The sequence below is a fragment of the Acetobacteraceae bacterium genome (assembly GCA_004843165.1).
In the GTDB taxonomy this organism is placed as follows: Bacteria; Pseudomonadota; Alphaproteobacteria; order Acetobacterales; family Acetobacteraceae.
This window is the reverse complement of sequence record CP039459.1, coordinates 1,277,501-1,392,843: the sequence shown is the minus strand read 5'-3', so window position 1 is coordinate 1,392,843 and position 115,343 is coordinate 1,277,501. Positions and strand designations below refer to the sequence as shown.

Below are 115,343 nucleotides of genomic sequence, written 5' to 3'. Positions count from 1 at the left end.
CTTGTCTATATTCAAATTTAGTATCGGCCTTGGTCGCCTAAATTTTTAGGCGCGTCCTCTAACCTTTTAAGAACAGGGTTATGAGGGAGCTGCAACCCACTCATTCCCTGAGAGGTCCCTGAGTGCGCAATAACGGCAATTTTTATTTTACATCCGAGTCCGTCTCCGAAGGTCATCCTGACAAAGTGGCGGATCGTATTTCTGATACAGTTTTAGATGCTTACCTAGCCCAAGATCCTGAAGCACGGGTCGCTTGTGAAACATTGGTAACAACCAACCGTGTTGTTTTAGCCGGTGAAATCAGAGGGCCGGAAGCAGTCGCAAAGGCATTACCAGATCTCATCCGTGAGGCCATTAAAGATATTGGCTATGACCAAGAAGGTTTTTCTTGGAAGAATGCTGAAATCACCTCCCACTTACATGCACAATCTGCCCATATCGCACAGGGTGTTGATGCCTCTGCTGAAAAAGAAGAGGGTGCCGGAGATCAAGGGATCATGTTTGGCTATGCCAGCAGTGAAACCCCATCCCTTATGCCTGCCCCGCTTTACTATGCCCATAACCTGCTCCATGAATTGCGTCGTTTACGTCGTGAAAACCCTTCGAGCATTCTTGAGCCGGATGCAAAAAGCCAAGTGACTTTGCGCTATGAGAATGGCAAGCCTGTCGACATAGATTCCATTGTTGTCTCCACCCAGCACGGGCAGAATGTCAAACAGGAAGATATTCGCAATCTTGTCTCTCAAACGATCACCAAAGTGTTACCCTCTGATTGGAAACTTCATGACGATAAACTTTTCGTCAATCCAACAGGGATTTTTGAAATCGGTGGCCCTGATGGCGATGCCGGGGTAACCGGGCGTAAAATTATCGTGGACACTTACGGCGGTGCGGCACCACACGGCGGTGGTGCCTTCTCAGGCAAAGACCCGACCAAGGTTGACCGTTCTGCTGCCTATGCGGCCCGTTACCTTGCCAAAAATGTTGTTGCGGCAGGTCTATCTGAACGTTGCACCATCCAGCTGAGCTATGCCATTGGCGTTGCTCGTCCTTTGTCCATTTATGTTGACATGGACGGCACAGGTAAAGATGTAGACGAGGATAAGCTTGCGCGCATTCTTAATCAGGTCATGGATCTCTCTCCAAGAGGTATTCGTGAGCATCTCCGCCTCAATCGTCCAATTTACGTTCCAACCTCTGCTTATGGGCATTTTGGACGTGAACCCGATGCGGCTTTAGACACTTTTACATGGGAACGTACAGATTTAGTGCCTGCGCTCAAGACAGCGCTTAACCGCTAATTCCGTTTAAGTCATTGCGTATTATGAACGATAAAGTTATTGATCTCTCCTCTGCGAAAAGCGGAGGAGAACTTTCAGAGCTAAAGGCACAGCCGACACGCCTTTATGGGCGACGCCTTGGGCATCCTTTACGCCAACGGCAAGAGGAGCTTCTCACGCAGGAGCTTCCCCGCTTCAGTCTCGAACATCCAGAAAATCCGCTGCGTGATTTCCCGGAAACAACGGCCTCTATGCCGCTATGGCTTGAAATCGGTTTTGGAAGTGGCGAACATATTTCCAAAGAAATGGAACGTGGCGAAAAACGCTATATCGCTTCCGAATTCTTTGAAAATGGCATCTGCTCTCTTCTCGGACGCCTTGTCGAAGAGGAAAAAGAAAAGGGGGAAATGGCACCTGTGCGCCTTTGGGCGAAAGATGCTCGTGTCCTTTTAGATGCCCTGCCAACAGCTTCTTTAGATGGGGCCTGCCTCTTTTTTCCAGATCCTTGGCCTAAAAAACGTCATGCCAAACGCCGTTTTGTGCATCCAGACAATCTCAAAAAGCTTGCACGTGTCATTAAACCCGGCGGGAAGTGGCGTGTTGCCACCGATCATCCTGTTTATCAAGAGTGGGTACGGGAAGTAATGGATCACCAAAATCTTTTTAAAGTTTTTGAACCGGCTACGACAAGACCAGCAGGTTGGTCTCCGACCCGCTATGAAGCGAAAGCTTTCCGTGAAGGAAGGGATTGTCTTTATTGGGAATTTGAAAATAAAGGTTTGCCAATCAAAGCGGAAGACTAGTCTTTGCAAAAGGTATAAAATGACAGAAACATTAGGAGAAAGCGTTATGTCAGAGCCTATCGAACGGGAAGAAATGGCCTTCGATGTCCTCATTGCTGGGGCAGGCCCTGCCGGTCTTTCCGCTGCAATTGCTTTAAAAAAGACTGATCCTTCCCTTTCTGTCTGCCTTATTGAAAAAAGTTCCGAAATTGGCGGGCATATCGTCTCCGGTGCTTTGATGGATCCTCGTGCCGTCAAAGAGCTTTTGCCTGACCATTCTTTAGAGGAATTAGGCCTTACAACCCCTGTGCGTACAGAAAAGCTCTTTTTCCTGACGCACAAAAAGAAATTTTCCATCCCTTTTGTTTCCCTTTTATTGCCAAGTAAAAATAATCATGGAAATTTCGCCCTCTCACTCTCTGAGTTTTGCAAAAAACTTGCAGCCATTGCCGAAGAGCTTGGCGTTGAGATCTATCCGGGCTTTGCAGGCTCAAAATTGGCGACCGAAGATAATAAAGTAATCGGCATTATTACAGGAGATATGGGACTAAACCGTGAGGGCGAGGAAAAAGCTGACTTTATGCCGGGAATGCTCCTTCGGGCGAGGCAAACAATTCTTGCAGAAGGGGTCCGTGGCTCCTTAACCCATCACGCAAGATGCCTTTTCAACCTCTCGGCTGAAAGTGATCCGCAAACCTATGGCCTTGGCATTAAAGAAGTCTGGGAAATCCCAGCAGAAAAACATCGTCCAGGCTTCATCCAGCATAGTTTCGGCTGGCCTTTAGATAACAAAACCTATGGCGGGGGTTTCCTCTACCATTATGGAAAAAATCTTGTTTCTTACGGTTTTGTTGTTGCGCTGGACTATGAAAATCCTTGGCTTTCTCCTTTTGAGGAAATGCAGCGCCTGAAAAAGCATCCTGCTTTTGCAAAACATTTCGAAGGCGGCAGACGCATTGGCTATGGGGCAAGAGCACTCTCTGAGGGCGGCTGGCAAGCCCTGCCAAAACTTTCTTTCCCCGGCGGTATTCTTATTGGCGATTCTGCTGGATTTTTGAATGTACCAAGACTTAAAGGCATTCATACAGCAATGAAATCAGGAATGCTTGGCGCTGAAGCCATTTTGGAAGCCTTCAAAAACAACGAAGCAGAAGCCAGCTCTTTTGAAAAGCGCTTTAAAGATTCATGGCTTGGCAAAGAACTCTATAAAGCACGAAATATTCGCCCTGCTTTTGCCCGTTTAGGCACCATTCTTGCCGCACCTTATGTTTTTTTAGATGAGACAATTTTTCGTGGAAAACTTCCTTGGACGCTAAGACATCACCGTTCGGACAGTCAATCCCTCCGCAATGCAGATGAAATGCCCGAAATTGACTATCCAAAACCGGATAATCAATTAACTTTTGACCGCCCCTCTTCCGTCTTTTTGGCCAATATCACCCATGATGATAACCAGCCCGATCATTTAAAAATCGGAACCACGGCTACTTGGGAAGAAATGAACTGGGATCGTTTCAAAGCACCTGAAACACGCTTTTGTCCTGCGGGTGTCTATGAAACAGAACCAAGCCCGACAAAGTTCGGACGCCATATTTTAAAGGTTTCGCCGCAAAATTGTCTCCACTGCAAAAGCTGCGTGATTAAAGATACACGCCAAGAATTGGAATGGGTGCCGCCGGAGGGCGGAAGCGGCCCGAATTACGGCCCCGGTATGTAAGAAATAATAAGGGGAAATTCTCTTTCCTCTTATTTTTCATCTTCGCAGCAACGACCCTACAAAATTTTTATCTAAAAGATTATATCTTAGGGCGTATTTTTCTTTTAATTTCCCATAAATGGATTGTGTTATGAAAATCCTTGTCCCGTTTAAACGGGTGGTTGATCCCAATATCAAACCTCTTATTGCCGCTGATAACAGCAAAATGGAAACGGATAATTTAAAACATTCCCCTAATCCTTTTGATGAGATCGCTCTCGAAGAAGCCTTGCGCCTCAAAGAAAAGCAACAAGCTTCTGAAATTATTATTATCTCCATTGGCTCCCAGAAAGCACAGGATGTTCTCCGGACAGGTCTTGCTATGGGGGCAGATCGGGCAATCCATTTCAAAACAGAAAATGACGGCCTTAAAAATCTAGAACCTTTAGCGATTGCAAAAATTCTGCACAAAATTGTGCAAAAAGAAGAGATTTCTCTGGTTCTTATGGGCAAGCAAGCCATTGATGATGATTTCAATGCAACAAGTCAGATTTTGGCCGCAAAACTCAACTGGCCACAAGCCTGCTTTGCCAGTGAAATAGAAATCAAAGGCGACAGGGCTGAGGTTTCGAAAGAAAGTGACAAAGGAATTGAGAAAATCTCTCTCACTCTTCCTGCGGTTATCACAGCTGACCTGCGTTTAAACGAGCCACGCTATGCCTCTCTGCCAAATATTATGAAGGCACGTAAAAAACCAATCACAGCGATAACCGCAGAGGAACTTGGTTTAAACGCAAATGATTTGACACCAAGACTTGAAATTCTTGAGATCAATGATCTTCCGAAACGTCCTGAAATGGTCAAGCTCCAGAGCGTAAAAGAATTGGCCGAAAAAATTCATGAAATGAAGCAGAAATTCCAATGAAATCTCTTGTTCTTATTCAAACTGAAAATCAAAAAATCCTCCCTGCCTCTTTGTCTGCTTTAACGGCGGCAAAAAAATTAGGCGGAGAGATCGATGCCGTTCTCCTCAGCGATATGCCGGAAGAAGCGGCTAAAAACCTTTTTGGCATTGGGAAAGTCTATCTTCTTCCTCAAGACATCTTAGAAGGCTCTTCAGCGGAAATTTTAAAAAAAATCTCCCAAGATTACACCCATATTCTTGCAGCAGGCACCTCAGAGGCAAAAAACATTCTACCTCGCCTTGCTGGTTTGTTAGATGTCCAGCCAATTACAGAAGTTACTGACATTCTCTCTGCCGATACATTTGTTCGCCCCGTCTATGCCGGGGCCGCACTTGCCAAAGTGCAGAGCAAAGACAAGACAAAAATTCTTCTTATTCGTGCCGCCTCTTTTGAACCGTCAGAACAAACAGGCACGCACGCCGAAATCATCACACTTTCAAACGAAAATATCACAGCCTATCCCGTTCAATTTCTCGGAAAAGAGACAGCAAGTAATGCAAAAAGAGATCTTGAAACCGCTAAAATTATTGTTTCCGGCGGAAAAGGCTTCAAAAGTGCTGCCGCCTTTAACGAGCTGCTAGATCCTTTAGCAGAAATTCTTAATGCAGGGATTGGTGCCTCTCGTGCCGCTGTCGATTCTGATTTTGCGCCAAACGAGTTACAAGTCGGACAAACAGGTAAAATTGTTGCCCCTAACCTTTATCTTGCCGTAGGCCTTTCCGGTGCTCCACAACATTTAGCAGGGATTAAAGACAGCAAAATTATCTTTGCGATCAATCTAGATCCCCAAGCTCCTATCTTTAGCTATGCGGACTATGGAATCGAAGGCGATCTTTTTGAAATTCTCCCCATTTTAACGGCAGAATTACAAAAACTTTCAAAATAATAAATAATACAGACTAAGTAATAAATGATTTTTTGCCTCTTTATATTTAATAAAGAGGCAATTTTTTTATCTCTATTTTCCATTAAAAATTCTTGTATTTCCGTTAAAGAATTCGATAGAGCAATTTATTTTTAATAAAAATTACTTGAAATCCTTTCCTTTTAACATTAAGCATGTACTCAATAAGGGATCTTTCCGACAACTAAATTACATACAATACGGTCTTAATTACACGCTTTTTTTGAGCTTTAGCTCAACAGCGGGACCTTAAATTATAAATTAAAAGGAGGTTTACGTTGTGCATGGCTCATTTCACTCATAAACAAAGTTGCAACTCAAATCTCCTCACTCAGAAAGAATCGCATTATAAACTTTTTTGGCAAAAACGTTTTATTTTATCAGCGCTCACTTTTTCAATCTTATCACTCACTGATAGTGTATGGGCTAAAGCACGCCCCATCCCCATCGCTGAAATGAAAGAAGCCGATACACGCACAATATCCCATATTGATGTTACCACTCAAGATCCACTCAATGTGGATGGTTCTTCCTTAACTGTTGGGGATGCTGGGAAACCCGCAGGGAACGGTAATGGTTACGTTAAAGTCGCCGCAGGTAGCAGCGCCGACATCTCTAATGGCGGAACTTTAACCATTCAAGCAAATCCTTCCATTGATTCAAACGGCCAGATTACCGGCTATCCAACCCTGCAAATTGGCACAACACAAGGCACCGGGACGGCAAGTGTTAATGTCAATCACGGCACAATCAATGTCGATAAGGGACAGATCCAAGTCGGCGACCTTGCCGGCGCAACAAATGACCCCAATGCAACAGGTGGCGGCCCCGCTACCCTTACAGCGACAGATTCAACCATTAACGGCGGCCTTACCATCGGTGAAGGCGGCAATTCCTCCGCAACCGCTACGCTGACAAATACAACTTATAATGATCAAGGCAATGGTGTCATCGTCGGTTATAGCGGGACACAGAACAGCCTCACCCAGAATGGCGGCACCTCCACAATCGCAGGTCGTGTCACTGTCGGGAATAATGCAGGCTCTGTCGGCAACCTAACTTTCGATCACGGGGCTCAAGCCACCATAGGCGACGGACTTATCGCAGGCTATGGCAAGGGATCTACAGGCAATGTCAAGATTGATAACGGCAGTAAAGTCGCTGCCGACAGCGTCTATCTGGGCGGCGGCGGTGGTACAGGCACACTCAATGTAGATGGTTCTTCCCTAACTGTTGGGGATGCTGGGAAACCCGCAGGGAACGGTAATGGTTACGTTAAAGTCGCCGCAGGTAGCAGCGCCGACATCTCTAATGGCGGAACTTTAACCATTCAAGCAAATCCTTCCATTGATTCAAACGGCCAGATTACCGGCTATCCAACCCTGCAAATTGGCACAACACAAGGCACCGGGACGGCAAGTGTTAATGTCAATCACGGCACAATCAATGTCGATAAGGGACAGATCCAAGTCGGCGACCTTGCCGGCGCAACAAATGACCCCAATGCAACAGGTGGCGGCCCCGCTACCCTTACAGCGACAGATTCAACCATTAACGGCGGCCTTACCATCGGTGAAGGCGGCAATTCCTCCGCAACCGCTACGCTGACAAATACAACTTATAATGATCAAGGCAATGGTGTCATCGTCGGTTATAGCGGGACACAGAACAGCCTCACCCAGAATGGCGGCACCTCCACAATCGCAGGTCGTGTCACTGTCGGGAATAATGCAGGCTCTGTCGGCAACCTAACTTTCGATCACGGGGCTCAAGCCACCATAGGCGACGGACTTATCGCAGGCTATGGCAAGGGATCTACAGGCAATGTCAAGATTGATAACGGCAGTAAAGTCGCTGCCGACAGCGTCTATCTGGGCGGCGGCGGTGGTACAGGCACACTCAATGTAGATGGTTCTTCCTTAACTGTTGGGGATGCTGGGAAACCCGCAGGGAACGGTAATGGTTACGTTAAAGTCGCCGCAGGTAGCAGCGCCGACATCTCTAATGGCGGAACTTTAACCATTCAAGCAAATCCTTCCATTGATTCAAACGGCCAGATTACCGGCTATCCAACCCTGCAAATTGGCACAACACAAGGCACCGGGACGGCAAGTGTTAATGTCAATCACGGCACAATCAATGTCGATAAGGGACAGATCCAAGTCGGCGACCTTGCCGGCGCAACAAATGACCCCAATGCAACAGGTGGCGGCCCCGCTACCCTTACAGCGACAGATTCAACCATTAACGGCGGCCTTACCATCGGTGAAGGCGGCAATTCCTCCGCAACCGCTACGCTGACAAATACAACTTATAATGATCAAGGCAATGGTGTCATCGTCGGTTATAGCGGGACACAGAACAGCCTCACCCAGAATGGCGGCACCTCCACAATCGCAGGTCGTGTCACTGTCGGGAATAATGCAGGCTCTGTCGGCAACCTAACTTTCGATCACGGGGCTCAAGCCACCATAGGCGACGGACTTATCGCAGGCTATGGCAAGGGATCTACAGGCAATGTCAAGATTGATAACGGCAGTAAAGTCGCTGCCGACAGCGTCTATCTGGGCGGCGGCGGTGGTACAGGCACACTCAATGTAGATGGTTCTTCCCTAACTGTTGGGGATGCTGGGAAACCCGCAGGGAACGGTAATGGTTACGTTAAAGTCGCCGCAGGTAGCAGCGCCGACATCTCTAATGGCGGAACTTTAACCATTCAAGCAAATCCTTCCATTGATTCAAACGGCCAGATTACCGGCTATCCAACCCTGCAAATTGGCACAACACAAGGCACCGGGACGGCAAGTGTTAATGTCAATCACGGCACAATCAATGTCGATAAGGGACAGATCCAAGTCGGCGACCTTGCCGGCGCAACAAATGACCCCAATGCAACAGGTGGCGGCCCCGCTACCCTTACAGCGACAGATTCAACCATTAACGGCGGCCTTACCATCGGTGAAGGCGGCAATTCCTCCGCAACCGCTACGCTGACAAATACAACTTATAATGATCAAGGCAATGGTGTCATCGTCGGTTATAGCGGGACACAGAACAGCCTCACCCAGAATGGCGGCACCTCCACAATCGCAGGTCGTGTCACTGTCGGGAATAATGCAGGCTCTGTCGGCAACCTAACTTTCGATCACGGGGCTCAAGCCACCATAGGCGACGGACTTATCGCAGGCTATGGCAAGGGATCTACAGGCAATGTCAAGATTGATAACGGCAGTAAAGTCGCTGCCGACAGCGTCTATCTGGGCGGCGGCGGTGGTACAGGCACACTCAATGTAGATGGTTCTTCCCTAACTGTTGGGGATGCTGGGAAACCCGCAGGGAACGGTAATGGTTACGTTAAAGTCGCCGCAGGTAGCAGCGCCGACATCTCTAATGGCGGAACTTTAACCATTCAAGCAAATCCTTCCATTGATTCAAACGGCCAGATTACCGGCTATCCAACCCTGCAAATTGGCACAACACAAGGCACCGGGACGGCAAGTGTTAATGTCAATCACGGCACAATCAATGTCGATAAGGGACAGATCCAAGTCGGCGACCTTGCCGGCGCAACAAATGACCCCAATGCAACAGGTGGCGGCCCCGCTACCCTTACAGCGACAGATTCAACCATTAACGGCGGCCTTACCATCGGTGAAGGCGGCAATTCCTCCGCAACCGCTACGCTGACAAATACAACTTATAATGATCAAGGCAATGGTGTCATCGTCGGTTATAGCGGGACACAGAACAGCCTCACCCAGAATGGCGGCACCTCCACAATCGCAGGTCGTGTCACTGTCGGGAATAATGCAGGCTCTGTCGGCAACCTAACTTTCGATCACGGGGCTCAAGCCACCATAGGCGACGGACTTATCGCAGGCTATGGCAAGGGATCTACAGGCAATGTCAAGATTGATAACGGCAGTAAAGTCGCTGCCGACAGCGTCTATCTGGGCGGCGGCGGTGGTACAGGCACACTCAATGTAGATGGTTCTTCCCTAACTGTTGGGGATGCTGGGAAACCCGCAGGGAACGGTAATGGTTACGTTAAAGTCGCCGCAGGTAGCAGCGCCGACATCTCTAATGGCGGAACTTTAACCATTCAAGCAAATCCTTCCATTGATTCAAACGGCCAGATTACCGGCTATCCAACCCTGCAAATTGGCACAACACAAGGCACCGGGACGGCAAGTGTTAATGTCAATCACGGCACAATCAATGTCGATAAGGGACAGATCCAAGTCGGCGACCTTGCCGGCGCAACAAATGACCCCAATGCAACAGGTGGCGGCCCCGCTACCCTTACAGCGACAGATTCAACCATTAACGGCGGCCTTACCATCGGTGAAGGCGGCAATTCCTCCGCAACCGCTACGCTGACAAATACAACTTATAATGATCAAGGCAATGGTGTCATCGTCGGTTATAGCGGGACACAGAACAGCCTCACCCAGAATGGCGGCACCTCCACAATCGCAGGTCGTGTCACTGTCGGGAATAATGCAGGCTCTGTCGGCAACCTAACTTTCGATCACGGGGCTCAAGCCACCATAGGCGACGGACTTATCGCAGGCTATGGCAAGGGATCTACAGGCAATGTCAAGATTGATAACGGCAGTAAAGTCGCTGCCGACAGCGTCTATCTGGGCGGCGGCGGTGGTACAGGCACACTCAATGTAGATGGTTCTTCCCTAACTGTTGGGGATGCTGGGAAACCCGCAGGGAACGGTAATGGTTACGTTAAAGTCGCCGCAGGTAGCAGCGCCGACATCTCTAATGGCGGAACTTTAACGCTCCTTTCTCAAAATGAATATCATCTGTCATCCTCAAACACTGCCTTACCTTCCAAGATGTCTGCTGCGCTCTCTCCTCCTTCCGGAACAATCAATGTTTCTGGCACGAGCAATGCCGAAAGTACTTTGGCAGGCATTGGGATTATTGACGGAAATGTAAATATTCGTGATCACGGTGCAATTAACGCTGGTTTTGGCACAGGTACCTTGACCGTCAATGGCAATACGACAATGACAAGTGACTCAAAACTGATTACGGATCTCGGATCTCGTCCGGAAGTCACCAACTTATATGATAGCGGCACTTTTACCTTTCAAAATGGAACATCACTGGTAGCAAATGTCGCTAAAGGTGCAGAGCTACAGGTGAATCAAGCCTACGACCTTATCCACGCAGATGGCGGCCTGGTAAGAGGCGATAACGGGAAGGCAAAATTTTCATATGATGAAAATGGTGTTATCGGTGCCAGTGGTGCAAACGGTTATGGTGTTCTAACAACGACAGGTCTCGAATATAGCAAAGATGATGTTAAAATCACGCTACAATTTGATGCTGCAAAAGGCCTAGGCTGGGGTGGTGACCGTAACCAGACAGGCACGGCTCAGAGACTTTCCCCTTCTGTTGATAATCCGAACAGTCCGCTTCATGGCATTGCCAGCATCCTCGCCGGCTCTGACAACGAACAGCGCCTTTATAATTTAACGCAGATGGATGGTGAAATCGCCTCCGATATGCGGACCGGCAATATCAATAACAATTTCTGGGTCAGAGATTCCGTTAATAACCGCCTCGACTGCCTCGAAGACACGTTCCGCCAGATCGGCGACGGCAAAGCCACAAATTCCAATGTCTGCGGCGTTACCGGTAAAAAGGTCAATGTCTGGGGCAATATGTATGGCGGACTTGGCGGACAAAACGGCCATTCCGGCTGGGATTACGCCGCAAAGACCAGAGATAACGAAGCCGGCTTCATCTGGGGTGTCGATGGCGAAATCGGATCTGAAGGCTATGCCGAGGATAGATGGCATGTCGGGATGATGATGGGCTATGGATCCGTCATGGAATCAGCCAGCGGCGTCTCCTCCTCCGGTGAAAGTAACAACGCCAATATCGGTATGTATTTCGGTAAGCAAGTTCGTTTTGATAACCAGAACTTCTTCACCTTCCACGGCCAGTTTGGCTATACATGGAATATTATGAGCTGGCACCGTTCTGTTGATCTCCAAGGAGCCGCCGCACAATATAATCAGAGCCTCCATGCCAATGAGCTTGGCGGTACAGCGCATATCAATGCCGAGATCGCTTATAAGCATGTCTTTAATCTCTGGGGCACTCCCCTTGAACTCGCGCCAACCGGCTCCATCACCTATTTGAACTATGAGCAGGGTTCCTACCATGAAACAGGCGGCAATCTCGCACTGCACGGCGCAGCCACCAATACCAATTTAGGCTATGGCTTTATGGGGGCAAAAATCGCAACCAACTTTAATATTGGTAATGTTGTCATTACACCGCATGGCAAATTCGGTTATCGCCGCTCCTTCGGGGCCAACCAATCTTATACCCATACAGGATTTGAAGCCCTCGGTGGCGGCACCGATGGACTCTCTATTGTTGGTGTACCGGTGGTACAGGATCAGGCGCTCACAGAATTGGGCTTTGATGTGCATCCAACCGAGTATCTTTCTTTTGGGGCAAATTATGTCGGGCTTTACGGCGGTCACTCCCAGACGATGTCGGGTGGGCAATTGTCAGCGAAAATCGCCTTCTAATTTTTTGGATTGTTAAACAGAGAAATCTGTCCTTTTCGATTATGAGGCTTAGCGCATGACCCTTTAAGGGGGAATGCCCTCACTTTGTGCATCGAATAAAAACAGATTTCTCATTTTTTCCAATTCTGCAAAAACAACATCTATTGAGGAGATGAAGAGAGAAAATGCGACATATGAAGAAATCTATGGCGGTAATGGGGCTCAGCGGCGTCGCACTGCTTGCCGCCTGTCAGATGCATCCTGTGAATACAAATGTTTGCGGCAATAGACCGACAGACGGGATTTGGCAAGAGAAGGTAAAGGCTGCGCTTTTAGAACAGCTTCCAATGCCCTATGGCGATAAGATGGAAGCGCCAAGCGGGAAAATCAAACCTTACCCGCAGGATGTCAGATATGATTTTGGCTCGCCGCATCGCTACATTATCAATTCAGACAGATTTTTCAGCCGCCCTGTCAAAGAGGCCGGCTATACAGTGTTTATCCGAATTGATGAAAAATTACCCGATAATAAATGGCAAGAGAATAGCCGTTATTATTGTTTCCTGCACAATGATCTTGTGACCGGCTGTGAGCGGGTTCATGCCGCAGAGCCGTGGAAACTTACCCATCTCGGTATCATCTTATCCGATGAATATCCAAGAAAGTAGAAGAAAGATAGAGGGCTATTCCTCTCCCTCTTCCCTCTTACGCCTTTTAGAAAGCATCCCTAAAGCGATTCACGGCAAAACGATTTGCTCTTAAAATTTTGCCGACTTCTTTTTCCGCCTGCTCAAGATCATCATTAACAACCAAATAATCAAATTCCGGCCAATGTGAAATTTCAGAAGCAGCTTTTTCCATTCTCGATTGAATAACCTCTTCTTTATCTGAAGAGCGGTTTCTTAAACGTGTTTCTAAGGCCTCTAAAGAGGGCGGTAAAAGAAAAAGCCCTACAACATCCTTTGGGAAGAGTGCCTTTAACTGACGAAATCCCTGCCAATCGAGATCAAGGAGAATGTCTTTTCCCTCTTTTAAAGATTTTTCCAAAGGCGCACGCGGTGTGCCGTAATAATTATCATAGACTTTTGCCCACTCAATGAAGCCGTCATTTTCAATGAGGCCTTCGAACTGTTCTTTTTCGTAAAAATGATAATCTCTGCCGTCAATTTCTCCTGGACGGGGCTGTCTTGTTGTTGCCGAAATTGAAAGTGTGATGTCAGTATTATTTGAAAGAAGTGATTTGCAAATGGTCGACTTTCCCGTGCCAGAAGGAGCCGCAACAACAAGGCATAGCCCCCTGCGTTTCATTTGTGTAAAATCTCTTTCTGCCATTTGCTTCCCTATGTTTATCTAAGTATTATCATCTTAAAATCGTTTTATTGTCTTTTATCTTTTAAAAGACAAAGGTCAATATCTCCTAAGCTGAAAAGGAACATCAACATGGCAATAAAATCTGTTCAGCACGAAAAAGAAAAAGCGGTAAACGTCAGAAAAGCAGAAAAAATTAAACGTAAAAAAATCAAGGCAGCCCGTGCCCAACAAAGGCGTACTTGCCGCAAACGCCGCCGTAAAGAAAAACAGGCAACCGTTGGCAAAATTAACTTCCGAGGCTAAGACCTCTTTTATGAGAAAGGTGGGGTATTCCCCACCTTCTTTCTATATGAATTATTTCAAAAATTTTTAGAAGATCCGCATTTATGAAAGTCCTCCCCTTTGCCATCCCTGGCCCTGCCCTCTTTGTCCCACGTATTTTCAAAGATCCCCGCGGTGCCTTTAGCGAAACCTACAACCAGACCGTCATGCAGAAGGCAGGGTTAAAAGTTGATTTCGTTCAAGATAATCAGAGCATCTCCCATCCCATTAACACAATCCGTGGCCTGCACTGCCAAAAGACACCTTTTGCGCAAGGTAAACTTGTCCGTTGCGGACAGGGTTCAATTTTAGATGTTGCGATTGATGCCAGAACGGGCTCTCCGCATTTTGGTAAATGGGTCAGCCATGTCCTTACGGCTGAAAAAGGCGAGCAACTTTGGGTACCACCCGGATTTTTGCATGGTTTTCAGACATTAGAAGAAAACTGCCTTGTGCTTTATAAATGCACGGCACCTTATCATCACGCCTCAGATGCTTCTGTTCTTTGGAATGATTCCGAAATTAGTATTGAATGGCATAAATTTTCCAACGAACCTGTTCTTTCTGAAAAAGATCAAAAAGCCGGTGCTTTTAACGAAATTAATAATTGGTTCCCTTATGCGAATTTTCCTGATCTTGAATTTCAGTTCACAACAGAGAAATAATCTCCCTTATGCCTAAAAATACCCCTATTCTTATTATTGGCCATGATGGGCAGGTTGCGACATCCCTACGCCATGAAGCAGAAAAAAACGCTCTAAACCTCGTAGCTATTGGACGCTCCTCCTTAAATTTAGCGACAGCAACACAAGAGGAGCTCTCTGCACTTTTTGAAAAAATTCAGCCTTGGGCCGTCATCAACGCAGCAGCCTTTACCCAAGTTGATCTTGCCGAAACACAACATGCCGAAGCACAAGCCATCAATCAAAAAGGCGTTGCCCTTTTAAGTCAGGAATGTGCCAAAAGAGACCTTCCTTTCCTTCATATTTCCACGGACTATGTTTTTGACGGCTCTAAAGGCTCTCCTTATTTTGAAACAGATCCCGTAGCACCGCTTGGTATTTACGGCAAAACAAAAGAGGCTGGCGAAAAAGAAGCCTTAAAATATAAAAAATCAATCATTTTAAGAACCTCTTGGGTATATTCCGCTTATGGAAAAAATTTTGTAAAAACCATTCTCCATGCGGCAAAAACACGTCCTGTTTTAAAAGTTGTCAATGACCAAAAAGGGAACCCAACCTCTGCACCGGCACTCGCAGAGATCCTTCTCGCCATCTTGAAAAACATTCAAGAAAATGGCTGGAAAGCACAATATCATGGCATTTTTCATGCGACTGGCTCGGGGGAAACAACATGGTACGGATTCACAGAATTCCTCCTCTCGGAACGGGAAAAACACGGGCTTTCCATTCCGGAACTCCTCCCCGTCTCAACAGCAGAATACCCAACGCCTGCAAAACGTCCTGCGGATTCCAGACTTAGCTGCCAAAAACTCAAAGAGGTTTTTGACCTTTCCCTGCCCTGCTGGAAAAAAAGTTGCGCTGAAATTGCACTTGAAATTCTACGTCCAGAATTAGAGATAAAAACCAGCTAAAAACAGGAGCTTTCTGCATGTTGAAATTTCTTTTTAAATATTTAGGATTTCTAAAATATTTTCGTCTTGGCTATTATGATCGCCCCGAAAATGTTCCTGTCGTCAGTGTTCGTGGCATGATTTATATGCAGATTGCTATTTTTCTTTATATTCTTTTTATTGCCCTTTGCTTAGGTAGGACAGATACACTCTAAAAAGCCTTTGGTCTCTCTTAACGGACAAGCCAAAGCGCTGCGGCAAAGATCATCATCCCAAAAATAAAAAAGCCGAGTGCAAGACCCACAGTAACAGCACGCCAAAAAGAAATCTGCTCAAGCTTATCATGAACGAAGAAGATTCCTGCTTTTGTCTTTTTATAAAACAACATGATTTTTTGCTTTATAAAAAGGCAAATTCTTTGCCAAAATTTTATTAAAAAATTCCTTTTTTCAAGAAAATCCTCAGAAGAGTCTGAATGCAGCGTATTTTCAAGATCTTCCATGACCTTCTCCCCGAAATAAAGGACTTTAAAAGAAAATTATCCTCACCAAAAAAGATATTTTCTGCTATTATCATTAGGTAAAACATCTCTGACGAAATCTGCAAGTGCTCTGATGAAAACAATAGCCAAATACTCCCGCTGGATATTATCCTTTTTCTGCCTTTTTTCCCTTGCGGCCTGCAACATCAAAGGCCCTTTTCATCACCCAAGCACCTCAACACAACTCCTCACGGCTGTGAACTTACCAACACCGCGCCTTGCTGTTCCCGTTCCTGTCACCATCAAAATCCCGAACCGTGAAACAGCTAATCGTTTTACCAGAGCTCTCACAAGTGCATTGGTGGCCCAAAATGTCCCTGCCGTAAGCCGTGCGCCAAGCCCAGGTGATTGGTGGATTGATCTAGAGGCACATCAACAAGGTGATTTCGTCATTGCCCATTACGCGATTATGGGAGCGAATAATATCATTCAATCCCAAGGGGATACTGATCCTGTCGAAAAATCTGCATGGGACAAAAGCGATCATGATGCGTTAAATACGGTCGCTCTTCAAATTGCGCCTGCCGTTGCCCATGCGCTCAGTGATATTCAGGCCGATCGCATGACGCATGATCCTATGAGCCTACAGAGCAGACCCTCCCGCCTCTACTTACAAAGCGTAAATGGTGCACCAGGAGACGGTAATCTCCTTCTATCAAGAGCCTTTTACAGTGCCTATCCCAAAGATGCTGGAACACTCCTCACCACAAACCAAGGCGCTGATTTTCTTATCAATACAGAAGTTAATCTCTCCAACGCACCGGCGGACGCTCAAGGAAACCCGCAACAGCAAATCGAACTCATTTGGCATGTCCAAGCAACAATGGACAAAAAAGAGGTCGGCGCTGCCACACAAATTCACGCCATCCCTGCCCATTCACTCGATGGGAATTGGGGAGATACGGCGGTTGCGGCAGCCAACGAAGCCGGCCCCGCGATTGCACAAATCATTGCCAATTATACCGGGAAAAACCGAAAATCCCTCCTTTCTCCTGAAAGTAAAATTTTAAGTGAACCGCTGAATAAACCTGACCCGATGAACACACCCGTAGAAAAAAATTATTAGTTAAACCTATTCGTTTGAGGAGAATATTTTATATTTTTCCCAGCTCTGCTAAATTACCCTTGTTAAATACCCCTTTAAAACGGAATGAGAATTTAGAATGAAAATTGTTGCCTGTAATAGCAATTTACCCTTAGCAGAAGCCATTTCTAAGGAAACGGGAATCCCTCTTTGCAAAAGTTCCATTCGCCGTTTTGCTGATGGGGAAATTTTTGCGGAACTCTTGGAAAATGTTCGTGGAGAGGATGTCTTTGTTATTCAAAGCACTTGCGCTCCAACCAACGATCATCTGATGGAGCTTTTAATTGTTCTTGATGCGCTGCGCCGAGGTTCCGCCAAACGTATCACTGCCGTTATTCCTTATTTCGGTTATGCAAGGCAGGAACGCAAATCAGGTCCCCGTACCCCTATCAGCGCTAAACTCGTTGCTAATCTTCTCACTGAATCTGGTGCTAACCGCGTTCTGACCTTGGATCTTCATGCCATGCAAATCCAAGGTTTTTTTGATATTCCAACCGATAATCTTTATGCCGCCCCCCTCTTTGTTCAAGATATTAAAGAGCGTTTGCCTAAAACCATGAAAGCCTATCCAGAAGGCACGGAAATGGTGATTGTTTCTCCTGATGTCGGTGGGGTTGTCCGTGCTCGCCAGCTTGCACGCCGTTTAAATGCCGATCTTGCTATCATTGATAAACGACGTGAACGTGCAGGCGTTTCCGAAGTGATGAATGTTATCGGAGACGTTAGAGGTAAATATTGTATTCTTGTCGATGATATTATTGATAGTGGCGGATCTCTTTGCAATGCAGCTACAGCGCTTATAAAATCCGGTGCGCTGGGTGTGGAGGCCTATATCACCCATGGTGTTCTCACAGGAGAGGCTGTAGAGCGTGTGTGTTCAAGTGATCTAAAAACCCTGACCTTGACCGACACTATTCCTGAAACCGAAGCCGCCGCTAAAGCTAAAAATATTCGCTATATCTCAACGGCAAAATTAATTAGCCGAGCCATAAAAGCCGTTTCTGAGGAAAGCTCAATCTCGATCCTATTTGAGTAAGAAATTCAAAAATTTCTAACGCTTTATCCTTCAAAGTTATTGTCGAAAGTTTACACCCCCCATGCCCTATAAAACCAAAAATAAAGCTTTCCTGCCGCACAAGCTTATGGAAAAAGATTTCTGGTTTTTAAGGCATGGGGAAACAGACTGGAATATTGTTCGCCGCTTTCAAGGGGTCAGCAATATTCCCTTAAATAATCACGGAAGAGCACAGGCGAAGGAAGCGGCACGACAATTAGCGCCTTTATTTGCGCAAGGTAAAAAACCTTTTGACCGCCTAATCTCTTCACCTCTCGATCGTGCAAAAGAAACAGCCGAAATCGTTCAAAAAATTCTGAAAGAAGAAGTTGCTATCCATCTTCCCCTGGAAATTGAAAATCTTCTTATTGAGGTAAATTTTGGTATCAAAGAAGGGACACTGCCGGATCCCGAAGACAACTGGTATGCTGAATGGATGCACGGCGCAGAACCCCCTGAAGGTGCAGAAAGCTTTCAAGCCTTGCAAGAACGTATTTTAAAAGGAATAAATAAGAATTTCCTTTCTTACGAAAATGAAAAAATTATGTTTGTCGCGCATGGGGCAGTTTTCCGTGCCGTTCGCAGTGCAATTAATCTGCCACCTCAATATTCCCTGCCCAACGCAACCCCGGTGGCGCTTATCCCCCCTGCTCCATCAGAAGAAAGCTGGGACTATCAGCTTCACCCCGTGAAAGTTGTAAACTAAGCTTTTGAAAAAATGCCTTCTTTCGCCAAGCCTAACAGGTCTAGCGCTGATTTTCAGCGCTATTCTAGGCATATTAACGGCCTCTTCTCCCTTTAAAGATATTTATGGCCTTCTTCTTGAAAGCATACCTTTTACATCTCTGCCGTTTTCAGGTTTAGATTGGGTTAATGAGGCACTCTTAGGCTTTTTCTTTGCTATTTTAGGGGTTGAACTTCGTCGTGATTGTGAAAGCGGCCCGCTCAGCAATCCAAAATCTGCCCTTTTTCCCTTGTTGGGTGCTTTAGGCGGCATGGCACTTCCGGCGCTCATTGCTTTCTTAGCCGCTCTTCTTTCCCCGAAAAGTGCAGGATTAAATGGCTGGGCGATTCCAACGGCAACGGATGCGGCCTTAACCGTGCCTTTATTGGCCATGGCAAAAACACTCCCGCAATCTATCCGTAGTTTTGTCAGCGCCTTAGCTATTTTTGATGATTTAGGGGCAATTCTTATTCTTGCCCTTTTCTATGGCCATACCCCTGATCTCTTTTGGCTAACGATCCTTCCGCTACCTCTCGCCTTGCTGATTTGGATTGGAAAATCCGGCCTTAAGCCACAATATCTCCTAACGCTCTCGATCGCTGTAACAGGTATCCTCTGGTATTTTCTCTGCCGTGCGGGTATTGCTCCTGAACTTGCAGGACTTGCCCTTGGGCTTACCTTGCCAAAAGAATCAGGCATGCGTCTTGCATCCTTTTTAAGCCTTCCTGTTGCTTGGATCATTTTGCCGCTATTTGCCTTTTGCAATACCGGAATTGACCTGACAAAATGCCATTTTGACTATTTTCAAAGTGGGGCCTTTCTTGGGCCAAGCTTAGGGCTTTTTCTCGGCAAACCGCTCGGCATTGCCCTGATTGTTCTCCTCTGTGAGAAAGCTGGCCTGCCTGCCCCTTGGAAAAAACATGAAAGACATTGGCTCTTGGGCGCTTTTATGAGCTGCGGTATTGGCTTTACCATTTCTCTGCTCCTTTCACGCCTTGCCTATCCCGCCATAGATTTCCAAATGCAGGCGGAAGCCGGCGTTGCGCTTGCCTCCACGCTATCGGCCCTTTGTGCCTATTTTCTTTTAAAAAGATCTTCTTATTTAAACAGATAAAAAAAGCCCCCCAAATTGGGAGGCTTTTTAAAAATTATTTCACAAAATTTAGAGCGAATAATACATCTCAAACTCTGCCGGATGTGGACTTTTTTCTAAACGCAGCACATCTCTCATTTTCAATTCAATATGTGCCTCAATTTGATCTTTGGTAAAGACGCCGCCTTCAAGTAAGAAATCATGATCTTTTTCCAAAGCCTGCAAAGCAGAGCGTAAAGAATGGCAAACTGTTGGAATTTTTTTCCGTTCCGCCTCTGGCAATTCATAAAGATTTCCAGACATAGCCTCACCCGGATGAATTTTTTTCTTAATCCCGTCCAGACCGGCCATCAACATAGCGGAAAAGGCAAGATAAGGGTTGGCTGTCGCATCTGGAAAACGCACCTCAACACGCTTACCTTTTGGATTATTCACCAAAGGAATACGACAGGAAGCTGAACGGTTAGCCGCAGAATAAGCCAAAAGAACCGGTGCCTCAAAACCCGGCAACAAACGTTTATAAGAGTTTGTGGATGGGTTGGTGAAAGCATTCAAGGCTTTAGCATGGTGGAGAATACCGCCGATATAATAAAGCGCCGTTTCAGAAAGGCCTGCATATTCCTTGCCTGCAAAAACAGGCTTGCCTTCTTTCCAAATAGACTGATGCACATGCATCCCAGAACCATTTTCGCCTAGAATTGGCTTTGGCATGAAGGTTGCCGTTTTACCGTAAGAAGCCGCCGCATTATGCACGCAATATTTATAAATCTGCATATTATCAGCAGCTTTAATCAAAGAGGCAAAGCGAATACCAAGCTCATGCTGAGAGCGGGCAACCTCATGATGATGACGTTCCGGCTCTAAGCCCATTTCCGCCATAAGGGAAAGCATTTCTGAACGCAGATCCGGTTCACTATCAACCGGATTGAGCTTCATATAGCCGCCATTATGACCGGGCCGCTGACCAAAATTTCCTTCGGAATAATCTTTTAAGCCAGCTTCTGCACCTTCGGTGCTTTCAACTTGGTACGTGCTGTAATGTCCCCCAACACCAAAACGTGCATTATCAAAAATAAAAAATTCCCCCTCAGGCCCGAAGAAAGCTTCATCCGCAATGCCGGTGCTTTTGAGATATTCCTCTGCACGGCGGCCTGTGGCACGTGGATCACGTGGATAAAGCGCACCTGTAAGCGGATTAACAACATCACAAATCAAAACAAGTTGCGGACGTGCTGAAAAAGCATCTAGAACAGCCGTTTCCGGGTCAGGGATCAAAGCCATATCTGCCTGATCAATGGCTTGCCAACCCGGAATAGAAGAAGCATCAAAAAGGAAACCCTCTTCAAAACTTTCCGGTGTTAAAGTTGCAACGGCCTGTGCGACATGATGCCATCTTCCATCTGGGCTAGTGAAGCGCAAATCGGCAAAATCAATGCCCTGCTCTTCGATCATGGAAAGAATTTTCTGAATAGCTGCTTTCGAATGTTTCTTCGGGGCAGTTGCGTTTTTTTTGGGGGATGGCATAGCTAAGACCTTAAGAAATTATAGACAAATTAAAGTCTCCGAGAAGACTTTCCTTTTTAATCCGTTTTTTCTTCATTTCCTAGTCTTTTAGACTATTGCATCCTCTGCTAACCTATTAGTCCCCCAATATTTTAATTTATGCTTTTAAGGCCTCTCAGCCAGCATAGAGAGCAACCAAAGAGCGAAAAACGCCTCTGAGGATATAGGGAAATAAAAACTGCAAACTCAGTAAAAGGACCAAAGGCGAGAAATCCATCATGCCGGTTTGCGGTAGAATCGCCCGAATAGGATTTAGCGCTGGCTCAACCAATTTAGCGGTTACCTGAAAAATCGCCATGACAAACCGATTCTCTTGGCTAATAAGTCCAAAACCAATAACCATGGAAAGGATACAATAAGCCAAAATCACATAGACATAAGCATCCATTAAAAAGAAAAGAAGTTGAAAAACAGTTGCAATCAGCAGCACGTAATATTCCTTAATTTCGGCTTTATCCGTTCAAAGCCATTCTATAATATTGTTCTCAGATTTAGCTTGTTTAGGGTAAAAATAGAAGGAAAAGCTTTTTCTCTTTATTTCCTCTTCTCTCCCTCTTGACCTCTTCTGTAAAAAGCGCAATGGATACAAACAAGAACTTGGAATAAGCCTGTAGGCTTCATGGGGGTTTAGCTCAGTTGGTAGAGCGTGTCGTTCGCAATGACAAGGCCAGCGGTTCGATTCCGCTAATCTCCACCATATTCATCTAAGAAACGCACTTTCCTGCTGCTTTTCTTGTTTTTAAAATTTTCTGTCCCACGCCCAGTCCTACATTTATTACATTTCTTCTTTTTCTAAAAACTGTTAGAAATCTTGAGTATTATTGACCTAAAAATCTCAAGGAAATTCTGCATGGCCGCTTCTGAAAAGCCTAAAACAGCCACAAAGAAAACTATAAAAACAGAAAGTTTCGAATCTTCCTTATTTAAAGCTGCCGATAAATTACGTAAAAATTTAGAACCGTCTCAATATAAATATATTGTTCTTGGCCTGATTTTCCTGCGTTATATTTCTGCCTCTTTTGAAGAAAAACATGCAGAACTTCTTAAGGAATATCCAGACTCTGCCGAGGATAGAGATGAATATATCGCTGAGAATATTTTCTGGGTTCCAAAAGAGGCACGCTGGGAATTTCTAAAAGAGAATGCCCGCATTACAGGTCAGCATAAAAACGCAAAAACAGGCCGCATGGAAAATGTTTCGATTGGCTTGCTCATTGATCGTGCAATGGAAGCTGTCGAACGAGACAATCTCTCTCTTAAAGGTGTTTTGCCCTCTGGCTATGCAGAGCCTGCCTTAGACCAATCAATGATTGGCGGTCTCGTTGAGCAGTTCACCAATGACATTAAACCTCAGAAAAAAGGCCAAACGACGAGAGACCTTCTCGGCCAAGTTTATGAATATTTTCTGGGCGAATTTGCAGGGAAAGAAGGCAAAAGAGGCGGTGAATTTTACACACCACGCTGTGTGGTGCAGCTTTTAGTTGAAATGCTCTCCCCGCAACAGGGTGAGCGAATTTATGACCCCTGTTGTGGATCGGGTGGGATGTTCATCCAATCTGAAAAATTTATCGAAGCCCATGGCGGAAAAATTGGCGACATTGCCATTTACGGACAGGAAAGCAATCAGACAACCTTTAAACTCGCCAAAATGAATCTCGGTGTTCGAGGGATTTCTGCCAATATTCAATGGAATAATGTCGGCTCCTTTTTAAAAGATGAGCTTCCCGATGAACGTTTCGAAGTGATCTTGGCCAATCCGCCCTTTAACATCTCGGATTGGTGGGAAGCATCCCTGCAAGGAGATGTCCGCTGGAAATATGGCCAGCCGCCACAGGGAAACGCCAATTTTGGGTGGATGTCGCATATTTTGCATCATTTAACCCCTGATGGACGCGCAGGCGTGGTTTTAGCCAATGGCTCTATGTCCTCAGGGCAAAAAGAGGAATCTGCCATTCGTCAGAATATGATTGAAGAACAGGTTGTTGACTGTATCGTCGCCCTGCCGGGACAAATGTTTTTTACAACGCAAATTCCAGCCTGCTTATGGTTTTTAAATAAAGAGAAAAACCCAAAAACATTACGCAATCGTAAAAAGGAAATTCTCTTTATTGATGCCAGAAAAATGGGAAAAATGGTGAGCCGTACACGGCGAGAGCTCACTAAAGAAGATATCGCAAAAATTGCCCAAACCTACCACGCATGGCAGGGGATCAAAGAGGCTGGGAAATATGAAGATATCGCGGGCTTTTGTTACGCCGCAACCTTAGACGAAGTCGCCGAAAATGATTTTATCGTCACGCCCGGCCGATATGTCGGCATCGCTGAAAGCGAAGAAGATACCGAACCCTTTTTAGAAAAATTCTCCCGCCTTCAAAAAGCCCTTTTTGAGTCTCTCGAAAAAAGCGCAAGCCTCGACAAAGCGATCAAAGACAATCTTAATAAGATTATTCTGCCCCAAGAAGAGGAGATAAAAAATGACGCTTGATCTCTCAACGCTTCGCCTTGCGGTAAAGAATTTAAAAGAGGGAGAGGCGCTTCTGAAAGAACATCCCGATAGCCCTGCCTATCGTGATATGCAAACCAAACGCTTCGATCTTGCATATGAACAGGCACATAAATTTATCAAAAGATGGCTTGCTGAAAATCACCCCTCCCCCGAAGAGGCCTCCCAACTCTCTTTCCCTACCATGATTAGAGAAGCCTATGCTTTTGGGATTATCGCCCATAGCTGGGATGTCTGGCAGCAGTTTAGGATTTTACGGAATAAATCTGTTCATACCTATAATGCAGAAATCGCCAAGGAGGTTTTGGAAGGTATTCCTGATTTTCTAAAAGAAGCTGAAGTACTTTTGGCACGCCTTGAAGCAAAAATGGCTTAATAATGCCAAAAAATCTTTCTGCCCTGCGTTTGGAGCCAAAATATTTAAAAATTGTGCAGGGTATTTTACAAAAAATTATTCCGGATCATGATGTGGCTGTTTTTGGAAGTCGAACCCAACCTGAAGCCGTTTTACGACGTGGCTCAGATCTTGACCTCGCCCTTATGGGGAAAAATGGCCTCGATTTAAAAACACAAAGCATTTTAGCAACTGAGTTTGATGAGGCACCGCTTCCCATGAAAATAGACCTTGTCCTCTGGGCAGAAATGACACCTGAATTCCAAAAATTGATACAGAATGACCTTATTTTCATTCAGAAAAAGAAATCATGAAATTGACTAATCATACGCATAAACTGCCTACAGGATGGCAGAAAGTCAGACTTGGGGATGCTATAACATATTCCACCAATAAGGGGCGTGCATCCAAAAACAATTACATATCAACAGACAGCATGCTTCCTAATCTTGGAGGGGTTGAATTTTTTAAATCCAAATCACCAAAAGGAAATTCCACGCTTTTTGAAAAAAATCATATCCTTTTTTCAAATATTAGAACCTATTTCAGAAAAATCTGGAAAGCCGATAGAAATGGCTATTGCTCTAACGATGTTTTAGTATTTATCCCTAATGATAAAATAAATACCGACTTTCTTTTTTATATTTTAACAACTCCATTTTTTACAGAATATTCTTGCCAAACCTCAAAAGGCGCAAAAATGCCAAGAGGAGATAAAGATGCTCTCAAACTTTTTGATCTTCTTCTTCCTCCTCTTCCTGAACAAAAAGCGATTGCAGGAGTTTTAGGCAGTCTGGATGATAAAATCCAACATAATAAAGAGCAGAATAAAATTTTAGAGGGAACGGCCCGCACACTGTTTCAAGATTGGTTTGTCAATTTTGGCCCTGTTAAAGAAAAAATTAATGCCAAAAAAGAAAACCGCCCTGAGAATCCCTACCTTGACCCTGAAATCTGGAACCTCTTTCCCAACACCCTAAACGATGACGGAATCCCCGAAGGCTGGGAAGAAAAGCCTTTAGATGATAGCATAAATTTTCTAAATGGCTTAGCGCTACAAAAATTTCCGCCGAAAAATGGTGAGAACGAACTTCCAGTTCTTAAAATTTCTCAACTTCGCTCTCAAAATACGAATGGAGCCGATAGAGCGAGTAGCAACCTACCTGAAAAATATATTGTAAAAGCAGGAGATTTAATTTTTTCTTGGTCTGGAAGCTTAATTGTTAATATTTGGCATGGAGAAAATGTCGCTTTAAACCAACACCTTTTCAAAGTAACCTCCTCGAACTTTCCTCAATGGTTCGTCCAAAACTGGCTTCTACATCATTTACCTGAATTTCAGCAAATTGCATCTGCTAAAGTAACCACGATGGGACATATCCAACGAAAACATTTAACAGAAGCAAAAATTTTTGTTCCTTCTTCAGAACTTCTAAGTCAAATGGAACAAAATATAGCCTCTTTGCACCAAAAAATTCACCAAAACGAAGAAGAAAATCGTCACTTAATTGAATTACGAGACACTCTTCTCCCCCGCCTTATTTCTGGCAAAGTCCGAGTAAAATTTTAATCTAAAAAAATATTATCAAAGGATTTTAGGATGCCTTTAGAAAAGACGAACTCTGAAAATAACCATAAAGAATCTACGATAATACTAAGTATTCGCTATGCTGGCTCTGCTGTAGAAGGTAGTATAAATGCTACTGAATTAGGTAATTCTCTTGCTGGGTTTGGAACATTACTGGAGCAAGCTTCTTCTGTCCTTTACAGCTCCTCTGCAAGTGTAAGTGCCCGTGTTCAAACAAACTTTGAGCATGGCTCTTTCATTGCCTATCTCGAACTCGCCTATCATTTTTGGGAACCTGTTCGAGATTTTATAAATAGCCCTGATTATCAAGCAATAAAATCATTAGCAGAAACCATAGGGCTCTTGGGGTTAAGAAAGGGCTTGCCTGCAAGCATAAATAGTCTAATTTCTTTTATTAAATATCTCCAAAAACGTAAGATTACAGAAGAGAAGTCTTCTTTCGACATGATGGAAATATTAATTATCAATCAAGATGGTGACCCTGAAAAAATCAGCGTTTCAAAAGATATTTGGAAACTATTTAAGAGTCTAAAAGCACGAAGTGCCCTACAGGAAACTCTTTCCCCACTAAAACATTCTGGCATAGATGAAATTACCTTTCACATAAGCGGTACACCAGAATCTCAGAAAACAATTGTTACTAAAGATGAATACGCTTCATTTGAAATCCCACTCAATGAAAAAGTCCTCATTGATGAACGCGTCAGAGAAAAAATTTTAGAGGTTATTGCAATAAATTTTGAAGGAACTTCTTGGCAGTTTCGAGAAGAAAACAAAAAAAAGAAAATAAAAGCAGCAATAACCGATAGTGTTTTTATACGAAGTGTTAACAATGATGAAATCTCCTTTAAAAAAGGAGACACAATAACCTGTTTATTAAAAATATTTACTTATGAAACACTCAAAGGCAATAAAATAGAATACGAAATTACAAAGGTGCTAAAACTAGGTAGAAATCCATTTACTCGTATTTCTCAACCGCGTTTTAACTTTTAAATAAAGCTTATCCCATGATTGGAAATCTTTTCTTTCTCAAAAGTTACTCTGTATTTCCGATACTATCCTAAATAAAAAAGGGGAAAGATTTTCTTTCCCCTTTTTACTTCTAGGCTTTTAAACCTTACGCCAATGGGCTGGATCATTCGGATTAGGCTTTGTTTCTCTCTCACGAGCAACATGAGGTTCAAACCCTGCGTCCTTGGCAAGTTCTATCGCCTCTTTTTGTGTCTTAGCATCTAAAACGACTTCACCACCTGCTTTTTTAACAAGATGTTTTTCAACAGGCTCACCTGTTGAATGTGCAGGATCTGGAACAATAAAAACTTTCTTAGTCATAAGGTGTTACTCCTCATCTAACTTATCCCCACCCTAGCAAATATATGGTTTGTAAGATCTTAGAAAACAAGCTCTCTCAAAGCTTATTCAACTTTTAGTTTACTTTTGCTGTTTTTGCCCATTCTTGATAAAGTAAAGCGCTTAATCCAAAGATAAATTATAAGGATCATATAATGGCAGTTCAGGCGTTTTTATCTTATTGCCATGAGGATGAAGCAGGGCTTTTAGAACTCAGAAAACGCCTTGCAACCTTGAAGCGTCAAGGCTTTATAAAAGACTGGTCAGATCATCAAATAACAGCAGGAACAGAAATTGATCCTGAGGTGAAAAAGCAACTCGAAAATAGCCAGCTTTTCATCGCTTTAGTAAGCCCTGATTATATAGATTCTGGCTACTGTTGGGATAAAGAACTTCAAATTGCACTGCAACGTCAAACAGCAGGAAATATGTCTGTCCTTCCTGTTATTTATCGTTTTTCTGACTGGAAACATACGCCTTTAAGTCAAAAATTATGTATTCCGAAAGATGGACACCCTATTCTTTCCAGATTTTGGTTTAATGAAGATGAAGCATGGCAAAATGTTATTGAGAAATTACGTGATGTTTTACAAAAACTCAATCAACCTAAGCCAACCCAAGTAAAATTTACACCTACTGAAATTAAGGATACCCCACAGAACATTTCTGCGACATCCCTGCATACCTTATCCCTACCAAAAAATTTTACTGACTATGATAAACAGAATTTCGTTCAAAATAGCTTCAAGACCCTTACTGCATTTTTTGAAAAAAGAATCTCCGCCATTCAAAATGAAAGTCCAGGCTGGCAAGGCTCCTTTGAACAAAAGACAAATGACTTAGCAATTGTCTCTATTTATCTTGAGGGAAATTTAGCTGCTCAAGCTTCCCTTGTTTTAACGGCTCCTGATAATTCTTTTGGCTTTGCCACATCAAATACTCCTAAAATGCCTTCTTTAATCTGTTATTCTGAAGGGGCTCTATCCTATGGAAAATATAAAGTCTCTATGGGAACCTTTTGGCATCTCAATGGCGGTGCTTCTTCAAGCAGTCATGATCCATCCTGCATTCTTGAGCTACACGAAGGATTTTCCTCATTGAGTTGGCAAAAACATACTGGAGCGATTGAAGGATTTACTCAATCCCAACTTATTCTAGCAGAGCGAACCTCAGAAGAAGGATTTTCTGCTGAAGAAGTCGCTGATATTTTCTGGAATTTTCTGATTAAAAAAGCCAGTAAAATTAAAGAAAAAGATACTGCACCCTATTTCCGCTATTAGAGACTTCTCCCCTATGATTTCCCCTTTCCTCTCTGAAAATGAACTCGAAATGACAGCCTGTAAGTGGTTAGAGGATTTAGGCTGGAAGGTTGAGAATTGGAAGTATGAGAGCTTTCCCAATTCAGAGCGGGAAAGTCGCCAGATTGCGCTTTTAGAAAATCGCCTTGAGGCGGCATTACGAAAATTTAATCCTGACATGCCGGAGGCCGCCATTTCGGCAGCTTTAAGTGCACTCCGCCGTCCGGAATATGATAATCTCACCTTAGAGAATGAGCGCCTTCATAATCTCCTCATAAAGGGCGTGAATGTCAGTATTCGCAAGTCAGACGGCACATATAAACATGAATATGCGTCCGTTATTGATTTTAAAAATCCAGAAAAGAATGATTTTTTAGCGGTTCGTCAACTATGGATGCAAGAGGGGCGAGATACCAGATGCGCTGATATTGCCCTCTATCTTAATGGGATGATGGTTGGGCTGATTGAACTAAAAAGTCCATCGAATGATTCTAATATTGAAGATGCCTATGGGCAGTTGCAAACCTATAAGGCTGAGCTTCCTGCTTTTCTAAGGTTTAATGAATTTCTCATTATTTCAGATGGCATCACTTCTCGCATTGGTTCCCTGACCGCTAATTTTCGGCGCTTTATGAACTGGCGCACGTCTCATCAAGCAAATGGAGATGAAAATCTTAAAAATCTTCTGAAGGGTGTTTGCGAGAAAAAAGTCTTTTTAGACCTAATTTCCTGTGCCATTGCCTTTAAGAAAGATTCCAAAGAAAGCATTAAAATTTTAGCGGGCTATCACCAATATTACGCTTTAAAAAAAGCCATTCCACATATTTTAGAGGCCAGCCGTACCGATCAAAGAGGCGGTGTCATTTGGCATACGCAGGGCGCAGGTAAATCCCTTTTAATGGCCTTCCTCGCCCGTGCCCTTATTCAGCAGGCAGAGCTTAGAAATCCGACACTGCTTATTTTAACGGATCGTAATGATTTAGATGACCAGCTCTATCAAACTTTTTGGGAAGTGCAGGATTTTCTAACGACGACACCTCAGCAAGCCAAAACAAGAGATGATTTACGCCGTCTTTTAAACCGTAATAATGGGGGGATTATTTTCTCAACGCTTCAGAAATTCGGTCTTTCTGAGGACGAAGAAGAAATGCCACGCCTTTCTGAACGTCAAAATATTATTGTCCTCGCCGATGAGGCGCACCGTTCCCAATATGGACTTGGAGACAAATTCAACCCCAAAAGCGGCCAGATTAAATCAGGGCTAGCGCAAAATGTTCGCGATGCCTTGCCAAAGGCAACCTTCGTTGGGTTTACAGGCACACCACTTGAAAAAGAGGATAAAAGCACAACAGGATTATTTGGGGCATATCTTGATATTTATGATATTAGCCAAGCCGTCCTCGATGAAGTCACAGTCCCTGTTTATTATGAACCCCATCTTATTCCACTGGATCTCGACAAAGACGCTCTCGAAGAAATCAGAGAAAAATACGATGCGGTAGCAGAGGAAGAGGAGGAAAATGTTCAACGCCAGCTTGCCTATCTTCAAATGGAAAAGCTCATGGGATCAAAGCCTCGCTTAAAAAGACTTGCAGAGCATTTAGTAGCGCATTTTGAAACACGACAAGACAGTCAGGAAGTCCCCGGTAAGGGCATGATTGTTGGATTCAGTCGTAAAGTCTGTGCAGATCTTTATGAGGAAATCATTGCGCTACGCCCTGAATGGCACAATGATTCCGATGACAAAGGGGCGATCAAAGTCATCATGACCAGTGCTGCCAGCGATGGCCCCGAACTTGCAAAACATAAAAGTACCAAACAACGCCTAACTCTCCTGGCAGAACGTATTAAAAACCCAGAAGACCCACTCCAACTGGTGATTGTACGAGATATGTGGCTCACAGGTTTTGACGCCCCTTGTCTCAATGTTCTTTATATTGACAAACCGATGAAAGAACATGGGCTCATGCAGGCCATGGCACGGGTCAATCGTGTCTCTAAAGGCAAAAAAGCAGGTCTTGTTGTTGACTATGTTGGTATTGCTGAGGCCCTACGGAAAGCGCTGAATCATTATACCAAAAACAGTGAGCGTTCTGGTGAAAAAGAGATGGGCGTTAATATTGAGATTGCTATCAAAGAGCTTGAAAAACGATTTAAAATTGTTCAAGATTTCTTTAATCCAAGCTCTCCACAAGGGATCAATTATCCTAAAGCCTTAGGCGATAAGACAAGCCATGAGGAGCGCCTACGGATTTTAAGGGATGCTGTTGAACATATTCTAGCCTTACGTCAAAAAGAATTAGCAGCGGCCAAAGATGACTTTCAGAGAAAAGAAGCACGCAATCGTTTTCCACTCGCTGTCAAAACCTTAAAAACAGCTTGGGCACTGGTTCCCTCTACAGATGAAGCGCAAAAAATTAGCAAAGATTTAGGCTTTTTCCTCGCTGTTGATTCTCAAATTGGCAAAGAGCATTTAAAAACGGAGAAACTAAAATCTCGTGCTGAAATAGATCAAGCTATCCGTCATTTAATGGAAAAAGCCCTTCATGCCGATGAAACCATTGATATTTTAGATTTGATGGGCATTGATAAGCCTGAAGTTGAAGTGCTCTCTGAGGCTTTTCTGCATAAATTAAATGAAACAAAGCAACGTAATCTTGCCGTAGAGGCCTTAGAGCGCCTCCTTGCAGATCGCATCCAGAAAATTAGCCGTACAAACCAAACAAAAGGCGGATTGTTTTCTGAAAAACTCCAAGAACTAGTAGGGCGTTATAATGTTGGGCAATTGACGGCGGCTCAAATGCTCGAAGAACTCATCAAACATGCAAAAGCCCTCAATAAAGAGATTCAAGATAGCCAAGAAAGTCCCTTTTCTATCGAGGAAATTGCTTTTTATGATGCGCTTGCCAAAAATACCAGCGCAGTAGAAGCGCTAAAAGAACCTGTTTTACATGAAATGGCCACGGAACTTGTCAAGATTGTAAAGCGGAATGCAACCGTTGACTGGATGCGTACAGAGCAAGGGCGTGCAAAAATGCGGATTGCCATTAAACGCCTGCTCAAAAAATATAAATACCCACCAGATCTAGAAAAAGAAGCGATAACAAGGATTATTACACAGGCAGAGCTAAATGCATCAAACACAGCATCTTAGCCCTAACCTTTTCTCTCTTAGGCTTTATTTAGCTCTGCTCTGAGGATGCCGGCGAATTTTTTGGCAAAAAGATTGGCATAGCTTTCATGGCTTCTGAGGATACGTTCTGCCGGGCCTTTAGATTTGACCAGTTCCATCATGATTTCTGCGGCAATCTTTGCATCTGTTCCCTCATCCTTTTCAGGGAGGCGTGTTGCCAGTTCGGCAATAAATTCTTGAGCATATGCCTTATGTTGTGCAACATCCAAAGGCGGGCCGCCAAGCACACCGCAAGCCTGCTGAATCGTAAAAATAATTTCTTCTTCTGCTGTCATTTTTATCTCTTCTCTATTTTAATCTCTTTGAGGTGCCTCAAATTAGACTATTTTAGTCCAAAATGAAATTCTCTCGCAGATTCTTAAGAAAAATTTGTTCCTTCGCCAAGGAATGCCTAAACTCAAAGCAAATAGAATTTATCATAAAAGGGTCTTTAAAATGACAGTTCAAGCTTTCTTATCTCATGCCCCCAAAGATAAAGACGGTGCATTGGCCGTTATCAAACATTTTGCGCCCTTCTTGGAAACAAAGCAGCTTAAAATTCTTCAAGACGAGGACGAATTACGTAAGCTTTCCCTCACAAAAGAAAATCAACGTAAAATTGAACAGGCAGATATTTTCATAGCCCTTTTTACCCAAGATTATGTCTATAATGGCGCTTGCCGGGATGCGCTCTATATTGCTTTGCAGCTCCGTCTTGCCGGAAAATTGGAAATTCTGCCGATTGCTTGGAAAGAATGTCACTGGACCTCTATCTCAGGGGTCATTCAGCGCCTTGTTCTGCCCAAAGATAAACGCATTGTCACCTATCAAGAAGGCTGGAAACACAATCCGCAAGAGCCTTGGAACCAAATTATAAACCGCCTCTCGCTTTATCTTCAAAAGGCAGAATGTCTTGCCCGTTGCCCTGAACATAAAAAGACCTCTTTCCCGATTATTCAAACCTCTCAGGAAATTCTACAAAAGAAATCAGCACCACAGCGCCCTGCAAATGAAGCCGTAAGCCCAGCACCTCTAAAAATCTCCGAAGAAGCACGAAACACATTCGTACAGGAAAGCCTGCAAAAAATTTCTTGGATTTTTCAAAAAAGACTACTGGCCTATCAGCAGGAAAATCCTCATTTCTCAGAAAAATTAGAGATGGTTTCACCAACTTTAAGCACTGCCAGTCTAAATTCTGAAAAACAAATAATTGCCCAAGCCTCCCTCACGATTGCAAGCCGAAGCGACCCTGTTGCGATCAAAATGGGAAACGGCCTACCGCCCTCCTTGCTTTGCTATTATGAGGGGCCTCTAGAAGAAAAGGGGTTTGCCATTTCCATGGGCGAATTTCTTCTTACAAACAATGGACGCATGGAGATTTCCTCTCAACCTTCTTGTATTTTGGAAATCGTCGAAGGGCCGGCTTCGCTTGGCTGGGGACGTTCAAAAAAACATCGCTCTAGTCTTAGGGAAAAACGGCTCATTAAAGAACGTCCCTCCCAAAATGGCTTCAGTCCGGAACAGGTCGCCAATATCTTCTGGGGATTTTTTATGGCGCAGATCGTGGCAGAATAACAAAATTTAAGAATAAAAAATCAAGCTTATCAAAAGGGCAATTCCAAAAGCTGTAAAAACAAACCCTGAGCAACATTCAATAAGATAAATATATTTCTGCACTTTTGAGGATAATTTACAGGATAAAAACGCCGTCCCTCCAAAAACAAAACCGCTCATCAAACCAACCACCAGTACCACCAGAAGAGCTGTCACATGATGGGAGAACATCGGAAACATAATGGCAAAGAAAATCGCATTTTGGACATCTGTCACATCTGCCAAAAAACCTGCCCTCAGCCCGTATAAAATCGTATTTCTGCCCTGAAACTCGCCGTCTGTCATCAAAAGCTGATGCGTTGCAAAAAACGCCCGATATGCCAAATAAAACATCCAAAAAGCGGCAGCCGCCTCAAGGCAATGATAAATCAGCGCATCTTTATAAAGCAAAACGGCCAATCCCTCCACGCTTAGGATTGTCCAGAGAGAACCACTTGAAATCACACCCAGCGCTGCGCCATAGGCATATCGTTCTCTACCGGCGAGACCACTCTTTGCAATCAGTAAAATGGCAACGCCCGGACTGATTTGAAAGCCGGCCATTGCACCTGCTAAAAGCAAAATATTTGTAAAATTCATGCAAGAGAAAAACCCTATGGAAACGATGAAAAAACAGCCAAAGGCCAGCTTCCTTTTAGAAGTCTTAATCAGAATTTAAAATATGCTCTTTTAAGCAAATCTTTATTTTTGCAAACTCTCAGCTCTTTGTCTTGCATGGCCGAGTTCCTTGACGACATCTTCCGCAATCGGCCAGCCGCCTTCTTTCTCAGCAGCTCTTATGCCTGCTTCGCCATGTAACCACGCACCAGCGCAAGCCCCCTCCCAAATATCCATTCCTGCGGCGAGGCAGGTTCCGAGAATACCTGACAAAACATCGCCAGATCCTGCGGTCGCCAAGGCAGGTGTTGAATGAAGATTGATTGCTGTATGCCCATCCGGATGAGCGATGATCGTCTCACTCCCTTTTAAAAGCACAACAGTGCCGATCAACTTAGCCGCCGCCTGTACCGCCGCCAGTCGATTGCCTTTTTTTAAGCTAAAATCCCCTTCTGTTCCGAATAATTTGGTAAATTCCCCCTCATGTGGTGTGAGGATCGATGCCTTGCGTAAACGCAAAGGGTCTCCGCTCGCCCATCCCAAAAGGCCAGCATCCGCAATGATTTTCACTTCTGATTTGGATAAAATTTCAAAGGCTTTTCCAGCTTCCGAAGGACTTAATCCAGGGCCGCAGACCCAAACTTTCCGCCTTGAATCTTTAAGCAGTTCCTCCAGCGGATCTGTGTCTGCAATCAAACCGGGATTTACCAAGACAAGTGGCAAAAGCATTTCTTCAGAGACAGTAAGACGCACAATGCCCGCACCACTCCGGCGTGCAGCATCTGCGGAAAGGCAAGCCGCTCCTGGCATTCTCCTTCCGCCAACAATGCTCACCACACCCCTTATATATTTACTATATTGATTGTCGAAAATTTGAAGGGGCAAATGAAAAAGACCGGGATGATTATGGAAAAATTTGATTTCCATTGCCCTGAAGGATTCAGGCGGCAAACCAATCTGACACACCTCTACGGTACCGCATTTTTTTCTACCCGGTGCAAGAAGATGTCCCGGACGTTTTGCGGTAAAGGCTATTGTCCGTTGATAAGCAGGAATCTTTCCGGCAAGTGCCCCACTGTCGGAAGAAATACCGCTGGGCATGTCAATCGCCATCCGATTTTTAGCCGATACCATAAAATCCGAAATTTCATCTGGCAGATCTCTTTCAGGGTTAAATCCTGCCCCGAAAACCCCATCGACAACCCAAGCATATTTAGCAGCTTCTTCTGAGGAGAAATGAACGATTTTACCTTGCCAACGTTGTGCTGCCTTTTTTGCCAAATCTGTTTTTGGGGAGCGCCATGGCGCAACGGCCACCTGATACCCTCTCGCGGCTAAATAGCGGGCCATCACATAGCCATCCCCGCCATTATTACCCGGCCCTGCGGCAATCAAAACCGTCTTTTCAGAAGAGACATGCCGGCAAAAGACATCGGCACAGACACGCCCTGCATTTTCCATCAATGTTTCAAGCATCTCACCGGCCGCCTGATCCATTTTTGCCGTATCTGCCGAAGTTAGCAGGGCAAACGGAGAAATCTCTTCCTTTATGACGATTTCTTTTGGCATTTTCCTACCTTTCCAGCTGTTTGAATTTTTCCTGCATGGTCGGATTATTATGCGTTAATCTCTTAATCGTGACATTTTGTGCTTTATCATTGGCAATTCTAAGGTTTTTATCCATTTCCTCCAAAGATTTTTTGGTTTTTTCTAAATCCTTAATGGAAGCCTCAATCCCTTTAATGACCTTCTCAAAATGGTTTCGATAGCGTGTCGAATTAATTTCGATATCACTTTTAAATTCTTCCAGTTTGGCCTCAAAATTTGTCACATCAATATCTTGAGATTTCACTCGCTCAAGCTCTGCCTTATACTCCAAGGATTTTTTACCTGCATTACGTAAGAGGCCGATCATCTGAATAAAAAATTGTGGACGGATCACATACATTTTAGGAAATTCACTGGTCGATACATCCACGATCCCTGTATTATACAGCTCGCTGTCTGTTTCCAACATCGACACTAAAACGGCATATTCACACTTCTTATTTTCACGATCTTTATGTAATTTAGCAAAAAAATCAGCATTCTTATGTTTGGTTGCTGTCGTCTCACCCTCATTTTTCATCTCAAACATGATGGAAACAATTTCATTCCCCTCGAAATCCGCCTCACGGAAAATATAGTCCCCTTTACTGCCAGCACTGGCATCATTATCCTTACCGAAATGGGCAACCGGAAAAGCCATTGCTCTAATCTGATTAAAACTATTTTCACAATGCTGTTCTAAGCTCTCGCCAAGCATTTTAGTGGATTGCTTTTGCTTAAAATCTTTAATCCGCTCAATCTCTTCGTCTTTATATTGGATCTGTAATTGATATTGTTCTTTGAGGGCATTCTCGGAGAGTTTTTTTTCAGCCTCTGCCTGTATAAGCGAATTTTTGAGATGATCCCTCTCTTTTTCAATATGAGAGACAGCCTCTGTTATAAGAGATTTATGTTTAGCCTCCTCTAAATCTAAGGCTTGTTTTTTATCCTGTTCTGCACGGGCTAAATCATCTTTTAGTTTTTGAATTTCATTTTCTTTTGCAAAAGTTTTTTCTTGATATTCAACTTGTTTTTGAGCCTGTATTAACGCAATCTCTGCTTTCTTTTCTCTTTCTGCCTGCTTTTGCTTCTCTTCGAAACTTTTAAGCTTTAGCTGTAGATCTTTAATCTCATTGCGAGCATTTTCAGATTGCCTCTCATATTCATTGGCTTTTTTCGCCTCTGCCAGCTCAATAGCCGTCTGTTTTTCTTGCTCTGCAATTTTAAGACGTTCTGCAAGGGCTTTCTGAAATTCTGCATCATGAACTTGTTTTACAATATCTGCATAGCCTGAGCTTTCCGCATCTATTGGAAATTCTTTATGGCAATGAGGGCATTTAATTTCGTTCATTTTTTAAAACTTTCAAATAGGATTAAATTTACAACAAATGAAAATCTCATTCTTAACTTGGAATCGTATCAAGATTGCAAACTAACAAAGTCTATGAATGACCTGATTGCTACTGCCCCGCCATAATAAAGAAGGGTCTTTGAGCGCTTCCACAAATTTACCGTCAATCAAAACATGGATAAATTCTAAAATCTGAGATTGCTCTGGTGTCAATTCCGCCCTTGTGTAGCCAGTCCAGAGCCAAATATCTTTGTTTTCACATTCTACTTTGACCCGCTGAACCAAATGTAAAATGGCTGGCACATTGCACGGATGCAAAGGGTCGCCCCCCGACAAAGACAGGCCCTGACGTTTGATCCGCATATCGTTTAAATCCGCTATGATGCGATCTTCAATCTCGGCTGTAAAAGCTTTGCCGGAATCTATTTTCCAAGTCGTTTTATTGTAACAGCCACGGCATTTATGCTCACAGCCTGCAACGAATAAGGTACAGCGTGTACCGGGGCCATTGACGACATCAACAGGATAATATTTATGATAATTCATCGACTTTCCCTGAAAATATTCAGCCAAGCCGACCATTCTCTAAATGTTTTACCCTGCGCTTAACCTCCTCCTGCTTCCCTTCATTGAAGGGGCGAGCATCCGGACTGCCGAGATAGCCGCAAACCCGACGTGTTACAGAGAGTTTTTCGGAATCCCGATTGCCGCATTTCGGACAGGTGAAGCCCTTACTTGTGCATTCAAATTCCCCTGAAAAACCACATGCGTAACATTCATCAATCGGCGTATTCGTTCCATAATAAGGGATGCGATCATAGCTGTAATCCCAAACATCCTCCAGCGCTTTTAAATTATGCTGCATATTAGGATATTCGCCATAACAAATGAAACCGCCGGCTGTTAGCGAAGGGTACGGCGCTTCAAAATCCAATTTGTCGTAGGGATTAACCTTTTTTTCAACATCCAAATGAAAGCTATTTGTATAATAGCCTTTATCCGTTACCCCGGAAACAAGGCCAAATTCCGCTTTATCCAAACGGCAAAAACGATCACACAGATTTTCACTGGGTGTGCTGTACAGACTGAAACCATATCCTGTTTCCTGCTTCCAGGCTGTTGTTGCATCCTTTAAACGGGTAACGATTTCTATCGCCTTAAGCTGGCGTTCTTCACTGTCAAACAGATGAAGATCATCCCCAAAAAGCGCATTCATGGTCTCATGCAAACCAATATAACCAAGCGAAATCGTCGCCCGGCCATTTTTAAAAATGTCAGAAACCTCATCTTCTGCCTTGAGCCGAACGCCACAGGCGCCTTCCATATATAAAATCGGCGCAACACGAGCTTTAACGCCCTCTAGGCTGGTAATCCGTGTCATCAGCGCCTTTTTTGCCAGTTCAAGACGCTCTTCCAATAATTCCCAGAAACGCTTTTCATCCTTATTCGCCTCAAGCGCAATCCGTGGCAGATTTAAGCTGACAACGCCTAAATTATTACGTCCATCATGAATCTGCTTCCCATTTTCCTCATAAACGCTCAGAAAGCTTCTGCATCCCATTGGGGTTTTGAAAGAGCCTGTTACCTGGACAATCTGATCATAATTTAAAATATCGGGATACATGCGCTTGCTTGCACATACCAAAGCCAACTGCTTGACATCATAATTCACATCTCCGGGCTTACGGTTAATCCCTTCCCGCAGCACAAAGACAAGCTTTGGAAAAATCGCTGTTTTATGGTTCTTTCCCAGCCCTGCAATACGATTTTGCAGGATTGATTTTTGAATCAATCTTTCTCCCCAGCTCATTCCCAAGCCAAAGCTAAAAGTCACAAAAGGCGTCTGACCATTGGCTGTATGAAGCGTATTGATCTCATATTCCAAGGACTGAAAAGCATCATAGCATTCTTTTTCTGTGCGGGTGCGGGCATAAGCTTCCCCATTTGGAATTTGCCATTCCTCTGCGACTTTCTGATGCTTTTTAAAAGTTTGTTTGACGTAAGGTGCTAAAATTTCATCGATGGAATTAATGGTCGTGCCGCCGTAAATATGGCTGGCAACCTGTGCGATAATCTGTGCGGTCACAGCCGTTGCTGTCAAAATGGATTTTGGCGTTTCAATCTCCGCATTTCCCATTTTAAAGCCCTGCGTCAACATGCCTCTAAGATCAATCAGCATACAGTTAAACATAGGGAAAAACGGCGCATAATCTAAATCATGGTAATGAATCTCTCCTCTTTCATGTCCTGAAACGACATCTGGTGGGAGAAAATATTGTTTGGCGTAATGTTTGGCGACAATGCCAGCCAGCAAATCCCGTTGTGTTGGAATGACTTTGCCATCTTTATTTGCATTCTCATTCAGTAATGCGACATTATGTTGATCCAAAAGGCCGAAAACCTCTTGTGTTAGACGCCCACGCTTCTCACGAGCCAAATCACGATCATGACGGTAGGCAATATAAGCTCTCGCCAATGGCTTATAAGGGCCAGACATGAGTTGATTTTCTACCGCATCCTGAATGTCATGAATATCAACACATTGCTGCCCCTCTAATTGGGCGGCCACCGCATGTGCAACTTTTTTACTATACGCCACATCTTTTACGCCAACAGCGCAAGAAGCTTGTTGTACAGCCTCTTGAATACGGATTTCTTCAAATGGAACTTGACAGCCATCCCGCTTTGTCACGATTGGTGTTCTCATGCGGCTTTCCTCCAAATCATATGCCCCACCCCTAGGAGGGATCTTTTTAAAACTATCACCCCAGAAGAGTCTTTAGCAAACTTTTAGCGATTTGATTTCGTATATCCAATGCCGCTTTTATATCCTATCTTTCCATTTCACTTTATCTCTCTTTCAGCGTAAGCAAAGAATGGAAGGCACGGCACACCTCTTAGCGCAAATAAGGCTTTTCCGGATGTTAAAATCCCTTTTCTTTTTTATATTATTTTGCTCCTTTCTTGGCAGCTCTGCCTTGGCAGACAACCTCCCTCCAAGAAGTTCGGGAAAAATCTATCTGGCAGAAAATGCCGGAAACTGGGTTTATCTTCCCAAAACCGATCCAAGCGGCAACCATAATATTATCTGCCTTGCCCTTACCGAGACCTCCCCTTACGCCGTGACCTTACGAGGCATTTCGGGAGAATTTGGCCTCACCCTAACCAATAAAAAATGGCATCTTATGAGCGGGCAATACCAAAATATTTTGCTGGCAAATAATCATTTTCATTTTTCCAAACGCTTTTATCCGATTGATGCTTGGACGCTGGGCACGACGCTCTCTCCAGAAGAGGAAAATCTTCTTTTTCAAGCTTTCAGCAAAGAAAAAGAGATGCATTTTGCCCTAGAAGGAAATGAAAAATTCACCCTGCCGCTCAAAGGCAGTGCCCGTATTCTTTCGCTGTTATCAAACTGCCTCAAAGAAAGTCATTTTCCCTAAAATTTATTTTAACATCGGCTGTTGCTGCGTAACGCAATGAATCCCACCGCCGCCAGAAGCGATCGCATCAATAGCGACACCAACAACACGGCGATCCGGGAAAGCTTGGCTGAGACGGTCTTTTGCATTACGGTCTGCCTCTCGGTCACCATAAAGGGGCATAATCACCCCCCCATTGACCAAATAGAAATTCAAATAGCTGGCGGCAAAATCCTCGCTCCGATATTTTTGTCGGGGATGTTTCGGCGTATCCATGATTGTCATCAGAAGTTTTCTGCCCTTGGCATCTCTTGCTTTTTCCAAAATATCAAGATTTTCACGGGTCAAGCGATGATCGGGAGAATAAAGATTGCCCTCTAAAGAAACAAAAATCTGTCCCGGCTTAATAAAGCGGACATAAAAATCCGTATGGGCATCCGTAATATCAACTCCCTTTGCCCCTTTAAGCCAAATAATTTTTTCAACACCCAACAAAGCCTTTAAATCGGCCTCGATGATTTCTTTGCTCATATCGGGATTACGATTGTCATTAAGCACGCAACTTTCTGTTAAAATGAGCGTCCCATCCCCATCGACCTCTAAGGCCCCCCCTTCAAGATGGAGCTGCGTTTCGAGGCTTTCTGCTCTGATTTTATTCGCCATAAAAGTTGCAATTTGGGAATCATTGCCATGTGCCTGCTTATTTCCCCAACCATTAAAACCGAAATCAATCGCACCAATTTTAGAGGAATCTTTTTTCTTTTCCGGCAAAACAAAAACAGCGCCCGTATCTCTTAACCAGAAATCATCCAATTCCGCCTGAATCAGAAAAATATCCAAATCATCTTTGAAAATTTCAGAGGCCTCTTCAAAATCCTCTGGCGAAACAAGAAGATTCACCCGTTCAAAGCGGGAAATCGTCCGGGCAATCTCCTCCAACTCATCTTTGACATACGGCACCATCCGCTCCCCCCAAATCACTGAAGAAGCATAATAAGCCATCCATGTCAGCGAATGCTGTACACTCTCTGACGGCATGTAATAAGGCACAAATTCCTGCGCCTGTAATTTAGAAGATAATGCCATGCCAACGCCTACTGTTCCTAATCCGGATACCCCAAGCCCCTGACAAAAATGACGACGTTTCATCCCAAATCCAAATCTTTATATTTTACAAAAAAAAGAAGTTTCGGAGATTTTTGAAAATCTCTGATAACCTCACCCTTGCTCCCTTATTTAAAACACAAATAAGCGCTTACACTTGCATTGATTGTATCAAAAAAATTTATTTAAAAAATTAATTCTCATGATCGAACTAAAATATTTCCAACTTAATAAAATTCTTCCAAAATCTGGAAAGAGATCATTGAAAATTCTAAAATAAACTTCCCTTCTTTTTTCTTAAAGGAAATCTCTATGCCGACCCCAGAATCACGTCTTACCGCCCTAAACCTGACTTTGCCGATGCCGGCAAAATCGGTTGCCAATTACCTGCCTTTTAAACAAGCAGGCGATCTGATTTTTATTTCTGGACAACTCCCTTTAAAGGATGGAAAGCTCCCTTTGACTGGGAAAGTCGGGACTGAAATCTCTATTGAAGAGGGTCAAAAAGCTGCCAAATTGTGCTTTATTAATATTTTAGCGCAACTCAAAGCCGCCATCGGAGATGATTTTTCTGCCGTTGAGGAGATTATTCAACTTCAAGGGTTTGTCTCTTGTGCACCAGATTTTTATGACCACGCCAAAATTATCAATGGCGCCTCCGATCTCGCTGTCGAGATTTTTGGAGAAAAAGGCTGTCATTCCCGTTTTGCTGTGGGCGTTTCCAGCCTTCCACTCAATGCGCCTGTCGAAATTTCGGCCATTATCAGAGTGCGTCTATAAAATTATAAAAAAAATGCCTATATAAAGAGGCAACAGATTTAAAAAAGAAAGAGTTTACATGACAAACGATTATAAAGTCCGCGATCTCTCTCTCGCCGATTGGGGACGTAAAGAAATCTCCATCGCTGAAGGTGAAATGCCAGGTCTCATGGCACTCCGTAAGGAATATGGCGCAACACAACCGCTAAAAGGTGCCCGTATTGCTGGTTGCCTGCACATGACCATTCAAACTGCTGTTTTGATTGAAACTTTGATCGCTCTCGGTGCCGAAGTCCGCTGGTCAAGCTGCAACGTCTTCTCAACGCAAGATCAGGCAGCTGCGGCGATTGCAGCAGCAGGCATTCCTGTTTTTGCGTGGAAAGGTCTCACAGAGGAAGAGTTTAACTGGTGCATTGAACAAACCATTCAAGGCCCAAATGGCTGGACTCCTAACATGATTCTCGATGATGGTGGTGATCTCACTGTCATGATGCATGATAAATATCCAGAACTTCTTAAAAACGTCCGTGGCCTTTCCGAAGAAACCACAACAGGCGTCCACCGTCTCTGGAAAATGGAAAAATCAGGCGAGCTCAAAGTACCTGCTATTAACGTCAATGACAGTGTCACCAAATCTAAATTTGACAATCTTTACGGCTGCCGTGAAAGCCTCGTTGATGCGATCCGTCGTGCAACAGATGTGATGATGGCCGGCAAAGTCGCCGTTGTTGCAGGTTATGGAGATGTCGGTAAAGGCTCCGCAGCCAGCTTGCGTAATGCGGGCTGCCGTGTGCTTGTCACCGAAGTTGATCCAATCTGCGCCCTTCAAGCCGCTATGGAAGGCTATGAGGTTGTCACAATGGAAGACGCTGCGCCACGTGGCGATATTTTTGTCACCTGCACAGGAAACGAGGACATCATTACCCTAGATCATATCAAGGAAATGAAAGACCGAGCGATCGTTTGTAATATTGGGCATTTTGACAGCGAAATCCAAGTTGAGGCTTTAAGAGCCTACAAATGGGACAATATCAAACCGCAAGTCGATGAAATTGAACTTGCCCCTAACCGCCGCATTATCCTTCTTTCCGAAGGGCGTTTGGTCAATCTTGGAAATGCCACCGGCCACCCTTCCTATGTCATGTCCAACTCCTTCTGCAACCAAACCTTGGCGCAGATGGAACTTTGGAATGCCAAAGAAGGCCAGTATGAAAATAAAGTTTATGTTCTGCCTAAAAAACTAGATGAAAAAGTTGCAGCCCTTCATCTTGAAAAAGTCGGTGCTAAACTTTCTAAAATGAAGCCACATCAGGCAGAATATATCGGCGTACCAGTTGATGGACCATTCAAACCTGACACTTATCGCTACTAATCGACTTCTTTCGATTTAAAAATGTTGAAAAGACGGGAAGCCTAAGCTTTCCGTCTTTTTTTATATTTTCTCTTTACCCGCAATAAGAAAACAGAAAATAATATCACTAAGATTTAACCATTGGGGAAAAGATGACATGACAGATCACTTTCTGACAAATGTACCGAATATCACCGAAAAAATGCTTCGCTTTGCGGATCAAGCAGCCGAAAATGTTCCCCTTTGCCGCACAAACCTTGTTTGCCACATCGAGTTCGATCTTACGGGAAAAGAAAAACCGCCTCTGGATGCGGTTCGAAATCTTATTAAACACAATATTGCCACCCTCCCCTCTTTAAGACATTATTTAGAAGAGGTAGAAGGGAATTTTCACTGGCGTGCTTATATGCCGGATTTGGAAAAATGCATTACAGAAAAACGCATTATTTCTAAGCCTTTAAAGGATGAAATTCAGGATTTTCTTACCTGTAACCTCCCTTATAATGCCCCTTGGAAATTGTGCTATTTCCCAGCTCTCCCAAATAATAAATTTTCACTTTTATGGTGCGTTCGCCATGAAATCATGGACGCAAGCGGTATATCGGCAATGCTCAATATACTTTTCGGGCAAAAAGCCTCAGCCCCTTTTATATCTCCGAACCTCAAAGAATATCCGAAATCCATTCCGTCACAGCTTTTAGAAGGCACATCCTCTAACGAAGAAGTACAATTATTTTTCAAAAATATACCTTCAACCCCTAATCGCCAAATTATCTCCCTTCAAATGCCAGCTAGCCTGCTCCCAAATATTGGAAAAGTTTTTGGCGTCTCCGGCAATGATCTCTATTTAAAAGCAATGGGCGATGCGCTTTGGCAATGGCGTCACGCTTATACCGATAATGTCCCTAAAGAAGCAAAATTACCGCTCATTATGCCAATCAATCTCCGCCCTCCCGCGGATCTTGGTGTCGGGAACCGTTTCTATCTTGGCAGAATTGATCTTCCGCCTCATTTCTCACTCGAAACTATTTCAAAAAAGATGGATATTTTTCGACAAAAAAACATGAAAGAAGATCTCATCGCACGCTATGCGGAAAATCCCAATATTGCCGTTGAACAACTTCCACCCTCGGAATGTCTTTCTGTGCCATGTAGCAGTTTTCGTATCACTCAAAAAATGGCGTGGGATCACTTCCCACTTAAACGGATTGTTTTTGCCTTTAACGCCTTTGTGCAAGGAATGCCTTTTTATTCTATTCTCAGTACCTATGCGCCCAAACATACCGATCAAAAAGATTCCGTTTCAACCCTTTTCTGCTCTCTTGATGCAGGTATACAGAATTTTTCAAAGATACCTGAACTTTGGAAAAAAGCCGTCTATGAACTGGTAAAAGAAGCCAATATAGATCTTAGCGCCTTTGGGGAAGACCCCATACAGGTTTTCTGCTAAAATCTTCGCGTAAGGAGATCCTATGTCATTTGAATATTCAGAAACTGAAAAAAACGAAGTCAAAGCGCTTTTGAAAAAAGCGCTTGCAAGCGAAACACCTACAGAAATCGCTTATGAAAAAATTGCTAAAACCTTTCCAGGTGAAGCAACACATCCGAGCATTCCTAACTGTCCCATTATTCATGGTAATACTTTGCCAGATTTTTTGGCCACAGAATGCACAGGGCTAAATATTCAGGGTTTCGGCAAAACAGAAACCGGAGATTTAACTGTCATTTTCTTTCGGAAAATTGATTAATTCTTATCTTTCACCCTGAAACAAAAAGCCCAGCCTATTTTCATAGGCTGGGCTTTTCTTATAAATCACGAAAGATTTTAGTCTTTTAAGGCCTGCTCAAAATCCGAAATCAAATCCTCTGCGTGTTCAATCCCGACAGAGACCCTAATCATTGATTCCGTCACACCAATCCTGTCACGCACCTCTTTTGCAACACCGGAATGTGTTGTTGAAGCAGGATGACAAATCAAAGATTCCGTTCCGCCAAGCGAAACTGCCACTTTAAAAAGATTTAGACGGTTAAGAAATTTGAAAGCTTCTGCTTCTCCGCCTTCAATATCAAAAGAGAAAGTAGAGCCTGGGCCTGTGCATTGTTTTTTATAAACAGCTGCTTCTTTAGAACCTTCTGGAAAAGTTTCTGTGAAATAGATCTTTTTCACTTTTTTCTGTGTTTTTAAGAATGCGACAATCTTTGTTGCATTCTGTGCCGCTTTTTCCATTCTCAAGCCGAGTGTTTCCAGCGAACGCATAATCATCCAGCTTGTATATGGATCAAGATTAGTTCCAATCGCATTACGTGTGGCTTGAATCTTTGCAATAAGCGTTTTTGAACCCACAGCCCCGCCAGCGACAAGGTCAGAATGGCCACCAACATATTTTGTCAAAGAATAAACAGAAAGGTCTGCACCATGTTCCAATGGATGCTGAAAAACAGGCCCAAGCATTGTATTATCAACAAAAATTAAAGGACGTTTCCCCTGTTTTTTGGCGATTTTATCAGCAATCTTTCCTAAAAGTTCAATATCCATCAGCGCATTGCTTGGATTGGCTGGAGATTCAACATAAATAACCCCAACCTGCCCGGCAGCCATTGCTGTTTCAGCAGATTTTAAAAGCGCCTCTTCACGAATACCATCGGAGAAACCGACAGCTTTCATCCCAAGACCAGCCATCGTTTTTAAAATCAGGGTTTCTGTTCCGCCATAAAGAGGTTGAGAATGAAGGATCACCTCTCCAGGCTGCACACACGCAAGCAAAGAAGTAAAAATCGCGCCCATACCGGAAGAGAATAGAACACCTGCCTCACCGCCTTCATAAACGGCTAGACGATCGGCAGAAATCTGACTGTTTGGATTATTGAAACGTGCATAAATATAGCCATTCTCTGCACCTTCAGGTGCCTTTTTACGGCCTGACATATAGTCAAAGAAATCTTTTCCAGCTTCGGCAGTTGGGAAGACAAAGGTAGATGTCAAAAAAATAGGCGGTTTGACAGCAGCCTGCGCCGTTGTTGGATCATATCCGAAATTCATCATCTGCGTATCGGGATGATATTTTCCATTTGCATGATTTTTGGATGGATTGCTCATAATTAAGTTTTATCCTCAGAATTTTTAACTTTTTTCTTTGCTTTTGAAGCCGTTACTGTCTTTTTAGCAGTTTTTTCTATCTTGGCGGCTTTTTTTACCGTTTTTTTCTGTGATGCCTTTTCCTTAGGCTTTTTCTCTTCTGCTTTTATCACTTTTTTCGCAACGGATTTTTTAGAGGAAGCCTTTGCTTTTTTAGGAAATGCTTTTTGGGCTTTTACATCAACCTTTGGCTCTTGAGATTCAAAAGATTCCGCTTCAGCAAGAACATCCTTAATCACAGCCTTTTGAGAATCTGTTGTTTTCAATGGCTGCGGCACAAAGCTATTCATTTCTCTTGATGCTGGCGCTTGTGCTGTTGAAAAAATTTTCTGCCCAATCCACTCAGAGACCGTCAGACCTGATTTTTCAGCATGTTTCACACAAAGTTTCCACAAAAAAAGCGAAACGATCCAACCGACATTGACCCCTAAAGTAAAAGGAAGAAAGCCATTTTGGCGCACCGAAGAGGCTTTAGGGGCTTTGCCTTCCAAAAAATGTGCTTTCAAATGGCTTAATTCTTTATTAACTTTCAAAACTTCCTCCCAAAAAACCAAAAATATAACATAACTTGTTCTTACGCTTCAGCTAGGAACAAATAAAGTAATGAAATTACTTGATCCCTCTTTGACTTTTAACGGGGTCTGCATCCTCTAATTTCAAACGCCAGCTTTCACCACGGCTATTTTCGTGTAGCGTCTCACGCTCTTCCTTTGTTTCCGCACGATAAGGATTGCGAATAAATTCCATTGCTTGCTTTAAAGCTTGATGTGATTCAGGGATGTATTTCCCAACCACAAAAATATGCGGCATACCGTAATATTGTTCCAGAACAACCCAAGGCTCTTTCTGTTTCAGACGACGAGCATCCGAATTTAAAATATCACGTGTTCCCGAAAAGACGATTGTTGGTGGCAAGCCCTCTAAGGAATCTGCCATGAGCGGATTAATTTGAGGGTCTGTTAATTTAAGATCCCCAATCCACATCTGTCCCCCCTGACGCAAGAAAGGGATATCAAGAATAGGATCCGTCTTCGCCAATTCTTTCTGCCCCTTGCCCGTACAGGATAAATCAAGGAATGGCGAATAGAGAACAAGACATTTTGGTTGTGGCAACGAGCGTTTCGTCAATTCACGACTCAAAGCGACAGAGAGCCATCCACCAGCGGAATCTCCCATAACAACAATATTCTCGGCACCGTGCTGGTCAACAAGATAATTGTAGCCTTTAACAATATCATCCATCGTTTCACGCCATTTATGCTTAGGCGCAAGCGGTAAGAAAGGCATATGAACGGTACAGCTAAGTTTTGCTGACAGAGCGGAAAGCATCCAGCCATAATATGGCATCACATCCATCACAAAATCCCCGCCATGAAGGTAAAGAATGTGAATAGGCGATTCTGCCCCTTCTTTTGGCGTTGTCACAAAAACTTTCGTATCGCCAACAAGCTTTTTATGAAGGGTTACTTTTGGGCAGCGCCAATGCCAGAACCCTCCGGCTTGAACATGCTTGCTACCTTTAACAACAGTCCAAATATTACGTTTAATTAAAGGTGCAAAAAGATCAATCAACTTTAACCATATCCATGCCTGCGTACTGACACCAGCTCGAATAGCAGCCTCTTGGACATAATTACAAATACCGATCCCGGTTCCTGTACCGATGACAAGACTTCTAAAAGGAAATGTCTTTTTAGGAGACTCAGCATCTTTTTTTAAGAGTGATTTAACAAAAGGTAATTGTTGCAAAAGACTCATTATTAAATACTCCATAAAAATTAAGCATAAATCCTGAAATGTTTAGAATAGAAACTGCCCTCCAACAATATTTTTTATTATTTAGACAGGAGTAATTTTTTTCATTCCAAAGAAAAATCGTTGCCTTAAGTCTATAGCAACTTCAACCTTTACAAAAGGAAAATACGAACAACATAAAAGGATATTTTTATGAAACGGATTTTTCTCAAAAGCACTTTAGCGGCACTTTTTATGGTATCTTTTATTCTTAAAATGTTTTTGCTGTGCTGACATAAGAACAGCAAAAACATAAAAATTTTATCCTTTACTGACGATATAAAAGGGCTTCTATTTTTAGAAACCCTTTTGCATTCTTTTTACGGACTATGCTTCAATGTGATTGTCTAAAGAAATTCCATTCTTCAATGATTTTTCCACTTTTTAGATGGCAATATCCTATCACATTTCCTTGAGAATCTTTTTTAAGCTCCAAACTTCCTTTTTGCTCTAGACAATAGCTTGCAGCAGGATTGGGATGGCCGATGGTTTTTTCTCTTGTAGATGAATGATGCGCACAAGCACCTAAACCCATAGCGATAAAAACAATTAAAAATTTATTCATTATTTTATCATCCTCATCATAAAAAAATGCCTCCTAAAAAGGAGGCATTTACACGACAATTACTTAGAAGCTTTATGCTGTGCGTATCTTTGGTTCTCCGCTGCATCTTCTTTGAGCTGTTGATTTTCATCTGTAAGATCTTTTTTCTGTTCTTTTGTCAGATGTGTTACAGATTTGGTTGGCGCAATTGTTCCCTTACCCTTTAGAGCCGATTGGTAAACATCATTTGCTGGAACACGGGTGTTATTTGGCAAATAGCAATATTGTGTTTCTTTACCGGTAATTCCCTTGCCAATGTGAGCATGCCCTCCAAGTTTTCCGCAATAGAGCGCTGCAGGATCGGCTTTTCCACCGGTTTTTTGTGCTTTTTTGGAAGCCTCTTGCCCTTTATCCGCTGCTGTCTGCGCATTTTTTTGCGCCTCAGCTGTCGCTGCCTGTGCCAGTTGCTGATCGATCAATGCGGTAGCTTTTGCTTTTTTCTGATCCTGTTTGCCGACTTGTTTTGCCTCTTCACTCACAAGTGTGCCAACGGTAGCATTCTCTTCTTTAGCTTCTGCAAGATCTTTTTGCTCTTGCGTTTGCAATGTATCAGAAACCCCAGCTTGCTTATCTGCTTTTTTTTCTGCCTGTGCCTGCTGTGTATTAATTTTATCTTGCGCAGCTGGACTTGTATAGCTTTGAGAAGCTGTTGCGAATGCTTGAGAACCGCCAACAAATCCTAAAACGCCAAGTGCGCTTGTTAGCAAAGCTGTCGTTGCGAGTAATTTTTTCATATTTATTCCCTTCTTTTCCGCTTTTTTTAAAAAATACTATTTGTACCCTATCTAACATTCAAAATCTTGCAAAGAGAGCAAACTCTTTTAAGATTTTTTAACAAAAGATTTCTGTTTTTCCGCAATAAAAATTTCCTGCGACATTATTGAAGGCGCCGGAAGCGCTTTTTGCCGCTCTGTGTTTTCCTGAGGATGTTCTGCAATCAAAGAAGCTTTTTTCTGTAACGCTTCCCGCTCTTTTGGAACAGGAAGAACCTCAAAAATATTTCCTGACTCATCACGCAAACGCACAATCTTTCCAGTTTCAAATCTCTGATTGGTTTGAATAAAAGCCAAAGAAACTTTTTTCTTTTCTTGCATCTCTTCGGCCTCTTCTCGTTTTTTGCGTCCCATAATAGCACGTGAAACCATCCCTTGACGTTCCCAAGCATGCCAACGAAAATGATACCAATATCGCACCGCCGTTTGTAAAATGGCCTCCTCCTCTCTTTCTCCTGCCAAACCTAAAGTATGATTTAAAGCCGGGTGATCTTCACGCTTCTCTTGAATGAGCCATTTCCAGGATTTTTCAAAATTCTTACGATTATAATGACGGCCATTTTTTCGAATAAATTCAAAAATGAAAGCACCGGCAAGGTAACGGCGATAAAGTTGTAATTCTTCTAAATGTTGAAAAAGAATCTCACTCAATAGCCTACGTGCGCTTTCCGGTGACATTTCTTCTAAAGGTAAATTTTTTTGCTGTAAGAAAAACAAGGCCTTACGTTCTAAAGGCTCTAAAAAATCACGATGAAGTATAGGCGATGACATGGCAGAATCCCTCCGCATAAAATTAATGCTGTTTTACTCCCCCTTCACGAAACTTTTTCTTCAAAAAAAGCACGAGAAATCATGCTCGCAAGAAATCAACGAAAAGAAGATTTCCTGCTAAGTCGTATGAGGTCATTCGACAGATATTTATTGGGAGATTCAGGGTTAGCTTCCTTATGAGCCAACTCTCAGAATCGTATTATGTCTTCACTCTAAAACGAAATCCGCTCAAAAGGCAAAATATTTTGTCTTGCCGTTCGCATCCTGAAATTGATGCGCCTGCAATTCTATTCAATTATATTAAAGAGAGCTTACGCTCTCTTTAATAGCGTTTCTAAATGCTTACGCTTTAGGCTCTTCAGAAATATCCCACGCTTTCTTTTCAAGAAAATCCAATCGTTTGGAAAGACGCTGATACGCAAATACGGCAAATCCCAAAATTCCTGAAAAGAGCATTAAAAAGATAACATGATGAAAAATCGCTAATTTATCCAGTTTATGATCACTCACCACATCTTGCGACACAAGTTTCAAACTCATTTTTTTCTCCTTAATTTTATTCTAGAATCCCCCGCTCTCTCCCCTTTGAAATTTTAGGCATAAAGCAAAAATTTAAACCATCATTAAAAGAACATTCGATAAAATAATTTTTATTTTTAAACTTGATACTAAAAAAGGGAGAGATTTTAAAAAACCTCTCCCTTTTTCGTCACTGAAAGCTTTTCCCTATTCTTCAATCAAATAGCCGAAGGCCGTAAGAGAAGCTTTTGCTCCCTCACCGGAGGCAATAATAATTTGCTTATAAGGAACATTGGTGACATCCCCTGCCGCAAAAATACCAGGAACAGATGTACGGCACTTGGAATCAATTTCAATCTCATTAAAATCTGTCAATTTCAATGCACCTTTTACCCAATCGGTATTTGGCAAAAGTCCAATCTGCACAAAGACAGCTTTGAGCTCTAATGTCTTTGACTCACCTGTTTGACGATCTTTATAACGCAATCCCGTAACATTCTTCCCATTTCCGACGACTTCTTCGGTTAACGCATTGAAAAGAATAGTTACGTTTTTAAGAGAACGAAGTTTTCTTTGAAGGACTTCATCAGCGACAAGATGCCCCCCACGCTGAAGCAATGTCACATGCTCACAAATCCCAGCGAGATCAATCGCCGCCTCAACACCGCTATTACCGCCGCCGATAACAGAGACTTTCTCCCCTTTAAAGAACGGGCCGTCACAATGTGGGCAATATGCAACCCCTTTTGTACGGTATTCTTCTTCACCAGGGACATTCAACTTCTTCCACTGTGCCCCTGTCGCCGCAATAACAGTCCGTCCCTTTAAAATAGCTTCATTTTCAAGCTTAACTTGATGGAAAGCCCCTTTTTGGGTTGCAGGCAAAAGATTTTGAACTTTCTGACCATTCAAAATCGTAACACCTGCATGACGCACCTGCGCCTCAAGATTTTTAGCGAGTTCGGGTCCTTCAATCAGCATCACGGATGGGAAATTCTCAATTTCACCAGAATCCATCACCTGACCACCGCAACGTTCTGCCACAAGTCCCGTTCTCAAGCCTTTACGTGCGGCATAGATAGAAGCAACCGCTCCGGCAGGGCCACCCCCGATCACCAAGACATCAAAAGGTTTTTCATCCCCGATTTTCTTAGCCTCAACCTGTGCGCCCGCCGTATCTAAACGGTTAAGAATTTTCTCAAGCGTTGAACGTCCAGAGGAAAATTTTTCACCATTAAGATAGACTTGCGGAACCGCCAAAATACCTCTTTCGGTGGCCTCATCCGCAAAATCAGCCCCATCAATCGCAATATTTGTAATATTAGGATTTAAAACAGAAAGAATATTCAGGGCCTGGACAACATCTGGGCAGTTTTGACAGGATTGCGAGAACCAAACTTCAAAATGGTATTTGGCACCATCTTGTTGTCCGAGAGTACGAATACGTTCAACTTCGCTTGCCTCAATTTTAGGCGGATGACCACTTGTCTGCAAAAGTGCCAAAATAAATGATGTAAACTCATGCCCCATTGGCAAACCAGCAAAGGTAATGCGAGCATCTTCACCAGGACGTGCCAAAGAAAAAGAAGGTGTACGATCAGACGCACCCTTCTCATGCCATGTAATTTTATCTGTAATCTCTGTTAAGACTTTAAAAAGCCGGCGCAGATGACGAGACGTTTCTCCGTCATCAAGGCTGGCCGAAATTTCAACAGGGCCAACCAGATAATCCATGTACGCTTTCAGCTGGGCGATAATATCATCGCTAAGTAATTCCTGCGTCATATTTTCTCCTCAAGACGAAAATAGCCGGAGACAAAGGCCCGGCTATCATCGTTTCTCAAACAAGGGAGGCACAAACCTCCCTCTATTTAGAAATAAACTTAGATCTTACCAACGAGATCAATGCCTGGCTTCAAAGTTTTTTCACCTTCACGCCATTTTGCTGGGCAAACTTGATCTGGATTTTTGCTGACGAATTGTGCAGCTTCAACCTTTTTAAGAAGTGTGTCTGCTTCACGGCCAACACCTTCAGAGGTGATTTCGATGTACTGAATTTTACCTTCTGGATCAATCAAGAAAGTTGCACGATCAGCGGCAAAGAAATTGTCACGTAGAACATCGAAAGAATCAGAAATTTCACCGCTTGGATCAGCGACCATTGGGAATTTCACTTTACCGATAGCTGGGCTTGCATCATGCCATGCTTTATGTGTGAAATGTTTATCTGTAGAAACAGAATAAACTTCAACACCCAATTTTTTGAACGCTTCATATTTGTCTGCCATGTCTTCAAGCTCTGTTGGGCAAACAAATGTGAAATCAGCTGGGTAAAAGAAAAGAATTGACCATTTACCTTTTAGATCTTCTGGGCTGAACTTACCGAACTTGCCATCGACTGGAGTAAAAGTATCTGTTGTTTCAAAATCTAGGATTTCGTCGCCAATTTTGACCATGTTTATAGTCCTTTTTTAAAAATAAATATTCCAAACCATTGCCCCGTTTCTCCAGTCTGGAAAAATTTTTAAGAGAAAAACGGGATCTTCTTGAGTCCTAGATAATGATTTAAAAAGAGACCTCAAGAGGTAACAAAAGATTTTTTATGATTTTCTTTCTTTTCCTTTAAGAAAAAGAAAGCGGCTCGATAAAACCACCACCCAAAATGCGATCATTCTCATAGAAAACACAGGCCTGCCCCGGCGCTGGAAGCGCAGCTTCCTCCAAGAAAACCTCTGCACGCCCCCCTTCAAGCGCTTTGACTTTCCCTTTGCGGGGCTTCTCACGTGCCCTCAGCTGAAAGGAACATGCCAAATCATCCGAAACCGGTGGCGCAATGAGCCAATTTGTTTCTTTAAGATAAAAACGACGCCAAGGAGAGGCAGGCGCACACGTTTCCTCAAGCAAACGACGTGGTGCAACAACCAAGCGGCGCTTTCCTGCCTCAATTTTAACGACCATCTGGCGCTCGCCCAGCGTCGTATGCAAATTGCCTAAGCCTTTGCTTTGGCCAATTGTATAACGAACAATCCCGTCATGGGTGCCAACAATATTGCCTTCCATATCGGTGATTTCCCCCTTACCTTTTGTGGAAGGTGCCATTTTTTCGACAAGATCGGCATAAGATCCCTTACTGACAAAACAAATATCCTGACTGTCAGATTTTGAGGCGACTGTTACCAGCCCCAATCTTTTTGCCTCCGCCCGCACCTCATCTTTGGAGGAATAATTGCCCAGTGGAAAATGTAGAAATTCAAGCTGTTCGTAGGTTGTCGCAAACAAAAACCAAGATTGATCCCGCTCTAAGCAAACAGGGCGATAAAGGGCAGCCCTACCATCTGATAAATTTTCACGACGGACATAATGCCCGGTCGCCATCCCCTCACAGCCAAGATCTTTTGCCACGGTCAGGAGATCGGTAAATTTGACCCCTTGATTGCAATTTACACAAGGAACTGGCGTTTCCCCTTTGGCATATTGCGCCGCAAAAACATCCACAACACTTTCTTTAAAGCGTTGGGTCGCATCAATCACATAATGCGGAAAGCCCATTCTCTCAGCGACCTTTGCGGCGTCTCTTGCGTCACTTCCGCCGCAGCAACCTTTGGCAGCAGCCCCCGAAGGATTCAAATCAAGGGTGGCACCGATGACCTCATGCCCCTGCTCACGCAAGAGTGCGGCTGTAACGGCGCTATCCACCCCTCCAGACATTGCTACCAAAATTCGCAAAGTAAATAATTTCCCTTAATCTTGTTTCGGAATAAGAACCGTGAGGCCATCCAAAGCTTCTGTTATCAGAATCTGACATCCTAGACGGGATGTTTTTTGCACACCAAAAGCAAGGTCAAGCATATCCTCTTCCTCTTCGGTTGTTTCCGGCAATTTAGCCGCCCAAGCGGGATCAACGATCACATGGCACGTTGCGCAAGCCAAAGAGCCCTCGCAGGCCCCTTCGAGATCAATATCATTCGCATGAGCGATTTCTAGAACGGATTGCCCTAGAGGTGCCTCAACTTCACGTCTTGTACCATCTGGCTCAACAAAAACCATATGCGGCATGGTATTTTCCTTCTTTAATTTTGTTCATTAGAAAACTGCTTTTCCATTTCTTATCAGAAAGAAAGATGAGAAAACATTTTTAAAACTTCTTCGATTTCCTTTTGGGAGGTAAATCGCCCTAGCGAGAAACGCAAACTCCTTTGCGCTTCTGCCTCCTCCCGACCCATCGCTTTCAAAACATAAGACCCTGCGCCAGAATCAGCCGTACACGCAGAACCTCTTGAAACAGCAAGCTTCGGTAAGGATTGCATGATTTTTTTTCCTTCATAATTTTCAGGAAAAGAAAAATTCAAGGTTCCCGGCAAACGATCAACCTGATCGCCATTGATTTTACCGTCAGGAAAACATTTTAAAAGCCCCTCCTCAAGCTGCTTACGAAGGGCCTTAATTCTTTTTCCCTCTTCTGGCATTTCTTTTTCAGCCTTCTCACACGCCTCCCCAAACCCTACAACCAAGGGCACCGGCACGGTTCCTGAACGTAGCAACCGCTCTTGACCGCCCCCCGTTGCCAGTGCACGCAAACGCACCCGTGGACGACGGCGAACATAAAGCGCACCAATCCCTTTCGGCCCGTAGAGCTTATGAGCAGAGAGAGAGGCAAGATCAAAAAGTGCAGAATCAACTGGGAGCTTTCCAGCTATTTGGGCCAAATCCACATGAAAAAGAACACCCTTGGAACGTACAATTTCTGAAATTTCTTCAAGATCAGCCAAAATGCCTGTTTCATTATTAGCCGCCATCAGACTAACCAAATTGGTTGGTGTTTCAAGCGCTTTTTTCAGCGTCTCCTTATTGATTTTCCCTTGTGCATCAACAGGTAAAATCTCAACTTCCACCCCATCTTTTTTAAGATCTTCAAGCGTTTCCAAAACCGCTTTATGTTCTGTGGCGAAACTAATCATCCGGCAGGTCTGCGAGGCGTGCAAAAGCTGTTTAGCCGTTCCCCTCAGAGCCAGATTAATCGCTTCGGTAGCACCCGATGTGAAAATAATTTCATTCGATTGTGCTTTTATTAAAGCAGCGACTTGTCTTCTTGCGACTTCAACAGCATAAGCTGAAAAATCCCCTAAAATATGCTGGCTTCCGGCATTGCCGTAACATTCCGAAAAAAACGGAAGCATCTTTTTTAAAATATCAGGATCGCAAGGGGTCGTTGCGGCATAATCAAGGTAAATCATAATTGTCTCTTTTATCTTTTTTCTTTTGCTGCGCCCGTTCAGCCAAAGGGCGATACGCTTTTAAAAAATGCTCTATAGCCTCTTGCGTACAATTCCACGGCAAGCTTACCCGCATGACATGACCTGCCTGTTGCTCTAAGCCCATTGCCTTTAAAACAGGTGAAGCCCCCATCTTTCCTGAGGCACATGCTGAGCCGGCAGAAACGCAAATACCTGCAAGGTCCATTGTCATCAACTGTGCTTGCGAGGCAATCCCCTCCAAAACGAAAGCACTCGTATTCGGAAGACGTTGCGATTGCGGTGCAACCAGTTTTGCCCCCAATATGTTCACGGAGCTCTCTAAAGATTTTCGCAACCTCAGAATTTCCGACCAGTTTTGAGATTGCGCTTCTTTCAAAGCTTCAGAAAGTGCCACAATCGCCGGCAAGGCTGGTGTACCGCCACGCTTTCCTCCCTCTTGTCCCCCTGCCTTAAAAATCGGAATAATCTCATCAGGATGAGAGACAACCAAAGCACCAGCGCCTAACAATCCGCCCATTTTATGACCCGAAAGAGAAAAACTGACTTTAACACCCTCTGTCGGAGGCGGTTTCCATCCACGCCCCAAAGCCTGAACCGCATCCAAATGCAAAAAAGCATCAAATTCTTTGGCAAGTTTTAAAAAGCCGTCAATATCCGAATAAACACCTGTTTCGTTATTGGCGACCATGACACAAATCAACGGGCTTAAGGAGACATCTCTTTTCTGATCTTCCTGCAACTCTGAACGGAGCCAGTCCAAATCATGCGCCCCCTGATCATTGACCGGAATGATCTTTGCCGTTTCGGGCAAGCTGTTCAAAATGGAAGGATGCTCTGTCGCACCAACAAAAATTTGATGCCGCTTTCCAGATTTCGTTTTTAAAAAACTCTCCAGCAAAAGCGCATTGGCTTCACTTGCCCCAGAGGTAAAAATACAATTTTCAGACTCACGCTGAAAAAACGCCGCAACATTTTCACGTGCCATCTCTAGATGGCGTTTTGCCTGATTTCCTGCCCGATGAACAGAGGCTGGATTTCCCGCAGCCAATGCAATTTCATAAGCGGTTTTCACCACGTTAGGGCGTGGCACCTCACTCGCATTTGCGTCAAGATATATCATGAAATGGCAGAAAAACCTTCTTGCTCCCGAAAACCCTAGCCAAGCAGGGTCTAGAATTTAAAATAGCAATAAAACTGGAAAAAAACTTACAAATACCTTATAATAACATTGCTACATAAATATATATAATCAGTTTAAAAATTAAAGGGCGGACAAGAATTCTCTACCTTTTAATTTCTGCTTTCCAAAAGACCGGCTATCCCGGAAAAACCGTACGGATCTCAAATTCTCATGCCTGAAGTTATTTTTAATGGCCCTGTTGGAAGACTAGAAGGGCGCTATCACCAATCACAAATTCCAGGCGCACCTCTCGCCGTCATCATGCATCCGCACCCGCAAATGGGCGGAAATATGCGTAACCGGATCACAGTGACACTAGCAAAAATTTTTGCAGAGATGGGATTTTCTGTTCTCCGTTATAACTCCCGTGGCGTTGGAAAGTCTCAAGGGAAATATAATGGCGGCATCGGTGAAATTTCAGACGCTGCCTCAGCTCTTGACTGGATTCAATCCATGAATCCTGATTCAACAGAAACATGGGTTGCGGGCTATTCTTTTGGGGCTTTCGTTGCCATGCAGCTCCTCATGCGCCGCCCTGGCATCAGTGGCTGGATCAGTGTTGCTCCCCCTGCCAATGATTATGATTTCAGCTTTCTTGCGCCCTGCCCTTGCAGTGGCCTGATGATTGCGGGCGGACGAGACACACTTGCGCCGGAGCCGGGTATCCGTAAAGTTGTGGACAAACTCAATACACAGAAAAATGTACAGGTTGATTACCGTATTTTTGCAGGAGCCGATCATCTTTTTGCGGCTTATGTCAACGACATCACCCAAGCCGTGCAGGAACATGTCGAGCGTTCCCGCAAAGCTGATACAAATCTTTTTTAATTTAAAAATTTATGACTGCTAATACCCAAGAAAAGCCCAGAACAGCACAAAATTATCCTTTCAAATCCTCTTTTTTAAAAGAAGCTTATTTGCGAGGCATGATTTTTGACTGCACCGATTTAGAAACGCTGGATAACCAAATGGCAGAGGGCAAGATTGCCGCCTATGCCGGCTTTGATCCAACGGCAGATTCTTTGCATGTCGGGAATGCGCTTTCCATCATGGTGTTGCGCCTGTTGCAAAAACACGGTCATCAGCCTGTTGCTCTAGCAGGCGGCGGAACAGGGCGTATTGGTGATCCTTCCTTTCGGGAGGAGGCCAGAAAACTCCAAAATTCGGAAACCCTTGCCAAAAATATTGAAGGCGTCAAAGCTTCTCTTGGCCAGTTCCTCAATTTTAATCAGGCACAAAGCCCTGCCCTTCTTTTGAATAATGCAGACTGGCTTGCAGGCTTATCATGGCTAGAAGTTTTAGAAGATGTCGGGCCTCATTTTTCAATGAGCCGGATGCTTTCGGCAGAAAGTGTGAAGCAACGCCTAGACCGTGAGCAAGGGCTGACCTTTCTGGAATTTAACTATTCCATTCTCCAAGCCTATGATTTCAGAGAGCTGAAAAGAAAACATAATGTCGTGCTGCAAATTGGCGGATCGGATCAATGGGGAAATATCACCTCAGGAATTGAACTCTCTCGCCGCACAGGAGCCGGAAAAGTTTTTGGCCTCACAACCCCGCTTTTAACAACAGCCTCCGGTGCGAAGATGGGGAAATCTGCAGAAGGTACTGCGATTTGGGTGCGTGAAGAAAAACTGCCTGTTTTTGACTATTGGCAATTTTGGCGCAATGTCGAAGATCCTGACGTTGAACGCTTTCTCAAACTTTTTACCGATCTTTCCGTTGAAAAATGCGAAGAGATTGCTAAAGGTGATATTAACCAAGCCAAAGAAATTCTTGCCACAGAAGCTACCTCAATCGCCCACGGACGTGAAAAAGCCGAGGCAGCACAAGCGCAGGCACGGGAAATTTTCTCTCAGAAAAAGAGCAATCCAACCGCTTCTTTTCCAGAAAAAACGCTTCCCTGCCCACCTGATTTAAAAGCTGAGTTTGCAGAGGCACTGCCTTTAATTGCTCTTCTCCACCTCACAGAAATGGCTGGCTCTCGTGGCGAAGCCAGACGCCTCATCCGCAATGGCGGTATTCGTATTGAAGGCGAAAAAATTTCTGACGAAAATCAAACCGTTGCTTGGGATGATTTAAGCAAAGGCGTTGCCCTTTCTGTCGGCAAGAAAAAACATCTTAAAATTCAGCTTGAATTTTAAAAAACACTCTCAAAAATACGGAGAGGGACAGGAGAAAAAGATTTTCCTTTCCCTCTCCCTTGTTTTGTACAATCCCTCTAGAGCGCATCTCAAAGAGACTTTAAAAACGCTTGCGCAAGCGTTAAAAGAATTTCCCGCTGAAAATCTTTGCTTTCTGATTATAGATAACAGCCCCAATCGGCACAGCATTCATAAAACAATCACATGGCAAAATATTCCAACTGAAATCATAACAGGGCTTGGCAATCTCGGTTTTGGAAAAGCCCATAATCTTATCCTAAAGCAAAATCGGCTTGGGCAATTTCACTTAATTTTAAATCCTGATATTTGGATCGAAAAAGAAGCGATCCAAAAAGGTATCCAATATCTTTTAGAACATCCTGAAATAGGGCTTTGCGCCCCTGCTACTTTGAACGCAAATAATAAACTTTCTCATTTAGGGCGTGACTTTCCCGATCTGTTTTCTCTCGGATTAAGAGGTTTTGCCCCGCCTTTTCTAAGAAATTTTTTTGGGAAATATTTAGCAAAATATCGTTTAGGCCATCACATCCCTACGCTACAAAATAACAAAATTATTCGAAATGTTCCCTGTCTTTCGGGATCTTTTCTTTTGATGCGAGGAGAAATTTTTAAAAAATTAAACGGCTTTGATCCAAAATTCTTTTTATATTTTGAGGATTTCGATTTTTCTTTGCGGGCTCAAAAAATAACCTGCACAGCGATTTTACCGCAGATGCGCATTCGACATTTTGGCGGGAATGCCAGCCAAAAAGGAAACAAGCATATTTTTTATTTTATTCAGAGCGCTTTTCAATTTTATCAGAAACACGGCTGGCAGTTTTATAAAAGGTAAAATTGTATATATCCCTTTTGGCTGTTTTTAATTATATTTTTAAAAATGAAAACAATCTTTCGTAAAATCATGCTGTACTGGAAACCGCTTTTAGCCGTTCTCCTCATCTTCTTAGCATTATTATGCTGTAGCTATTTCATACATGAATGGCTTGTTTCTGGACGTTTTCCCCAGAGTGAAACCGTTCTCTTAATCCTCGCCGCCTCCTTTATCAGCTGTTCTGCAACTGTTCTTTTAGGGATTGGTGCCGGGAAAGCTGCCCGTCAGCAAATTGAGACACAAGCCGCCCTCCTCGAAGTCCAGGCCACGATGCAGGATATTGCGGAAGATCGCCGAAACGTCTCCCAATCCAATATGGCGGCACCGCATTTCCGAAACTATTTGGATTCAGCCTCTCTTTTTATGATGGAATGTTTTGAAGCCTATCGGGTGATTAAAAATCATGAAAAGCCCGATAGTAAATTTTTAATTAATCTCATGATTCAAAAATCAAAATTTACAACTTCTGCAAAACTGATTGAAGGCTTATTTTATCAAACGGAAATGGGCTATCCTGAAATTTCTAAAGAAATTTCAAAAAGCATGGATCATTTAATCAATTCTTTTGGGGAAGCCTTCCTGCCCGAAAGACTTCATCCCAATGTCAAAAAATGTACGGTGAATACGTTATTTTCCGAAATGAAATGCGAGACCGGGAATATCGAACTTCAAATCGAAACTTTCTCCACCCTCATGGGGCAATGGCTCGGCCGAAACTTCACAAGAAAAGTCAACGAACTAAAATAAAAGGCTGGAGAAAATCTCCTATGCCAAGCCTGCTTTTTCGAGTGCCTCCTTTAATTCATAAGCACTAAATATCTAGCTATGCCACTCTTCTGTTTCTTCAAAAAATTTTTCTATTTTTCTTAAATCTCGCTCTAAAACATTTTCAAGAAATGGCGTCCCATGTGGAAGAATACCTTCTTTCATCCAGTCACGCCAAGATTCTACCCGAGTAAGTAATGAAGCTTCTTGTTCCTGTTTATTTTTGTCAGTATAAACCACGCTATGAGCTATTATTTTAACTCTAGACCTTGGTTTATAAAATTCAATTAAATTGCTTACACCTTCAACGGAGTGCAAGTCCCATCCATTCCAAGGTATTAAAGGTAAAAAATTTTCTTCCTTTAAAGTGGTTTTTTCAATGCACTTATTCTTAATTTCCACTTCTCTTGCCTTGCTTACATTACAAGTCGTAAATGCAAATGAGACCCTTTCAAAAGCCAATGGATTAGCGCAAAGCATTTTAAATAAAGACCCCTCTTCTTGAGCCGCTGCAATCTGTTTTTTACTTTCTTCCTCTATTTCTCCTCTAAACATTCCCTGTTTTTCTTTAGAAGACCAACGCTCCTTACATATTTGCAAAACTCTCTGATCTACGCAGTGGCTATTTTGAAATTCTCCGTCAAACCATTTCTCAACCGATTTCCACACCGAGAAGTTTGGCTTGTGAAAAACACCTGCCTCCAAATTACTTGGGTCTTTTTCAAAAGTTCCTAATCCTGAACTTGAAGCATTTGCTGAACCAATAATGACACCGTTTTCACTCCAGTAAACTTTGGCATGTAAATTTTCACGGTAACGTATATTTTCTTTCTTTATACTCTGCTCCCATAAAGCCTCTAAAACCGCGGGGTTAGTTCCACCACTATGGATATCGCAAATGATTTTTGCATTTTTAAAGTCCTTAAGAGAACCTGTGTTCACTCCCCAAAAGGCAACTGCACATTTCAAATTTTTACCCTGTAAAACTTCTCTAATTCTATTACTTAAATCTAACCCTGTAAGAAATTCAGCCACAGTATTTTTTCCTAATTTTTTTATTTCAAATTATTTTTTATCAAATCAAATAAGCTCAAAAATTAGAGTTTAATCACTCTATTCCCTCCAAAATTGGGCTAATTGTACTGGTGTGTCTGCAATAAAATCAGGGCTAGAAGATTTTAACTGTTCGAGAGAATGTGCGCCCCAAGTAACCGCACAGGCTTTCAGCCCTGCATTATGGGCCATTTCGATATCGAAAGTAGAATCCCCAAAAACCCATGCCTTTTGAAAAAGTACCTGATTAACTTCCGTGCCGTATTTTTCCAACAGCAATTCTTCTGCTTTACGGATAGGTGCTGCGCTTGGTTTATAGCCGCCGGCCGTATCTGAACCAACAACGACATCAAAGAGAGAAAATAAATCTAAATCTTTGAGGTTTTGAATTGCGGCCGCCGTGTATTTACTGGTGACAATCGTTAGAAAACAGCCTTTCTCTTTGGCCTGTAGCAATATTTCCCGAACATGAGGAAAAACCTGAATTTTTGAAGGTGCATATTCAAGATAAAGCGCACGGTAACTTTTTAAAAATTCAGAAAATTCTGCCTCAGAAAAAGGCTTACTACTCATTTCATGCCCTGAAATTTCAAGTGGAATTCCCATAAAAGACTTAACAATCTCTGCATCCGGTGCCTGGCGCCCAAATTTTTTAAAGCTTTCCTGCGTGGTCGCAACGACACATTGAACCGTATCGGCAATTGTCCCATCAAAATCAAAATGTAAAATCTGTGCCATATCGATCCATCTTCTCCGATAGAATTTAAAAAAATTTTAATTAAAAATGATTAAAATTAAGCAGGCACCCGTTCTAAATACCAGCGAAAAACCTGCTCACTTTTTTTATGTCCCGCAATCCAATCCTCAGTCCCAAACGCATATTGTTCAATTTGATGATGTTTGGTTCTATGGATAACAATTTGTTTCGTCTCTTTTGGCACCACTTTTCCAAGATATAAATCATCATCAAGACACAAAACGCCGCCTTCACAACTAAAGCGCCACGCCATCCCTGCCGAACGAATAATAATTTCATCCTCTTCCCAAACGGCTGTCACATCCGGATGAAGGTGAAAACGCATCACCATTTCCGGCATTTGGCGACCATACCAAAATTCTTCCCCTTTAAGGACTTCCCCATTATTGGAAAGGAAAATCTGACGCTCCCATGTTCCACCGAGACTCACGCGGTAAAAATCATGTGAAAGAACAATCAGCTCCCCATCATCCTGGGTATAAGTATGGCGCTGAATATAGCGAGGCGCATAGATGAAATCCTCTTCATCTTTAAAAATCAAGCAGGATTTTTCATTCGGAATGAGTAAATTATGGGAGGGACCCTGACGCCAAGCTTTTTGCCTTTCAGGTAAGAACCCTGCCCCCATATTTGAAAAAATACGGGTTTTTCCATAAGAAAACTCAAAAGATAAAATACCGGCATGGGTTTTATTATGCGGTAGATCCTCGACAGGACGGCCTGCATCAATCAATACTAAACCTTTACCGCATGCCAGTCGCACAAAAGCATCATGAAAACTGGTTGCCGGGAATGTCACTGGAATATTCAAGGAGCGTAATAAGGCCTGAACAAAATCAGGATTTCCTTCCGCAGCACCATTAAAAATCGCCAAAGCCCCATCCCCATGCACTTGTGCCGCTAAAGAAGTCACGGAGCGGGAAAGGGCCGTTTTAAATTGCAACGGGAAGTCAATACCGATCAATAAATGAATTTCCCAAAGACGATACAGCAAATATACGAAATTAAGCTGTGCCATCGGATTGCGCTCAACGACCGTTCCTCCCGGCAATAAAGCGGATTCCAAAGCCTCCGAAGAAAAACGTTCATAACGGCTTAGAAAACCGTCCTGCGTTGGAAAAACCAGATATGCAGCCAATAATCCAGCGCAAGAAACCAGATTGCGACTTCCAAAATCATCTCCCGGCAACAAAGAGGACAGCAACCGCCCCTCTTGGCCTAAACGGGATAAAACGGAGCTGGATGCCGCTTTTGGTGCTGTACCAATAAAATATTCATAATGAATCACCCAGCAGAGCAAACGGCAACCGATGAGCACAGGATCGTCATCCATAGAATCTTGAGGTGGACGCCATCCCCATGCCACCATATAAGCACGCCCTAACAGACGTGCAGAAGGACTTCCCTCTGCACGCAGATCAGCGAGCCACTGGAAACTTTGGAAATATTCCCGAACAATATGCGGCAGATTTTTATAATGGCTAGGTAATTTACCGAATTGTTCCGGCCTTATCAGCGGGAAAAAGGCGCCATCGAAATAAAGCTCTCCTCGTAATAATGCTTGCCCACGCCAGATAGAGCCAATACCTGAAATAGACTGAAAATCAGGCGGTGGCTTGCCGGGAATAGATGGCGGCTTCATCAGTTTTTTCTGTACTGACCGCCAAAAACTTTTCCAACCCATCCGTTACTCCATCATTCCAGCTCATTTTGAGTCGCAACTATTCTACCCTTGTATGTTAAAAGGATAAAGAAGACTAATACAGTAAGTTATTGAAAGATTAGAAAATATTATTCTCCATTCTAAAACAATTTAGAATAGATGTAAAATATCAAAAATACGAATTTAAAATAAATAGATTTAAAAAAAAATGATTACTTTATATGAATCCATTTTTACTTATATTCTTTTAAGTTAAAAAATATTTTATATCTCTCTTCTTTCTCTCTAAAAGATTTAAAAAAAATAGGAAATTCTATTCAAAAGACCTATATTTAAAACGCTTTCTTAAGCGTATTTCAAGAAATTTTGAATGGAGAAAATCAATGCCAGTTGTAAATGTCAGACTAGCCAGTGGATCAGCCTCCCCAGAACAAAAAAAAGAAGTGATTGAGGGTGTGAAAGACGTTCTTCACAAAGTTCTCAACAAAGATAAAAATTGGATTCATGTTGAGCTTGATGAAGCCCCTTTAAACGAACTGATCGAGATTATTGAAAAAGCACGCAAATAATATTTGGATTGACCGCCCCTCTCGTCTCTCCTAACAATGAAGACTTGGCAGGGGCGTCTTTATCCCAAAGACTGAGAAGTACCCTCATAACCTGATCCCGATCATGCGGGCGGAGGGAGCTTCCAATGATTTTACCCAATCTTTACACCATTGAGCTGATTGCAGCGATAAATTGCGCCATCGGCTCGACCCTTCTTATTCTCCCCCGAATTTCAGGCTGGTTTTTTCTTCTTATCAGCGCTGTTCTATATGCGGCTGTTTTTGGTGCACATCATCTTTATGCCAACCTAACGCTCCAGATCATCTTTTCCTTTATCAATCTTTATGGCTGGATTTGCTGGTCTTTTCCAGATCAAAAACAACCTCAAAAATGGCAGGCAATCTCTCTAGAGCCCCTTTCCATTTTCAGAGATAGTACGCTTACCCTCATTGGAGGGATCGGTATTGGATTTTTTTTGAAAAATTTCAGTGATGATCCTGCCCCATGGATGGATGGCCTTCTCAGCGGTTTTTCACTCTTGGCACAATATTGGATGGCCCGCTCTTTTATTTGTTGCTGGCCTCTCTGGATCATCGTCAATAGTTGCTATGCGCTTCAGCTCCTCTTTTGGCATCTCCCTTTTTCCGCCATTCTTTTTACCTATCTTGCCTTGATTTCTGTACCGGGTTGGCGAAAATGGCAGATGGTGTCCTTCCAAAAATCTGTTACATAAGCAGAGTAAAACATTTTAAAAAGAGATTTTGGAAGAAATATGGGCCTAAGCATTCTGCAAATTATAGAACTTTTCGCCTCACTCTCTGCGGCGATCGGCGCAACGCTGATTATGTTTCCCCGTCGTTCCGGTTGGCTTTTTCTTCTGATGAGCGGTTTACTCTATATCTTCATCTTTGGATATAATAAGCTCTATGCCACCCTCGCTCTTCAACTTGGATTTGCCTCTCTCAGCCTTTACGGCCTCATAAGCTGGTCAAAAAAATCTCAAGCGCCTCAAGATTTTTGTCCACTTATTTATTCTCCTTTATATATCCTGCGAGATTTGAGCCTCGCTGCCTTAGGAAGTTTTCTCTGGGCTGAACTTCTTGCGCATGTCACAGATGACCCGCACCCTTATTGGGATGGCACATTAAGCATTTATGCTATGCTCGCCCAATATTGGATGTCTCGTGCCTATCTCTGTCATTGGATTTTATGGCTGGTAGCTGATGGTGCCTATGCAACATCCCTCTTCTGCTGGGGGCTTCCGATGAGTGGTTTGCTCTATGCCTATCTTGCCCTGCTTTCCATTGTTGGTCTTTTTCACTGGTCTCGTATCCTCCGACAGAAAAGGGCTTAAGAAAGCCCTTCCATTTCATCCGGGCTCAAACGCTGGACATGAATAGGCTTTCCCTGTGGGTCATAATAGATAATCGCTGCCCCTTTCTGCTGCGCATAACCAAGGGAATGATGATCCTTATCCTGAAATAAAACCCGCCGATGTTCCGGTTGTCGAACAAGCATCGCCCCTTTTGGGATATAGTGAAAGAGATGCAGATCATAATCTGATTTTGAAATACCTGAAGCCTGAAATTGCTCTTCAAGGCTCGGCGCTGGTGGAATTTCAGGAGCGCCGGGAATTTGTTGAGGCATTTGCGATTGGCTTCCCCCCATACCGCCGCCGCCCATACCCATTTGAGCAAAAGCATTTGTGCCAAAGAAGGCTGTCGGCGACATCAAAAATGCCATTATCGCTATTTTTTGAAAATTATTTGAAAAAAAACGCCCTTGCTTCATCCTAAAATCCCTTTCCGTAGCCATCGCCTTCCCACCAGCCTCTCAGCCATGTTGGACGTTGCCGTGCTGGTATTTCTGCCTTGGTCGCATCCCGCTTCTCAACCGGTGCATCCAATAGACCATTCTTACGCCATCCGCCACCTAGCACCCGATACACGGTGACCATATTTTGGAAGCGCGCTGCCTCAACCTGAATAAGACTGAGCTGAGAATTATAAAAACTGCGTTGCTGTTCTAAAACAATTTGATAATTTTCAATGCCCTCTTGGTATTTCATCCATGCCAGCGCATAGCTCCGCCCTGTCGCATCCACAAGCTGATGCGTGTGTTTTTCTTGCCTGAGATAGGTTTCTCTTGCTGTCAAGGCATCCGACACTTCATGAATGGCAGCCAAAGCTGTTTTCTGGTAGTCCGAAGCCGCTTGCTTTGCCTGAGATTCTGCTGTTCTCAAATTTCCGAGATTCACCCCCCATGTTAAAACAGGGATCGTCATTTGTGGATTAAGGCTCCATGTTTCTGCAAATTTACTGAATAAATGATTAAATTGCAGCGCATTATTCCCCTCTGACGCACTCAAAGTAAATTTAGGGAAAAAAGCCGCACGTGCAGAACCAATTTCAGCATTTGTCTGGCGCAATTTATGCTCTACCGAACGAATATCAGGCCGCTGATTCAAAAGCTGTGAAGGCAAACCCGCTGGAAGATCCCGTAAAATTGTTTGCTCGCCCAGCGGTCTCGGCGGCGGTAGAAATTCCGGCATTTTACCACCAACCAATTCCGTCAGCATATGTTCATCATTCGCCATCAGGCGAGAGGCTTGTGCGATTTGTGTTGCAGACTGCTCAACCTGTGTCCGTGCATCTGCTACTGTCAAACCATCTGCCTGCCCCATGTTAAAAGTCATTTGAATGAGATCTAAGGTATGTTTCTGCGATAAATAGGTTTCACATGCTAGAATCAAAAGATCTCTGTCTTCGAGCCAATTAATATAGGTGTTCGCAACTTGAGAAAGAATACTCAGCCATAAGCTTCGAAGATTTTCACTATTTTGAAGTGCCAGCTCCTTTTGAGCTTTGGAGAGGTTGGCAACCCGCCCCCAAAAATCAACCTCATAAGAAGCGAAACCGATCCCTTCGTTATAATATTCAAAAAATGGATTACTTCGACCACTTCCCGGCGCAAAGGAATAACCCGCAGCATCCGAAGGGTCCATAAATTGCGCTTGTTCCGTAATGCCAATTTGCGGCAATAACATCCCTCTTTGCGCCATATATTGCCCACGTGCCTGTAAAATCGCTTCAAACTGCCCTGCCAAATCCCGATTATATTCAAGCGCATTTTGAATGAGCATTTTAAGACGGGGATCTGTAAAGAAATCCTCCCATCCCAATTCTAAAATATTCTCCGAGGCCAGTTTATCATTTGGCTTTCCGCCTGCATCATTCGGATAAGAGCGTGACGTATTAATATGCGGCCGCTTGGTAATCGGTGCAAAGTTACATCCTGAAATAGAAAAACCAACCAGTCCAGAAAGGATCAGTCGAAAATAGCGATTCAGCATTCCCCGTCTTCTCCGACCGGCTTAACTTTAAAAAAGCGTAACACTTCCACAAAAAACAAAGGGACAAAATACACGGCAAAAAGCGTTGCCGATAACATACCGCCAACAACGCATGTGCCAATGGCACGACGTGCCCCAGCCCCAGCCCCGACAGCGATCGCCAAAGGTAACACACCGCATAAAAACGCAATAGAAGTCATCAAAATAGGACGCAGTCTCTGTTGTGCCGCCCGCATGGCAGCATCTGCTAATGAAGTCCCTTTGTTATAATATTCATATGCAAACTCAACAATCAAAATGGCATTTTTAACCGACAAGGCGACAGTCGTCAGCACCCCAATCTGAAAATAAATATCATTGGCATAGCCTCGTCCCATGCTAAAACTCACGGCCCCCAACACCCCAAGCGGTAAAACCAAAAGCACGGCAACAGGGATTGTCCAACTTTCATAAAGTCCCGCAAGGCAAAGAAAAATAATGATTGAGGCTAAAGCATATAAAGGCAAAGTCGATCCGCCAGCGGAAACCTGTTCATAAGAAAGATTAACCCAAGCATATCCCACACCACCGCCCGGCGTTTCTTTTACCAACTTGACCATTTCGGCCATAGCCTGTCCCGAACTCACACCGGATGCGGGCTCACCATTAATTTCAAAAGAAGGTAAACCATTGTAATTTTCAAGCTTTTGCGGCCCTGTAATCCAATGACCCGAAGTAAAAGCATTCAATGGTACCATTGTACCGGTATGGTTACGGATATACCAGCGTTTTAGATCTCTTTCATTCATACGAGCAGAGGGTTCCGCCTGAATGTAGACCTGTTTGACACGATTATTTCTTAAAAACTGATTGACATAAATAGACCCTAAGGCACCCGAAATCGTATCATTGATATCTTCGTTACTGACGCCCATAGCGTTGGCTTTGCCCCTATCGACTTCAAACACATATTGCGCTGCATCCTCCATCCCATTTGGACGAACAGAGGTTAAAAGCGGATCTTGTGCCGCACGCATCAAAATATCGTCACGCCTTGCTAAAAATTCTTCCCGCGTTAAATTCCCCTCATTGACCAGTTCAAGGTCAAATCCTGTCGCATTCCCCAACTCCTGCACTGCGGGCGGGCTAAAAGCAAAGACACGTGCCCTTGGATCTTCCCAAAAATGCTGCATAATACCCATAGCAATTGTTTGGGCAGACTGGTCTTGACGGGGTCTTTCATCCCATGGGGCTAAATTAATGAAAAAAGCGCCGTTATTTTGTCCTTGCCCTGCGAAACTAAAACCATTCATGGCAAAAACAGAGTTAATATTCACTGAATAGGTTTTCAGCACCCAGTCCGATAAATCCCGTGTGATTTCAACGACTTTATCCTGCGTGCCATTAGAGCGTAACTGAATCATGCCAAAAATTTTGCCCTGATCCTCATCAGGAAGAAATCCTGAAGGCAATTTGCAAAATAATAAAGTCGCAGAAACTGCCAAAACACAAAAAATGGAAAAAGAGGCCTTCCAATGTTGGAGCACCTTTTCAACACCCTTGATATATTCAGCCGTCAGCGCATCAAAAAATTGGTTAAAGCGTGCACCTGCTTTTTGGAAAAGCGTCTGAATTTTGCCAAACAATCCTCTGCCCTGCACAGTAGAATGGGTATGAGGCTTTAAAAGCGTCGCACACATTGCTGGTGTCAAAATCAATGCGACACCAAGAGAAAGCCACATGGCAACAACAATTGTAATGGAAAACTGACGGTAAATAATCCCAACAGAACCACCAAAAAACGCCATTGGCAAAAAAACAGCGGTCAAAACCATCACAATACCAAAAAGTGCTCCGCTAATTTCCTCCATGGATTTACGGGTCGCCGCCTTGGGGGAGAGTTTTTCCTCATTCATCACGCGTTCGACATTTTCTACGACAACAATTGCATCATCCACCAAAAGTCCAACAGCAAGAACAAGGGCAAGCATTGTCAGCGTATTTAAAGTATATCCCATTGCCGACAACATCCCGAAAGTCCCCAAAAGCACAACAGGAATGGCTAAAGTTGGGACAATCGTTGCCCGAAGATTTTGTAAAAAAACCATCATCACAAGCACGACCAAAATAATCGCAATAATGAGGGTTTCGACAACCTCCTCAATAGAGTGTGTAATATAAGGTTTCGTATCCATAGGAATGCCGTAAGACAGTCCCGGCGGAAAATATTCTGAAAGCTCATTGATTTTTGCTAAAACAGCATTTTCTGTTTCTAGCTGATTAGCGCCGGGGGCAAGCTTCAAGCCTAGACCCGCCGCAGGATAATTATTTTCAGAGGCAGAAATATTAAAACTCTGCGGTCCCAGCTCAATTTTAGCAATATCACCTAAAGTAACACGACTATTATCTTGATTCACCTTGATGAGAATTTGTTTAAATTGCTTCACATCGGATAAACGTCTCGGCCCGATAATAGTGGCGTTAATTTTGGCATTCTTATTTGCTGGTAATCCCCCCAACTCCCCGGCTGGGAGCTGAATATTTTGCTCTTTTAAAGCATTTTCAACATCTGAAATGTTTAAATTATAATTATAAAGCTTATCGGGATCGAGCCAGATACGCATCGCATATTCTGCCCCAAAAAGCTGATGATCCCCCACACCACTCACCCGAGAAATTGGATCTTGAATATTCGAAGCCACATAATCGGCAATATCGGCATCACTCAGACTGCCATCTTTACACGAAAAAGAGAGAACCATCATAAAGCTGGCTTGCTCTTTTAAAACGCTAATCCCCTGGGAGACCACTTCCTGCGGCAATTGCGGCTGCACAACCTGAAGTCTATTTTGAACCTGCACCTGCGCAATATCAGGATTAGTCCCCTGCTCAAAGGTCAAATCAATCAGCATCGTCCCATTCCCGTAAGAAGTGGACGTGACATATTCCAGATGATCCAGACCAAACATTTGCTGCAAGATTGGCTGAACCACGGTATTATTAACCGTTTCTGCCGAAGCTCCAGGATCAGAAACGGTAATATTTACCGCTGGCGCTGCAATCGGCGGATATTGCGAAATTGGCATTTTAAACAGAGAGACCGTGCCCACAAGCATCACAATAATGCCAATAACCCAAGCGAGAACGGGACGATCAATAAAAAAACGTGAAATGGAAGACATTTTTTAGTTCTAAGCTTTCTTCCCGTTAGGCGCTTCGCTCTCCTTCGACGATAAAGGCATCGGCGTGATCACATCCCCTTGATGAATTTTAACAAGGCCGGAAACAATCAAATGATCCCCCTCTTGAAGTCCTTTTTTTACCATCAATTCACCACCAACACGAAGGCCTAACTGAATCGGCTGCATTTTAACATGGTTATCTTTGAGCGCCAGCATCACGTAAGGAGAGCCATTTGGGGAGAACTCAACGGCCTCCTCCGGTACCAATAAAGCATGTGGATCCGCCCCCTCTCGAATATGTGCCCGTGCAAACATACCCGGCAATAGCAAATGCTGTGGATTAGGAAATTGTGCCCGCATCACCAATGTTCCTGTTGAGGGGTCCACCGTCACTTCTGAAAGTTCCAGCCGCCCTTCTTGAGCGTAATCTGATCCATCAGACAATTCTAAACGCACAGAGGCCGCATTTACGCCAGCCGCTTTGATGCGTCCTTCTGAAATTTCACGGCGGAAACGCAATAATTCTTCTGCGGCTAAATTCACATCCACATAAATTGGGTCAAGACGTGTTACCAACGCAATATCATCGGGCTGATTCGCCGTAACCAATGTCCCTGGCGTGTAAATCATACGCCCGATACGCCCGGAAATTGGAGAACGAACTGTCGAATAATCTAAATTAACCTGAGCGACATGAAGTGCCCCCTCGGTCTGAAGCAACTGTCCCCGTGTCTGTTCCTCATCTGCAACAGCATTATCATAAGCCTGATCGCTCACAGCATGTGCCTGATGTAGCGGCCCATAGCGTTTTAACTGCACTTGCGCACGTAAATGCATGGCCCTTGCCTCCATCCACGCCCCTTGCGCCTGATCTACAGCCGCCTGATAAGGCACGGCATAAATTTTATAGAGAACCTGTCCCTTTTCGACATCTGCCCCCTGATGAAAATCTCTTGAGACAATCACGCCGCTCACCTGCGGACGAATATGTGCCTGTTCAATGGCATTGATCCGTCCGGGCAAGACAGTTTCCAGAACCGCATTCTGATAATGGAGTTCGATAATATTAACAGGCTGAGGCGGTAAGGTAATGCGTTTTGCAGGTGCAAAAAAACTTTTAAACGAAAAAAATAGATAAAAAAGGAGAAGAACGATTCCGATAAAGGCAAGCGATGAGAGAATTCTGAATTTTTTATCCGTCTGCCATTTTGGCAGAAATACCTTTAAAAACGCCATTTTCTGCCTAATATTTTCACTCTCAAAAAACATCTGGAAACCAAATTATTTCTTCTTTATAAAACATAAACACAATGGAAACCAGACGGTTTCCTATTATGACGGGGAATTTTATCTGTGCTTGAATTATGCCCGATCCATTCCGCTGATGACGGAATCCCCGCCTCCAAAGAAAATCTCAAAGAGCGGCGGGAAAAAATTTTTGATACGGCCTGCGCTCTGCTTCAAAAGGGCGGCTATACCGAGCTTTCTGTGGAATGTCTCGCCCGTAAAGCCTGCATGTCTAAAAAAACCATTTATCAAATTTTTGAAAGCAAAGAAATTCTGCTTTTCGAGCTTCTCCAAGAGCGCCTTTTCATCCCAATGAAATTCCAGCCGCTTTCCACACCCATGACACTGGCCGAAGAACTCACAGAGCTTATGCGCCAGCTCTACGAACATTGCATCCATCCTCGTAACCTTGCTCTGCTGCGCTTGCTGATTGGGGAAAGTGAACGTTCAGCAACAGTAGAGCAAATTTTAAGTGAGCTTATCCATCGCTCAGATAAAGAATCTCCACTTCATTCTTTCCTCTTGGAAAAGAGAGAAAAGGGGCTGCTTGATTTCCCAGACCTTGAAGAAACTTCCTCTCGGCTCTTTGGCCTGGTCTTAGGAGCACCCTTTATCAGCCATCTTTTAAAATGTGTTCAAAAAGAAAAGGATGCGGCGTGGACAGACAGATTTATCCGAGAGGGGGTGAGGGTTTTCCTTGCAGGATATGGCACCCGATAAATAATATTTTTCAAAAGACTGACTTTCTGTTTTTTGAATTTTCCTTTATCAAACTCTTAATCTATGACTCTTTTTGAAAATCGGTTAAACTCCGTAAAACTGAATTTGTCTTGACCGTATGCTTTTAACTTCTCCAAAACTATTTACGAGATAAATCCTTACTATTGCGCAGCATCGGCAACACTCAACCTAAACCTGAAAGGAAATTAGTTTTCGTTTGATGACCGATAATGCTGACAAAAACATACTAAAAGCTCAAAAAAAACTTGCGGATAAAGCGGCCTCTGCGGACCCGACCTCCCCCGAAAATCTTCCTTTGCATGATGAGGGATATAATAAATCACTCTCTGAACGCCATATGAACATGATGGCCATCGGCGGGGCGATTGGAACGGGCCTTTTTATGGGGGCCGGTGTACGCCTTAACCAAGTCGGCCCTTCCCTGATCGTGGTTTACGCATTATGCGGTCTGTGCGCCTTTATGATTTTACGTGCCGTTGGCCAGCTTGTTATGTACCGCCCTAGTTCTGGCAGTTTTGTAACATATGCAAGAGAATTTCTGGGAGAAGGCGCTGCCTACACGGCTGGATGGTTTTTTTGCCTAAACTGGGCACTCACAGGAATCGCAGATATTAGTGCTGTTGCGCTTTTTGTTCATTACTGGGCCAGCTTTCAATTTATTCCACAATGGACAATTGCTTTAGCCGCTCTTTGCATTGTGATGGCCTCTAATCTTGTGGGGGTAAGATATTTTGGTGAAATGGAGTTTTGGCTCTCTCTCATTAAAGTTGCCTCCATCATCGTCTTTCTTGTCGTCGGGATTTCCGTGCTTGCCTTCGGCATTCACTTACATACAAATATTGCCGGTCATGTGGAGACGATTACCCCCGGTGTTCACATGGTCGCACAGCATGGTGGCTTTTTCCCCCATGGTTTTTTACCTGCCATTCTACTGATCCAAGGCGTTATTTTTGCGTATGCGGCAACAGAATTGATTGGTGTGACTGCGGGAGAATGTGCCGAGCCTCGAAAAATCGTGCCTAAAGCCGTCAATAGTATTATCTGGCGCATCACCATTTTTTATGTTGGCTCCATTGCTCTTTTGGCCTTAGTCCTTCCTTGGAGCGCTTATAAAGCAGGCGAGAGCCCTTTCGTCACTTTTTTCTCCTCCATCGGGGTGGGCGGCACCGCAACCATTATGAATCTTGTTGTGATTACAGCGGCACTCTCTTCCCTTAATTCTGGCCTTTACTCGACAGGTCGTGTGTTACGTGCCCTCTCTCTTTCAGGTTCAGCCCCCAAAATCCTTAGCCGTTTAAGCAAGCAAAAAGTCCCTTATGTCGGCATTTTAGCGACTGTCGGTGTTTATATCATTGGGGTCGGCTTAAATTTCTTTATCCCCTCACAAGTTTTTGAACTGGCACTCGGTGTTGCCTCCATTGGCTTCTTGGGCGTTTGGGCAACCATTTTACTGTGCCAATTACGTCTTTTCAAAGAAATCAAAGAAGGGCGGATCGCCCCAACTGGCTTCCCTATGCCTTTCGCACCCTATAGCGGCTGGATTGCCCTTGCCTTTCTCGCAAGTATTTTAGTGATGATGGCTTTTGACTATCCATCTGGAACCTTCAGTGTTGCAGCCTTGCCTATTTTTGCAGTTTTGCTCTTTATTGGCTGGCAGTTTGTCCGCAAAAACAAACAAAAAAACATGCAAAATCCAGAGCAATAAGACAGTATCGAAAAAGAGTAGAAAAAGGTTGTAAATATGACAGCAACGAAAAAAGGATATCGAAAAGACCTTTCTGAACGTCATATTCGTATGATTGCGCTTGGCGGAACGATTGGAACTGGTCTCTTTTTAGGAGCTGGCCTGCGTCTTCACACTGCAGGTCCTTCTCTTATTTTTGCTTATGCCCTCTGTGGCCTCTGCGTTTTTATGATTTTACGGGCGCTCGGTGAACTGGTTGTTTATCGTCCCGCCAGTGGGAGCTTTGTTTCTTACGCTCAGGAGTTTTTAGGCTCTGGCGCAGCCTATGCTATGGGATGGTTTTATGCCCTTAATCTCCTTTTAACAGGGATCGTTGATATTACAGCTGTTGCTGTTTTTCTTCATTATTGGCCAATTTTTCAATTTCTCCCCCAATGGATGATCGCCCTTGCTGCCTTATGCCTTGTAGGGGCGCTTAACTTTATCGGTGTTAAATATTTCGGTGAGGTTGAATTTTGGCTAGCCCTTATTAAAGTTGGTTCGCTAGCACTCTTTCTGGCGATTGGCGGCGTTGTTCTTGCCCATGCCTTTTTTCATAGTCACCAATCTGTCGGTATCCCAATGATTACCGCCCATGGCGGTTTTTTTCCACATGGCTGGGGAGCGCCGATTTTCCTCCTTCAAGGCGTAATTTTTGCCTATGCCTCCAGTGAATTTATCGGTATCGCAGCCAGTGAATGTGCCAATCCTCGTGAGGTTGTGCCCAAAGCGATCAATGGCGTTATCTGGCGCATTCTTTTTTTCTATGTCGGGTCAATCGCTCTTTTAGCCCTTCTTCTCCCTTTTGATCATTATATGGCCTCGGAAAGCCCCTTTGTGACTTTCCTCAAAACGCTCGGCGTGCCCATGATTGCCGATATTATGAATATCGTTGTTCTCATGGCCGCTTTCTCTAGTCTTAACTCCTGCCTCTACTCCACAAGCCGCATTTTACGTGCCCTTGCGGAAACGGGTGCGGCGCCTAAATCTTTCTTAAAACTTAGTTCCAAAGCACGCATTCCTTTCATTGCCATTGGCGTGACACTCTGTTTTTATCTTATTGGGGTGTTTTTAAACTATCTCATTCCTAATTATGTTTTTGAATTAGCGCTGGGTGTTGCTGCCGTTGGGGTCATTGGTGCGTGGGCAACAATTTTACTTTGTAATATCAGTCTGCATCGTGCGATCACTTCTGGAAAAATTCAAAAAACCGAATATCCAATGCCAGGCTCCCCTCTTACCAATTATTTAACGCTTGGCTTTCTCGGCTTTATCGTTATTAGTATCGGTTTTGATTATCCAAATGGCACCATTACCCTTGCTGCCCTGCCAATCTTAGCCATCGGCATGTATCTCAGCTGGCATATCATTCTCAAACATAAAAAAAAATCCGCTTCCCTTTAACGGGAGCGGATTTTCAATCTCATCTTTTAAAATTTTCAAACATTATGTTTGGTTTGATTTTTCGTCTTCGCTGACCTCTGCATCAACATCTTCAACAATTTTCTTTTTGCTATTCCAGCCCGATTTAGGCCGCCTTTGCTTTTGTTGTAAAAGACTTGTTCCCGTTGCCGCATAAAAAATACGCTCTGCAATATTGCCCGCATGATCGCCAATACGTTCTAAATTTTTGGCAATAAAAAGCAGTTCCGTGCAAGGACGTATATTACGAGGCTCCTCAATCATATACGTCACCAATTCACGGAAAAAAGTCGTATAAGATTCATCTACCGCATCATCGGCATACCACAAGGCCAAGGCCTCATTCGGATCTTGGGTTTTCATCGCATGAATCATACGTTGAAGATTCTCTTGAACCAAACTTCCCATAGAACGCAAACCGGAAAGAGAAATTTTTCCTCTTGCCTCCCCGACAGATCTCGAACGGCGTGCAATAGAGGCAGCATAATCCCCCATTCTCTCTAAACCATCCGTGATTTTCAAGGCGGCGATTGTTTCCCGCAAATCTGCGCCAAATGGACTACGCAAGGCCAAAAGACGAATAGCAAGACTCTCGACCTCACGCTCCATTTCATCGACATCTCGATCCATTGCCGTCGCTTCGTCAGCGGCTTCATTATCACCATCTAAAATGGCACGCATGGCCAAATCAAACTGTTGCTCAACCTGCCGGCCCATATCTGCCATAAGGGCACGGAGGTAGTCTAATTCCTGTTGATAACTCTTTACGATATGTGCACGTCCAGCATTCATCGTTTTTTCCTCCATTTCCCGCATTCTAGCTAAAAATGAACATTAGCCAAAGCGACCTGTAATATAATCCTGTGTTTGCTGCTGGGTAGGATTCGTAAAAATTTTATCTGCACGATCTACTTCCACCAAATGTCCCATATAGAAAAAGGCGACACGGTCAGCACAGCGCGCGGCCTGCTGCATGTTATGCGTTACGATCGCAATCGTAAAATCACTCTTTAACTCGTCAATTAATTCTTCAATACGGGCAGTTGAAATGGGATCAAGAGCCGATGTCGGCTCATCTAATAATAAAAGTTCTGATCTTGTCGCAATCGAACGGGCAATGCAAAGACGCTGCTGCTGCCCACCGGACATCCCTGTTGCTGGCGCATTTAAACGATCCTGCACCTCTGGCCATAGTGCAACACGCTCTAAGGCATCTTTTACCCGTGCCTCCAAGGCTGCATGGGAAAGTTTTTCATGCAAACGCACACCAAAGGCTACATTATCAAAAATAGACATCGGGAACGGGGTCGGTTTTTGAAAAACCATCCCAACACGACTTCGCAAAACATCTACATCAATATCCCGATCTAAGATATTGCGTCCGTCAAAAATGATTTCCCCTGTTGCTCTTTGCTCAGGATAAAGATCGTAGATACGATTAAAAGTTCTTAAAAAAGTTGATTTTCCGCATCCACTCGGACCGATAAGCGCTGTAACAGACCTTCTCGGGAAATCCATAGAAATACCGTGTAATGCCTGATGAGCACCGTAATAAAAATTAAGATTTCTAACTTTTACAGCTGGCGTTAACAACGAATTACTTCCTTCCTTGAAGCCCATGAGCCAACCCACGAACTATTAAATTTATACCTAATACGCCCAATGTCACTAAAAGTGCCCCTGTCCATGCAAGTCCCACCCAATCAGAATAAGATGAGCCTGCATATTGATAAATTGCCACGGGTAAACTTGCCATCGGTTTATTTAAATCAAACGACCAATTTGGATTGCCCATAGAGGTAAAAAGAAGCGGCGCTGTTTCTCCCCCCATACGGGCGAGCGCCAAAAGCATTCCTGTAACAATTCCGCCCCGGGCGGCTCTAACCCAAATTGTCCAAATAACTTTCCAACGTGGCGCACCTAAAGCATAAGCAGCCTCTCGCATTCCTGCGGGTACGAGTGAAAGCATATCTTCTGTCGAACGAATAACCAGCGGCATACTCAGCACAGCCAAGGAAACAGAACCTGCAAAGGCCGAAAAATGCGCAAATGGCGCAACCAAGAGCTGATAAATAAAAAGACCGGCTAAAATCGAAGGCACCGACATCAACATGTCAGAAACAAAACGAACAGAAGTTGCAAAATGATTTTTAGGCCCACCATAGGCGGCCAAGTAAATTCCGCAAAAGAGTCCCAAAGGCCCGGCAATCAACATGCCAAGTCCCGTTTGAATCAAACTTCCGACAATGGCATTTCCAAGACCGCCACTACTCCCCGGTGCGCCTTGCGCATGGGTAAAAGTAATCGCTTTTAAACCCGGCAACCCTTGTGCAAGTAAATTCCAAAAAATAGAAATCACGCAGGCAAGCAGAATGATCCCCATACCATAGGCGAAAACAGTTGCGAAACGATCTTTCCAACGCCGCCGGGAAGCACGTTTTCCGCCTTCCCAACTTACAGAAAGCTTCGCTTCCTTTGCAGGAAGTATCTTTTGCTCACTCATTTTTCTCTCCTATGGCAAAAACGTGCCAAAAGAAGGGTTACGGCAGATAAAGATAAAAGAATGAATCCCAAAGCCATCAGGGCAGAAAGACGAATAGAACCCGAAGGACTCTCTGGAAATTGCAAAGCGATTAAAGAAGCAACGGTACTTCGAGGGGCAAAAAGCGACCATCCCATTGAAACGACGTCCCCGATGACAAAAGTCACGGCCATCGTTTCTCCCAAGGCACGTCCAACGCCCAACATCGTTGCGCTTATCATGCCATTACGTGCCCAAGGCACAACCACTTTTGTCATAACTTCCCAACGTCCAGCACCTAACCCATAAGCGCTTTCCTTCAGCATTGGTGGAATTGCCCGCATCAAATCCACCATCACTGCCGTCATAAAGGGGGCGATCATAATGGCGAGCACAATGCCTGCTGTCATCAAACCCGTTCCGAAAGGCGCACCGGAGAAAAGTGGATGGATAAGATAGGAAAGTCCCGGTATTTTCTGAGAAAAATGATTCAAATAAGGCTGGATAGAAGCCACAAAGGGAACAATTGTAAAAAAGCCCCACATCCCAAAAATAATGGAGGGAACGCCTGCAAGTATTTGAATCATTGCCGCAACGGGTCGAGACCATTTTACAGGCAGGATTGAAACGATCCAAAAAGAAGCACCAAACGAAAGTGGAAAAGCTAAGCAAATCGCAATCAGACTGCTGATAATACTTCCCCAAAGGGGCGCCAACGCACCATATTGCTGTGTAACGGGGTTCCAAATATTACTGACTAAAAAGGCAGGGCCAAAATCAGCAAAAGCCTGCCGGCCTCCATTGCCAATAAGGAATACAAGCGCACCTAAGGCCGCCAAAGTTAAGGCGGCAGAAGACACAAAAAGAAAATTGAAAAAACGGTCTAACCATTTCCGCTTTCTCTGACGGGATGTTATTGTACTCATCCTTGCAGAAACATTCGGCTAAAAGCTGTTTCTACGGAAGGGGCTGCGTGTTGCAACGTCTGCCTCATAAGTTCACGAAAGAGATAAATTGTCAAAAAAGCGACTTGTTTCCCCCGACCAAGACGCCTTGTTTTCCTTCCTTTACCTCTCCTCGCCTCAGAATGCAAATGGCTATCTCTAAAGACATCGGGTATATTGTATAAAAGAGACATCATTTACGAGGAAATTTTCTGTGGCGACACCTACATCTTTTTCCAATCTCTTCCATGGCCAGATCACACATCTTTCCCATGGCGTTATCGAAGGTTGGGCCATCTCGCATCGTAGAGCTGTACCAAGAGGCTCTGAAGAGACATGGATCCATATTTTAGTTGACGGACAGGAAATTGAACGGGTTGCCTGTAACCTTCCCCGCCCGGAAGAAGCTTTACGCTATCAACATACAAATCCGAATATTGGCTTTCACTGGGAAGTGCCTAAAAAATTCTTTGATGGCAAAACAAGATGGATCTCTCTACGTTTTCCAGATCGCTCTATCCTTCCTTTCCCAGCTTATTTTTTTGATGCTCCTCCCTCTCATGAACCGCTTTTACCAGAATGGATTTTCAATGGGAAAGAAGAGACCGAAACCAGATCCTATTTCGAAGGTCTCCATGACGGCCATCTGAGAGGATGGGCTGTACAGCGAACAGGCCGTTATGGAAAATGGAAAGGCCAACTGGTCGTTGATATCCATATAGATGGCCGTCCGCTTGCCCGTCTCCGAGCAGACCGTCAGCGCGCGGATGTCTCGCAAAGTCTAAAGCAGGATAATTTTTCTACATCGGAACCAGATCAAGCCTGTGGCTTTAACTATCCTCTGCCGGCTTCTCTCCGAGATGGCGCTTACCACGAGTTCAGTGTTTCCATTCTCCCTCAAAAAATACCTGTTTCTGGCAGCCCCATTCGTTCAAAATACAGTGACGACGGCATTGCAACACGGCTCGCAGGCCTAAATAATATGCTTGATATGCTGCAGCAACAGCTGACACAGCTTAGACGTGAAACTCTCTCCCTAATGCCGCATACACATAAATTCTCTATTGAAGAATATGATCGATGGCACCGCTATTATCAAAAATCACTCACCACACGTGTAAAGCAACAGCAGCGGCAAGCTCCCCTAAGTACAGAAACGCTTCTGTCCATTATTTGCCCCGTCTTCCATCCTGATAAAGAGCATTTTTTAGAAGCTATTCGATCCGTTCAAAATCAAACCTATCAAAATTGGAACCTGATCCTTGTTTTTGATGGGCCGCAAAATGCTAATATACAAAATATCGTCAAAGACATTCAAAAAGAAGATTCACGGCTGACACTTTTATCGCTTTCAAAAGCACAAGGGATCGCAAAGGCCACGAACAAAGCCCTCGAAAATGCAACGGGGGAATATATTCTCTTTCTCGACCACGATGATCTCCTTGATCCAAATGCTTGTGAAGTCATGTTGCGTGCTGCGCTTAAAACAGGTGCAGAAATTCTCTATTCTGATGAAGATAAAATTAGCTTAACAGGTGTTTTACACGCCCCACATTTCAAACCCGATTTTAACTATCGCTATCTTTTAGGCTGTAATTATATTTGCCATTTAACGATGTATCGTCGTTCTCTTTTACAAAAGATTGGCGGCTTTGAAAAAATTTACGATGGGGCACAAGATCATGCTTTATTGCTGAAAGCTTATGAAGCCTCTCCAGATGGTTTTGCGCATGTGCCGGAGATTCTCTACCACTGGCGGCAGACCCCGAACTCAACTGCTTTATCTTCAGAAAATAAAAAATATGCCAAAAATAATGGCGCCAAAGCTGTGCGACATCATTTTGAAAGGCAGGGATTAAACGCAACGGTTGCGCCAATACCAAAAATCACGCTTTATAAAACCAAATGGACGCTTCCCCAAAAAATACCTTCTGTCACCATCATTATTCCCTTTAGAGATCAAAGCAAAATGACAGAGAGATGTGTCTCCTCTCTCCTCAAAAAGCAGTCATACAGCAATTTTTCAATTTTATTGATTGATAATTGGTCTGTTGAAGCCGAAACGCATCAAATGCTTAAAAGACTCTCTCAAAATAAAAAAGTTTCTATCTTACGCATTGAAGAGGAATTTAATTTTTCCCGCCTTAATAATCTGGCGGCCCAAGAAGCACAGAGTGAATATTTATTATTTCTCAATAATGATGTCGAAGTCAGGCAAAAAGATTTTCTCTCAAATATGATGGGCGAAATACTTAACCTCCCAAAAGCCGGAGCCATTGGGGCACGTCTCCTCTATCCGTCAAAACGCATACAGCATGGCGGTGTTGCCGTCTCTCCTCAGGCCATTGCTGTTCACATGCATAGGGGACGAGACGACAAGGATCTTGGCTATATGGCGCGCGCAGGACTCAGCCAGGAAGTTTCTGCAGTAACAGGTGCAGCCCTCCTCACATCAAAAAATCTTTTTGTCGAAATTGGAGAATTCGATGAGCAACATTTTCCGATTGCTTACAATGATGTTGATTTCTGCTTACGCCTCCGGGCACACGGCTATCATATTTATTATTGTGCAGATGCGACAGCCATTCATCATGAAAGCTTTAGCCGTGGCAGTGATGAAATAAACCAAAATGAACGCAGACTTTTTCAAGAAAGTCAGTCTCTCCTTGACCGCTGGGGAGAAGTTGCCTTTTTTCAACAAGACCCCTTCTATCCTAAAAACTTTATTTTAGAGGGAGATACTTTTCATCAGTTAAAAAAACCTAATTCTTTTTAAAAAACACTCTTTACCCCCATCCTAAAGACTGTAAGTGAAAAATAATTTCATTCTCATAGCAAGTTCTTCGCTTGTAAAAAGAAAGATCCTTTCTATCTCCTAAAAGCATGATCCCTTTATCTTAAGGTCTTTCAAAATGAATAAGCTTCTTCATTATGTCTTTCGGTATGTTGTTCAATATGGCTCTCTTGATGTCATATACAGCGATGGGAGCAAAAAACATTATAAAGGGAAATATCCCGGCATCCATGCAGGATTATCCCTCCGTACACCAGCGGCAGAACGTGCTTTACTCTTTAACCCTGCCCTTTCTTTTGGCGAAAAATATATGTCAGGGGAAATTGTGCCTCAAAAGAATGACTTAGAATCTGTTCTGCATCTTTTCTTATTCAATATTGAAAAAGGCACCCTTTTCAGCGACCGCCTTCTCAGAGGGCTGGGACGGTTTTTGCATCATTTGAAACCCTCTTTTCTACGGAATAACCTTCAAAAATCAAAAAAGAATATTTCCCATCATTACGATATCAATCATAATCTTTACCGTCTCTTCTTAGATAAAGATCTCCAATATTCTTGCGCCTATTTCAAAACGGGGAAAGAAAGTCTCGAAGAAGCGCAAATTGCTAAGAAAAAACATATTGCTCAAAAGCTTGCTTTAACGTCTAAAAATCTTCACGTTTTAGATATTGGATGTGGCTGGGGAGGGTTAGCTATCACCTTAGCAAAAGATTACGGCGTTAAAGTGACCGGCATAACGCTTTCAAAAGAACAGCTCTCCATTGCCCAAAAGCGTGTTGAAAAAGCAGGATTATCCCATCTTGTTGATTTTAAACTCTCTGATTACCGTTCTCTCCATCAAAAATTTGATCGCATTGTTTCTGTCGGTATGCTTGAACATGTCGGAAAATCACAATATGAAGAATTTTTTTCGGGTGTAAAACGCCTCTTAAAAACCAAAGGGGTTGCCCTCATTCATTCGATTGGCCGTAAAGACGGCCCTTACGCCACGAATCCTTGGATTGCACGCTATATTTTTCCGGGTGGCTACAGCCCCGCGCTGAGTGAGGTTTTTCAAGCCGTTGAAAATTCTAAATTATGGGTGACAGATTGTGAAATTCTACGTCTCCATTACGCAGAAACAATCAAACATTGGCGCCAACGTTTTGAAGCTAATCAAGCAGAAATCAAAAAAATGTTTGATGAGAAATTTGTCCGCATGTTCCGTTTCTACCTTACCTCCGCAGAACTGGCCTTTCGGGTACAGGATCACATGAATTTCCAGATTCAGTTGAGTAATCAGCTTGAAACGCTTCCACTTACACGGGACTATCTCAAAGATTAAAGGCCTTGGGAGAGATGTTCTCTTAGGAAAAAAAGAGGATCTTCTACCTCTTTATTCTCTAAAAGAGCATTCTCCGACTTTTGCTCAATATAAATCGGAGTAATTAAGGCTTTAAGCACTAAGCGTACAAGATCCTGACAATCTTGAACCGTTATTTTTGTTGGCAGCTCCCCTTTTCGGCGTTGAACAACCCAATTTTCAAGCAAGGGCAGTAAAGGAGACCATGAACCTGTATTTTTTTCGCCTAAAGCTCTTTGACGCAAACAACTGACGGATAAAAAGGATAGATGATTAATCTCTTCTTGTGTCAAAGCTGAAGGCTTCTTACCCTCTTGACGCTGAACAACCCACTCTTTTAAAAAATTTGCCAATTCCTGCGGCAAACTGCTTTCTTGGGCAAAAAGGACAAAATCGTCATCATTCTGAAGCATTTCTATTTTCTCGCAATCTTATTGATAAGCTCATTATACAAATTCAAACAGAGATTCATCTCCATTTTTGCTTCCGCCTCTCTCCGTGCAGCCAAACCCAGCCCATAAGCCTGCTCTCTGTCTTCGAGTAACTCAAGAACCTTATCCGCAATTTCTTTTGGCGCTAAAAAAGGCACCAAACGGGCATTAACACTATCGGTTAAAAACTCTTTCACAGGGGCTGTATCACTTGCAACAATTGGACAACCAATTGCCATCGCCTCTCTCAAAGACCATGAAAGAACAAAAGGATAGGTTAAATAAATATGCGCCCAAGAACGCTGGAGAAGCGTAACAAAGAATTTATAAGGAAGATATTCGATAAAATGAACACGCTTAATGTCGATAAGTCCACCGATCTCCCGTAAAAGGCGCTGTTTCCATCCGCCACCCTCTGGCGGTAATGCGCCATAGCTCACCCCATTTCCTCCGACAATCACTACCTCGCATTGTGCATTTTGAGAGAGAATCGTTGGGAGTGCCCGCATAAAGCTATGAAATCCCCGATAAGGCTCTAGGTTACGGGAAATATAGGTCACTAAAGGAACATTTTTTTTAATATGCGTCTCTTCAAAAGACCAGCTAGAGCCCATCTTTTCAGAATCAGGTTTACATTTCTCTAAATCGACCCCTTCTGAAACAAGGGCAATTTTTTTTCGAAAGAGTGGCGGATAAGTATTTCGCTGAAACAAAGTCGGTGTTTGTCCATATTGCTCCAAAGCAAGTGCCTGTAAATTCACCGAATTTTTTAAACGCACCTGTCCTGCAAGCGCTTCATGCGATAAAAATTCTGGATCAAAACCGACATCTAATCCTTGCGCTGCGTAGTAAAACTCAAAATAACCTAGAATAGGGGAATCTGGAAAAACATCTTTTAGATTAAGCAGTTCACCCCACCCATGATGTCCAATAATAATATCCGGCATATAGCCAAGTTTTTTAAGAGATCGTGCGGCTTGTGCAACGGCTTCTGCTCTCAAAGCAGCCTGATTCAGATCCGCTACGCCGGAATGTAAACCTTTCATAGGCGGCGGCTGTACATATTGTATCCTGCGCACATCGGGCAAAAAATTGCTTCTTGGAGCGGATGTAATAAAAACAACCTCGTGCCCACGGGCACGTAACCACTTAATATAATGCAGATACTGCCCAGGGAAACTTTGGTGAACAAAAAGATATCGCATCTAAAAAATTTATTTCTTACAAAGAATATCTGTTTGAAAAATCATTTTTTCTTCTCTGATTTTTTAGACCGTGAAGATGCTTTTTTAACCGTTTTTTTCTGAGATTTTTCCTCGAAAGTAATCTTAAAAGCCTCTAAAGGCGCATGATCAGGTGATTCTAAGGTTAACTCACGTTCTTGAAGATTATCAATCCGAAAACCGTCTGTAAAAGCGGCCTCTATCTTCAGCTCCCATTTCTGTGCAATCTCGCCACATAAACGAACTTTCAAACCAAGAAGCGGCAAAGACATACCACGAGATCCGCAAAACTCGCCGCCTTCAACCCACGGCGAAAGCCAACCTTTTCCTAAAACAGCTTGATACTCCAAATCTTGCGGTTTAAGGGGCGGCGGAACCGCAATTTTAAACCCCTCAATCCAAAGATTATTCCCGATCTCACCTATCCAGTCAGAAATCGGCTGAAGCACATCCCCTTGTTCCTGGATGTGCGCTAAAAGATGCCCCTCTTTAAAATCCTCTTCACGTCGTGTTTTTGTCCCTAAAAGATCGTTTTTTTGTTCTTCCTCTCCACCGACTTGCAGAAGCTGCAAACGCGGCAAAGCGGCATCGGATTCCATCTCATCATAAAAGGAAACTAAGATCTTCGCAGGACCGGTTTTCACCTTGACCAGAAGCGCTGAAGTCTCTTCATTCAGCCAGCCCTCATTGTCAAAGGAAGAGATAGAAACATTGTCACTCTCTCCCCTTTCCCCCGGAGCAAGGGAAACTTTAACAGCCGGAAATTCTTTTGAAGAAAGAATTCCTTTATCTTTTGCGAGAAAAAGGCAGTAAACACCGCTTCCCAATGTCATAACATGGGCACGCACTTTGAGCTCACCTATGAGCATAGAAGAAGCTTTATCAGGCAAACGAAGATCCTAAAAACGAAGGTTAAAAAATGTAGAAGAGCGACAAAATATCATACAAAAAAAATCCAATGAGTGACAACTCAAAGTAATCATCTGCAGGACAGCTTTTGAATTAAAAACTGCCCGATACGCCCTGGTGGAAAAGCCAAGGGAATCACAAATCCGGCCTCTTCCCCCAAAAGACGAACTCTTTCCGCAACGCTTCCAATATCAAAACAAAAGGTAAAAAGTCCAGCTTCAACAACATGGCTAAAAGCATATCCCCATGTTTCTGGGGCAATAGATGGCAGTAAGACGGCATCCAAATCAAGTGTAGCAAGTAACGTTTTGATTTCATCCTCCGCAAAAACGCCTGTAATCTCGACTCCGGCACTTTCCAAAGCTTTTTCATTGATAGCATGGCCAATAAGAAAAAATTGTATCGGTAAAGAAAGTTTTTGCACCTCCAGAGCAATTTTTTCTAAAATTAAGGCACCTTTCCAAACACTCAAAGCCCCGACAATCCCTACCCTCCAGATATGTTTTGACGGACGGTGTTGATGTTGCCGCCTTTTATAAAAATTTTTCTGAAAAAGCGTTAGCGTATTTTCAGGCGAGAATACTTCCGGTGTAATTTCGGGAAAATGGCGCTTTAATCGTTGTGCGGAATCTCTCGATGGTGTCAAAATCCTTTTAGCCTTTTTCATCTCTGTAAGATTTTCGGCTAAAAATTTTGAAACATCTGGCGAAGACCCTTCCTCTATGCCGCCTTTATGAATTTTCTGAAAGCGTTTAACGGTACATTTTTGGCACGATTTTACATCAGGCTCACCACAATAATGGTCATTTTCGCCGATCAGAGTAATATGCGGACAAAAAGTGGCATGATCATGGACAAAAATAGTTGGGGAAATTTCCAATTGCTCTGCCAGTTTACGAATGGATCGTGAATGTCCAACAAAATTATGATACTCAACCTCTGTAATTTTTAAACGACGTAGGACGGCGATGAGTAAAAGTTGTTCCTCAGGCAAAGAAAAAGAAAAAGTTGCCTCATTATAAGAAATTTCTCCGACTTCATTCACAAGTCCCAAACGGCATCCCTCTTTTGTTGGAATAAGTAAAAGCGGTGTTTTATGCTCTTTTTCTAAATTTTTACAGCGCTGCGCAATATAACGTGTCACCCCGCCGCCGATCGCATGGCTTACGATAAGAACCGGCGCACTCTGACGCATTTTCTTTTGTAAAATTCTTTCAGAAATAAGTCGTCGATAACGGCCAAAAGGGTTTGCCTCTTCAAATTTCCACACCTTCAAAGGAAAGGCAGGGTGACGTTTTTTTAAAATTTCCTGATTTCTCAAAAAGAGCGCAGACCCAGCGCCTCCAATACTTCCTCGCCCTTCGTGATAAACATACACATTTTCTGCTGCAAAATGTTTAAAGCCTTTTTTTGTTGCTCGCAGGCAGAAATCAACCTCTTCGCCATAGGCCTGAGCAAAAATACCTTCGGTAATGCCTCCTGTTTGTGCCAAACATTCTGCAGAAATTCCCATACAAAAACCATTACCTGTCACAAGCGCAACAGGATTTTGAGAATTGCCGATTTCTGCGAATAAATGATCTAATCGATGCGCCTCTGCTGGCGAAACTTCTCTATCCTGCTTCTCTGGGAAAGACATCTGTCCGGCTTTATTCCCAAAAGGTGTAACTGTTCCTGCATTTTTATGCCGCAAATGAGTCAAAAGCCGCACAGCCCAATTTCCGAAAGCCACAGCGTCACTATTAAATAAAATAGCATCTCTGCCATCTGCATGTTGCAACGCAAGATTAACACTCACCGCAAAACCTTTTTGCTGTTGGTGCGTCAAAAGGGTAATTTTTTTTTCTTTTGCCAGCTTCGTTAGGTAACGTTTTAATGATTTTTCTGAACTCGCATCATCAACGACAAGAATTTCACCTTGAAAATGAAAGCCTTTATTGAGAGGTAAAGTTTTAACGAGAGAAGCCAGCGTTCGTCTCACAAAAATTTCTTTCCCATGAACAGGTACGATAATAACAAAATCTCGCCCTTCTCCCGGCCTTCCAGAACGTGCCTTAGTCATTGGGGGGATAGTCCCCTGAGAAAATGGGGGTGAGAGTGGACTCCCCCAAAACTCACGCTGAAAAATATCCTTAATCTCGAAACGAGAGCCCTCTTGAAAAGCTATCGGCAAATGATACATTTTGGGCTTTCCAAGCCCCTGATAAAAAAGAGGATTTTCCTTAAAGTCCTCTCTCATTTCTTTTTTCTGATTGTGACTCTCACAGATAGGGATAGATGTAAAATCAGGATCTGCTGGATATTCGACCCATGCATAAAGAATATTCTGCTCGTGCCACGCTAAAGATTTCATACGCCGCATGGCCAATAGATCAATCTCAGCCCCAAGAAAACCCTTACCTTCACCTTTAATCCGCAAACGCTCGGCTGTTTTCCAATGGGAAGGTAATGAAAATTTTTGAAGCCCTTCAGACAAAGTTAGTTTCTGAATTAAGCGTCCATCAAGAAGTAAAGAGACCTTCCCAGCTCCAGAAAGCCATAGCTTTCCCTCTTCCAACGAGAAACCGGCCCCTCCTGCATAATCAGCCTGTTGCGCCAGAAAAAGAACAAACTCCCAAATATCCTGTCCAATCGCAAAGCGCGCTAAAGAATCTGCCATCGTCGCCACAGCGCCTGAAAGATCCCGCATTTGGAATAATGCGGAAACACGTCCAAAAGCCGCCCCACGGTAATCATACTGCTTTAGAAGATCTGTCATTCTTTTTAAAGCCAGATCAGATGCTTTTACATTTAAACAGCTCAAAGCATATGCAAAGGAAAAATGTGGTTCATGGGGTAACAGGCGGCTTGCATATCCAAGGGACATCCATCCCCCGATCAAATCCCCCTTTTCTGAACGTTGCAACCCTTGTTCATATAAGGCTTTTGCACGTTCGGTGACTTTCTCTTTGAAAGCTTTTTGACGTTCAAAATCCGGCTCCCATCCATAGAGAGCCCCTTCCTCTTTTACAGGCTTAAAAAGAAAATCCGCTGTCATTTATCTCTCATCTTTACGAGTTTTAGTTCTCTTTGAAGAGCAGATAAATTTTCCTGTGCTTCCTTAACCCCTTTTTCAGCGGCCTTGCTGAGCCAAAAATACGCTTTTTCCAAGTCACGCTCACCGCCCAAAGATCGCAAATAATAGCGTCCGGCCATATATTGCGCTAAAGGATTCCCCTTTTCAGCCCCTAAAACAAACCAGTAGCGCGCCTTAAAACGATCCATCGGAACATCATGCCCACCACCATACATTGCACCTAAAGAAAACATTGCATCTGCGCTCCCGGCCTCTGCGGCTTGATGATACAATGCCAATGCACGAGGATGATCCTTCATATTTTCGATGAGCAGATACATCTGCGCTAAAGCCAAACAGCCTTCTATCTGACCTGCTTCAGCCGATTTTTCAAAAAAATAACGTGCTTTTTCAAGATCCCGTTCTCCCCCTTTTCCTTCAAAAAGCATTTTACCATATTGATAAGCAGCTTCTGGGAAAAAAGTGGCAGATTTCTCAAGCCATTTTCGGGCTAAATGCTCTTCCTTCTCTCCACCAATGCCGTCCAAATAAGAAAGCGCAAGATTATACGCTGATTCATGGGAGCCTTTTTCCGCTTCCTGCTCTAAGCCCTCTCGCCACGCCTCACCTTCTTCCTTTGGCACGCTCACACCATGAAGGAGAAGATTTCCAAATTCAACTTGGGCCTCCTGATTTCCTAAGCCTGATGCACGTGAAAACCAAAAGGCTCCTTTTCGCAAATCAGGCTTAATATCACGCTCAGGAATCCCCTCAACCAGCAAATGCGCCAGACGTAAAATGGCAGGAACATCCTTTAAAAGCGCAGCCGCATGATAAAATTTCATGGCTAAAACTTTATCACGCTTTGCTTCCGGTAGGATCACTTCATAAAGCTGCCCAAGCGTATAACCTGCAGGAGCAACTTCTCTCCTTAAAGCCTGCGTTAACCATTTTTCTGCCTTTTTAAAATCAGCGGAAGCTCCAGGATAATTCTGCATGTATAGCAATCCAAGACGGTATTGCGCCTGTGAAAAACCCTTTTCCGCAACGCTCTCCAGCAAGGAAATCGCCTTCCCAATATCTCTAAAAGTCTCAGGGCCATGAAGACGAAGCCAGCCAAGGAGCAGTGCTGCCCCCATGGCGCCCTCCTCCAAAGCCTCCTCAAGATAACAAACAGCTTTATAAAATATCTCCGTGGGTAAAGGAGGAGCGGCCAATGTTTCGACCGGCTTCAAATACCCTTCATCCTCCAAGATCTGTCGGCCATGCTCTAATTTACCAATCACAGACCCACCTTCAACCGAACGCTGAAGCCATTTTACGGCCTGAGTTTGATGCTCTTCTTTTACCTGACCAGCCTGTGCCGCTTTACGGAGCAAAGATCCTAAAAAGGCCTGAGCATTGACATCCCCTGCCTCTGCAGCTTTTTCTGCCCAAAACTGCGCCTTTTCATAATTAGCTTCCCGTTCATCGTTGAGACTGGCAGAAAGTACCTGATCGTGTTGCGATAAGTCCAAAGAAGACGGCAGACCGTCCTTATAAAGATGTGCAAGCGTTAAACAAGCAGGTGGAAAATCCTGCTGTGCGGAAAGATGTACCCAATAAACCCCATCGGCGAGGGAATAAGGTACAGCCTGCCCTGCAAGATAGAATTTACCGACGTGCCACTGTGCTTCAGCATCCCCTTTCGTTGCCAATACAGAAAAAAGGGGAAAAGCCTCTGTGTCTTTTTGTTCCTCAAGCATTTTCATTGCACGAAGCATCATTTTCCGATCTGCGCGCGAACGTTTTTTTTGCAGTGCTCTAGAACCTGAGTTTTTAAAAAATAAAGAGGTCATAATCCTTCTTCTTAAGTGGCAAGGGTTTAATTTGAAGGTTCCCGCATACCTTCTGATAAATTTGTTTTCACATTACCAAAGAAATATTGCATCATGGTTCGCTTACCAACATCCAAATCTGCTGTAACAACTTGCCCAGGGCCTGGATGGAAAAATTTTGGTGTTCCATGCAAAGTATAACGGTCAAGGCTTACCTTAACACGGTAAAAAAGAGCAGCCTTTTCATCTGGTGGCAAAACGGCTTCCTGCGTATTTTCACTAACGGCTTCCATCGGTAAGAAGGAATCTGCACTAATGACAGACACACTCCCTTCTGCGCCACCATAGACATCATATGGAAAGCTTACGAATTTTATGATCGCATGCGCACCTGTTTTAACATATCCAGCATCTTCGGCTTTCATTGAACCTTCCATTTCTATCCCACCCTTGAGCGGAACCAAGGTCATAAAAGGCATCCCTGCGCTCAGCGTTGCTCCCCGAGCAATTTTTCCCTGTGAGAGAACGATACCATCCTCAGGGGCTCTTAAATTAACCAGTTCATTCTTAACTTGTGCTTGATCATAGCTTGATTGTGCCGTTGCTAACTTAACCTCTGTTTCGGCTAATAGACTGTAAGCCTCAGCCTTCCAGCTTTGCAAAAAGCTTTCTCGTTTTGCTTGCTCCCCCTTTAATTCGGATCGTGCACTATTCGCCGCTTTTTGCGCCTCAATAAGCTGGCGCTCTGTATCCATCACAGCGTCTTGCGCCTGTAAGGTTCCAAGACGTGTGCCAACCTCATGATGCTGTTCTGCCTGACGAATGCGCAAAAGCTCTAAAGCAATACGTAATTTACTACCATACATAGCGGCTGACGCTTCAGCCCCCTGCAAAGTAGTTTGCTGGCTTGCAATCGTTTCATCTATCGTTTCTAGTTTTGCTCTAAAATCTTTTTGGCGATGTAAATAGTTTTTGCCCTGCTCCAAAGAAGCAGGATCTGACTCATCAGGAACATAAGGACGATCAGCAACCTCGGCCTTTAAACGTGCAACAAGAGCCTGATAAATCTTAAGCTCTTCTCGCATTGCAACCAGTTCAGATTGTGTCAAACGTGGATCCATCACCCCTAGAAGTTGCCCTTTTTTAACAACATCGCCGACACGAACTTTAATATCAAGCACAATCCCTTGATCTGTTGGCTGAACCAGAATCATAGGCCGTTTGCTAATTAAACGCCCCTTAAGCACAACCACTTTATTAATGGGCAACAATACCATCGCAAGCAACATACTGGCAATTAGCCCCAGCATGACCCAAATAATATAACGTGCAAGTGGCGGTAAGGGCGTATTTACAATTGCAACTGTTGGAGAACGGAACTCTAACAGTTCTAACGGTTCATCCCCAGCACCTAAAGGATCTTTATATCGGGGATTATTGGCCTTTTCCTCTGCCTTCTTTTTAGATTTTTTTCTCAAATCAGAAAAGTAATGCACACTCCCGACAAAGAAACCGTCTTCTTGAATATTTTTACGTAAATTATGAGAAAAAAAAGATTTTCCCCCAATTTTCCCGATGCCATAACGCAAAAAAACAATAGGCGCTGTCGCATATAAAACAATCGTTTTAAAAAACCCTGCCCCCTTCCCTTTTAAGGGAATCTCAGCATCTAATGCCGCCTCTGTCTTATTGAGTTGAGAAATTACCTCTTCCTCAAGATCTGTTGTTTTTTCTTGTTTTTGTTCTTCTTGCTCTTGCGCCGGATGCGGGCCAAAAAATTCTGGAAGTTCAGGCGAGGCCACTTCCGGCTCTTCCGCCTGTTTTACTGTTTCTGCGGATTTTTTTTCTGCTTTGCCTTGCTGTAGCTGCGCTTTTTTCAGCGCTTTTTCCGCAATCTTTTCAGCTTTATTTTCTGCCCTAAGAGATTTTTTACGTCGTTTTTCAGCCTGCCTTGCATTTCTTTCCTCTTCGGAGACACCTAAAATAAACCGTATCAACGGTGAAAATGGCTTAAGCAAAAAGGCTATAAAACGTTCAAAACGGCTGGTTTTCCAATGAGATTCAGGCCCTTCACGCATCGCCATTATCTTTCTCATCAGAGGCTTTATTTTTCCCCTTATCCATATCTAGAGACTCTTCTAAATCCTCTATTTCCTCTTTTATGAATTCTTTATCCTTAGCCGATTTATTACTTGCCTCCATTGCCTCTTCCAGCTGTCTAATCATATGCTCATTCTGTTGATTCCAAAGAGATTGGTAAATCTCGCAACGCTCTACCAGCGTTGCATGAGGCGCAATATCGACCAAGCGTCCCTGCTCTAAAACAGCGATCAAATCACAGCGCACCAAGGAAGAAAGGCGATGAGAAACGATCACCATCGTACGACCTTTTGCGATACGCTCCAGATTTGCATTCACAATCGCTTCAGATTCCGGATCAAGTGCACTTGTTGCCTCATCCAAAATCATCAATTTGGGATCATTAGCAACGGCACGTGCAATTGCTAAGCGCTGACGCTGACCACCGGAAATATTGGTTGAACCTTCCTCGATAATTGTCTCATAGCCAGCTGGCAATCTTTCGATAAACTCTTCAGCCTCTGCCAAACGGCAGGCATTAATCACATCTTCCATCGTAAGGCCCGGACGACCTGCAACGATATTTTCAGCGATCGTCCCTCTAAAGAGAAAATTATCCTGCAGCACTGAACCTTCTGAACGGCGCAAATGGGTAAGATTAATTTCCCGCAAATCAATACCATCCAGCCGCAAAAAGCCCGTATAATCACGGCTCACCCCTTGAAGTAAGCGTGTAATAGTTGATTTCCCGGAACCGGATTTACCCACTAGCCCTAACATTGTTCCAGCGGGGATATGGAAATTAACATTATTTAAAGCCTTCCGTGTTGACCCCGGATAGGAAAAATTGACATCTAAACAATGAATTTCCCCTTTAATTTTGGGCGTAAGGCCAGATGTCAACTCTTTAAGTTCTGTTGGCTGATTTAAAACGGCTCCGGCTTCAGAAAGGGCAACTCTGACCTCATTAAAATTCTCCGTCAAACGCGCCAGATTCACTAAAGGTGAGGCCACACGTCCCCCCAACATCATAAAAGCCATGAGCGTCCCAGTCTGCATGCCGCTTTTATCATTGGTCAAAATGATATAAGCACCGACAAGAATGATCCCACGATTAATAAACATATTAAAAGGCTGTACGGCTGTCGAAATCCAGTTGCTCATCCGGCCACCAGCAAGACGCCACTTAACGACGACAGCGCTTTTTTCATCCCATAAGAATTTTCTAGTAGATTCCAGGGCCATTGTTTTAACCGTACGAATCCCTGCAACAGTTTCATACAAAACAGCATTCCGCTTCATCTCTGCGCGAATGGTATTGCTTTCCACTGCAGAAGCATAAGGCAGCATCAATAAAGCAATCACACCGATTATCCCTGAGGCAATCAGCGTAAGCCAGGCCATTGTTGGGCTAAGAAAAAATAAAACCGGCAGAATAACAATAAGGACAAAAAGATCTAAAAAAGTATTGAGCAATGGGCCTGTCATGAAGTTTCGAACGGCGAAAATCTGAGAAAATCTCGATAAAATTTCCCCCGTCTGCTCTCTTTCATAAAATTCCAAAGGTAATGAAAGAAGGCGTTCGTAGGCATAGATAGAAATTCTAGCGTCCAAACGTGTCGTAATTCCCAAGACAAGCTCTTGCCGCGCATGTGTCAAAACAACTTCATAAATGGAGAGCACAATAACAAAAGTGCTTAAAGACACCAAAGTTGCCATCGAATGATAATTTACCACACGATCTGCAACTTGCATCACAATCAGGCCAGGAAAAAGCTGTAAAACGCTCATCAGCATAGAGGAAATTAAAACATCTCTTAGACCCTTTTTTTGGCGCAGAACCAGTTTTATAAACCAATCCAAATCAAAAGGCGCTTCTCGCTCTGTTTCATCCACACGCCGTTTGAGCAATAAAACGTCACCGTTCCACAAACGATTTAAACGTAAAATATCCACAGGAACAGGTTCTGAACGGGGTTCATCCCAAGGATCTCTAAGTAAAACAACTTTTCTTTCCTGATTCCCTCCGACCATAAGGGCGGCAGAGCCATCTCGGAACATCAAAACGATTGGCGGTGTTTTACCCATATTGAGCAAATAATCCGCATGCAAACGCATTGCCTTGGCAACACAGCCCCCTTCCCTTGCCCACAAAGCTAAGGCAGCGGGCGAAACAGGCTTGCCATCTTCAGGTTTTGCGCAAAGAGAAGGATCAAGAACAACGCCATGGAAACGTGCAGCGGCCATCACCGCTTGAAGACGTGTTTTAAGAGGATCGAATTCCCCTGCCTTTTCCTCGAAAGAAGTCTGGGTCTTTTGGTTTTCCTGAGAAGAATTCTCGGAATTTTCCGGTTGCTTGTTGGAATCTTCGGGCGGTATAGACGTCACCAGATTTCCTTCCTCAGAGAATACATGACCATTTTAGCTAAAAATATTTCAGGCATTATGTTAATGCAAAGACACCCTATCCATATCAAATGACGAAGTTCCTCTCTACCTTATCTCGCTTCTGGGCGGAAGACTTCATTCAGATAAGGCACAGATTGCATTTGGTAAGATCAGAGATCGCTCCCCTTTTTCGATGATTAAATTTGCCTCACCCGGATGAAATTCGCAAGGGCGTTTGTCCTCTTGAAAAAACTCAAATGCCATCGTATCTGTGTCTTGATAAGCGATCTCCACACGTGTTGCATTCTCTTTTGCTGTTTCTGGAAGGGGAGAAACTGAAATAATATGTATCACTTTTTCGATAGAGGATGGTGCTGCCTCAGATATCTTTTTAGAGTGCCCAGCCAAACAGCCGCTGAGAGAGAAAATAAACCCTGCCAAAACAATAAGAACAGCGCCATTCATTTTTTCTAATTTCTCTTTCATCTCACTTTAACCTCTTTACTCACGAGAAAAGTCCATACTCTTCTTAAATGCCATAAATAAGGATAAAGGAAGAGAAAAATATCGCTTTTTCGACTCTTTTTCCCCATAAATATATTTATCCTCATTGATTTACTGGGAAGACTTCATGACACAAAATTCTGCCTCTTTTAAAATGGCGAGTAATCTTCCTCACCTCTGGCTCCCTTATTGCCAAATGAAAACAGCCCCTTTTCCCCCAAGCGCTGAGAAAAGTGTCGGCTGCACCATCATCCTCAAAGACGGCAGAGATTTAATTGATGGGATTGCCTCTTGGTGGACAGCCTGCCACGGCTATTGTCATCCCCATATTCAAAAAGCCGTCATACAACAGGTACAAACAATGCCGCATATGATGTTTGGGGGCATGATCCACGACCAGGCAGAAATTTTAGCGCACCGCTTAGCAAAACTTTTTCCAGATTCCCTCAACCATGTCTTTTTCAGTGATTCAGGTTCAACGGCAATAGAAGTTGCCGTTAAGATGGCTTTCCAATATTTTCTCAATCAAGAGAAGCCGGCTCGCCATAAACTTCTTTCCTTTCACGGCGGCTATCATGGCGATACATGGGGGATGATGAATATTTGCGACCCGGAAGAAGGAATGCATAACCATTTCCGGGAAATTCTTAACCCACAATATCTTGCCCACCTTCCGACTGATCCTCAAAAAAAAGCTGATCTCGAAAGATTTTTAAAACATAAAGGCTCTGAAATTGCAGCCATGATTGTCGAGCCGCTCGTGCAAGGGGCTGGTGGAATGCTTTTCCACACAAGAGAAACGCTTAAAATTCTCAGAGATCTTTGTGATGAGCATGACATTTTGCTTATCTATGATGAAGTCTTTACGGGATTTGGACGTTTAGGGGAAATGTTTGTCTCCAACCTCCCCGAAATTTGCCCTGATATTGTCGGACTTTCTAAAGCACTCACAGGCGGAACAATGGGGCTTGGCGCAACGATTGCCTCACAGAAAATTTTTGAATCTTTTCTCTCTGAGAATGCAGAAAAGGCTTTGATGCATGGCCCAACCTTTATGGGAAATCCGCTTGCCTGTGCCGCAGCTAATGCTTCCCTTGATCTTTTTGAAACCGAGCCCCGTCTTGAGCAGGTTCAAAAAATCGAAAAACAACTGACAAAAGAACTCGAACCTTTTCGAAAATTGCCGCATGTCAAAGATATTCGCATCATGGGGGCTTTAGGCGTGGTTGAAATGGATCATATCCCCAATCCTGCGGCGCTCAACCAAGCCTTTCTAAAATTAGGCGTCTGGATACGTCCTTTTAGAAATATTCTCTATCTCACCCCCTCTTTTACGATAACATCAGCGGAGCTTACGAAACTGACTCATGCCATCGGCCATGTGATTGAACATGAATTTACTTAACCAAGCTTTAGAGATCAGCCTTCGGAAACGGCAAGCAGAAGGGCTTTTACGAAAAGAAGCCTCCCCCCTTCCAAAGCATTTTATTGATCTCTCCTCTAACGACTATCTTAATCTTTCAAAACATCCTACGCTGAAAGCCAAAGCTAAAGAATGGACAGAAAATTTGGGCGTTGGTGCGACAGGTTCCCGTCTTATTTCCGGCTCATATGAAGGCTACGCAAAACTCGAAAAACAGTTCGCAGCCTTTAAAGGCGCAGAGGCCTCTCTGCTCTTTAATTCGGGCTGGCAAGCCAATGCGAGTATTCTGCCGGCACTAAACGCCTTATCCAAACAGGCAACCCAAAAACCGGCCTTATTCTTTATGGATAAATTATGCCATGCCAGCATGATTTTTGGGGCGAATAATTGCCAAGCCGGTCTTTCAAAAGCCAAAATTCTGCGCTTTCGTCATAATGATTTAAAGCATTTGGAAAAACTTCTTGAGGCAGAAAAAGAAACAAAAAGCCTTAAATTCATCCTAACGGAAAGTATTTTTTCCATGGATGGCGACCGAGCAGATTTAGAAAGTCTCATTCAGCTTAAAAACCATTATCATGCTACTCTTTACGTGGATGAGGCCCATGCAACAGGTCTTTTTGGCAAGAATGGCAGCGGCCTCTGTGATCCGAAAGAAATCGAACTCATTCTTAGTACGGGAAGCAAAGCTCTGGGCGCTTCGGGAGCATTTCTCTCTGCCTCTCAAAAAATGAAAGCATGGCTATGGAATATGGCCTCCGGCTTTGTCTATTCCACAGCTCTGCCACCGGCGGTACTCGGTGCATTACAGGGGGCGATTGAAACCGTGCCTGAGATGACAAAAGAGCGCACTTATCTTCTTAAACTGGCAGAAAAATTCCGTATCCTTTTAAAAGAAAATCATTGGAATTATTTAGAAAGCAATAGTCAGATTATCCCGCTCTTGGTCGGTGAACCTGACAAAGCCCTGCGTTTACAGGAAAAATTACAAAAAGAAGGCTTCAGATGCGGGGCCATTCGTCCACCAACCGTTCCGCCGAACACGGCCCGTTTACGCTTTACAATGCAAACAAATTTAAACGAAAAAGACCTTTATAAAATCATTGAAATTTTAGGACAGGCATGACCACTCCTATTCTGTATTTTCTACATGGCTGGGGATATTCAAAAGATTTCTGGCAAAAAACAGCTTCCCACCTCTCAGAACACCACATTATCCTTGCCGATGCAGGATATTTTGCTGAAAAAACAGTACAACTCCCTCAAAGCAATTATATTGTCATTGGCCATTCTCTGGGCTTTATGCGCTTACTTCCAAAAATAGAGGCCGATAAAAATAGCCTGGGCATTTTAGGAATCAATGCTTTTGCATGCTTTGTGCAAAAAGAAGATTTTAAAGAAGGGATTTCGCCACGGATTTTAGCGCTCATGCAACGCAACCTCAGCCGCAATCCGGAAAAGACCCTCTGTGATTTTTACAAAATGTGTGGTGATTCAAAAGAAAGCCGACCTCAAAAGCGACTTGATCTACCATCTCTTCAGCAGGGGCTTGAAATACTTGCACAAGAGGATCAAAGAGAAACCTTTAAAAAACTGGAAAAGACTTCTAAAATTCTTTCCATGCTTTCTGGAAAAGATGATCCGCTTGCCCCCGCCAAAAAACACTGGCTTACAGAGCAAACCAATATTTCTGGCGGCCATTTACTCCCTCTAACACATCCTGAATTTTGTGCTACATGGATTAAAAAACATTTAAAACTTTTAAAATCTTCATGAAATACGCAACAAACGATATAGAAAAAAGCTTTGCGCACGCCAAGCATTACGATGATTTCGCTGTGATTCAGCCGATAGCTGCCAATCTCCTAACCGAAATCATTCCCTCCCGCCTTCGCTCAAAGAAAATTCAACGTATTTTAGAACTTGGTGCAGGCACCGGTGCATTAACACAGAAAATCGCCCCACTTTTTCCCTATGCAGAATATGTCTGTACAGATCTTTCCAAAGAGATGCTGAGACGTGCCGAGCGGAAAACCAAACATCTCGGCCTCAATCTTTCCTTTCTTCCGCTGGATATGGAAAATTTCCCTAAACACCTCACAAAAGAGCATCCTTTGGCAGGGAAATTTGACCTCATCATTTCCAACCTCGCCTTTCAATGGGTTCAAAACCGCCCAATCGCTTTAGAAAACATCTATACAAAATTAGATGTCGGCGGTGCCGCCTTTCTGACAACGTTGCTGGACGGCTCGCTCCAAGAATGGCGCTATGCATGTGAAATCAGTGAGAATCCCTGTGCTGTCCCGCTTTATCCTTCTGTTGCCGAACTAGAGACCGAATATGCACAGGCCAAATGGAAAAGATACCAAATCCAAGAAGAGGTCAAAAATGCGATTTCTTTTCTAAAAGGTCTCAAGGAAATCGGGGCAACGCCTAAAAATCTAAATTCAGGACAGAAAAGCCAAAAATTAAAAAGTGCCATTCATTTCTTTGACCGACATTATCAAAAAGTCAGCTATGAAATCGGTCTTGGGGAAATCTACAAATGAGAAAATTATTTGCGCCCAAATCCCCCTGCCCTTTTCCTAATTTATTTAAAGAGGTTCAGCCCAAAAAAGGCTTTTTCGTGACAGGCACCGATACAGATGTCGGTAAAACCTATCAGAGCGCCAAATTACTCAAAGAAGAGAAAGGCGTTTATTGGAAACCATTTCAAACAGGTCTCAAAAAGGATACTGGCGATAAAGAAACTGTTCTAAGAAAAAGCGGCTGTGCTCCTGAAGATATTCTGCCCTGCGCCTATGAATTCCAAGAACCGCTCTGCCCCCTAAGCGCCGCAGAGCAGGATCAAAAAATCATTGAGCCTAAGAAAATTTCCATTCCAAAATATGACACCGAAAAAACGCTGATTGTTGAGGGGGCTGGCGGCCTCATGGTTCCGATCTGGGACGATCTTTTTCTCATTGATTTGATAAAAGCGCTCAACCTGCCGGTGATCTTAGTCGCTAAAAATAAACTCGGTGCGCTGAACCATATTTTTTCCAGTCTCGCTCTCTTAGAAACCTACAATCTCCCCCTCCACAAACTCATTTTATGGGGTGAGGATAAACAGGGGAATGGAGAGTTAGTTCAGAAATATTTAAGCGATAAAAATATTCTACTTCATTTTGGATAAGAGATGTTGTGTGATTTTTTAAGTAAGCTTTTAAGCATTGTACCAACGCTTATACTTGGCCTAATGACGTGGAATATTTCTAAACAGAAGCCAAAACGGCTAAAGAGTAAAAAGAAATTACTCATCACAAATTAAACGTTAGATCTATTTAATAAACCTTATGAAACCTTTATGATATGGAAAAATTCCATAGCTAACTTTGCACAGAAATATGACGAGCTCGTATCAGCCTCTTCTAAATTCTCTAAAATAAGAGAATTTGAGATACGAGTTCGATACTATAATGACTGCTAGCCACCGTACTGTTCAAATAGATAACGACATCGTCCAGGTTATTGATTCGTCCACAACTATATTAAACCTTCAACAACACCCTCCCAGCTCTGCCTTGCTGATTATGGGCTGTTAAAGCTTCTTGGAAATGATCGAGATCATGGATGCTCTCAACAGGCAGGCTCAATTTTCCTGCGAGAATAAGCGCTTCCAACTCCTCTAGGATTTTGATTTTTTCCCCTTTAGACATCTTGTTCAAAACAGGCGTGACATAAAAGCCTTTAAGCGTAATGGATTTTAAAATCAGCGGGCCTGATGGGATTTTCATTTCGCCACAAGCAATCTGCCCAAAACTGACCAGCAAAGAGTCATTCCCTAATAATTCAACCAAATTTCCGCTGGCTTCGCCGCCCAAAACATCAATGCCTGCTTTTAACATGTCACCCGCAATCTCTTTAGCCTGTGCTTTCCAGTCTTTTGCTGAAGTTTCGACAATATATTCTGCGCCTGCTTTTTTCAGTTCTGCCGAGGCTTTTGCGCTACGCACCAAATTTACGACATGAATCCCCCGTGCTTTTGCCAATGCACCTAAAATTTTCCCAATAACGCCATTTGCTCCATTCTGAATAATCCAATCGCCCTTCTGAACCTCTAAGAAATTCAGCAAAAGCAAAGCGCTGAGCGGCATAGCGGCAAGCTGTGCGGCCTGTTCTGCTTTCAAACCCTCTGAAACAGGAAAAACGGAATCTGCGGGGGCTGTAAAATATTCTGCCCAAGTCCCAGCGCCAGAGGCCGTAATCACCCGTTGCCCGATCTTAAAATCTGTTACTTGCTTGCCACAGGCTTCGACAATGCCAACGGCTTCACTACCACTGATAATCGGAAAAGGACGGAACTGGCCATATAAGCCTTTAGCCGCACTCAAATCATGATGATGTAAAGGAGAAAGGAGCGTTTTAATCAAAACCTCATTTTCTTTTGGCTGAGGCTTGCGCATTTTCTGTGTTAAAAAAACCTCTTCCGGCTTGCCAAATTTATTTTGAATCAGCGCTTCCATTTTCAAACCTTTTATAATCATTATATCTGTCTTAATTGACGTAAGCATTTATTTTCTAAAAGGAAGTTTTTCACATGAATCTATGGACGCTATTTATTCTCTTTCTCATTTTATGTGTTATCGGCGGTGCCGCTTTTGCAGCTAAGACCATTCTTATTCTGCTTCTCATTCCCGTTGTTCTCGTTATTTTTGGTGTTCTTTTCGCCTCTGCTAAGCTCAAAGGCAAATAATGCCCTATAAAAAAGCGTGCCGAAAAGCACGCTTTTTTATTTCTATCTCAAGAGGAATATGCCTAAAGCATCTGATCCAATATTTTATCCCGACGGATAAATTTATGATGCAAGGCTGCTGTGATATGCAAAATAATCAAGACAAAGAGCGCAAAAGCCGCCCAAGAATGATATTCCCTTAAAAGATGCCAAAGCGGCTGATTACCCTGCAAAAATGCTGGCAATTCCAAGCCGGGGAAAAGCCGAATGGGATAATTACCTGCCGACAGCATCCCCCAGCCCAGCAAAGGCATCAGAAACAACAAGCCATAAAGTCCGACATGCGAAGCTTTCGCAGCAAATTTTTGAGATGAAGACAAATCTTCCGGCAATGCAGGGATTTTACTTAAAATTCTGATTGTCAAACGAACAAAAACCAAAATCAATAATAAAATGCCTATAGGCCGATGCCATGCAAGCAAAGTCGCATAATAACCTGCACAATGGCTGGCCATTAAAATACCGATTATCAGCATAGCCAAAACGAGTACCGCCATCAGCCAATGTAAAATCCGTAACGAAAGAGAAAATTTCTGAGGTTGAAGTAGATTACTCATGAATTTTCACCTTTTTTAATCATTTCCGCCGTCACTTCACTTGCTTTTTGGGTCTCTCCTGCTCTGCGGTAAAAAGATTTCATATAAATTTGTGAACGTAAACTCGGAATAGGATCCTCTGACAATTCGATCCCTTTCGGTAAAACAGTCGGATCAAAAGACATTGGTTTACAGAGCCCTTCCGCATTCTCGGAATAAAGCTTTTCAATGCGGACGGTACCTGCCTTAATTTCAAGATCCTGCGCATTCCAAACCTTGCTTGGATCCTTAATGATATCTTTAGGCGCTTTACCCGCCTGAATCTCAGGGGCACTATTGGCAATGACCATAACCATATCCCAAGCGAGAGGTTGATGTGCCTGTACTCCCGCATGCGCCTGTTTAATCAGATTTTTGAAAAGATAGTTCGGATCATTCATCTCTCCTGTGGCTGGCTTTACAGCTTGATGCGGTACCATTTTCCAACGGACGGCATGTTCTTTTCCCGCTTTATCACGTGCGATAAAGGCGCTCACACCGTAATAAGTTGTGTCACTCAAACCAGAAGTCGGTTGTGTGGCGGAAAGTATTTTCAACGCCGGGGAAAGCCACGGATGGGTTTCAACAAAATGCGGGAAAGCCTTTGGATCGGGTTTGCCTGTTTTGGGATCAATCTCATCTGTTTTAAACAGATCATAAGCATCCTGCACATTCGACATTGGGATCACAGGGGTATTATTCATTGCCGTTTCCCAAACCCCTCCGGGCGTATTCATTTTTAAAGCCATCGAACGGGTCAAAGCAGGCTTATCGGCAATAAAAGGATTCCCAGGGCCAATGGAAAAACGCCCCAACACAGGCGTTTGAATATTGAGAATTTCAGCCTTGGAATAAGGGGACATCTCCGCAGAACCCTGCCAATTTCCTTTTAGACAGACTCCTTTGGCATGTGCCCGTCTAAAGCCAGTATCGTGGCTATCGCCTTTTTCAAGCACTTCCACAAATTTATCCGGTGAAATTGTTTTTTTATGAAAATTTCCATTCAGAAAATAAAATCCGCCTCCCAACAAAACAAAGGGGAAAGCAACAGGGAGCCATTTTAGAAAAGGCGACGTTTTTAGAAATTCTTTTAAAGAGTCTTTTTCAGACATAATGCCTCTTTTCTTGGGGAGATATATTCATCATCTCTGGCAAAGTCTGCCTGATCACAAGCAAAAACAAAAGCACTTTTAAAAAATTTCCCATGTTGACTTAAAACCTAGCATAGCGGCATTACGAAGATTACGCTGTCCATTAGGATTAAAATAATACTCAAAAACAGGCTCAATAATCAGACCACGACCTAAGCTGAATTCGTAATTAAGCTCTAAAATAGACGTTTTCGTTTGAATTCCCGTTGCATGATTGGGAAGCTCCTCCCCCTTATTCAGTAAAATTGCCTCTGTACCGCTCACACCGGGAGCAATGCCCTGATGGGTAAAGGAAAAATCAAGTGAATCATAAGGGCGACTTTTAAAAATTCCCCGGTCAATGAAGGCACCGTAAACCTCCCAATTTCGAAGTGAAACCCTTGGATCATTCCACTGAAATCCGGTTAAGAAAATGAGGCCTCTGCGTTTATCATGGTAATGTGTCCAGATTTTCTGATCTGCCATAAACCAAGCAGCATAAGTATCCTCCACATTCTCAGGTTTTGTTCCTGTCAGGGCGTAAGATTGACCATTATTATTGTAATAATCGCTTGGCAAAGGCGCATGCTGCCATAATCCGCCAATTTTATAATGCCCCTCTAGGACACCTCGAAAAACAGGCTCATATCCAATTTCCAAAGGCAAACGTACCCCTTTAATCGTTGCGCCATTAAATTTAAAACCGGTTCGATGTTGGATATTCTGATACAGCCCCTCTTCAGCAGCAAAAGCCCCTACTTGCGCATAGGTATGTGCTGTCGGACGGACACGGATACGCCCTGACCAGACAGAGGCAGGATAACCGCTCGCATACGGACTGTCTGTTGCCGCCTTCGGGCGGCCGCACATGCTGTTATTCATGAAGTTACAAAAAAGCGGGCTACTTTGGAAGCTTCCCATTTCTCCCATAAGACCCGCTGCAATCGCAATACGCTGATGATAAAGTGTTTCCTCGCCGTAGGCATAAACCAAATGGACGGCGACATTTCCGCCGCCTCCGTAATCTTCCGAAGAATGATTTAACCAGTCCCCAAACATTCGGTTTGCTGTCGTTCCATAACGCCCAACCGTAACGGCATGCGTTGCAAAACCCGTGAGACCCGCAAGTTTTGACCAATCAATATCCAAAGATTCAGAGAGCTGCCCCGCATTACTTCCCCCTCGTTTATATTGTGGAAATCCGGGGGTCGGATCATAGAGTGCCCCAGCAAATTCATTTGTGTTTTGGACCAGAATATTAACGCCTTGCTTTCTCAGCCAAGACAATGCGCCAAAACCCGTCGGGAAAAGCGCCTGTGGCGTAATAAAAGCCGGTGAGGAATTTTTACCGAGTTTACTTTTAGGCTTACCCGGTTCTGCCACACGAATGGCTGGTAAATTACCAATATTCACATCCATTGTCTGTGCATAAAGCTTAGGAATATTGAAACAAAAGAAAAGAAAAAGAAGGGAAAGCAAGCAAAATTTCAGAACGAGTTTTCCTAGAACACACTTTCTTCTCAAAGAAAGGATTCTCAAGGAACAGATCTGTTGGCTTGATGGCATAGAAATGATTCTTCCCCTCATTCTAGCGCATGTATTTAAGCAGTTCTCAAAATCTGCTTTGCGTTATAGGCCTCCGATTTAGAAAAGCAAGCTTTTTCAGCAAGACGAAAAGAGAAAAATAGATTAAATTCACCCTTAAACAATTCTTTTTCTAGAGATAATGAAATTTAACGCATGAATCAGCTATCTTCAGCGCAGCGGCCGATCACTTTCTGCGCCCAATATATTGCAGAAAATCTGCTCTTATTACCGCTAGAGGAGCTGCTGCAAGTGGCTCGCCAACATGAAACCCTCAGCGATCTTGAAAAACAATCGCTCCAAGAGGCGCATCTGTTTGCACTTTGTAAATCTTCGGAAACAGACCCTAATAAAGAAGAAATCCTCTATATTAGCCAATGTTTTGGCATAAATGGCGAAAGCGATTTACTCAAACGCCTGACAAGCCATGCAGAGCTGGTGGAAATTATTGAAAGGGCGAAAGAAACTTGGCCTCAAGATGTTTTTTCTATTTTGCTTTTTCCCTTCTCACATGAGCCTTACCTCCTTCCAGCAGAAGGGATTAAAGAAGAAGAAATTCAGCAAACACCTGAACTTCATAAAAAATTAGAAAAAATACAACGTTTGCAAGTCCCCGTCCGCCGTAAAATCGATCTGTTAGAGGCTGCTTTAATCGGGCATTTTGCACCGCTTTATAATCAAAAATATCCTAAAAAATTCTCTCCTTCTCTCGGAAAATTACTTGAGAAATTTACGTTATCCTCCATTAGTGCTGTTTTAATTGAATTTTCAACCGAACAGCTTGAAATTGAATTTTTTTCTCAAACCCAAGCCCCTGAAAAACAAGTCCTTTTACCTTTTGACATAAGTTCAAAAACAAAGCGTCATGCTTTTCTCACCTTAAAAAAACAATAACTTAAAAAGAATACGATTTCCTTATGCTACATTCCCTCGCCCCTTTAGGGCCCTTTACACTTGCTTGGCTTGTAACGGTCATTGTCCCCGGCTTAAACTTTGTTCTTGTGACACGTACTGCCGCCCTTCATGGCCGTACAGCGGGCCTTTTTACAACGCTTGGCATTGGTGTTGCCGCAATTCTTTGGGGACTAGGCGGTTTCCTTGGCCTTCATGCGCTTTTTGAATGGCAGCCTAGACTTGAGACTTTTGCAAAAATTGCAGGCGGCCTTTTCCTGATTTGGGTTGGTATTGATCTTATCCGTAAACGCAACCAAGAGCTTCATGCGCCAAGTGATAACGAAACCGCAGGCCCTGAAAGCTTCTCACATGCTTTTTTCAAAGGTTTTTTCTGCTGTATTTCCAATCCAGATGTTCTTGTCTTTACGACCTCTCTTTTTGCAAGCATGTTTCCAGCAAATGCCCCGCTCTGGATGGGACTGGCCGCAACCGCCATTATGTTCGTCATTCAAGTTGGCTGGATGGGAATGTTGGCATTTTGCCTCAGTGCCCCTTTTATGGCGCAATGGTTTAATGACAAACGCAACATCATTGATATTATCGCAGGCCTCTTATTCATTATTCTAGGCGGAATGCTTCTTTATGCCCCATTACACGGACTCATTTAAGAAAAAGCTGAGAAAATAAGCAAAGAAAAACCCCTGTTAAAAAACAGGGGTTTCTTTTTGGATGCGGGAGTAAGATTCGAACTTACGACCTTCAGGTTATGAGCCTGACGAGCTACCTGGCTGCTCCATCCCGCGATAGAAAGCTTTAAGAAGCGTGTTCCCATTGTATAGACGTCTTTAAAAGCAATGTCTAGCGGAAAAAAGAAGATTTTTTATTTTTTAGAAATTACTGCCCTAAAAGAGATTCTTATCTTAACGCCAGAGAAAAGCTTCTGGTAATGGTACGCCTAAAATCTCCTCACGGGCAATAGACCAGAACTGACGAACAAGCGCTTTAACCTGATGCGCCTCATGCCCCAGCGCCTTAAAAATCAAACCGCAATCATTCGGTAAAAGGCTAATCCCATAAGCAATACCTGCTTTTTCATTATAGCGTGCTGGCATCCGATCCATAATCTTTTGATAATGCACCGTAGGCGTAAGCAAAATCACATTACCAAACACATGAAACGGCCCCATAATCCCAACATTATTCAAGGCTTGTTTTTCTGGCTCTAAAACATAGCGTTCTGAAAACAATGCTTTCCCTGTTTCATTGCAAGCCGTGATCTTTGATGAATATACATCAAAACGAAAGCCACGATCTTCAGGGTGATACTTTCTACCCGACATGAGAATTTCGGAATAAAGCAAGGTAGCAGTTGAATGGATATTAATCTGTGTATCGTTAATAAAGCGTGAGCCACTATGCGGAATGACAGGGTCAGGCATCATTTCCAGATAACTCCCCTCTTCTAAAGTCAATTTCTGCAATTGTGCCGCATAGTTATTTTGCATTGCATGGATTTTTGTTGCAGACTGAGTTGTCACATGCCCATAAGCATAAGGCGCACTCCTGACCTCCATGGCCAGACGATCCCCTTGTAAGATGCAACCAGAAGTCGAAATCACAAAGACACAAGGCATCTTTGGCAGTGCCTCATCCCAGTACAAAGCACGCTGTACCAAAAACGGTACACGCCGATCCATTTGCGCTAAAATACTGCGTTCACCACGCCGCTCAAAACCTAGGCGAAGATAACCGCTTTTTCCGACACTGCCGCTCGCCATTTGAGGCGGCTCATCTTGATAATCAGCCATTTCTGGCGCAGATGCTCCAAGCAGGCAGACCTGACTTAAAGCATCCTCCGCTCTCATACCGCTACCGATGGTGTATAGGTGAAAAGAAAATCACGCATAATCATCTTTACCAATCTCTCAATCCCTTCCCCGGTCTTACAGTTGGTAAAAACATAAGGACGCTCCCCCCGTACCATGCGGGTATCTCGTTCCATCACTTCTAGACTTGCCCCAACATAAGGTGCCAAATCTGTTTTATTGATTACGACAATATCAGCCTGCACAAAACCCGGCCCATTCTTTCTAGGAATTTTTTCCCCTTCGGCAACGTCAATCACATAAATCGAGAAATCTGCAAGAGCTGGGCTAAACGTCAATGTGAGGTTATCTCCACCACTCTCTATCATCACGACATCGCTTTCTGGAAAACGCGCCTCCATTTCTTCGACGGCGGCAATATTCATGCTGGGGTCTTCACGTACGGCAGTATGGGGACAAGCGCCTGTTTCGACACCAAGGATTTTTTCCTCATCCAATATCCCTTTAAGCGTACGTTTAACCTGCTTTGCATCCTCTATGGTGACAATGTCATTTGTAATAATTAAGGGTTTAACACCCAAAGCCATTAAACGGGGCGTTATCACTTCAATAATAGCCGTTTTGCCAGAACCAACGGGGCCACCGATACCGATACGAATAATTTTCTTCATACTGAATCTTCTCTATTCATCGTTAAGTGCTAAATAATCGGGTAAAGGCCCCAACATGTAACGAAGCCAAGATATCCGTTACCGGTGCATAAGAAGCCATTTGCTCAATACCGCCACACTCTGCCTGCGCACAAAACTGCTCAATCTCTTGGTTTAACGCAAACAAAATGCACTGTATTTCAATATGCGTTACACGCATCAAACGGATTGCGGCATTCAAAATGGTCGATGCAACACTATAATGTTGCATCACGATAATTTCACGGGCACTGGCCCCCAATGCTGTCATCAACACAGCCTGTGTCATGGGATAAGTCCCAGGTGTCGCACCAGATTTTATCTGTTCTAACCACCAGCGAACCAACGGCTCTTCTGTGACAGAGGCCGCCATTTCTGCCAATTTCTTTCCCATCCGAAGAAGCATCATCCGACCTTCTTCATTAAGTCTGCGATTTAATAAAGCCCGGTCGTTGAGAATGGCTGTCTCACGCTCACCGTGCTTTAAAGCTTGGCAAGTTGCGACAACAGCACGACCATCTCCCATTGCTGATTGCTGCAATGCCGCACGTGTAAAATCTTTCAGCGTTGCAAGATCATGCACAATGCCGCTTTGTATCGCTGACTCTAAGCCATTCGAAAAGGCAAAGGCACCAACAGGTAACACAGAATCAGAAAACTGTAAGATTTTTATTAAACCAACAGCCTTCATCTCAAACCGCCCGCGTCACACTAAAATCGCTTTTAAGATGCACATGCATCCCCGTCTCATCCGCACCTCCGAACAGGGCCTGTATCTCTGAAGGAGCTAATTTGGGTAACAATGTCTCCCCTTTAACAAAGGCATAAGGCAAATTAAAGCCATTCCTTTGCAAGACCAATTCCATGACCTTACGAGAGACGACAAGTGGAATATAAATCTGATGATCTTTAAGAATAGATTTCCAATGAAGATTGCCTAAGAGATGTCCTAGCTCAAAACTGGCCTTTAGGATGGAAGCCTCTTCCTTTTCTAATAAGGATTGAATCTGGATGACAAGAATATCTCGTAGTTCCGTTTGGACAACAACTGCCCGTTCCTCAAGCGTATCCCATAGCAAAATATCGCCATCTGTTAAAACTTGGTTTCGTGCAAGCGAAATCCCTAAATCCTGTCCTTCACAGGTCGTTTTTCGGCAAGAGCTCCTTTGCGCCTCCCATTGTGAAAGCGCCAGAATATCAATTGAGGCTCCCTTTAAGCGTGACTGCCAAAATGAATCACGCTTCATATTTCCCAAGATCTGGTTAATCACGATCATAAAGCAACCATATTTCTTATCTCAGCTGAAAAAATATCGCTGATTCAAGACCGCTGTATGCACAGGCTCTACCGTTGCATGTTCACCATTTACCTTGACCGCAAAGGTTTCTGGATCAACCTCTATCTCTGGAGTTTCGGCATTGCAGACCATATCTTTTTTAGAAATGTCACGGCAATTTCGTACCGCCATGACTTGTCGCTCGAGACCTAGCTTTTCTTTAATGTCATTTTGCATCGCAGCTTCGGAAACAAAGGTAACACAGGTTTCCTGCATTGCTTTTCCCATAGCACCAAACATTGGACGATAAAAAACAGGCTGAGGTGTTGGCAAAGAAGCATTGGGGTCTCCCATCACGGCCCAGTTAATCATGCCCCCTTTAATAACGAGCTTAGGCTTTGCGCCAAAAAACCGTGGATCCCACAAGACCAAATCTGCCATTTTACCAACTTCAACAGAGCCGAGAATATGGCTAATTCCCTGCGTGATCGCTGGGTTAATGGTAATTTTAGCGACATAGCGTAGCACACGAAAATTATCATTATTTGGGGCGTCTTCTGGAAGCTTACCCCGTGCCATTTTCATGGCATGTGCCGTTTGCATTAAGCGTAGCCAATTCTCTCCAACACGTCCCATGGCTTGGGAATCACTGGAGAACATCGATAAAACCCCCATATCATGCAAAACATTTTCAGCCGCCATCGTTTCTGGACGCACACGGCTTTCAGAAAAAGCCACATCCGCTGGCACATTGGGATTTAGATTATGGCAAACCATAATCATGTCAAACAGCTCAGCCTGACTATTAATCCCAAAAGGCAAGGTTGGGTTTGTCGAGCTTGGCAAAACATTCATCTGCCCTGCAACCTTTATAATGTCTGGAGCGTGTCCACCGCCAGCACCCTCGGTATGAAAGGTATGAATTGTACGTCCCTCAAAGGCATCAATGGTATCCTCAATATACCCGCCCTCATTAAGACTATCTGTATGGACCGCAACTTGAATATCCATCTCATCCGCAACACGTAAAGCATGCCGAAGCGCTGAGTTTGTGGCACCCCAGTCTTCATGTATTTTTAAACCTGCTACCCCTGCCGTAATTTGCTCTGCTAACGGTGCGGCATGAGCCGCATGTCCCTTGCCTAAAAGCCCAACATTAACAGGTAAATTTTCAAAAGCGCGCAACATACGATGAATATGCCAAGGGCCCGCTGTTACGGTTGTCCCATTTGAGCCATCTGTTGGGCCAACACCCCCGCCAAAAAAGGTAGTCACACCATTTGATAGCGCATGCACTGCCTGCTGCGGCGCAATAAAATGAATATGCGTATCAATGCCGGCTGCTGTCAGAATAAGATGCTCTCCAGAGACAACATCTGTCGCAACCCCAACGACCATACCTTGGGTTATGTTCCCCATCATGCTTGGATTACCACTCTTACCAATCCCAACGATAAGACCATCTTTAATACCCACATCTGCCTTAATCACCCCTTGGCATGCATCCAAAATGGTAACGTTTGTAATCACAAGATCTAAAACATCTTTACTCGTGAGAAGATTATCAGCCCCCATCCCATCACGGAGTGACTTACCACCGCCATAGACAGACTCCTCACCATATCCGCGCAAGTCTTTTTCAATTTCAATAAAGAGCTGTGTATCCCCTAAACGGATTTTATCGCCGACGGTTGGGCCAAATAGCGCTACATATTCTTTCTGGGAAATTGTTGGCATTATCTTCGTCCTCTAAGCTTAAGCGCTAGTCTGTAATATCTTTATAATCAGGTTCGATCGCATGTTTCACAGGCAGTGTCTTTTCTGATTCTCCACTTTTCTTGTTAGGGTTTTCCCCTACCCAACCATCAACGAGATTATTAAATCCATAAACTTTCTGCGTCCCTCCAATCGGGATTAAAGAAACATTGATTTCATCCCCTGGTTCAAAACGGATCGCTGTACTTGAAGCAATATTAAGACGTTTTCCAAAAGCAGCTGTTCGGTCAAATTGTAAAAACTTATTGACCTCAAAAAAATGAAAATGCGAGCCCACCTGTATGGGACGATCCCCCGTATTGCGAACGGTAATTGAGACTGCTTCATAAGCTTGATTAAAATGGATGGACTCTTCTGCAAGAAGATACCCTCCGATCTCCACAAAACTTTCTTTATTGTACATCAATGACCTCCCCTAACGGATAAGGCATAAAAAATATCCTCAAAAGAGGATATTCTCAACAAACTAGCGAATAGGATCATGTAAAGTGACGAGGCGGCTACCATCTGTAAAGATTGCCTCGACCTGTACATGTGAAATCATTTCAGGAACACCTTCCATCACATCCTCACGAGTCAGCACCTGCCCCGCATCGTACATGACTTCCTCAAGGGTTTTGCCTTCACGTGCCCCTTCAAGGGCAGCTGTTGTAATGATCGCGACGGCTTCTGGATGATTGAGCTTTATACCACGTGCCTTACGTTTCGAAGCAACGTCGGCCAAAGTATAAACCATTAATTTTTCAATTTCTCGTGGTGTTAATTGCATAGGGCTTTTAGCTCCCAAGAACGCTTACGCAGAATTATCTTATAAAAGATACGCTTAAAGATTTTTATCCGTATCAGCAAACATAATTCTCAAAGCCCCCTTTTTTCTCATTTTTTTGTAGAAATCTTTTAATCATCTAAGGCGCAAGAGACAATATAGAAAGAAGCTTTTAGCAGAGGTAAGGTTAATTAAGCACAAAAACCCCCCTGACATTTTCATGTGAGGGGGGCTTTTTTAAATGATGTGACTGAGTAGCGGGGGGCGACCTACTTTTCCGCGTCTTGAGACGAAGTATCATTGGCGCTGAGGGGTTTAACCATCGAGTTCGGGATGGGATCGGGTTTGGGACCCTCGCCATAACCCCCCGCTGCTGCGTCACATCAGGTGAATGGGATAGAAGAGATAAGAGAGATTGAGAAAGTTTTGAATGATGTTTGTATGTTGAATACAAAGCTGGAGAGGTCTGGGGGATTAGTATCCGTAAGCTTCATTCATTGCTGAACTTTCACACCGGACCTATTAACGTTGTGGTCTTCAACGCCCCAAAAAGACCTTATCTTAAGGCTGGTTTCCCGCTTAGATGCTTTCAGCGGTTATCCATTCCGAACTTGGCTACCCAGCCATGCCACTGGCGTGACAACTGGTTCACTAGAGGTTCGTTCATTCCGGTCCTCTCGTACTAGGAACAAATCCTTTCAAGTCTTAACGCCCACGGCAGATAGGGACCGAACTGTCTCACGACGTTCTAAACCCAGCTCACGTACCACTTTAATCGGCGAACAGCCGAACCCTTGGGACCTGCTTCAGCCCCGGGATGTGATGAGCCGACATCGAGGTGCCAAACCTCCCCGTCGATGTGAACTCTTGGGGGAGATCAGCCTGTTATCCCTAGAGTACCTTTTATCCGTTGAGCGATGGCCCTTCCACAAGGAACCACCGGATCACTATGGCCGACTTTCGTCTCTGCTCGAGCTGTCACTCTCACAGTCAGGCAGGCTTATGCCATTGCACTCAAAATCCGATTTCCAACCGGACTGAGCCTACCATCGCGCGCCTCCGTTACATTTTAGGAGGCGACCGCCCCAGTCAAACTGTCCACCATGCAGGGTCCTGGCCCATGCTAAATAGGCTCAGTTAGACAACAGAAACATTCAGGGTGGTATTTCAACAATGACTCCCTTAAAGCTGGCGCCTTAAGTTCATAGTCTCCCACCTATCCTACACAAAATATTTCTGGTGCCACTGCAAAGCTACAGTAAAGGTTCATAGGGTCTTTCCGTCTGACCGCGGGTACCCCGCATCTTCACGGGGAATTCAATTTCGCTGAGTCGATGCTGGAGACAGCGGGGAAGTCGTTACGCCATTCGTGCAGGTCGGAACTTACCCGACAAGGAATTTCGCTACCTTAGGACCGTTATAGTTACGGCCGCCGTTTACCGGGGCTTCAATTCAATGCGCTAACATCTCCTCTTAACCTTCCGGCACCGGGCAGGCGTCAGGCCCTATACGTCATTTCTCAATTTCGCAGAGCCCTGTGTTTTTACTAAACAGT

At 43.7% G+C, this 115,343-nt stretch carries 99 protein-coding genes, 2 tRNA genes, 2 rRNA genes and 1 riboswitch (1 of these 104 cut by a window edge); of the genes, 46 read left to right on the top strand and 57 right to left on the bottom strand.

Annotation, left to right across the window (positions count from 1 at the left end; translation table 11 throughout):
- Positions 1-122: 122 nt before the first annotated feature.
- The 7 genes from FAI41_06765 (at position 123) to FAI41_06735 (ending at position 12,840) form a co-directional block, all read left to right on the top strand.
- Positions 123-1,301 carry a methionine adenosyltransferase gene (locus FAI41_06765; protein ID QCE33319.1) on the top strand — a complete coding sequence of 393 codons (1,179 nt, stop codon included), beginning with the start codon at positions 123-125 and terminating at the stop codon, positions 1,299-1,301.
- A gap of 23 nt (positions 1,302-1,324) precedes the next feature.
- Positions 1,325-2,083, top strand: coding sequence for a tRNA (guanosine(46)-N7)-methyltransferase TrmB (gene trmB / locus FAI41_06760; GenBank protein QCE33318.1), 759 nt, complete (start codon positions 1,325-1,327; stop codon positions 2,081-2,083).
- A gap of 73 nt (positions 2,084-2,156) precedes the next feature.
- A complete protein-coding gene (locus tag FAI41_06755; GenBank protein QCE33810.1) occupies positions 2,157-3,779 on the top strand; it encodes an electron transfer flavoprotein-ubiquinone oxidoreductase in 1,623 nt (540 codons plus the stop codon).
- Positions 3,780-3,909: 130 nt separating this feature from the next.
- Positions 3,910-4,683 carry an electron transfer flavoprotein subunit beta/FixA family protein gene (locus FAI41_06750; GenBank protein ID QCE33317.1) on the top strand — a complete coding sequence of 258 codons (774 nt, stop codon included), beginning with the start codon at positions 3,910-3,912 and terminating at the stop codon, positions 4,681-4,683.
- The gene (locus tag FAI41_06745) at positions 4,680-5,609 is read left to right on the top strand and encodes an electron transfer flavoprotein subunit alpha/FixB family protein (protein QCE33316.1); all 930 of its coding nucleotides are present in this window, start codon (positions 4,680-4,682) and stop codon (positions 5,607-5,609) included. The genes FAI41_06750 and FAI41_06745 overlap by 4 nt, the downstream gene beginning before the upstream one ends.
- 302 nt (positions 5,610-5,911) lie before the next feature.
- Complete coding sequence (locus FAI41_06740; GenBank protein QCE33315.1) at positions 5,912-12,193, top strand: hypothetical protein; 6,282 nt, start codon at positions 5,912-5,914, stop codon at positions 12,191-12,193.
- Between the two features lie 164 nt (positions 12,194-12,357).
- Entirely contained in the window at positions 12,358-12,840 is a 483-nt protein-coding gene (locus tag FAI41_06735; protein QCE33314.1) for a hypothetical protein, read from the top strand.
- A 46-nt stretch (positions 12,841-12,886) separates the two neighbouring features.
- Here FAI41_06735 and FAI41_06730 read toward each other — a convergent pair whose 3' ends face one another.
- On the bottom strand, positions 12,887-13,504 hold the full coding sequence (locus FAI41_06730) for a guanylate kinase (GenBank protein QCE33313.1): 618 nt from the start codon (positions 13,502-13,504) through the stop codon (positions 12,887-12,889).
- A 365-nt stretch (positions 13,505-13,869) separates the two neighbouring features.
- Between FAI41_06730 and rfbC the strand changes: the two genes are divergently transcribed.
- The 6 genes from rfbC (at position 13,870) to FAI41_06700 (ending at position 19,894) form a co-directional block, all read left to right on the top strand.
- Positions 13,870-14,469: a dTDP-4-dehydrorhamnose 3,5-epimerase gene (gene rfbC / locus FAI41_06725; protein QCE33312.1), complete on the top strand. Its 600-nt coding sequence runs from the start codon at positions 13,870-13,872 to the stop codon at positions 14,467-14,469.
- Positions 14,470-14,477: 8 nt separating this feature from the next.
- On the top strand, positions 14,478-15,398 hold the full coding sequence (gene rfbD / locus FAI41_06720) for a dTDP-4-dehydrorhamnose reductase (GenBank protein QCE33311.1): 921 nt from the start codon (positions 14,478-14,480) through the stop codon (positions 15,396-15,398).
- A gap of 593 nt (positions 15,399-15,991) precedes the next feature.
- Entirely contained in the window at positions 15,992-16,984 is a 993-nt protein-coding gene (locus FAI41_06715; GenBank protein QCE33310.1) for a hypothetical protein, read from the top strand.
- A 97-nt stretch (positions 16,985-17,081) separates the two neighbouring features.
- Complete coding sequence (locus tag FAI41_06710) at positions 17,082-18,038, top strand: ribose-phosphate pyrophosphokinase (GenBank protein ID QCE33309.1); 957 nt, start codon at positions 17,082-17,084, stop codon at positions 18,036-18,038.
- Positions 18,039-18,099: 61 nt separating this feature from the next.
- The gene (locus FAI41_06705) at positions 18,100-18,762 is read left to right on the top strand and encodes a histidine phosphatase family protein (protein ID QCE33308.1); all 663 of its coding nucleotides are present in this window, start codon (positions 18,100-18,102) and stop codon (positions 18,760-18,762) included.
- Positions 18,763-18,766: 4 nt separating this feature from the next.
- Positions 18,767-19,894, top strand: coding sequence for a Na+/H+ antiporter NhaA (locus tag FAI41_06700; protein ID QCE33307.1), 1,128 nt, complete (start codon positions 18,767-18,769; stop codon positions 19,892-19,894).
- 48 nt (positions 19,895-19,942) lie between these two features.
- Here FAI41_06700 and glnA read toward each other — a convergent pair whose 3' ends face one another.
- On the bottom strand, positions 19,943-21,325 hold the full coding sequence (gene glnA / locus FAI41_06695) for a type I glutamate--ammonia ligase (GenBank protein QCE33809.1): 1,383 nt from the start codon (positions 21,323-21,325) through the stop codon (positions 19,943-19,945).
- 226 nt (positions 21,326-21,551) lie between these two features.
- The gene (locus FAI41_06690) at positions 21,552-21,824 is read right to left on the bottom strand and encodes a YggT family protein (GenBank protein QCE33808.1); all 273 of its coding nucleotides are present in this window, start codon (positions 21,822-21,824) and stop codon (positions 21,552-21,554) included.
- 233 nt (positions 21,825-22,057) lie between these two features.
- Here FAI41_06690 and FAI41_06685 point away from each other — a divergent pair.
- The 6 genes from FAI41_06685 (at position 22,058) to FAI41_06660 (ending at position 26,917) form a co-directional block, all read left to right on the top strand.
- Positions 22,058-22,133 (top strand) — tRNA-Ala (locus tag FAI41_06685).
- Between the two features lie 153 nt (positions 22,134-22,286).
- Entirely contained in the window at positions 22,287-23,921 is a 1,635-nt protein-coding gene (locus FAI41_06680; protein QCE33306.1) for a type I restriction-modification system subunit M, read from the top strand.
- Entirely contained in the window at positions 23,911-24,315 is a 405-nt protein-coding gene (locus FAI41_06675; protein ID QCE33305.1) for a nucleotidyltransferase, read from the top strand. Before FAI41_06680 ends, FAI41_06675 begins: the two co-directional genes overlap by 11 nt.
- 2 nt (positions 24,316-24,317) lie before the next feature.
- Complete coding sequence (locus FAI41_06670; protein QCE33304.1) at positions 24,318-24,647, top strand: nucleotidyltransferase domain-containing protein; 330 nt, start codon at positions 24,318-24,320, stop codon at positions 24,645-24,647.
- Between the two features lie 23 nt (positions 24,648-24,670).
- Entirely contained in the window at positions 24,671-25,903 is a 1,233-nt protein-coding gene (locus FAI41_06665) for a restriction endonuclease subunit S (GenBank protein ID QCE33807.1), read from the top strand.
- Positions 25,904-25,933: 30 nt separating this feature from the next.
- Positions 25,934-26,917, top strand: coding sequence for a hypothetical protein (locus FAI41_06660; protein QCE33303.1), 984 nt, complete (start codon positions 25,934-25,936; stop codon positions 26,915-26,917).
- Positions 26,918-27,034: 117 nt separating this feature from the next.
- Here FAI41_06660 and FAI41_06655 read toward each other — a convergent pair whose 3' ends face one another.
- On the bottom strand, positions 27,035-27,256 hold the full coding sequence (locus FAI41_06655; protein ID QCE33302.1) for a hypothetical protein: 222 nt from the start codon (positions 27,254-27,256) through the stop codon (positions 27,035-27,037).
- A 173-nt stretch (positions 27,257-27,429) separates the two neighbouring features.
- Here FAI41_06655 and FAI41_06650 point away from each other — a divergent pair, with 173 nt between their 5' ends.
- Together FAI41_06650 and FAI41_06645 are read left to right on the top strand one after the other, a co-directional pair.
- Positions 27,430-28,554 (top strand): toll/interleukin-1 receptor domain-containing protein, encoded by a 1,125-nt coding sequence (locus tag FAI41_06650; GenBank protein QCE33301.1) that lies wholly within the window; start codon positions 27,430-27,432, stop codon positions 28,552-28,554.
- 13 nt (positions 28,555-28,567) lie between these two features.
- Positions 28,568-31,726 carry a type I restriction endonuclease subunit R gene (locus FAI41_06645; GenBank protein QCE33300.1) on the top strand — a complete coding sequence of 1,053 codons (3,159 nt, stop codon included), beginning with the start codon at positions 28,568-28,570 and terminating at the stop codon, positions 31,724-31,726.
- A gap of 17 nt (positions 31,727-31,743) precedes the next feature.
- On the opposite strand, the gene FAI41_06640 is transcribed toward FAI41_06645, so the two are convergent.
- On the bottom strand, positions 31,744-32,040 hold the full coding sequence (locus FAI41_06640) for a hypothetical protein (protein ID QCE33299.1): 297 nt from the start codon (positions 32,038-32,040) through the stop codon (positions 31,744-31,746).
- Between the two features lie 94 nt (positions 32,041-32,134).
- Between FAI41_06640 and FAI41_06635 the strand changes: the two genes are divergently transcribed.
- Positions 32,135-33,319: a TIR domain-containing protein gene (locus FAI41_06635; GenBank protein ID QCE33298.1), complete on the top strand. Its 1,185-nt coding sequence runs from the start codon at positions 32,135-32,137 to the stop codon at positions 33,317-33,319.
- Between the two features lie 6 nt (positions 33,320-33,325).
- On the opposite strand, the gene FAI41_06630 is transcribed toward FAI41_06635, so the two are convergent.
- The 5 genes from FAI41_06630 to nrdD form a co-directional block, all read right to left on the bottom strand.
- Positions 33,326-33,937: a hypothetical protein gene (locus FAI41_06630; protein QCE33297.1), complete on the bottom strand. Its 612-nt coding sequence runs from the start codon at positions 33,935-33,937 to the stop codon at positions 33,326-33,328.
- A gap of 102 nt (positions 33,938-34,039) precedes the next feature.
- A complete protein-coding gene (locus tag FAI41_06625) occupies positions 34,040-35,524 on the bottom strand; it encodes an NAD(P)H-hydrate dehydratase (GenBank protein QCE33296.1) in 1,485 nt (494 codons plus the stop codon).
- Positions 35,525-35,528: 4 nt separating this feature from the next.
- A complete protein-coding gene (locus FAI41_06620) occupies positions 35,529-36,893 on the bottom strand; it encodes a DUF2130 domain-containing protein (GenBank protein ID QCE33295.1) in 1,365 nt (454 codons plus the stop codon).
- An 81-nt stretch (positions 36,894-36,974) separates the two neighbouring features.
- Entirely contained in the window at positions 36,975-37,439 is a 465-nt protein-coding gene (gene nrdG / locus FAI41_06615) for an anaerobic ribonucleoside-triphosphate reductase-activating protein (GenBank protein QCE33806.1), read from the bottom strand.
- Positions 37,440-37,458: 19 nt separating this feature from the next.
- A complete protein-coding gene (gene nrdD / locus FAI41_06610) occupies positions 37,459-39,600 on the bottom strand; it encodes an anaerobic ribonucleoside-triphosphate reductase (protein QCE33294.1) in 2,142 nt (713 codons plus the stop codon).
- A 214-nt stretch (positions 39,601-39,814) separates the two neighbouring features.
- Between nrdD and FAI41_06605 the strand changes: the two genes are divergently transcribed.
- The gene (locus FAI41_06605; GenBank protein ID QCE33293.1) at positions 39,815-40,336 is read left to right on the top strand and encodes a hypothetical protein; all 522 of its coding nucleotides are present in this window, start codon (positions 39,815-39,817) and stop codon (positions 40,334-40,336) included.
- Positions 40,337-40,339: 3 nt separating this feature from the next.
- On the opposite strand, the gene FAI41_06600 is transcribed toward FAI41_06605, so the two are convergent.
- Positions 40,340-41,464, bottom strand: coding sequence for an agmatine deiminase family protein (locus tag FAI41_06600; protein QCE33292.1), 1,125 nt, complete (start codon positions 41,462-41,464; stop codon positions 40,340-40,342).
- 267 nt (positions 41,465-41,731) lie between these two features.
- Between FAI41_06600 and FAI41_06595 the strand changes: the two genes are divergently transcribed.
- From FAI41_06595 to FAI41_06580, 4 genes are all read left to right on the top strand, one after another.
- Entirely contained in the window at positions 41,732-42,199 is a 468-nt protein-coding gene (locus tag FAI41_06595) for a RidA family protein (GenBank protein ID QCE33291.1), read from the top strand.
- A 58-nt stretch (positions 42,200-42,257) separates the two neighbouring features.
- Positions 42,258-43,550, top strand: coding sequence for an adenosylhomocysteinase (locus FAI41_06590; GenBank protein QCE33290.1), 1,293 nt, complete (start codon positions 42,258-42,260; stop codon positions 43,548-43,550).
- Between the two features lie 136 nt (positions 43,551-43,686).
- The gene (locus FAI41_06585; GenBank protein QCE33289.1) at positions 43,687-44,979 is read left to right on the top strand and encodes a hypothetical protein; all 1,293 of its coding nucleotides are present in this window, start codon (positions 43,687-43,689) and stop codon (positions 44,977-44,979) included.
- A gap of 22 nt (positions 44,980-45,001) precedes the next feature.
- The gene (locus FAI41_06580) at positions 45,002-45,277 is read left to right on the top strand and encodes a hypothetical protein (protein ID QCE33288.1); all 276 of its coding nucleotides are present in this window, start codon (positions 45,002-45,004) and stop codon (positions 45,275-45,277) included.
- A 77-nt stretch (positions 45,278-45,354) separates the two neighbouring features.
- Here FAI41_06580 and FAI41_06575 read toward each other — a convergent pair whose 3' ends face one another.
- The 13 genes from FAI41_06575 to FAI41_06515 form a co-directional block, all read right to left on the bottom strand.
- Positions 45,355-46,626 (bottom strand): cystathionine gamma-synthase family protein, encoded by a 1,272-nt coding sequence (locus FAI41_06575; GenBank protein ID QCE33287.1) that lies wholly within the window; start codon positions 46,624-46,626, stop codon positions 45,355-45,357.
- A gap of 2 nt (positions 46,627-46,628) precedes the next feature.
- Positions 46,629-47,198: a hypothetical protein gene (locus FAI41_06570; protein ID QCE33286.1), complete on the bottom strand. Its 570-nt coding sequence runs from the start codon at positions 47,196-47,198 to the stop codon at positions 46,629-46,631.
- A 76-nt stretch (positions 47,199-47,274) separates the two neighbouring features.
- Positions 47,275-48,438 (bottom strand): alpha/beta hydrolase, encoded by a 1,164-nt coding sequence (locus FAI41_06565; protein QCE33285.1) that lies wholly within the window; start codon positions 48,436-48,438, stop codon positions 47,275-47,277.
- 355 nt (positions 48,439-48,793) lie between these two features.
- A complete protein-coding gene (locus FAI41_06560) occupies positions 48,794-49,024 on the bottom strand; it encodes a DUF333 domain-containing protein (protein ID QCE33284.1) in 231 nt (76 codons plus the stop codon).
- Positions 49,025-49,083: 59 nt separating this feature from the next.
- Positions 49,084-49,797 carry a DUF333 domain-containing protein gene (locus FAI41_06555; GenBank protein ID QCE33283.1) on the bottom strand — a complete coding sequence of 238 codons (714 nt, stop codon included), beginning with the start codon at positions 49,795-49,797 and terminating at the stop codon, positions 49,084-49,086.
- A gap of 87 nt (positions 49,798-49,884) precedes the next feature.
- Entirely contained in the window at positions 49,885-50,607 is a 723-nt protein-coding gene (locus FAI41_06550; protein ID QCE33282.1) for a hypothetical protein, read from the bottom strand.
- Between the two features lie 342 nt (positions 50,608-50,949).
- Positions 50,950-51,147, bottom strand: a complete 198-nt coding sequence (locus tag FAI41_06545) for a hypothetical protein (GenBank protein ID QCE33281.1) — start codon at positions 51,145-51,147, stop codon at positions 50,950-50,952.
- A 186-nt stretch (positions 51,148-51,333) separates the two neighbouring features.
- A complete protein-coding gene (ahpF, locus tag FAI41_06540; protein ID QCE33280.1) occupies positions 51,334-52,911 on the bottom strand; it encodes an alkyl hydroperoxide reductase subunit F in 1,578 nt (525 codons plus the stop codon).
- Between the two features lie 98 nt (positions 52,912-53,009).
- A complete protein-coding gene (ahpC, locus tag FAI41_06535; protein QCE33279.1) occupies positions 53,010-53,582 on the bottom strand; it encodes a peroxiredoxin in 573 nt (190 codons plus the stop codon).
- Between the two features lie 166 nt (positions 53,583-53,748).
- Positions 53,749-54,852, bottom strand: coding sequence for a tRNA 2-thiouridine(34) synthase MnmA (gene mnmA / locus FAI41_06530; protein QCE33278.1), 1,104 nt, complete (start codon positions 54,850-54,852; stop codon positions 53,749-53,751).
- Positions 54,853-54,867: 15 nt separating this feature from the next.
- Positions 54,868-55,182: a 2Fe-2S iron-sulfur cluster binding domain-containing protein gene (locus FAI41_06525; GenBank protein ID QCE33277.1), complete on the bottom strand. Its 315-nt coding sequence runs from the start codon at positions 55,180-55,182 to the stop codon at positions 54,868-54,870.
- Positions 55,183-55,235: 53 nt separating this feature from the next.
- Positions 55,236-56,360, bottom strand: a complete 1,125-nt coding sequence (locus FAI41_06520; protein QCE33276.1) for a cysteine desulfurase — start codon at positions 56,358-56,360, stop codon at positions 55,236-55,238.
- Positions 56,347-57,501: an aminotransferase class V-fold PLP-dependent enzyme gene (locus FAI41_06515; GenBank protein ID QCE33275.1), complete on the bottom strand. Its 1,155-nt coding sequence runs from the start codon at positions 57,499-57,501 to the stop codon at positions 56,347-56,349. The genes FAI41_06520 and FAI41_06515 overlap by 14 nt, the downstream gene beginning before the upstream one ends.
- 231 nt (positions 57,502-57,732) lie before the next feature.
- Here FAI41_06515 and FAI41_06510 point away from each other — a divergent pair, with 231 nt between their 5' ends.
- From FAI41_06510 to FAI41_06495, 4 genes are read left to right on the top strand one after another with little or no spacing between them, the layout of a single operon-like run.
- Complete coding sequence (locus tag FAI41_06510; protein QCE33274.1) at positions 57,733-58,389, top strand: alpha/beta hydrolase; 657 nt, start codon at positions 57,733-57,735, stop codon at positions 58,387-58,389.
- A gap of 11 nt (positions 58,390-58,400) precedes the next feature.
- Positions 58,401-59,705: a tyrosine--tRNA ligase gene (locus tag FAI41_06505; GenBank protein ID QCE33273.1), complete on the top strand. Its 1,305-nt coding sequence runs from the start codon at positions 58,401-58,403 to the stop codon at positions 59,703-59,705.
- Entirely contained in the window at positions 59,653-60,558 is a 906-nt protein-coding gene (locus tag FAI41_06500; protein QCE33272.1) for a glycosyltransferase, read from the top strand. Before FAI41_06505 ends, FAI41_06500 begins: the two co-directional genes overlap by 53 nt.
- Before the next feature lie 45 nt (positions 60,559-60,603).
- Positions 60,604-61,344: a hypothetical protein gene (locus tag FAI41_06495; protein QCE33271.1), complete on the top strand. Its 741-nt coding sequence runs from the start codon at positions 60,604-60,606 to the stop codon at positions 61,342-61,344.
- 72 nt (positions 61,345-61,416) lie between these two features.
- Here the strand turns inward: FAI41_06495 and FAI41_06490 are convergent, their stop codons facing one another.
- The 3 genes from FAI41_06490 to FAI41_06480 all read right to left on the bottom strand — a co-directional run bounded on the left by FAI41_06490 (position 61,417) and on the right by FAI41_06480 (position 64,856).
- Positions 61,417-62,397, bottom strand: a complete 981-nt coding sequence (locus FAI41_06490; GenBank protein ID QCE33270.1) for a hypothetical protein — start codon at positions 62,395-62,397, stop codon at positions 61,417-61,419.
- Positions 62,398-62,475: 78 nt separating this feature from the next.
- A complete protein-coding gene (locus FAI41_06485) occupies positions 62,476-63,153 on the bottom strand; it encodes an HAD family hydrolase (GenBank protein QCE33269.1) in 678 nt (225 codons plus the stop codon).
- A gap of 56 nt (positions 63,154-63,209) precedes the next feature.
- Positions 63,210-64,856 carry a hypothetical protein gene (locus FAI41_06480; protein QCE33268.1) on the bottom strand — a complete coding sequence of 549 codons (1,647 nt, stop codon included), beginning with the start codon at positions 64,854-64,856 and terminating at the stop codon, positions 63,210-63,212.
- A 362-nt stretch (positions 64,857-65,218) separates the two neighbouring features.
- On the opposite strand from FAI41_06480, the gene FAI41_06475 reads away from it, so the two are divergent.
- The 3 genes from FAI41_06475 to FAI41_06465 all read left to right on the top strand — a co-directional run bounded on the left by FAI41_06475 (position 65,219) and on the right by FAI41_06465 (position 66,738).
- Positions 65,219-65,404, top strand: coding sequence for a tautomerase (locus FAI41_06475; protein ID QCE33267.1), 186 nt, complete (start codon positions 65,219-65,221; stop codon positions 65,402-65,404).
- Positions 65,405-65,443: 39 nt separating this feature from the next.
- Positions 65,444-65,539, top strand: a riboswitch (TPP riboswitch).
- Positions 65,530-66,117 (top strand): nicotinamide mononucleotide transporter, encoded by a 588-nt coding sequence (locus tag FAI41_06470; GenBank protein QCE33266.1) that lies wholly within the window; start codon positions 65,530-65,532, stop codon positions 66,115-66,117. (Overlaps the previous riboswitch by 10 nt.)
- 39 nt (positions 66,118-66,156) lie before the next feature.
- A complete protein-coding gene (locus tag FAI41_06465) occupies positions 66,157-66,738 on the top strand; it encodes a nicotinamide mononucleotide transporter (GenBank protein ID QCE33265.1) in 582 nt (193 codons plus the stop codon).
- On the opposite strand, the gene FAI41_06460 is transcribed toward FAI41_06465, so the two are convergent.
- The 4 genes from FAI41_06460 to FAI41_06445 are packed head-to-tail and all read right to left on the bottom strand — an operon-like array spanning position 66,735 to position 73,166.
- Positions 66,735-67,175, bottom strand: a complete 441-nt coding sequence (locus tag FAI41_06460; GenBank protein ID QCE33264.1) for a hypothetical protein — start codon at positions 67,173-67,175, stop codon at positions 66,735-66,737. The two genes, FAI41_06465 and FAI41_06460, sit on opposite strands and share 4 nt — an antisense overlap.
- Position 67,176: 1 nt before the next feature.
- On the bottom strand, positions 67,177-68,736 hold the full coding sequence (locus FAI41_06455) for an efflux transporter outer membrane subunit (GenBank protein QCE33263.1): 1,560 nt from the start codon (positions 68,734-68,736) through the stop codon (positions 67,177-67,179).
- Positions 68,730-71,897 (bottom strand): efflux RND transporter permease subunit, encoded by a 3,168-nt coding sequence (locus FAI41_06450; protein QCE33262.1) that lies wholly within the window; start codon positions 71,895-71,897, stop codon positions 68,730-68,732. The genes FAI41_06455 and FAI41_06450 overlap by 7 nt, the downstream gene beginning before the upstream one ends.
- A 9-nt stretch (positions 71,898-71,906) precedes the next feature.
- On the bottom strand, positions 71,907-73,166 hold the full coding sequence (locus FAI41_06445; GenBank protein QCE33261.1) for an efflux RND transporter periplasmic adaptor subunit: 1,260 nt from the start codon (positions 73,164-73,166) through the stop codon (positions 71,907-71,909).
- Between the two features lie 75 nt (positions 73,167-73,241).
- On the opposite strand from FAI41_06445, the gene FAI41_06440 reads away from it, so the two are divergent.
- From FAI41_06440 to FAI41_06430, 3 genes are all read left to right on the top strand, one after another.
- Positions 73,242-73,904, top strand: a complete 663-nt coding sequence (locus FAI41_06440; protein ID QCE33260.1) for a TetR/AcrR family transcriptional regulator — start codon at positions 73,242-73,244, stop codon at positions 73,902-73,904.
- A gap of 220 nt (positions 73,905-74,124) precedes the next feature.
- Positions 74,125-75,630 carry an amino acid permease gene (locus FAI41_06435; GenBank protein ID QCE33805.1) on the top strand — a complete coding sequence of 502 codons (1,506 nt, stop codon included), beginning with the start codon at positions 74,125-74,127 and terminating at the stop codon, positions 75,628-75,630.
- Between the two features lie 36 nt (positions 75,631-75,666).
- The gene (locus tag FAI41_06430; GenBank protein ID QCE33259.1) at positions 75,667-77,052 is read left to right on the top strand and encodes an amino acid permease; all 1,386 of its coding nucleotides are present in this window, start codon (positions 75,667-75,669) and stop codon (positions 77,050-77,052) included.
- 42 nt (positions 77,053-77,094) lie between these two features.
- Here the strand turns inward: FAI41_06430 and phoU are convergent, their stop codons facing one another.
- From phoU to pstC, 4 genes are read right to left on the bottom strand one after another with little or no spacing between them, the layout of a single operon-like run.
- Positions 77,095-77,862, bottom strand: a complete 768-nt coding sequence (phoU, locus tag FAI41_06425) for a phosphate signaling complex protein PhoU (GenBank protein ID QCE33258.1) — start codon at positions 77,860-77,862, stop codon at positions 77,095-77,097.
- A 42-nt stretch (positions 77,863-77,904) separates the two neighbouring features.
- Positions 77,905-78,690: a phosphate ABC transporter ATP-binding protein PstB gene (gene pstB, locus FAI41_06420; protein QCE33257.1), complete on the bottom strand. Its 786-nt coding sequence runs from the start codon at positions 78,688-78,690 to the stop codon at positions 77,905-77,907.
- Positions 78,668-79,573 carry a phosphate ABC transporter permease PstA gene (gene pstA / locus FAI41_06415; protein ID QCE33256.1) on the bottom strand — a complete coding sequence of 302 codons (906 nt, stop codon included), beginning with the start codon at positions 79,571-79,573 and terminating at the stop codon, positions 78,668-78,670. The genes pstB and pstA overlap by 23 nt, the downstream gene beginning before the upstream one ends.
- Positions 79,570-80,517: a phosphate ABC transporter permease subunit PstC gene (pstC, locus tag FAI41_06410; GenBank protein ID QCE33255.1), complete on the bottom strand. Its 948-nt coding sequence runs from the start codon at positions 80,515-80,517 to the stop codon at positions 79,570-79,572. The genes pstA and pstC overlap by 4 nt, the downstream gene beginning before the upstream one ends.
- Before the next feature lie 232 nt (positions 80,518-80,749).
- Between pstC and FAI41_06405 the strand changes: the two genes are divergently transcribed.
- Positions 80,750-83,311: a glycosyltransferase gene (locus tag FAI41_06405; protein ID QCE33254.1), complete on the top strand. Its 2,562-nt coding sequence runs from the start codon at positions 80,750-80,752 to the stop codon at positions 83,309-83,311.
- 136 nt (positions 83,312-83,447) lie between these two features.
- Positions 83,448-84,653 (top strand): class I SAM-dependent methyltransferase, encoded by a 1,206-nt coding sequence (locus FAI41_06400; GenBank protein QCE33253.1) that lies wholly within the window; start codon positions 83,448-83,450, stop codon positions 84,651-84,653.
- Here FAI41_06400 and FAI41_06395 read toward each other — a convergent pair.
- The 8 genes from FAI41_06395 to FAI41_06360 all read right to left on the bottom strand — a co-directional run bounded on the left by FAI41_06395 (position 84,650) and on the right by FAI41_06360 (position 97,059).
- On the bottom strand, positions 84,650-85,084 hold the full coding sequence (locus FAI41_06395) for a hypothetical protein (protein ID QCE33252.1): 435 nt from the start codon (positions 85,082-85,084) through the stop codon (positions 84,650-84,652). The two genes, FAI41_06400 and FAI41_06395, sit on opposite strands and share 4 nt — an antisense overlap.
- Before the next feature lie 2 nt (positions 85,085-85,086).
- Positions 85,087-86,307, bottom strand: coding sequence for a glycosyltransferase (locus tag FAI41_06390; protein ID QCE33251.1), 1,221 nt, complete (start codon positions 86,305-86,307; stop codon positions 85,087-85,089).
- A 41-nt stretch (positions 86,308-86,348) separates the two neighbouring features.
- On the bottom strand, positions 86,349-87,215 hold the full coding sequence (locus FAI41_06385) for a hypothetical protein (protein ID QCE33250.1): 867 nt from the start codon (positions 87,213-87,215) through the stop codon (positions 86,349-86,351).
- 89 nt (positions 87,216-87,304) lie between these two features.
- Positions 87,305-90,271 carry a glycosyltransferase gene (locus tag FAI41_06380; GenBank protein QCE33249.1) on the bottom strand — a complete coding sequence of 989 codons (2,967 nt, stop codon included), beginning with the start codon at positions 90,269-90,271 and terminating at the stop codon, positions 87,305-87,307.
- The gene (locus FAI41_06375; GenBank protein ID QCE33248.1) at positions 90,268-92,127 is read right to left on the bottom strand and encodes a sel1 repeat family protein; all 1,860 of its coding nucleotides are present in this window, start codon (positions 92,125-92,127) and stop codon (positions 90,268-90,270) included. Before FAI41_06375 ends, FAI41_06380 begins: the two co-directional genes overlap by 4 nt.
- Positions 92,128-92,153: 26 nt before the next feature.
- Positions 92,154-94,202, bottom strand: a complete 2,049-nt coding sequence (locus FAI41_06370) for an HlyD family type I secretion periplasmic adaptor subunit (GenBank protein QCE33247.1) — start codon at positions 94,200-94,202, stop codon at positions 92,154-92,156.
- On the bottom strand, positions 94,177-96,432 hold the full coding sequence (locus FAI41_06365; protein ID QCE33804.1) for a peptidase domain-containing ABC transporter: 2,256 nt from the start codon (positions 96,430-96,432) through the stop codon (positions 94,177-94,179). The genes FAI41_06370 and FAI41_06365 overlap by 26 nt, the downstream gene beginning before the upstream one ends.
- A 276-nt stretch (positions 96,433-96,708) precedes the next feature.
- Positions 96,709-97,059, bottom strand: coding sequence for a hypothetical protein (locus FAI41_06360; protein ID QCE33246.1), 351 nt, complete (start codon positions 97,057-97,059; stop codon positions 96,709-96,711).
- Positions 97,060-97,204: 145 nt separating this feature from the next.
- Here FAI41_06360 and FAI41_06355 point away from each other — a divergent pair, with 145 nt between their 5' ends.
- From FAI41_06355 to bioD, 5 genes are read left to right on the top strand one after another with little or no spacing between them, the layout of a single operon-like run.
- Positions 97,205-98,482 (top strand): adenosylmethionine--8-amino-7-oxononanoate transaminase, encoded by a 1,278-nt coding sequence (locus FAI41_06355; protein QCE33245.1) that lies wholly within the window; start codon positions 97,205-97,207, stop codon positions 98,480-98,482.
- A complete protein-coding gene (locus FAI41_06350) occupies positions 98,469-99,623 on the top strand; it encodes an 8-amino-7-oxononanoate synthase (GenBank protein QCE33244.1) in 1,155 nt (384 codons plus the stop codon). Before FAI41_06355 ends, FAI41_06350 begins: the two co-directional genes overlap by 14 nt.
- Positions 99,620-100,273 (top strand): hypothetical protein, encoded by a 654-nt coding sequence (locus FAI41_06345; GenBank protein QCE33243.1) that lies wholly within the window; start codon positions 99,620-99,622, stop codon positions 100,271-100,273. Before FAI41_06350 ends, FAI41_06345 begins: the two co-directional genes overlap by 4 nt.
- Complete coding sequence (locus FAI41_06340) at positions 100,270-101,046, top strand: methyltransferase domain-containing protein (protein QCE33242.1); 777 nt, start codon at positions 100,270-100,272, stop codon at positions 101,044-101,046. The genes FAI41_06345 and FAI41_06340 overlap by 4 nt, the downstream gene beginning before the upstream one ends.
- Entirely contained in the window at positions 101,043-101,672 is a 630-nt protein-coding gene (gene bioD, locus FAI41_06335; protein ID QCE33241.1) for a dethiobiotin synthase, read from the top strand. The genes FAI41_06340 and bioD overlap by 4 nt, the downstream gene beginning before the upstream one ends.
- Positions 101,673-102,027: 355 nt before the next feature.
- Here the strand turns inward: bioD and FAI41_06330 are convergent, their stop codons facing one another.
- The 4 genes from FAI41_06330 to FAI41_06315 form a co-directional block, all read right to left on the bottom strand.
- Positions 102,028-103,050: a hypothetical protein gene (locus FAI41_06330; protein QCE33240.1), complete on the bottom strand. Its 1,023-nt coding sequence runs from the start codon at positions 103,048-103,050 to the stop codon at positions 102,028-102,030.
- Positions 103,051-103,294: 244 nt separating this feature from the next.
- The gene (locus FAI41_06325; protein ID QCE33239.1) at positions 103,295-103,828 is read right to left on the bottom strand and encodes a cytochrome b; all 534 of its coding nucleotides are present in this window, start codon (positions 103,826-103,828) and stop codon (positions 103,295-103,297) included.
- Positions 103,825-104,958 (bottom strand): catalase, encoded by a 1,134-nt coding sequence (locus tag FAI41_06320; protein QCE33238.1) that lies wholly within the window; start codon positions 104,956-104,958, stop codon positions 103,825-103,827. Before FAI41_06320 ends, FAI41_06325 begins: the two co-directional genes overlap by 4 nt.
- A 78-nt stretch (positions 104,959-105,036) precedes the next feature.
- Positions 105,037-106,563 carry a carbohydrate porin gene (locus tag FAI41_06315; protein ID QCE33237.1) on the bottom strand — a complete coding sequence of 509 codons (1,527 nt, stop codon included), beginning with the start codon at positions 106,561-106,563 and terminating at the stop codon, positions 105,037-105,039.
- A 153-nt stretch (positions 106,564-106,716) separates the two neighbouring features.
- Between FAI41_06315 and FAI41_06310 the strand changes: the two genes are divergently transcribed.
- On the top strand, positions 106,717-107,454 hold the full coding sequence (locus FAI41_06310; GenBank protein QCE33236.1) for a hypothetical protein: 738 nt from the start codon (positions 106,717-106,719) through the stop codon (positions 107,452-107,454).
- A gap of 23 nt (positions 107,455-107,477) precedes the next feature.
- Positions 107,478-108,122, top strand: a complete 645-nt coding sequence (locus FAI41_06305; protein QCE33235.1) for a LysE family translocator — start codon at positions 107,478-107,480, stop codon at positions 108,120-108,122.
- Between the two features lie 58 nt (positions 108,123-108,180).
- Here the strand turns inward: FAI41_06305 and FAI41_06300 are convergent.
- From FAI41_06300 to FAI41_06255, 10 genes are all read right to left on the bottom strand, one after another.
- Positions 108,181-108,257: transfer RNA gene (locus FAI41_06300), tRNA-Met, on the bottom strand.
- 117 nt (positions 108,258-108,374) lie between these two features.
- Positions 108,375-109,319, bottom strand: coding sequence for an urease accessory protein (locus FAI41_06295; GenBank protein QCE33234.1), 945 nt, complete (start codon positions 109,317-109,319; stop codon positions 108,375-108,377).
- Positions 109,316-109,951, bottom strand: a complete 636-nt coding sequence (ureG, locus tag FAI41_06290) for an urease accessory protein UreG (protein QCE33233.1) — start codon at positions 109,949-109,951, stop codon at positions 109,316-109,318. The genes FAI41_06295 and ureG overlap by 4 nt, the downstream gene beginning before the upstream one ends.
- Before the next feature lie 22 nt (positions 109,952-109,973).
- Complete coding sequence (locus FAI41_06285) at positions 109,974-110,660, bottom strand: urease accessory protein UreF (GenBank protein ID QCE33232.1); 687 nt, start codon at positions 110,658-110,660, stop codon at positions 109,974-109,976.
- A gap of 1 nt (position 110,661) precedes the next feature.
- Positions 110,662-111,246 (bottom strand): urease accessory protein UreE, encoded by a 585-nt coding sequence (gene ureE, locus FAI41_06280; protein ID QCE33231.1) that lies wholly within the window; start codon positions 111,244-111,246, stop codon positions 110,662-110,664.
- Between the two features lie 21 nt (positions 111,247-111,267).
- Complete coding sequence (locus FAI41_06275; GenBank protein QCE33230.1) at positions 111,268-112,983, bottom strand: urease subunit alpha; 1,716 nt, start codon at positions 112,981-112,983, stop codon at positions 111,268-111,270.
- A gap of 25 nt (positions 112,984-113,008) precedes the next feature.
- Positions 113,009-113,425, bottom strand: coding sequence for an urease subunit beta (locus FAI41_06270; GenBank protein QCE33229.1), 417 nt, complete (start codon positions 113,423-113,425; stop codon positions 113,009-113,011).
- Between the two features lie 63 nt (positions 113,426-113,488).
- Positions 113,489-113,791, bottom strand: a complete 303-nt coding sequence (locus FAI41_06265) for an urease subunit gamma (GenBank protein ID QCE33228.1) — start codon at positions 113,789-113,791, stop codon at positions 113,489-113,491.
- A gap of 253 nt (positions 113,792-114,044) precedes the next feature.
- Positions 114,045-114,159, bottom strand: a 5S ribosomal RNA gene (rrf, locus tag FAI41_06260).
- Between the two features lie 96 nt (positions 114,160-114,255).
- Positions 114,256-115,343 (bottom strand): 23S ribosomal RNA (locus FAI41_06255); it runs 1,644 nt beyond the window's last position.

Coding starts and splice junctions, on each gene's coding strand:
- ahpC (QCE33279.1), bottom strand. CDS start 53,582: ATGGTCAAAATTGGCGACGAAATCCTAGATTTTGAAACAACAGATACT.
- nrdD (QCE33294.1), bottom strand. CDS start 39,600: ATGAGAACACCAATCGTGACAAAGCGGGATGGCTGTCAAGTTCCATTT.
- FAI41_06285 (QCE33232.1), bottom strand. CDS start 110,660: ATGAAGGCTGTTGGTTTAATAAAAATCTTACAGTTTTCTGATTCTGTG.
- FAI41_06730 (QCE33313.1), bottom strand. CDS start 13,504: ATGGCAGAAAGAGATTTTACACAAATGAAACGCAGGGGGCTATGCCTT.
- FAI41_06460 (QCE33264.1), bottom strand. CDS start 67,175: ATGAAGCAAGGGCGTTTTTTTTCAAATAATTTTCAAAAAATAGCGATA.
- FAI41_06660 (QCE33303.1), top strand. CDS start 25,934: ATGCCTTTAGAAAAGACGAACTCTGAAAATAACCATAAAGAATCTACG.
- ureG (QCE33233.1), bottom strand. CDS start 109,951: ATGAAGAAAATTATTCGTATCGGTATCGGTGGCCCCGTTGGTTCTGGC.
- FAI41_06305 (QCE33235.1), top strand. CDS start 107,478: ATGCTACATTCCCTCGCCCCTTTAGGGCCCTTTACACTTGCTTGGCTT.
- FAI41_06435 (QCE33805.1), top strand. CDS start 74,125: ATGACCGATAATGCTGACAAAAACATACTAAAAGCTCAAAAAAAACTT.
- ahpF (QCE33280.1), bottom strand. CDS start 52,911: ATGACGCAGGAATTACTTAGCGATGATATTATCGCCCAGCTGAAAGCG.
- FAI41_06350 (QCE33244.1), top strand. CDS start 98,469: ATGAATTTACTTAACCAAGCTTTAGAGATCAGCCTTCGGAAACGGCAA.
- FAI41_06710 (QCE33309.1), top strand. CDS start 17,082: ATGAAAATTGTTGCCTGTAATAGCAATTTACCCTTAGCAGAAGCCATT.
- FAI41_06400 (QCE33253.1), top strand. CDS start 83,448: ATGAATAAGCTTCTTCATTATGTCTTTCGGTATGTTGTTCAATATGGC.
- FAI41_06585 (QCE33289.1), top strand. CDS start 43,687: ATGACAGATCACTTTCTGACAAATGTACCGAATATCACCGAAAAAATG.
- FAI41_06510 (QCE33274.1), top strand. CDS start 57,733: ATGCCTGAAGTTATTTTTAATGGCCCTGTTGGAAGACTAGAAGGGCGC.
- FAI41_06680 (QCE33306.1), top strand. CDS start 22,287: ATGGCCGCTTCTGAAAAGCCTAAAACAGCCACAAAGAAAACTATAAAA.
- FAI41_06450 (QCE33262.1), bottom strand. CDS start 71,897: ATGTCTTCCATTTCACGTTTTTTTATTGATCGTCCCGTTCTCGCTTGG.
- FAI41_06325 (QCE33239.1), bottom strand. CDS start 103,828: ATGAGTAATCTACTTCAACCTCAGAAATTTTCTCTTTCGTTACGGATT.
- FAI41_06465 (QCE33265.1), top strand. CDS start 66,157: ATGGGCCTAAGCATTCTGCAAATTATAGAACTTTTCGCCTCACTCTCT.
- FAI41_06485 (QCE33269.1), bottom strand. CDS start 63,153: ATGGCACAGATTTTACATTTTGATTTTGATGGGACAATTGCCGATACG.
- FAI41_06750 (QCE33317.1), top strand. CDS start 3,910: ATGAAAATCCTTGTCCCGTTTAAACGGGTGGTTGATCCCAATATCAAA.
- FAI41_06475 (QCE33267.1), top strand. CDS start 65,219: ATGCCAGTTGTAAATGTCAGACTAGCCAGTGGATCAGCCTCCCCAGAA.
- FAI41_06575 (QCE33287.1), bottom strand. CDS start 46,626: ATGAGCAATCCATCCAAAAATCATGCAAATGGAAAATATCATCCCGAT.
- FAI41_06375 (QCE33248.1), bottom strand. CDS start 92,127: ATGACCTCTTTATTTTTTAAAAACTCAGGTTCTAGAGCACTGCAAAAA.
- FAI41_06310 (QCE33236.1), top strand. CDS start 106,717: ATGAATCAGCTATCTTCAGCGCAGCGGCCGATCACTTTCTGCGCCCAA.
- FAI41_06515 (QCE33275.1), bottom strand. CDS start 57,501: ATGATATATCTTGACGCAAATGCGAGTGAGGTGCCACGCCCTAACGTG.
- FAI41_06600 (QCE33292.1), bottom strand. CDS start 41,464: ATGAAACGTCGTCATTTTTGTCAGGGGCTTGGGGTATCCGGATTAGGA.
- FAI41_06705 (QCE33308.1), top strand. CDS start 18,100: ATGCCCTATAAAACCAAAAATAAAGCTTTCCTGCCGCACAAGCTTATG.
- FAI41_06340 (QCE33242.1), top strand. CDS start 100,270: ATGAAATACGCAACAAACGATATAGAAAAAAGCTTTGCGCACGCCAAG.
- FAI41_06480 (QCE33268.1), bottom strand. CDS start 64,856: ATGGGTTGGAAAAGTTTTTGGCGGTCAGTACAGAAAAAACTGATGAAG.
- phoU (QCE33258.1), bottom strand. CDS start 77,862: ATGAATGCTGGACGTGCACATATCGTAAAGAGTTATCAACAGGAATTA.
- FAI41_06590 (QCE33290.1), top strand. CDS start 42,258: ATGACAAACGATTATAAAGTCCGCGATCTCTCTCTCGCCGATTGGGGA.
- trmB (QCE33318.1), top strand. CDS start 1,325: ATGAACGATAAAGTTATTGATCTCTCCTCTGCGAAAAGCGGAGGAGAA.
- FAI41_06655 (QCE33302.1), bottom strand. CDS start 27,256: ATGACTAAGAAAGTTTTTATTGTTCCAGATCCTGCACATTCAACAGGT.
- pstA (QCE33256.1), bottom strand. CDS start 79,573: ATGAGTGAGCAAAAGATACTTCCTGCAAAGGAAGCGAAGCTTTCTGTA.
- FAI41_06330 (QCE33240.1), bottom strand. CDS start 103,050: ATGCTTACGTCAATTAAGACAGATATAATGATTATAAAAGGTTTGAAA.
- FAI41_06295 (QCE33234.1), bottom strand. CDS start 109,319: ATGAGAGCGGAGGATGCTTTAAGTCAGGTCTGCCTGCTTGGAGCATCT.
- FAI41_06315 (QCE33237.1), bottom strand. CDS start 106,563: ATGAGGGGAAGAATCATTTCTATGCCATCAAGCCAACAGATCTGTTCC.
- FAI41_06620 (QCE33295.1), bottom strand. CDS start 36,893: ATGAACGAAATTAAATGCCCTCATTGCCATAAAGAATTTCCAATAGAT.
- FAI41_06355 (QCE33245.1), top strand. CDS start 97,205: ATGACACAAAATTCTGCCTCTTTTAAAATGGCGAGTAATCTTCCTCAC.
- FAI41_06630 (QCE33297.1), bottom strand. CDS start 33,937: ATGAATTTTACAAATATTTTGCTTTTAGCAGGTGCAATGGCCGGCTTT.
- FAI41_06605 (QCE33293.1), top strand. CDS start 39,815: ATGTTAAAATCCCTTTTCTTTTTTATATTATTTTGCTCCTTTCTTGGC.
- FAI41_06430 (QCE33259.1), top strand. CDS start 75,667: ATGACAGCAACGAAAAAAGGATATCGAAAAGACCTTTCTGAACGTCAT.
- bioD (QCE33241.1), top strand. CDS start 101,043: ATGAGAAAATTATTTGCGCCCAAATCCCCCTGCCCTTTTCCTAATTTA.
- FAI41_06380 (QCE33249.1), bottom strand. CDS start 90,271: ATGACAGCGGATTTTCTTTTTAAGCCTGTAAAAGAGGAAGGGGCTCTC.
- FAI41_06580 (QCE33288.1), top strand. CDS start 45,002: ATGTCATTTGAATATTCAGAAACTGAAAAAAACGAAGTCAAAGCGCTT.
- rfbD (QCE33311.1), top strand. CDS start 14,478: ATGCCTAAAAATACCCCTATTCTTATTATTGGCCATGATGGGCAGGTT.
- FAI41_06690 (QCE33808.1), bottom strand. CDS start 21,824: ATGGATGCTTATGTCTATGTGATTTTGGCTTATTGTATCCTTTCCATG.
- FAI41_06670 (QCE33304.1), top strand. CDS start 24,318: ATGCCAAAAAATCTTTCTGCCCTGCGTTTGGAGCCAAAATATTTAAAA.
- ureE (QCE33231.1), bottom strand. CDS start 111,246: ATGATCGTGATTAACCAGATCTTGGGAAATATGAAGCGTGATTCATTT.
- FAI41_06740 (QCE33315.1), top strand. CDS start 5,912: ATGGCTCATTTCACTCATAAACAAAGTTGCAACTCAAATCTCCTCACT.
- FAI41_06545 (QCE33281.1), bottom strand. CDS start 51,147: ATGAGTTTGAAACTTGTGTCGCAAGATGTGGTGAGTGATCATAAACTG.
- FAI41_06345 (QCE33243.1), top strand. CDS start 99,620: ATGACCACTCCTATTCTGTATTTTCTACATGGCTGGGGATATTCAAAA.
- FAI41_06715 (QCE33310.1), top strand. CDS start 15,992: ATGAAAACAATAGCCAAATACTCCCGCTGGATATTATCCTTTTTCTGC.
- FAI41_06365 (QCE33804.1), bottom strand. CDS start 96,432: ATGGCCGCTGCACGTTTCCATGGCGTTGTTCTTGATCCTTCTCTTTGC.
- FAI41_06275 (QCE33230.1), bottom strand. CDS start 112,983: ATGCCAACAATTTCCCAGAAAGAATATGTAGCGCTATTTGGCCCAACC.
- FAI41_06625 (QCE33296.1), bottom strand. CDS start 35,524: ATGCCAAAAGAAATCGTCATAAAGGAAGAGATTTCTCCGTTTGCCCTG.
- FAI41_06370 (QCE33247.1), bottom strand. CDS start 94,202: ATGAGAAAGATAATGGCGATGCGTGAAGGGCCTGAATCTCATTGGAAA.
- FAI41_06650 (QCE33301.1), top strand. CDS start 27,430: ATGGCAGTTCAGGCGTTTTTATCTTATTGCCATGAGGATGAAGCAGGG.
- FAI41_06560 (QCE33284.1), bottom strand. CDS start 49,024: ATGAATAAATTTTTAATTGTTTTTATCGCTATGGGTTTAGGTGCTTGT.
- FAI41_06550 (QCE33282.1), bottom strand. CDS start 50,607: ATGTCATCGCCTATACTTCATCGTGATTTTTTAGAGCCTTTAGAACGT.
- FAI41_06520 (QCE33276.1), bottom strand. CDS start 56,360: ATGATTTACCTTGATTATGCCGCAACGACCCCTTGCGATCCTGATATT.
- FAI41_06595 (QCE33291.1), top strand. CDS start 41,732: ATGCCGACCCCAGAATCACGTCTTACCGCCCTAAACCTGACTTTGCCG.
- FAI41_06735 (QCE33314.1), top strand. CDS start 12,358: ATGCGACATATGAAGAAATCTATGGCGGTAATGGGGCTCAGCGGCGTC.
- FAI41_06455 (QCE33263.1), bottom strand. CDS start 68,736: ATGCTGAATCGCTATTTTCGACTGATCCTTTCTGGACTGGTTGGTTTT.
- FAI41_06675 (QCE33305.1), top strand. CDS start 23,911: ATGACGCTTGATCTCTCAACGCTTCGCCTTGCGGTAAAGAATTTAAAA.
- FAI41_06470 (QCE33266.1), top strand. CDS start 65,530: ATGATTTTACCCAATCTTTACACCATTGAGCTGATTGCAGCGATAAAT.
- FAI41_06755 (QCE33810.1), top strand. CDS start 2,157: ATGGCCTTCGATGTCCTCATTGCTGGGGCAGGCCCTGCCGGTCTTTCC.
- glnA (QCE33809.1), bottom strand. CDS start 21,325: ATGATCGAAGAGCAGGGCATTGATTTTGCCGATTTGCGCTTCACTAGC.
- rfbC (QCE33312.1), top strand. CDS start 13,870: ATGAAAGTCCTCCCCTTTGCCATCCCTGGCCCTGCCCTCTTTGTCCCA.
- FAI41_06320 (QCE33238.1), bottom strand. CDS start 104,958: ATGTCTGAAAAAGACTCTTTAAAAGAATTTCTAAAAACGTCGCCTTTT.
- FAI41_06395 (QCE33252.1), bottom strand. CDS start 85,084: ATGCTTCAGAATGATGACGATTTTGTCCTTTTTGCCCAAGAAAGCAGT.
- pstC (QCE33255.1), bottom strand. CDS start 80,517: ATGAGTACAATAACATCCCGTCAGAGAAAGCGGAAATGGTTAGACCGT.
- FAI41_06645 (QCE33300.1), top strand. CDS start 28,568: ATGATTTCCCCTTTCCTCTCTGAAAATGAACTCGAAATGACAGCCTGT.
- FAI41_06495 (QCE33271.1), top strand. CDS start 60,604: ATGAAAACAATCTTTCGTAAAATCATGCTGTACTGGAAACCGCTTTTA.
- FAI41_06640 (QCE33299.1), bottom strand. CDS start 32,040: ATGACAGCAGAAGAAGAAATTATTTTTACGATTCAGCAGGCTTGCGGT.
- nrdG (QCE33806.1), bottom strand. CDS start 37,439: ATGAATTATCATAAATATTATCCTGTTGATGTCGTCAATGGCCCCGGT.
- FAI41_06270 (QCE33229.1), bottom strand. CDS start 113,425: ATGTACAATAAAGAAAGTTTTGTGGAGATCGGAGGGTATCTTCTTGCA.
- FAI41_06745 (QCE33316.1), top strand. CDS start 4,680: ATGAAATCTCTTGTTCTTATTCAAACTGAAAATCAAAAAATCCTCCCT.
- FAI41_06555 (QCE33283.1), bottom strand. CDS start 49,797: ATGAAAAAATTACTCGCAACGACAGCTTTGCTAACAAGCGCACTTGGC.
- FAI41_06265 (QCE33228.1), bottom strand. CDS start 113,791: ATGCAATTAACACCACGAGAAATTGAAAAATTAATGGTTTATACTTTG.
- FAI41_06505 (QCE33273.1), top strand. CDS start 58,401: ATGACTGCTAATACCCAAGAAAAGCCCAGAACAGCACAAAATTATCCT.
- FAI41_06360 (QCE33246.1), bottom strand. CDS start 97,059: ATGAAAGAGAAATTAGAAAAAATGAATGGCGCTGTTCTTATTGTTTTG.
- pstB (QCE33257.1), bottom strand. CDS start 78,690: ATGGGCTTCAAGGAAGGAAGTAATTCGTTGTTAACGCCAGCTGTAAAA.
- FAI41_06445 (QCE33261.1), bottom strand. CDS start 73,166: ATGTTTTTTGAGAGTGAAAATATTAGGCAGAAAATGGCGTTTTTAAAG.
- FAI41_06525 (QCE33277.1), bottom strand. CDS start 55,182: ATGCCGCATATGGTTTTTGTTGAGCCAGATGGTACAAGACGTGAAGTT.
- FAI41_06565 (QCE33285.1), bottom strand. CDS start 48,438: ATGGAGTATTTAATAATGAGTCTTTTGCAACAATTACCTTTTGTTAAA.
- FAI41_06390 (QCE33251.1), bottom strand. CDS start 86,307: ATGCGATATCTTTTTGTTCACCAAAGTTTCCCTGGGCAGTATCTGCAT.